General features: G+C 44.1%; 104 protein-coding genes, 2 tRNA genes, 3 pseudogenes, 1 riboswitch and 2 other annotated features (2 of these 112 only partly in view). Of the genes and pseudogenes, 93 read left to right on the forward strand and 16 right to left on the reverse strand.

Features of this window, described 5'->3' with window-relative positions; all coding sequences use genetic code 11:
* The 6 genes from ystJ to AC4CV5_RS11330 all read left to right on the forward strand — a co-directional run.
* Nucleotides 1-219, forward strand: the final stretch of a protein-coding gene (gene ystJ / locus AC4CV5_RS11305; RefSeq protein ID WP_003223541.1) for an NADP-dependent malic enzyme. It extends 1,014 nt beyond the left edge of the window; 219 of the gene's 1,233 nt are visible here — the last part of the coding sequence; its start codon lies beyond the left edge, outside the window; it ends in the stop codon at nucleotides 217-219.
* Nucleotides 220-553: 334 nt separating this feature from the next.
* Nucleotides 554-1,426, forward strand: coding sequence for an acetyl-CoA carboxylase, carboxyltransferase subunit beta (accD, locus tag AC4CV5_RS11310; RefSeq protein WP_490922789.1), 873 nt, complete (start codon nucleotides 554-556; stop codon nucleotides 1,424-1,426).
* The gene (gene accA / locus AC4CV5_RS11315; RefSeq protein WP_014114756.1) at nucleotides 1,411-2,388 is read left to right on the forward strand and encodes an acetyl-CoA carboxylase carboxyl transferase subunit alpha; all 978 of its coding nucleotides are present in this window, start codon (nucleotides 1,411-1,413) and stop codon (nucleotides 2,386-2,388) included. Before accD ends, accA begins: the two co-directional genes overlap by 16 nt.
* 183 nt (nucleotides 2,389-2,571) lie before the next feature.
* A complete protein-coding gene (pfkA, locus tag AC4CV5_RS11320) occupies nucleotides 2,572-3,531 on the forward strand; it encodes a 6-phosphofructokinase (protein ID WP_003223547.1) in 960 nt (319 codons plus the stop codon).
* A gap of 42 nt (nucleotides 3,532-3,573) precedes the next feature.
* Nucleotides 3,574-5,331: a pyruvate kinase gene (gene pyk, locus AC4CV5_RS11325; protein WP_166849735.1), complete on the forward strand. Its 1,758-nt coding sequence runs from the start codon at nucleotides 3,574-3,576 to the stop codon at nucleotides 5,329-5,331.
* A gap of 94 nt (nucleotides 5,332-5,425) precedes the next feature.
* On the forward strand, nucleotides 5,426-5,809 hold the full coding sequence (locus tag AC4CV5_RS11330) for an FxsA family protein (RefSeq protein WP_166849738.1): 384 nt from the start codon (nucleotides 5,426-5,428) through the stop codon (nucleotides 5,807-5,809).
* Between the two features lie 32 nt (nucleotides 5,810-5,841).
* On the opposite strand, the gene ytvI is transcribed toward AC4CV5_RS11330, so the two are convergent.
* A complete protein-coding gene (gene ytvI, locus AC4CV5_RS11335; RefSeq protein ID WP_490922792.1) occupies nucleotides 5,842-6,957 on the reverse strand; it encodes a sporulation integral membrane protein YtvI in 1,116 nt (371 codons plus the stop codon).
* A 96-nt stretch (nucleotides 6,958-7,053) separates the two neighbouring features.
* On the opposite strand from ytvI, the gene AC4CV5_RS11340 reads away from it, so the two are divergent.
* The 10 genes and pseudogenes from AC4CV5_RS11340 to coaE all read left to right on the forward strand — a co-directional run bounded on the left by AC4CV5_RS11340 (nucleotide 7,054) and on the right by coaE (nucleotide 19,198).
* Nucleotides 7,054-7,518, forward strand: coding sequence for a DUF441 domain-containing protein (locus AC4CV5_RS11340; RefSeq protein ID WP_166849744.1), 465 nt, complete (start codon nucleotides 7,054-7,056; stop codon nucleotides 7,516-7,518).
* 332 nt (nucleotides 7,519-7,850) lie between these two features.
* Nucleotides 7,851-8,969 carry a citrate synthase gene (gene citZ, locus AC4CV5_RS11345; protein WP_166849747.1) on the forward strand — a complete coding sequence of 373 codons (1,119 nt, stop codon included), beginning with the start codon at nucleotides 7,851-7,853 and terminating at the stop codon, nucleotides 8,967-8,969.
* A 164-nt stretch (nucleotides 8,970-9,133) separates the two neighbouring features.
* A complete protein-coding gene (gene icd, locus AC4CV5_RS11350) occupies nucleotides 9,134-10,405 on the forward strand; it encodes an NADP-dependent isocitrate dehydrogenase (RefSeq protein WP_490922795.1) in 1,272 nt (423 codons plus the stop codon).
* 43 nt (nucleotides 10,406-10,448) lie between these two features.
* Nucleotides 10,449-11,387, forward strand: coding sequence for a malate dehydrogenase (gene mdh, locus AC4CV5_RS11355; protein WP_166849753.1), 939 nt, complete (start codon nucleotides 10,449-10,451; stop codon nucleotides 11,385-11,387).
* 211 nt (nucleotides 11,388-11,598) lie between these two features.
* Nucleotides 11,599-12,321: a two-component system response regulator PhoP gene (gene phoP, locus AC4CV5_RS11360; RefSeq protein ID WP_222143324.1), complete on the forward strand. Its 723-nt coding sequence runs from the start codon at nucleotides 11,599-11,601 to the stop codon at nucleotides 12,319-12,321.
* Nucleotides 12,314-14,053: a sensory box histidine kinase PhoR gene (gene phoR / locus AC4CV5_RS11365; protein ID WP_222143323.1), complete on the forward strand. Its 1,740-nt coding sequence runs from the start codon at nucleotides 12,314-12,316 to the stop codon at nucleotides 14,051-14,053. The genes phoP and phoR overlap by 8 nt, the downstream gene beginning before the upstream one ends.
* 242 nt (nucleotides 14,054-14,295) lie before the next feature.
* On the forward strand, nucleotides 14,296-16,938 hold the full coding sequence (polA, locus tag AC4CV5_RS11370; protein WP_222143322.1) for a DNA polymerase I: 2,643 nt from the start codon (nucleotides 14,296-14,298) through the stop codon (nucleotides 16,936-16,938).
* A gap of 22 nt (nucleotides 16,939-16,960) precedes the next feature.
* The gene (mutM, locus tag AC4CV5_RS11375; RefSeq protein ID WP_222143321.1) at nucleotides 16,961-17,791 is read left to right on the forward strand and encodes a DNA-formamidopyrimidine glycosylase; all 831 of its coding nucleotides are present in this window, start codon (nucleotides 16,961-16,963) and stop codon (nucleotides 17,789-17,791) included.
* A gap of 147 nt (nucleotides 17,792-17,938) precedes the next feature.
* Nucleotides 17,939-18,589, forward strand: a pseudogene (ytaF, locus tag AC4CV5_RS11380) (sporulation membrane protein YtaF); the annotation flags it as partial.
* A 15-nt stretch (nucleotides 18,590-18,604) separates the two neighbouring features.
* Entirely contained in the window at nucleotides 18,605-19,198 is a 594-nt protein-coding gene (coaE, locus tag AC4CV5_RS11385) for a dephospho-CoA kinase (protein WP_166849786.1), read from the forward strand.
* A gap of 38 nt (nucleotides 19,199-19,236) precedes the next feature.
* Here coaE and ytbE read toward each other — a convergent pair whose 3' ends face one another.
* Nucleotides 19,237-20,079 (reverse strand): aldo/keto reductase YtbE, encoded by an 843-nt coding sequence (gene ytbE / locus AC4CV5_RS11390; protein WP_166849789.1) that lies wholly within the window; start codon nucleotides 20,077-20,079, stop codon nucleotides 19,237-19,239.
* Between the two features lie 23 nt (nucleotides 20,080-20,102).
* On the reverse strand, nucleotides 20,103-21,293 hold the full coding sequence (locus tag AC4CV5_RS11395) for an MFS transporter (RefSeq protein WP_222143319.1): 1,191 nt from the start codon (nucleotides 21,291-21,293) through the stop codon (nucleotides 20,103-20,105).
* A 182-nt stretch (nucleotides 21,294-21,475) separates the two neighbouring features.
* Between AC4CV5_RS11395 and AC4CV5_RS11400 the strand changes: the two genes are divergently transcribed.
* The 9 genes from AC4CV5_RS11400 (at nucleotide 21,476) to thrS (ending at nucleotide 30,873) form a co-directional block, all read left to right on the forward strand.
* Nucleotides 21,476-21,856 carry a winged helix-turn-helix transcriptional regulator gene (locus AC4CV5_RS11400; RefSeq protein WP_003229458.1) on the forward strand — a complete coding sequence of 127 codons (381 nt, stop codon included), beginning with the start codon at nucleotides 21,476-21,478 and terminating at the stop codon, nucleotides 21,854-21,856.
* A gap of 207 nt (nucleotides 21,857-22,063) precedes the next feature.
* Complete coding sequence (locus tag AC4CV5_RS11405) at nucleotides 22,064-23,086, forward strand: glyceraldehyde-3-phosphate dehydrogenase (RefSeq protein WP_166849792.1); 1,023 nt, start codon at nucleotides 22,064-22,066, stop codon at nucleotides 23,084-23,086.
* Between the two features lie 238 nt (nucleotides 23,087-23,324).
* Nucleotides 23,325-23,705 (forward strand): adenosylmethionine decarboxylase, encoded by a 381-nt coding sequence (gene speD, locus AC4CV5_RS11410; RefSeq protein ID WP_003223584.1) that lies wholly within the window; start codon nucleotides 23,325-23,327, stop codon nucleotides 23,703-23,705.
* A gap of 281 nt (nucleotides 23,706-23,986) precedes the next feature.
* On the forward strand, nucleotides 23,987-24,445 hold the full coding sequence (nrdR, locus tag AC4CV5_RS11415; RefSeq protein WP_019259145.1) for a transcriptional regulator NrdR: 459 nt from the start codon (nucleotides 23,987-23,989) through the stop codon (nucleotides 24,443-24,445).
* Nucleotides 24,446-24,559: 114 nt separating this feature from the next.
* Nucleotides 24,560-25,981 (forward strand): replicative helicase loading/DNA remodeling protein DnaB, encoded by a 1,422-nt coding sequence (gene dnaB, locus AC4CV5_RS11420; RefSeq protein WP_166849812.1) that lies wholly within the window; start codon nucleotides 24,560-24,562, stop codon nucleotides 25,979-25,981.
* A gap of 27 nt (nucleotides 25,982-26,008) precedes the next feature.
* Nucleotides 26,009-26,944 carry a primosomal protein DnaI gene (gene dnaI / locus AC4CV5_RS11425; protein WP_456520420.1) on the forward strand — a complete coding sequence of 312 codons (936 nt, stop codon included), beginning with the start codon at nucleotides 26,009-26,011 and terminating at the stop codon, nucleotides 26,942-26,944.
* A 33-nt stretch (nucleotides 26,945-26,977) separates the two neighbouring features.
* A complete protein-coding gene (locus AC4CV5_RS11430) occupies nucleotides 26,978-27,619 on the forward strand; it encodes a TVP38/TMEM64 family protein (RefSeq protein WP_166849819.1) in 642 nt (213 codons plus the stop codon).
* Nucleotides 27,620-27,697: 78 nt separating this feature from the next.
* Nucleotides 27,698-28,543, forward strand: a complete 846-nt coding sequence (gene ytxC / locus AC4CV5_RS11435; RefSeq protein ID WP_373923776.1) for a putative sporulation protein YtxC — start codon at nucleotides 27,698-27,700, stop codon at nucleotides 28,541-28,543.
* 398 nt (nucleotides 28,544-28,941) lie between these two features.
* The gene (gene thrS, locus AC4CV5_RS11440) at nucleotides 28,942-30,873 is read left to right on the forward strand and encodes a threonine--tRNA ligase (protein WP_166849825.1); all 1,932 of its coding nucleotides are present in this window, start codon (nucleotides 28,942-28,944) and stop codon (nucleotides 30,871-30,873) included.
* A gap of 40 nt (nucleotides 30,874-30,913) precedes the next feature.
* Here thrS and AC4CV5_RS11445 read toward each other — a convergent pair whose 3' ends face one another.
* Entirely contained in the window at nucleotides 30,914-31,696 is a 783-nt protein-coding gene (locus tag AC4CV5_RS11445) for an HAD family hydrolase (RefSeq protein ID WP_222143314.1), read from the reverse strand.
* 166 nt (nucleotides 31,697-31,862) lie between these two features.
* Here AC4CV5_RS11445 and lytS point away from each other — a divergent pair, with 166 nt between their 5' ends.
* The 4 genes from lytS to lrgB all read left to right on the forward strand — a co-directional run bounded on the left by lytS (nucleotide 31,863) and on the right by lrgB (nucleotide 35,637).
* Nucleotides 31,863-33,644: a two-component system sensor histidine kinase LytS gene (gene lytS, locus AC4CV5_RS11450; RefSeq protein ID WP_166849831.1), complete on the forward strand. Its 1,782-nt coding sequence runs from the start codon at nucleotides 31,863-31,865 to the stop codon at nucleotides 33,642-33,644.
* The gene (lytT, locus tag AC4CV5_RS11455) at nucleotides 33,622-34,347 is read left to right on the forward strand and encodes a two-component system response regulator LytT (protein WP_166849835.1); all 726 of its coding nucleotides are present in this window, start codon (nucleotides 33,622-33,624) and stop codon (nucleotides 34,345-34,347) included. The genes lytS and lytT overlap by 23 nt, the downstream gene beginning before the upstream one ends.
* A 133-nt stretch (nucleotides 34,348-34,480) precedes the next feature.
* Nucleotides 34,481-34,921: an antiholin-like murein hydrolase modulator LrgA gene (lrgA, locus tag AC4CV5_RS11460; protein ID WP_166849838.1), complete on the forward strand. Its 441-nt coding sequence runs from the start codon at nucleotides 34,481-34,483 to the stop codon at nucleotides 34,919-34,921.
* A 20-nt stretch (nucleotides 34,922-34,941) separates the two neighbouring features.
* On the forward strand, nucleotides 34,942-35,637 hold the full coding sequence (lrgB, locus tag AC4CV5_RS11465; protein ID WP_166849841.1) for an antiholin-like protein LrgB: 696 nt from the start codon (nucleotides 34,942-34,944) through the stop codon (nucleotides 35,635-35,637).
* A gap of 31 nt (nucleotides 35,638-35,668) precedes the next feature.
* On the opposite strand, the gene AC4CV5_RS11470 is transcribed toward lrgB, so the two are convergent.
* Nucleotides 35,669-36,337 carry a hypothetical protein gene (locus AC4CV5_RS11470; protein WP_490922807.1) on the reverse strand — a complete coding sequence of 223 codons (669 nt, stop codon included), beginning with the start codon at nucleotides 36,335-36,337 and terminating at the stop codon, nucleotides 35,669-35,671.
* 414 nt (nucleotides 36,338-36,751) lie between these two features.
* Nucleotides 36,752-36,882 (forward strand) — a sequence feature (ribosomal protein L20 leader region).
* A 58-nt stretch (nucleotides 36,883-36,940) separates the two neighbouring features.
* Between AC4CV5_RS11470 and infC the strand changes: the two genes are divergently transcribed.
* Genes infC through AC4CV5_RS11490 form a run of 4 tightly spaced genes read left to right on the forward strand, consistent with a single transcriptional unit; the run spans nucleotide 36,941 to nucleotide 38,391 of the window.
* Nucleotides 36,941-37,462, forward strand: coding sequence for a translation initiation factor IF-3 (gene infC / locus AC4CV5_RS11475; protein WP_010886591.1), 522 nt, complete (start codon nucleotides 36,941-36,943; stop codon nucleotides 37,460-37,462).
* Between the two features lie 12 nt (nucleotides 37,463-37,474).
* Complete coding sequence (gene rpmI / locus AC4CV5_RS11480) at nucleotides 37,475-37,675, forward strand: 50S ribosomal protein L35 (protein WP_003222418.1); 201 nt, start codon at nucleotides 37,475-37,477, stop codon at nucleotides 37,673-37,675.
* Between the two features lie 31 nt (nucleotides 37,676-37,706).
* Nucleotides 37,707-38,066, forward strand: coding sequence for a 50S ribosomal protein L20 (gene rplT, locus AC4CV5_RS11485; protein ID WP_014114727.1), 360 nt, complete (start codon nucleotides 37,707-37,709; stop codon nucleotides 38,064-38,066).
* 55 nt (nucleotides 38,067-38,121) lie between these two features.
* Nucleotides 38,122-38,391 carry a DUF1294 domain-containing protein gene (locus tag AC4CV5_RS11490; protein WP_003222422.1) on the forward strand — a complete coding sequence of 90 codons (270 nt, stop codon included), beginning with the start codon at nucleotides 38,122-38,124 and terminating at the stop codon, nucleotides 38,389-38,391.
* Between the two features lie 16 nt (nucleotides 38,392-38,407).
* Here AC4CV5_RS11490 and ysdB read toward each other — a convergent pair whose 3' ends face one another.
* The gene (ysdB, locus tag AC4CV5_RS11495; RefSeq protein ID WP_166849847.1) at nucleotides 38,408-38,800 is read right to left on the reverse strand and encodes a sigma W pathway protein YsdB; all 393 of its coding nucleotides are present in this window, start codon (nucleotides 38,798-38,800) and stop codon (nucleotides 38,408-38,410) included.
* A gap of 184 nt (nucleotides 38,801-38,984) precedes the next feature.
* On the opposite strand from ysdB, the gene AC4CV5_RS11500 reads away from it, so the two are divergent.
* The 14 genes from AC4CV5_RS11500 (at nucleotide 38,985) to AC4CV5_RS11565 (ending at nucleotide 54,456) form a co-directional block, all read left to right on the forward strand.
* On the forward strand, nucleotides 38,985-40,070 hold the full coding sequence (locus AC4CV5_RS11500) for a M42 family metallopeptidase (RefSeq protein ID WP_166849849.1): 1,086 nt from the start codon (nucleotides 38,985-38,987) through the stop codon (nucleotides 40,068-40,070).
* A 155-nt stretch (nucleotides 40,071-40,225) separates the two neighbouring features.
* Nucleotides 40,226-41,194: an arabinan endo-1,5-alpha-L-arabinosidase AbnA gene (gene abnA, locus AC4CV5_RS11505; protein WP_268392878.1), complete on the forward strand. Its 969-nt coding sequence runs from the start codon at nucleotides 40,226-40,228 to the stop codon at nucleotides 41,192-41,194.
* Nucleotides 41,195-41,506: 312 nt separating this feature from the next.
* On the forward strand, nucleotides 41,507-42,997 hold the full coding sequence (gene araA / locus AC4CV5_RS11510; protein WP_166849852.1) for an L-arabinose isomerase: 1,491 nt from the start codon (nucleotides 41,507-41,509) through the stop codon (nucleotides 42,995-42,997).
* Nucleotides 42,998-43,012: 15 nt separating this feature from the next.
* Nucleotides 43,013-44,698, forward strand: a complete 1,686-nt coding sequence (araB, locus tag AC4CV5_RS11515; protein WP_490922811.1) for a ribulokinase — start codon at nucleotides 43,013-43,015, stop codon at nucleotides 44,696-44,698.
* 13 nt (nucleotides 44,699-44,711) lie between these two features.
* Entirely contained in the window at nucleotides 44,712-45,401 is a 690-nt protein-coding gene (gene araD / locus AC4CV5_RS11520) for an L-ribulose-5-phosphate 4-epimerase (RefSeq protein WP_166849857.1), read from the forward strand.
* Entirely contained in the window at nucleotides 45,379-46,197 is an 819-nt protein-coding gene (gene araL / locus AC4CV5_RS11525; protein ID WP_326221903.1) for a sugar-phosphatase AraL, read from the forward strand. Before araD ends, araL begins: the two co-directional genes overlap by 23 nt.
* Nucleotides 46,194-47,378 (forward strand): sn-glycerol-1-phosphate dehydrogenase, encoded by a 1,185-nt coding sequence (gene egsA / locus AC4CV5_RS11530; protein ID WP_490922814.1) that lies wholly within the window; start codon nucleotides 46,194-46,196, stop codon nucleotides 47,376-47,378. Before araL ends, egsA begins: the two co-directional genes overlap by 4 nt.
* A gap of 30 nt (nucleotides 47,379-47,408) precedes the next feature.
* Nucleotides 47,409-48,710 (forward strand): arabinooligosaccharides ABC transporter substrate-binding protein AraN, encoded by a 1,302-nt coding sequence (araN, locus tag AC4CV5_RS11535; RefSeq protein WP_490922816.1) that lies wholly within the window; start codon nucleotides 47,409-47,411, stop codon nucleotides 48,708-48,710.
* A gap of 35 nt (nucleotides 48,711-48,745) precedes the next feature.
* Entirely contained in the window at nucleotides 48,746-49,687 is a 942-nt protein-coding gene (araP, locus tag AC4CV5_RS11540; RefSeq protein WP_061186735.1) for an arabinooligosaccharides ABC transporter permease AraP, read from the forward strand.
* Complete coding sequence (gene araQ / locus AC4CV5_RS11545) at nucleotides 49,688-50,533, forward strand: arabinooligosaccharides ABC transporter permease AraQ (protein WP_166849866.1); 846 nt, start codon at nucleotides 49,688-49,690, stop codon at nucleotides 50,531-50,533.
* Between the two features lie 18 nt (nucleotides 50,534-50,551).
* On the forward strand, nucleotides 50,552-52,054 hold the full coding sequence (gene abfA / locus AC4CV5_RS11550) for an alpha-L-arabinofuranosidase AbfA (RefSeq protein WP_003222445.1): 1,503 nt from the start codon (nucleotides 50,552-50,554) through the stop codon (nucleotides 52,052-52,054).
* Nucleotides 52,055-52,245: 191 nt separating this feature from the next.
* Nucleotides 52,246-54,042, forward strand: a complete 1,797-nt coding sequence (cstA, locus tag AC4CV5_RS11555; RefSeq protein WP_248602087.1) for a carbon starvation protein CstA — start codon at nucleotides 52,246-52,248, stop codon at nucleotides 54,040-54,042.
* A complete protein-coding gene (locus AC4CV5_RS11560; RefSeq protein ID WP_246303169.1) occupies nucleotides 53,985-54,173 on the forward strand; it encodes a hypothetical protein in 189 nt (62 codons plus the stop codon). Before cstA ends, AC4CV5_RS11560 begins: the two co-directional genes overlap by 58 nt.
* Nucleotides 54,088-54,456, forward strand: a complete 369-nt coding sequence (locus tag AC4CV5_RS11565; RefSeq protein ID WP_246303177.1) for a VOC family protein — start codon at nucleotides 54,088-54,090, stop codon at nucleotides 54,454-54,456. Before AC4CV5_RS11560 ends, AC4CV5_RS11565 begins: the two co-directional genes overlap by 86 nt.
* A 36-nt stretch (nucleotides 54,457-54,492) precedes the next feature.
* Here the strand turns inward: AC4CV5_RS11565 and AC4CV5_RS11570 are convergent, their stop codons facing one another.
* The 4 genes from AC4CV5_RS11570 to sspI all read right to left on the reverse strand — a co-directional run bounded on the left by AC4CV5_RS11570 (nucleotide 54,493) and on the right by sspI (nucleotide 58,731).
* Complete coding sequence (locus AC4CV5_RS11570) at nucleotides 54,493-55,827, reverse strand: (Fe-S)-binding protein (protein WP_490922820.1); 1,335 nt, start codon at nucleotides 55,825-55,827, stop codon at nucleotides 54,493-54,495.
* Nucleotides 55,824-57,236: a glycolate oxidase subunit GlcD gene (glcD, locus tag AC4CV5_RS11575; protein ID WP_490922822.1), complete on the reverse strand. Its 1,413-nt coding sequence runs from the start codon at nucleotides 57,234-57,236 to the stop codon at nucleotides 55,824-55,826. Before glcD ends, AC4CV5_RS11570 begins: the two co-directional genes overlap by 4 nt.
* A gap of 89 nt (nucleotides 57,237-57,325) precedes the next feature.
* Entirely contained in the window at nucleotides 57,326-58,447 is a 1,122-nt protein-coding gene (locus tag AC4CV5_RS11580; RefSeq protein ID WP_490922823.1) for a CdaR family transcriptional regulator, read from the reverse strand.
* A gap of 68 nt (nucleotides 58,448-58,515) precedes the next feature.
* A complete protein-coding gene (gene sspI / locus AC4CV5_RS11585; protein ID WP_166849881.1) occupies nucleotides 58,516-58,731 on the reverse strand; it encodes a small acid-soluble spore protein SspI in 216 nt (71 codons plus the stop codon).
* A 118-nt stretch (nucleotides 58,732-58,849) separates the two neighbouring features.
* On the opposite strand from sspI, the gene AC4CV5_RS11590 reads away from it, so the two are divergent.
* Nucleotides 58,850-59,596 (forward strand): TrmH family RNA methyltransferase, encoded by a 747-nt coding sequence (locus AC4CV5_RS11590; RefSeq protein ID WP_166849883.1) that lies wholly within the window; start codon nucleotides 58,850-58,852, stop codon nucleotides 59,594-59,596.
* A 66-nt stretch (nucleotides 59,597-59,662) separates the two neighbouring features.
* On the opposite strand, the gene AC4CV5_RS11595 is transcribed toward AC4CV5_RS11590, so the two are convergent.
* Complete coding sequence (locus tag AC4CV5_RS11595; RefSeq protein WP_129507979.1) at nucleotides 59,663-59,869, reverse strand: hypothetical protein; 207 nt, start codon at nucleotides 59,867-59,869, stop codon at nucleotides 59,663-59,665.
* A gap of 81 nt (nucleotides 59,870-59,950) precedes the next feature.
* Between AC4CV5_RS11595 and pheS the strand changes: the two genes are divergently transcribed.
* Both pheS and pheT read left to right on the forward strand, forming a co-directional pair.
* On the forward strand, nucleotides 59,951-60,985 hold the full coding sequence (pheS, locus tag AC4CV5_RS11600) for a phenylalanine--tRNA ligase subunit alpha (protein ID WP_041905775.1): 1,035 nt from the start codon (nucleotides 59,951-59,953) through the stop codon (nucleotides 60,983-60,985).
* 15 nt (nucleotides 60,986-61,000) lie between these two features.
* The gene (pheT, locus tag AC4CV5_RS11605; protein ID WP_490922827.1) at nucleotides 61,001-63,415 is read left to right on the forward strand and encodes a phenylalanine--tRNA ligase subunit beta; all 2,415 of its coding nucleotides are present in this window, start codon (nucleotides 61,001-61,003) and stop codon (nucleotides 63,413-63,415) included.
* A gap of 35 nt (nucleotides 63,416-63,450) precedes the next feature.
* Here pheT and rnhC read toward each other — a convergent pair whose 3' ends face one another.
* Complete coding sequence (gene rnhC / locus AC4CV5_RS11610; RefSeq protein ID WP_373923760.1) at nucleotides 63,451-64,392, reverse strand: ribonuclease HIII; 942 nt, start codon at nucleotides 64,390-64,392, stop codon at nucleotides 63,451-63,453.
* Between the two features lie 133 nt (nucleotides 64,393-64,525).
* On the opposite strand from rnhC, the gene zapA reads away from it, so the two are divergent.
* The 14 genes from zapA (at nucleotide 64,526) to AC4CV5_RS11680 (ending at nucleotide 80,920) form a co-directional block, all read left to right on the forward strand.
* The gene (gene zapA / locus AC4CV5_RS11615) at nucleotides 64,526-64,783 is read left to right on the forward strand and encodes a cell division protein ZapA (protein WP_166849891.1); all 258 of its coding nucleotides are present in this window, start codon (nucleotides 64,526-64,528) and stop codon (nucleotides 64,781-64,783) included.
* 6 nt (nucleotides 64,784-64,789) lie between these two features.
* Nucleotides 64,790-65,323, forward strand: coding sequence for a CvpA family protein (locus tag AC4CV5_RS11620; protein ID WP_490922830.1), 534 nt, complete (start codon nucleotides 64,790-64,792; stop codon nucleotides 65,321-65,323).
* A gap of 72 nt (nucleotides 65,324-65,395) precedes the next feature.
* Nucleotides 65,396-67,108: a DNA polymerase/3'-5' exonuclease PolX gene (gene polX, locus AC4CV5_RS11625; protein WP_222143304.1), complete on the forward strand. Its 1,713-nt coding sequence runs from the start codon at nucleotides 65,396-65,398 to the stop codon at nucleotides 67,106-67,108.
* Between the two features lie 20 nt (nucleotides 67,109-67,128).
* The gene (locus AC4CV5_RS11630; RefSeq protein ID WP_490922832.1) at nucleotides 67,129-69,486 is read left to right on the forward strand and encodes an endonuclease MutS2; all 2,358 of its coding nucleotides are present in this window, start codon (nucleotides 67,129-67,131) and stop codon (nucleotides 69,484-69,486) included.
* 14 nt (nucleotides 69,487-69,500) lie between these two features.
* On the forward strand, nucleotides 69,501-69,905 hold the full coding sequence (locus tag AC4CV5_RS11635; RefSeq protein ID WP_003222485.1) for a DUF350 domain-containing protein: 405 nt from the start codon (nucleotides 69,501-69,503) through the stop codon (nucleotides 69,903-69,905).
* A 188-nt stretch (nucleotides 69,906-70,093) separates the two neighbouring features.
* Nucleotides 70,094-71,770, forward strand: coding sequence for a long-chain-fatty-acid--CoA ligase LcfA (lcfA, locus tag AC4CV5_RS11640; RefSeq protein ID WP_490922835.1), 1,677 nt, complete (start codon nucleotides 70,094-70,096; stop codon nucleotides 71,768-71,770).
* A 118-nt stretch (nucleotides 71,771-71,888) separates the two neighbouring features.
* Nucleotides 71,889-72,473, forward strand: a complete 585-nt coding sequence (fadR, locus tag AC4CV5_RS11645; RefSeq protein WP_003222489.1) for a fatty acid metabolism transcriptional regulator FadR — start codon at nucleotides 71,889-71,891, stop codon at nucleotides 72,471-72,473.
* Between the two features lie 14 nt (nucleotides 72,474-72,487).
* Entirely contained in the window at nucleotides 72,488-73,264 is a 777-nt protein-coding gene (locus AC4CV5_RS11650) for an enoyl-CoA hydratase (RefSeq protein WP_166849900.1), read from the forward strand.
* A gap of 14 nt (nucleotides 73,265-73,278) precedes the next feature.
* Entirely contained in the window at nucleotides 73,279-74,052 is a 774-nt protein-coding gene (etfB, locus tag AC4CV5_RS11655) for an electron transfer flavoprotein subunit beta (protein ID WP_490922836.1), read from the forward strand.
* Between the two features lie 35 nt (nucleotides 74,053-74,087).
* On the forward strand, nucleotides 74,088-75,065 hold the full coding sequence (etfA, locus tag AC4CV5_RS11660; RefSeq protein ID WP_166849905.1) for an electron transfer flavoprotein subunit alpha: 978 nt from the start codon (nucleotides 74,088-74,090) through the stop codon (nucleotides 75,063-75,065).
* Between the two features lie 213 nt (nucleotides 75,066-75,278).
* Nucleotides 75,279-76,766, forward strand: coding sequence for an alpha-L-arabinofuranosidase AbfB (gene abfB / locus AC4CV5_RS11665; RefSeq protein WP_490922838.1), 1,488 nt, complete (start codon nucleotides 75,279-75,281; stop codon nucleotides 76,764-76,766).
* A gap of 328 nt (nucleotides 76,767-77,094) precedes the next feature.
* A complete protein-coding gene (gene trxA / locus AC4CV5_RS11670) occupies nucleotides 77,095-77,409 on the forward strand; it encodes a thioredoxin (RefSeq protein WP_003222500.1) in 315 nt (104 codons plus the stop codon).
* Between the two features lie 135 nt (nucleotides 77,410-77,544).
* The gene (gene uvrC / locus AC4CV5_RS11675; RefSeq protein WP_222143298.1) at nucleotides 77,545-79,317 is read left to right on the forward strand and encodes an excinuclease ABC subunit UvrC; all 1,773 of its coding nucleotides are present in this window, start codon (nucleotides 77,545-77,547) and stop codon (nucleotides 79,315-79,317) included.
* 64 nt (nucleotides 79,318-79,381) lie between these two features.
* Nucleotides 79,382-79,561, forward strand: a riboswitch (Lysine riboswitch).
* A 126-nt stretch (nucleotides 79,562-79,687) separates the two neighbouring features.
* Nucleotides 79,688-80,920, forward strand: coding sequence for an aspartate kinase (locus AC4CV5_RS11680; RefSeq protein ID WP_166849913.1), 1,233 nt, complete (start codon nucleotides 79,688-79,690; stop codon nucleotides 80,918-80,920).
* 40 nt (nucleotides 80,921-80,960) lie between these two features.
* On the opposite strand, the gene AC4CV5_RS11685 is transcribed toward AC4CV5_RS11680, so the two are convergent.
* Complete coding sequence (locus AC4CV5_RS11685) at nucleotides 80,961-81,407, reverse strand: YslB family protein (RefSeq protein ID WP_048654943.1); 447 nt, start codon at nucleotides 81,405-81,407, stop codon at nucleotides 80,961-80,963.
* A 290-nt stretch (nucleotides 81,408-81,697) separates the two neighbouring features.
* Here AC4CV5_RS11685 and sdhC point away from each other — a divergent pair, with 290 nt between their 5' ends.
* From sdhC to AC4CV5_RS11785, 20 genes and pseudogenes are all read left to right on the forward strand, one after another.
* Nucleotides 81,698-82,306 carry a succinate dehydrogenase cytochrome B558 gene (sdhC, locus tag AC4CV5_RS11690; RefSeq protein ID WP_003222512.1) on the forward strand — a complete coding sequence of 203 codons (609 nt, stop codon included), beginning with the start codon at nucleotides 81,698-81,700 and terminating at the stop codon, nucleotides 82,304-82,306.
* A 33-nt stretch (nucleotides 82,307-82,339) separates the two neighbouring features.
* A complete protein-coding gene (gene sdhA / locus AC4CV5_RS11695; protein ID WP_166849915.1) occupies nucleotides 82,340-84,100 on the forward strand; it encodes a succinate dehydrogenase flavoprotein subunit in 1,761 nt (586 codons plus the stop codon).
* A gap of 2 nt (nucleotides 84,101-84,102) precedes the next feature.
* The gene (sdhB, locus tag AC4CV5_RS11700; RefSeq protein ID WP_003222517.1) at nucleotides 84,103-84,864 is read left to right on the forward strand and encodes a succinate dehydrogenase iron-sulfur subunit; all 762 of its coding nucleotides are present in this window, start codon (nucleotides 84,103-84,105) and stop codon (nucleotides 84,862-84,864) included.
* 60 nt (nucleotides 84,865-84,924) lie between these two features.
* Nucleotides 84,925-85,368 carry an acyl-CoA thioesterase gene (locus AC4CV5_RS11705; RefSeq protein WP_166849917.1) on the forward strand — a complete coding sequence of 148 codons (444 nt, stop codon included), beginning with the start codon at nucleotides 84,925-84,927 and terminating at the stop codon, nucleotides 85,366-85,368.
* 115 nt (nucleotides 85,369-85,483) lie between these two features.
* Complete coding sequence (gerE, locus tag AC4CV5_RS11710; RefSeq protein WP_003184172.1) at nucleotides 85,484-85,708, forward strand: spore germination transcription factor GerE; 225 nt, start codon at nucleotides 85,484-85,486, stop codon at nucleotides 85,706-85,708.
* 247 nt (nucleotides 85,709-85,955) lie between these two features.
* A complete protein-coding gene (locus tag AC4CV5_RS11715; protein WP_166849920.1) occupies nucleotides 85,956-86,396 on the forward strand; it encodes a MarR family winged helix-turn-helix transcriptional regulator in 441 nt (146 codons plus the stop codon).
* 7 nt (nucleotides 86,397-86,403) lie between these two features.
* Nucleotides 86,404-87,222: a glutamate racemase gene (gene racE / locus AC4CV5_RS11720; RefSeq protein WP_222143296.1), complete on the forward strand. Its 819-nt coding sequence runs from the start codon at nucleotides 86,404-86,406 to the stop codon at nucleotides 87,220-87,222.
* 113 nt (nucleotides 87,223-87,335) lie between these two features.
* A complete protein-coding gene (gerM, locus tag AC4CV5_RS11725) occupies nucleotides 87,336-88,436 on the forward strand; it encodes a spore germination protein GerM (RefSeq protein WP_490922840.1) in 1,101 nt (366 codons plus the stop codon).
* Nucleotides 88,437-88,546: 110 nt separating this feature from the next.
* Nucleotides 88,547-89,284, forward strand: coding sequence for a ribonuclease PH (rph, locus tag AC4CV5_RS11730; protein ID WP_222143294.1), 738 nt, complete (start codon nucleotides 88,547-88,549; stop codon nucleotides 89,282-89,284).
* Nucleotides 89,285-89,296: 12 nt separating this feature from the next.
* Complete coding sequence (locus AC4CV5_RS11735) at nucleotides 89,297-89,893, forward strand: XTP/dITP diphosphatase (protein ID WP_227098894.1); 597 nt, start codon at nucleotides 89,297-89,299, stop codon at nucleotides 89,891-89,893.
* Between the two features lie 15 nt (nucleotides 89,894-89,908).
* Nucleotides 89,909-90,418 (forward strand): metallophosphoesterase, encoded by a 510-nt coding sequence (locus AC4CV5_RS11740; protein ID WP_003229585.1) that lies wholly within the window; start codon nucleotides 89,909-89,911, stop codon nucleotides 90,416-90,418.
* Nucleotides 90,419-90,548: 130 nt separating this feature from the next.
* Nucleotides 90,549-90,622, forward strand: a tRNA-Arg gene (locus tag AC4CV5_RS11745).
* 133 nt (nucleotides 90,623-90,755) lie between these two features.
* A pseudogene (locus tag AC4CV5_RS11750) lies at nucleotides 90,756-91,771 on the forward strand (tyrosine-type recombinase/integrase).
* A gap of 153 nt (nucleotides 91,772-91,924) precedes the next feature.
* Nucleotides 91,925-92,407, forward strand: coding sequence for a hypothetical protein (locus tag AC4CV5_RS11755; protein WP_213417807.1), 483 nt, complete (start codon nucleotides 91,925-91,927; stop codon nucleotides 92,405-92,407).
* Nucleotides 92,408-93,356: 949 nt separating this feature from the next.
* Nucleotides 93,357-94,346, forward strand: coding sequence for a hypothetical protein (locus AC4CV5_RS11760; RefSeq protein WP_490922842.1), 990 nt, complete (start codon nucleotides 93,357-93,359; stop codon nucleotides 94,344-94,346).
* A gap of 214 nt (nucleotides 94,347-94,560) precedes the next feature.
* On the forward strand, nucleotides 94,561-97,767 hold the full coding sequence (gene hsdR / locus AC4CV5_RS11765) for a type I restriction-modification system endonuclease (RefSeq protein ID WP_490922843.1): 3,207 nt from the start codon (nucleotides 94,561-94,563) through the stop codon (nucleotides 97,765-97,767).
* A 113-nt stretch (nucleotides 97,768-97,880) separates the two neighbouring features.
* Nucleotides 97,881-99,311 carry a class I SAM-dependent DNA methyltransferase gene (locus AC4CV5_RS11770; protein ID WP_490922844.1) on the forward strand — a complete coding sequence of 477 codons (1,431 nt, stop codon included), beginning with the start codon at nucleotides 97,881-97,883 and terminating at the stop codon, nucleotides 99,309-99,311.
* A complete protein-coding gene (locus AC4CV5_RS11775; RefSeq protein ID WP_490922845.1) occupies nucleotides 99,308-100,630 on the forward strand; it encodes a restriction endonuclease subunit S in 1,323 nt (440 codons plus the stop codon). The genes AC4CV5_RS11770 and AC4CV5_RS11775 overlap by 4 nt, the downstream gene beginning before the upstream one ends.
* Before the next feature lie 291 nt (nucleotides 100,631-100,921).
* A pseudogene (locus AC4CV5_RS11780) lies at nucleotides 100,922-101,519 on the forward strand (recombinase family protein).
* Between the two features lie 514 nt (nucleotides 101,520-102,033).
* Nucleotides 102,034-102,125 (forward strand) — tRNA-Arg (locus AC4CV5_RS11785).
* Between the two features lie 58 nt (nucleotides 102,126-102,183).
* Here AC4CV5_RS11785 and AC4CV5_RS11790 read toward each other — a convergent pair.
* A complete protein-coding gene (locus AC4CV5_RS11790) occupies nucleotides 102,184-103,008 on the reverse strand; it encodes a YsnF/AvaK domain-containing protein (RefSeq protein WP_490922846.1) in 825 nt (274 codons plus the stop codon).
* 218 nt (nucleotides 103,009-103,226) lie between these two features.
* Here AC4CV5_RS11790 and AC4CV5_RS11795 point away from each other — a divergent pair, with 218 nt between their 5' ends.
* Nucleotides 103,227-104,534 (forward strand): Kelch repeat-containing protein, encoded by a 1,308-nt coding sequence (locus tag AC4CV5_RS11795; RefSeq protein ID WP_490922847.1) that lies wholly within the window; start codon nucleotides 103,227-103,229, stop codon nucleotides 104,532-104,534.
* A 129-nt stretch (nucleotides 104,535-104,663) separates the two neighbouring features.
* Here AC4CV5_RS11795 and AC4CV5_RS11800 read toward each other — a convergent pair whose 3' ends face one another.
* On the reverse strand, nucleotides 104,664-105,119 hold the full coding sequence (locus tag AC4CV5_RS11800) for a GNAT family N-acetyltransferase (protein ID WP_490922848.1): 456 nt from the start codon (nucleotides 105,117-105,119) through the stop codon (nucleotides 104,664-104,666).
* Between the two features lie 197 nt (nucleotides 105,120-105,316).
* On the reverse strand, nucleotides 105,317-105,640 hold the full coding sequence (gene cotQ / locus AC4CV5_RS11805; protein ID WP_166849941.1) for an inner spore coat protein CotQ: 324 nt from the start codon (nucleotides 105,638-105,640) through the stop codon (nucleotides 105,317-105,319).
* Nucleotides 105,641-106,086: 446 nt separating this feature from the next.
* Nucleotides 106,087-106,334: a binding site (T-box leader), on the forward strand.
* A 122-nt stretch (nucleotides 106,335-106,456) separates the two neighbouring features.
* Between cotQ and ilvB the strand changes: the two genes are divergently transcribed.
* The 8 genes from ilvB to ddcA form a co-directional block, all read left to right on the forward strand.
* On the forward strand, nucleotides 106,457-108,181 hold the full coding sequence (ilvB, locus tag AC4CV5_RS11810) for an acetolactate synthase large subunit (protein ID WP_222143287.1): 1,725 nt from the start codon (nucleotides 106,457-106,459) through the stop codon (nucleotides 108,179-108,181).
* Complete coding sequence (gene ilvN / locus AC4CV5_RS11815; protein ID WP_166849947.1) at nucleotides 108,178-108,696, forward strand: acetolactate synthase small subunit; 519 nt, start codon at nucleotides 108,178-108,180, stop codon at nucleotides 108,694-108,696. The genes ilvB and ilvN overlap by 4 nt, the downstream gene beginning before the upstream one ends.
* 23 nt (nucleotides 108,697-108,719) lie before the next feature.
* Entirely contained in the window at nucleotides 108,720-109,748 is a 1,029-nt protein-coding gene (gene ilvC / locus AC4CV5_RS11820) for a ketol-acid reductoisomerase (protein WP_003222549.1), read from the forward strand.
* Entirely contained in the window at nucleotides 109,735-111,291 is a 1,557-nt protein-coding gene (locus AC4CV5_RS11825) for a 2-isopropylmalate synthase (RefSeq protein ID WP_166849949.1), read from the forward strand. Before ilvC ends, AC4CV5_RS11825 begins: the two co-directional genes overlap by 14 nt.
* A gap of 20 nt (nucleotides 111,292-111,311) precedes the next feature.
* Entirely contained in the window at nucleotides 111,312-112,409 is a 1,098-nt protein-coding gene (gene leuB, locus AC4CV5_RS11830) for a 3-isopropylmalate dehydrogenase (protein WP_456520408.1), read from the forward strand.
* A gap of 51 nt (nucleotides 112,410-112,460) precedes the next feature.
* Nucleotides 112,461-113,879, forward strand: coding sequence for a 3-isopropylmalate dehydratase large subunit (gene leuC / locus AC4CV5_RS11835; RefSeq protein WP_490922850.1), 1,419 nt, complete (start codon nucleotides 112,461-112,463; stop codon nucleotides 113,877-113,879).
* A gap of 12 nt (nucleotides 113,880-113,891) precedes the next feature.
* A complete protein-coding gene (leuD, locus tag AC4CV5_RS11840) occupies nucleotides 113,892-114,491 on the forward strand; it encodes a 3-isopropylmalate dehydratase small subunit (RefSeq protein ID WP_166849959.1) in 600 nt (199 codons plus the stop codon).
* A gap of 118 nt (nucleotides 114,492-114,609) precedes the next feature.
* Nucleotides 114,610-115,343, forward strand: partial view of a DNA damage checkpoint antagonist DdcA gene (ddcA, locus tag AC4CV5_RS11845; RefSeq protein ID WP_373923747.1) — the 5' portion only. 271 nt of this gene lie beyond the right edge of the window; only the first 734 of its 1,005 coding nucleotides appear in the window; the start codon lies at nucleotides 114,610-114,612; its stop codon lies off the right edge, out of view.

Consider the following 115,343-nt stretch of genomic DNA (forward strand, 5'->3'; position numbering starts at 1 on the left):
GAAATGAAAATCGCAGCGGTTGAAGCCATTGCTTCACTGGTTTCAGAAGATGAGCTTAGCGCAGACTATGTCATCCCTGCACCTTTTGATAAACGTGTTGCGCCTGCTGTTGCGAAAGCTGTGGCAAAAGCGGCGATGGAAACAGGTGTTGCTAGAATCACTGTTGACCCTGAGGAAGTTGCTGAAAAAACGAGAAAACTTACGATTATTGGCGAATAATTTTTAATTCATTCCAAAAATGGCAGCGCGTTGGCGGAGACCAGCGCGCTGTTCTCAAGTTAAACTGGCGGCTGAAATTTTTTTAATCATTGGTCTTAAAAAAATTTCAGCCGGGTTTAACGTTATTTTTGAATGCGCTGCCAATCCTGTTATTTCAACGTCTTATCTGAATTCATTCGTACCTTTCCTAATACGTCATTGAATAAAAAGTTGTCGAATTGAGGATGACAGCGTTTGACAAAAAAAGTACAATAGTTTCGGTAAAGTTATTAGCAAGTCTATCTGTTTGATGACATGCGGTGAAGAGAACCCTTCACAAAAGGGAGGTAATCATTTGTTAAAGGATATATTCACGAAAAAGAAAAAGTATGCTTCCGTACCGTCTGATCAAGCGAAGCACGATGTTCCGGAAGGCATAATGACAAAATGTCCTAAGTGTAAAAAAATCATGCTCACTAAAGAGTTGGATAAAAATATGCGGGTATGCATGAACTGCGATTATCATTTCCCAATGAACGCAAAACAGCGTATCGAAAGCTTGATGGATGAACAATCCTTTGAGGAATTCAATCAGGGAATGTTATCGGAAAACCCGCTTGGTTTCCCTGGATATCTGGAAAAGCTTGAAAAAGATCGCGAGAAAACATCCTTAAACGAGGCTGTTGTAACAGGCAAGGGCACCATCGGCGGACACCCGGCTGTTGTCGCAGTCATGGATTCTTCATTCAGAATGGGCAGCATGGGTTCAGTCGTCGGTGAAAAAATCACGCTTGCGATTGAAAAAGCAAAAGCTGATAAAGTACCGTTTATTATTTTTACGGCTTCAGGCGGGGCTAGAATGCAGGAAGGCGTATTAAGTTTGATGCAGATGGCTAAGACAAGCTTTGCCCTAAAACTGTTCAGTGAAGAACAAGGCCTCATTATCTCAGTGATGACGCATCCGACTACCGGGGGCGTATCAGCAAGCTTTGCATCCCTTGGCGATTACAATTTCGCTGAGCCTGGCGCGCTGATCGGTTTTGCCGGAAGACGGATTATTGAACAGACAATAGGAGAAAAACTGCCGGAGGACTTCCAAACGGCAGAATTTTTATTAAAACATGGACAGCTTGATGCGGTTATTCACCGCGACGATATGAAAAAAACATTAGAAAATCTGCTGGATATGCATCAAACAGGAGGTGACATAGAGTGGCTGCAAGATTAGAATTTGAAAAACCGGTGATTGAACTGCAAACGAAAATCGCCGAACTAAAAAAATTCACCCAAGATTCCGATATGGATTTAAGTGCGGAAATCGAACGGCTCGAAGACCGTCTCGCTAAGCTTCAGGATGATATTTACAAAAATCTGAAGCCTTGGGACCGTGTTCAAATCGCACGTCTGGCGGACCGTCCGACAACGCTTGATTATATCGAACACCTGTTTACCGACTTTTTTGAATGTCACGGAGACAGAGCGTACGGGGACGATGAAGCCATTGTTGGCGGGATTGCGAAGTTCCATGGCCTTCCTGTAACGGTAATCGGGCACCAGCGCGGAAAAGACACGAAGGAAAACCTTGTCCGCAATTTTGGGATGCCGCATCCTGAAGGCTACCGAAAAGCGCTTCGTCTCATGAAACAGGCTGACAAATTCAACAGACCGATTATCTGTTTTATTGATACGAAGGGGGCATATCCTGGACGAGCAGCGGAGGAAAGAGGACAAAGCGAAGCGATTGCCAAGAACTTATTTGAGATGGCTGGCCTTCGAGTGCCTGTTATCTGTATCGTCATCGGTGAAGGCGGAAGCGGCGGAGCCCTTGGTCTTGGAGTAGGTAATCACTTGCATATGCTGGAAAACTCTACTTATTCTGTTATTTCTCCGGAAGGTGCCGCGGCACTTTTATGGAAGGACTCCAGTCTTGCTAAAAAAGCAGCAGAAACAATGAAAATCACTGCGCCGGATTTAAAAGAATTAGGTATTATAGATCATATGATTAAAGAAGTAAAAGGCGGAGCGCACCACGATGTAAAGCTGCAGGCAAGCTATATGGACGAAACCCTTAAACAATCGCTAAAAACGTTGCTAAAGCTGAGCGAAGAAGAATTAGTTCAGCAGCGCTATGAAAAATATAAAGCAATTGGTAAAGTCTCGGTTGAAGATCAATATATCGGGGTAAACTAAATAAACGTGAAGCCTTTGGCTCACGTTTATTTTTTGTGACATTCTTTAAATTTTATTTAAAAACAATTTATTTAATTGTATAATAGGTAAGGTTTCATAGGGAGGATGGAGATCCCTTTTCATTGTTTTTAGGGCAATGATCATGTTATGTTTAATCATATATGTTGCTGAGGTGAATGGAGAATGAAACGTATAGGGGTATTAACGAGCGGCGGGGATTCCCCGGGAATGAACGCAGCAGTTCGCGCAGTAGTCAGAAAAGCGATTTATCATGACGTTGAAGTTTACGGCATTTACAACGGATACGCAGGATTGATCAGCGGAAAGATTGAAAAGCTTGAGCTCGGATCTGTAGGCGATATTATACATCGTGGAGGAACAAAGCTTTATACGGCAAGATGTCCTGAATTCAAAACGGTTGAAGGCCGTGAAAAAGGGATAGAAAACTTGAAAAAGCTCGGTATTGAAGGTCTTGTTGTTATCGGCGGAGACGGTTCCTATATGGGTGCGAAAAAATTAACGGAACACGGGTTTCCATGTGTAGGTGTACCGGGTACAATTGATAATGACATTCCGGGCACTGATTTTACAATCGGTTTCGATACAGCTTTAAATACAGTAATTGACGCAATTGATAAGATTCGCGATACAGCGACTTCTCATGAACGTACATATGTGATCGAAGTAATGGGGCGTCATGCCGGCGATATCGCATTGTGGGCCGGTCTTGCAGGAGGCGCGGAATCAATCTTAATCCCTGAGGCAGACTATGACATGCACGAAATTATTGCCCGCTTAAAACGCGGCCATGAACGCGGCAAGAAACACAGTATTATTATTGTTGCCGAAGGTGTAGGCAGCGGTGTTGAGTTCGGGAAACGCATTGAAGAAGAAACAAATCTTGAAACTAGGGTATCTGTACTGGGCCACATCCAGCGCGGAGGTTCTCCAAGCGCGGCTGACCGCGTGCTGGCAAGCCGTCTTGGCGCATATGCAGTTGAACTGCTGCTTGAAGGAAAAGGCGGACGCTGTGTAGGTATACAAAACAATAAGCTTGTAGACCATGATATTATAGAAATACTGGATACAAAACACACAGTTGAGCAAAACATGTATCAGCTTTCAAAAGAACTGTCTATTTAACGTGCAGCTGAAGGCTGAAGATTTCAGAAGGAAGTGAACCAAATGAGAAAAACTAAAATTGTTTGTACTATCGGTCCGGCAAGTGAAAGTGTTGAAATGCTTACGAAATTAATGGAGTCAGGAATGAACGTGGCTCGATTAAACTTTTCTCACGGAGATTTTGAGGAACACGGTGCAAGAATTAAAAATATCCGCGAAGCAAGCAAAAAGCTTGGCAAAAACGTCGGTATCCTGCTTGATACAAAGGGTCCTGAAATCCGTACACATACAATGGAAAACGGCGGCATTGAACTTGAAACAGGCAAAGAGCTTATCATTTCAATGGACGAGGTAGTGGGAACAACAGATAAAATTTCAGTCACATATGAAGGTTTAGTTGACGACGTTGAAAAAGGTTCAACGATTCTGTTAGATGACGGACTTATCGGCCTTGAGGTACTAGATGTAGATGCCGCTAAACGCGAAATCAAAACAAAAGTAATGAACAATGGAACACTCAAAAATAAAAAAGGTGTTAACGTACCGGGCGTTAGCGTCAATCTTCCGGGTATCACTGAAAAAGATGCACGAGACATCGTTTTCGGTATTGAGCAGGGAGTAGACTTCATCGCACCATCTTTCATACGCCGTTCCACGGACGTGCTTGAAATCCGTGAGCTTCTTGAAGAGCACAACGCTCAGGATATTCAAATCATCCCTAAAATCGAAAACCAAGAGGGCGTTGACAACATCGATGCTATTCTCGAAGTGTCTGACGGCTTAATGGTTGCACGCGGAGACTTAGGTGTGGAAATTCCAGCTGAAGAAGTGCCGCTCGTGCAAAAAGAACTGATCAAAAAGTGCAATGCACTTGGCAAACCTGTTATTACAGCGACACAAATGCTTGACAGCATGCAGCGCAACCCGCGTCCGACTCGTGCGGAAGCAAGTGACGTTGCAAACGCGATCTTCGACGGCTCAGATGCGATCATGCTTTCTGGTGAAACGGCTGCCGGAAGCTATCCGGTTGAGGCGGTTCAAACGATGCACAACATCGCGTCCCGTTCAGAGGAAGCTTTAAATTATAAAGAAATTCTTTCAAAACGCAGAGATCAAGTGGGAATGACGATTACAGACGCAATTGGACAATCTGTCGCACATACGGCGATTAACCTGAATGCTGCTGCGATCGTAACACCGACTGAAAGCGGCCATACGGCGCGTATGATCGCGAAATACCGTCCACAGGCGCCAATTGTTGCGGTTACTGTAAATGACTCTGTTTCCAGAAAACTTGCGCTCGTATCAGGTGTATTCGCTGAAAGCGGCCAAAATGCGAACACAACAGATGAGATGCTTGAAGATGCTGTCCAAAAATCAGTAAACAGCGGAATTGTAAAACACGGCGATCTGATCGTCATTACAGCAGGCACTGTCGGTGAGTCTGGCACTACAAACTTAATGAAAGTTTACACTGTCGGCGATATCATCGCTAAAGGCCAAGGAATCGGACGCAAATCAGCTTTCGGTCCGGTTGTCATTGCACAAAATGCAAAAGAGGCTGAGCAAAAAATGACTGACGGTGCGGTACTTGTTACAAAAAGCACTGACCGTGATATGATTGCATCTCTTGAAAAAGCGTCTGCCCTTATTACAGAAGAAGGCGGCTTGACAAGCCATGCTGCGGTAGTCGGATTAAGCCTTGGCATTCCGGTCATCGTTGGCCTGGAAAATGCAACATCTATATTGACAGAAGGCCAAGAAATTACAGTTGACGCTTCCAGAGGCGCAGTCTACCAAGGCCGTGCAAGCGTTCTTTAATCACAGGTGAAAACGGAAGGGGGAATCCCTTCCTTTTCTCTTTATCTTGCCTTTTGTTGAACAGAGGCGTGTTACACGTGTGGGGGGCTTGGATATGAGATTTTTATTTTTGCTTTTTATTGTATTTCCGGCAATAGAAATCGGCATATTCCTCTTTTCAGGCAAGCTGATCGGCATTTTGCCGACGGTCCTTTTAATGATTCTGTCGGGCATTATCGGCGCAGCAGCTGCAAAAAAACAAGGAACCGAAGTGTATTACAAGGTTCAGCGTGATCTTCAATATGGCAAAATGCCCGGGGAAGCGATTGTTGACGGCCTGTGCATTTTCATTGGCGGTCTATTGCTGATGCTTCCGGGCTTTTTATCAGATTTGGCCGGCGCCTGCTTGCTTATCCCGTTTACCCGCAGCTGGTGTAAGCCGATTCTGTTCAAATGGCTGAGAGGAATGTCGAAGAACAAACGGATCATCATCAAATAAAAAACGGCAGCCATGCAACATGGGCTGCTGTTTTATTTTTGCTGAACTGTGATGTAGGACCATATCTCCTTTAATGCGCCTGTTGTGATGAAGGCTTGGATGAGGACAAGAAAAGCCGGCCCGGCGATCAGTCCTAAAAACCCGAATAATTTAAAACCGGCAAACAGGGCAACGAGTGTTGCCAGCGGATCGATCCCGATAGATTTACTAAGTATTTTAGGTTCTGTCAGCTGCCGCTGAATCAGAACGACGAGATACAGTACACCGATTCCGATCGCCTGTGGCAGCTGGCCTGTAATCGATAAATACAAAATCCACGGCACAAATACGGAGCCCGCCCCCAAATAAGGGAGAAGATCAACAAGCCCGATTAAAAAAGCAATTGTTGCAGCATGTTCAACTTTTAAGAGAGAAAGGCCGATAAATACAATTACCATCGTAATGAAAACGAGAACGGCCTGCGCTTTGATAAAACCGGTCATTGCTTTTTTTAATTCACTGCTGATCGCTTTGCTGTTAGCTGTAACCCGATCCGGCAGAATTGAAACGAGCATGGCTTTCAGCTTGTGCCAATCCTTTGTCATAAAAAAAGTTGCCAGAAGAGAAAAAATCAGAACAGCCGCTGTGTTTGGAAGAAGCGCAAAAAACCTCGGAATCATTTCTAGAATGTGGGACAGCAGCAGCCCGGCATTTTTAGCGGCGGAATCACCGAGTGTCTGGATGTGAGTGACGATGGAGGCCTGCTGATTGGTCTCCAATTCTTGAAACAAAAGGGTCAGTTCGTTATAGAGCGGCTGGATATGAGTCGTAAACAATTTTTCGCAATATGAGATAAACGTGCTGATATGCGGAGGCAGCGTTTTTGCAAGATAGGCTGTTCCCGTTACGATTTCGGCTACCAGAATGGTGAGCACACCGAAGGCTGCGAGCAGAAAAAAAGCAAGCACGCCCAGAACGTTTATCGTTCGGGGGAATCCTGTCACTTTGTCAAAGTAGTCAACAACAGGATGAATCGCTGATGAAAGAATAAGGGCGATCAGGAACGGATAAGTTAACGGAAACGAATAATAGGCCGCAGCTATCAATCCTGCGGTAATTGATATGACAAAGAGGGTTCTGAAAAAAATAGTGATATAAGATTGATTCACGAAATCGATCCTCCTCTCGTCAGCATGTCCTATTTTTTATATGTATTCACGCTCCTGCTGAATATGAATACATACAACTTAAAGGAGGGATGGCATGTGTTTACACAAGCGAATTTATTTTTAATTTTACTCTTGGCTATCGCACTTATCGCAAAAAATCAATCATTGCTTTTTGCTGTATCCGTCCTTTTGATCATCAAAATCATTGGACTTGACCAAAAATTATTACCAACCATCCAATCGAAAGGCATTAACTGGGGTGTGACCATTATTACCATCGCCGTTCTTGTTCCGATTGCAACAGGAGAAATCGGATTTAAGCAGCTTGGAGAAGCAATGCGGTCTTCCTATGCATGGATCGCCTTGGGAGCGGGCATCGCAGTGGCGCTGATTGCCAAAAACGGACTGACTCTGCTGGAAAATGACCCCCATATTACAACTGCCCTTGTGATCGGGACCATTCTTGCAGTTGCGCTTTTTGGCGGAGTAGCGGTAGGTCCGCTGATCGGAGCGGGAATTGCTTATATTGCCATGCAGATCGTAAAACTGTTCACTTCATGAAAAAAGCGGCCTTAGGCCGCTTTTTTTTACGCAGAAAAACCCGCAAATAAAGGCGTTTTTTCGGGGAAATCACAGAATGAAAAAAAAAATTATAGGTAAACATTTAACAAATGTCTGATTATTGTTTATAATGAGAATAGGCTTAAACTTAAATAAGCTTATAAGAATTTGTTATGTTCTTTCATAAGCAAAGGGTTTCAGTACCAGCAGGCTGTAAAATGTAAGCATTTTCTTTTTGGGGGAGAGAAATACTTGCATCATGCTTTTTAAGTAAGCCTCATGTTTTTACAACACTCTTAAAGGGGAAATTTATTTAAAAGGAGATGTTATATATGACAGCGACACGCGGTCTAGAAGGGGTTGTAGCAACAACATCATCTGTTAGTTCTATTATTGATGATACCCTTACATATGTGGGGTATGATATCGATGATTTAACAGAGAATGCAAGTTTTGAAGAAATCATCTACTTGCTTTGGCATTTAAGGCTGCCAAACAAAAAAGAGCTTGATGAGTTAAAGCAGCAGCTTGCAAAGGAAGCTGCAGTTCCGCAAGAAATTATTGAGCACTTCAAATCATATTCCCTCGAAAATGTTCATCCCATGGCTGCTCTTCGGACAGCAATTTCATTACTAGGCCTGCTTGACAGCGAGGCTGATACCATGAACCCGGAAGCCAACTACAGAAAGGCGATCCGCCTTCAGGCAAAGGTGCCTGGCCTGGTTGCAGCGTTTTCCAGAATCCGCAAGGGTCTTGAGCCTGTTGAACCAAGAGAAGACTACGGCATTGCCGAGAATTTTCTCTACACTTTAAACGGTGAAGAGCCTTCGCCAATTGAGGTCGAAGCCTTCAACAAAGCATTGATTTTACATGCTGACCATGAGTTGAACGCGTCAACATTCACAGCAAGGGTCTGCGTCGCAACACTTTCTGATATCTATTCAGGCATTACTGCCGCAATCGGCGCACTGAAGGGGCCTCTTCACGGCGGTGCAAACGAAGCAGTCATGAAAATGCTGACAGAGATCGGCGAAGTGGAGAATGTAGAACCTTATGTTCGCGCCAAGATGGAAAAGAAAGAAAAAATCATGGGATTTGGCCATCGCGTGTATAAGCACGGCGACCCGCGCGCGAAGCATCTGAAAGAAATGAGCAAGCGCCTGACCAACCTGACAGGCGAAAGCAAATGGTATGAGATGTCGATTCGCATAGAAGAAATCGTCACATCAGAGAAAAAGCTACCGCCTAACGTTGATTTCTATTCGGCTTCAGTTTATCACAGCCTCGGTATTGACCATGACTTGTTCACACCGATTTTTGCTATAAGCAGAATGTCTGGCTGGCTTGCTCATATTCTTGAGCAGTATGATAACAACCGACTGATCCGTCCGCGGGCAGATTACACAGGCCCTGATAAACAAGCATTTGTTCCGATTGAAGAAAGAGCCTAAAGAACCATTGGAGGCTGGCTTGCGTTAATGAGGTTAGCCTCTTGTTCAGAACATCAAAAGTGGTTTACAATTTAGATTGAATGTTGAGAAAAATCATTTTGTTTTCTATATAAGAAAAATAAAATGTTTTCTAAATATGAATTACATACTGGGAGGTTTTTATTGTGGCACAAGGTGAAAAAATTACAGTCTCTAACGGAGTATTAAACGTACCAAACAACCCGATTATCCCGTTTATCGAAGGAGACGGAACCGGTCCTGATATTTGGAACTCGGCTTCGAAGGTTTTGGAAGCAGCAGTTGAAAAAGCATACAAAGGCGAAAAGAAAATTACGTGGAAAGAAGTTTATGCCGGAGAAAAGGCTTATAATAAAATAGGTGAGTGGCTTCCTGCTGAAACATTAGATGTGATCCGCGAATATTTCATCGCGATTAAAGGCCCGTTAACGACACCTGTCGGCGGCGGGATCCGATCATTGAACGTAGCGCTCAGACAAGAGCTTGACCTATTCGTCTGCTTAAGACCTGTAAGATACTTTACTGGAGTGCCGTCACCGGTAAAACGCCCTGAAGATACTGATATGGTCATCTTCCGTGAAAATACAGAAGATATTTACGCTGGCATCGAGTACGCAAAAGGCTCTGAAGAAGTGCAAAAGCTCATCAGCTTCCTGCAAAATGAGTTAAACGTCAACAAAATCCGTTTCCCTGAGACATCAGGTATCGGCATTAAGCCTGTTTCTGAAGAAGGAACAAGCCGTTTGGTCAGAGCTGCCATTGATTATGCGATCGAGCACGGCCGCAAATCTGTAACGCTTGTTCACAAAGGAAACATTATGAAGTTCACAGAAGGCGCCTTCAAAAACTGGGGCTATGAACTTGCTGAAAGAGAATACGGCGAAAAAGTCTTCACATGGGCTCAATATGACCGCATTGCTGAAGAACAAGGAAAAGACGCTGCCAACAAAGCACAAAGCGAAGCGGAAGCAGCAGGCAAAATCATTGTCAAAGACAGCATTGCTGACATCTTCCTTCAGCAGATCTTAACGCGTCCGAACGAATTTGATGTTGTTGCAACAATGAACCTGAACGGAGATTACATCTCTGACGCTCTTGCTGCGCAAGTCGGCGGAATCGGCATTGCTCCTGGAGCGAACATCAACTATGAAACAGGACATGCGATTTTCGAGGCGACGCACGGAACGGCTCCTAAATATGCAGGCCTTGATAAAGTAAACCCATCTTCAGTTATTCTTTCAGGCGTTCTGCTTCTTGAGCACTTAGGATGGAACGAAGCGGCTGATTTGGTTATCAAATCTATGGAAAAAACAATCGCTTCTAAAGTCGTAACTTACGATTTTGCCAGATTAATGGACGGCGCGACCGAAGTAAAATGTTCAGAGTTCGGACAAGAACTGATTAAAAACATGGACTAAGCAAGGAAACAGCCTAAAACTAGTCATAAAGGAGAAGAGAGACATGGGAAATACTCGTAAAAAAGTTTCTGTTATCGGAGCAGGTTTTACCGGAGCGACAACTGCATTTTTAATCGCTCAAAAAGAGCTGGCAGACGTTGTTCTTGTTGACATTCCGCAATTGGAGAACCCGACAAAGGGAAAAGCGCTTGATATGTTTGAAGCAAGCCCAGTTCAAGGCTTTGACGCAAAAATTACGGGTACATCCAATTACGAGGATACAGCGGGTTCTGACATTGTTGTTATTACAGCCGGTATCGCAAGAAAACCTGGTATGAGCAGAGATGATCTAGTCTCTACAAACGAAAAAATTATGAGAAGCGTTACACGAGAAATCGTGAAATATTCTCCTGACTCTATCATTGTGGTGCTGACAAATCCTGTTGATGCAATGACATACGCGGTGTACAAAGAATCAGGTTTCCCTAAAGAGCGCGTAATCGGCCAGTCTGGTGTGCTTGATACGGCAAGATTCAGAACATTTGTGGCAGAGGAATTAAACCTGTCAGTGAAAGATGTGACTGGTTTCGTTCTTGGCGGGCACGGTGACGATATGGTACCGCTTGTGCGTTATTCTTATGCCGGTGGCATCCCGCTTGAAACTCTCCTTCCGAAAGAACGGATTGACGCAATTGTGGAGCGCACCAGAAAAGGCGGAGGCGAAATCGTGAACCTTCTTGGAAACGGAAGCGCGTATTATGCGCCTGCGGCTTCTCTGACAGAAATGGTCGAAGCGATCTTGAAAGATCAGCGCCGCGTCCTTCCTACAATTGCTTATCTTGAAGGGGAATATGGCTATGAAGGCATCTACCTTGGTGTTCCTACAATTGTAGGCGGCAATGGACTTGAGCAAATCATTGAACTTGAACTGACAGACTATGAAAGAGCACAGCTGAATAAATCAGTTGAATCAGTCAAAAATGTCATGAAAGTATTATCTTAATAAAAAGAGAGAAAGGCTTGCTTGATAGAGCCTTTCTCTTTTTACTATAAATGAAAGCGTTATCATTCACTTCTTTATTTCTTTTAAAAATGATGTAAAAGGCGAATTGTCGGAATGTCCTGCTTTCGCTAAAATAAAATCATGAAACATGTTAAGATGACATAAAATAGAGAAATAGGATGTCGGGGAATTATAATACTGGAGGCACAGCATGAACAAGAAAATTTTAGTTGTGGATGATGAAGAATCTATTGTTACTCTTTTACAGTACAATTTGGAACGGTCGGGCTATGATGTCATTACTGCCCCGGATGGGGAAGAAGCACTCAAAAAAGCGGAAACAGAGAAGCCTGATTTGATTGTGCTTGATGTGATGCTTCCAAAACTGGACGGAATAGAAGTATGCAAGCAGCTGAGACAGCAAAAACTAATGTTTCCGATTTTAATGCTGACAGCGAAAGATGAGGAATTCGACAAAGTATTAGGGCTTGAGCTTGGTGCTGATGATTATATGACCAAGCCGTTCAGTCCAAGGGAAGTAAATGCAAGAGTCAAAGCGATTTTAAGGCGTTCGGAAATGGCTGCGCCCTCTAGTGAAATGAAAAACGATGAAATTGAAGGTCAGATCGTAATTGGCGATCTGAAAATCCTGCCTGATCATTATGAAGCGTACTTTAAAGAAAATCAGCTTGAGCTGACACCGAAAGAATTCGAACTGTTGCTCTATTTGGGCAGACACAAAGGCAGAGTGCTGACGAGAGATCTTCTGTTGAGCGCTGTCTGGAATTATGATTTTGCCGGGGATACGAGAATTGTTGATGTACATATCAGCCATCTCCGCGACAAAATTGAAAACAATACTAAAAAACCGATCTATATTAAAACAATTAGGGGATTGGGGTATAAACTGGAGGAGCCAAAAATGAATGAATAAATACCGTGTGCGCCTTTTTTCTGTACTCGTTGTCTGTATGATTCTGGTGTTTAGTGTCCTCGGGCTGTTTTTGCAGCAGCTCTTTGAAACATCTGACCAAAGGAAAGCAGAGGAACACATTGAAAAAGAAGCCAAATACATGGCTTCGCTTCTTGATGCCGGCAATCTGAATGATCAAGCAAATGAGAAAATCATTAAAGATGCAGGCGGCGCGCTTGATGTGAGCGCATCCGTTATCGATACAGACGGCAAGGTGCTGTACGGGTCAAACGGGAGAGCAGCAGATTCTCAAAAGGTGCAAGCGCTTGTTTCTGGCCATGAGGGTGTTCTTTCTACAGCGGATAACAAGCTTTATTACGGACTTTCGCTTAGAAGCGAAGGTGAAAAAACTGGATATGTGCTGCTTTCTGCCTCTGAAAAAAGTTACGGCTTGAAAGGCGAAATGTGGGGAATGCTGACTGCCAGTCTTTGTACCGCTTTTATCGTCATTGTTTATTTTTATTCCAGTATGACCTCACGTTATAAAAGGTCGATTGAAGCAGCGACAAACGTAGCAACAGAACTGTCCAAGGGAAATTATGATGCCAGGACATATGGCGGCTATATCAGGCGTTCTGATAAGCTTGGCCGTGCAATGAACAGCCTTGCCGTTGATCTGATGGAAATGACGAGAACGCAGGAAATGCAGCGGGACCGCCTGCTGACAGTCATTGAAAATATCGGCTCCGGGCTGATTATGATTGATGGAAGAGGCTTTATCAATCTCGTGAACAGGTCTTACGCCAAGCAATTTCATATCAATCCGAATCAGATGTTGCGCCGTCTTTATCATGATGCATTTGAACATGAAGAAGTGATCCAGCTTGTCGAAGACATTTTTATGACGGAGACAAAGAAATGCAAGCTGTTAAGGCTTCCGATCAAGATTGAACGGCGTTATTTTGAAGTGGACGGCGTTCCAATTATGGGTCCGGACGATGAATGGAAAGGAATTGTGCTCGTTTTCCATGACATGACGGAGACGAAGAAATTAGAGCAGATGAGAAAGGATTTTGTGGCTAATGTTTCTCATGAGCTGAAAACGCCGATTACGTCCATTAAAGGGTTTACGGAGACGTTATTGGACGGGGCGATGGAGGACAAAGAAGCGCTCTCTGAATTTCTCTCCATTATTCTAAAGGAAAGTGAAAGGCTACAGTCTTTGGTTCAGGATCTTCTCGATCTCTCAAAAATCGAGCAGCAAAATTTCACGCTAAGCGTCGAAACGTTTGAACCAGCCAAAATGCTTGCTGAGATTGAAACGCTTCTTAAGCATAAAGCAGATGAGAAAGGCATCTCCTTACAACTGAATGTCCCGAAAGACCCGCTATATGTATCGGGAGACCCGTACAGGCTGAAACAGGTATTTCTTAATCTCGTAAACAATGCGTTAACGTACACGCCTGAAGGAGGCTCTGTAACTATCAATGTAAAGTCCAGAGAAAAAGACATTCAGATTGAAGTTGCCGATTCCGGAATCGGAATTCAGAAAGAAGAAATTCCTCGCATCTTTGAACGTTTTTACCGCGTAAATAAAGACAGAAGCAGGAATTCGGGCGGAACCGGCCTGGGCCTTGCGATCGTAAAGCATTTAATAGAGGCTCATGAAGGGAAAATCGATGTCACAAGCGAGCCAGGACGGGGAACGGTCTTTACAGTGACGCTAAAACGGGCCGCTGAACAGTCCGCCTAATGTTTACAAAGGTTTAACAATATCTTCATGCACTGTTAAACCTATGCTGGTAGGATGTAGTAGAACCCCTTCATCCAAGGAGCCAATTTTGACGGCGGGAACCAATTTGTGTTCCCGTCCTTTTTTGTGTCTTCTCCTCAGTTTACGTATTTTCCTTTCAAATTGAACTTTGTTAAAATAAGAGGAGCTAATGATTATGTAAGAGATGAATGGAAGCCTGAAGCTTCTTAGGAGGATATTGAATGACGGAACGAAAAAAATTAGTGCTTGTAGACGGAAACAGTCTGGCTTACCGGGCGTTTTTTGCATTGCCGCTGTTAAGCAATGATAAAGGTATTCATACGAATGCCGTATACGGCTTTGCAATGATTTTAATGAAGATGCTTGAGGATGAAAAACCGACGCACATGCTCGTTGCATTTGATGCCGGGAAAACAACATTTCGTCACGGCACATTTAAAGAATATAAAGGCGGCAGACAGAAAACCCCGCCTGAGCTTTCCGAACAAATGCCATTTATCCGCGAGCTGCTGGATGCCTACCAGGTGAGCCGCTATGAGCTGGAACAATACGAAGCCGATGATATTATCGGCACACTTGCCAAATCGGCTGAAAAAGACGGATTTGAAGTAAAGGTTTTCTCAGGAGATAAGGATTTAACTCAGCTGGCAACAGACAAAACAACAGTTGCCATTACGCGAAAAGGAATTACCGATGTTGAATTTTACACACCGGAGCACGTCAAAGAGAAATATGGGCTTACGCCTGAACAAATCATTGACATGAAAGGCCTGATGGGCGATTCCTCGGATAATATTCCGGGTGTGCCCGGCGTAGGAGAAAAGACAGCGATAAAGCTTTTAAAACAGTTCGATACCGTGGAAAAGCTGCTGGAGTCCATTGACGAGGTGAGCGGAAAGAAACTGAAGGAAAAGCTTGAGGAATTTAAGGATCAGGCATTGATGAGCAAGGAGCTTGCTACGATCATGACGGATGCGCCGATTGAGGTATCCGTTTCCGGCTTGGAATATCAAGGATTTAATCGTGAACAGGTGATTGCCATCTTTAAAGACCTTGGATTCAACACGCTTCTTGAACGTCTTGGGGAAGACAGTGAAGAAGCAGAGCAGGATCAGGCGTTAGAAGAAATTAAAGTCGAAACCGTCACAGACGTAACAAGCGAAATGTTGGTTTCTCCATCCGCGTTTGTCGTTGAACAGATTGGCGACAATTATCATGAAGAGCCGATTCTCGGATTTTCGATCGTAAATGAAACGGGATCTTATTTTATTCCGAAAGACATTGCTGTGGAGTCTGAGGCGTTTAAAGAATGGGCGGAAAATGACGAGCAGAAGAAATGGGTTTTCGACAGCAAGCGGGCTGTTGTCGCTTTGCGCTGGCAGGGCATTGATCTGAAAGGGGCGGAATTTGATACGCTTCTTGCAGCTTATATCATCAATCCGGGCAATTCATATGATGACGTTGCGAGTGTGGCCAAGGATTACGGCCTGCATATCGTATCAAGCGACGAATCGGTTTACGGCAAAGGAGCAAAACGGGCGGTGCCGTCAGAAGATGTACTGTCTGAGCACCTTGTCCGAAAAGCGTTAGCGGTTCAAAGCCTCCGGGAAAAGCTCGTTCAGGAGCTGGAGAACAACAATCAGCTTAAACTGTTTGAAGAGCTCGAAATGCCGCTTGCGCTTATTCTCGGCGAAATGGAATCAACTGGCGTCAAGGTCGATGTGGACCGTTTAAAACGGATGGGTGAAGAACTGGGTGCGAAGCTGAAGGAATATGAAGAAAAAATCCATGAAATTGCAGGAGAGACGTTTAATATCAATTCTCCGAAACAGCTCGGCGTCATCTTGTTTGAAAAGATCGGCCTGCCTGTCGTGAAAAAAACAAAAACAGGCTATTCAACGTCTGCAGATGTACTGGAAAAGCTGGCAGACAAGCATGATATTGTCGACTATATTTTGCAGTACAGACAAATTGGCAAGCTTCAGTCGACATATATTGAAGGGCTTTTAAAGGTGACGAGACCGGATTCGCATAAAGTGCACACACGCTTTAACCAGGCTTTAACGCAAACAGGCCGTCTCAGCTCGACTGATCCGAATCTGCAAAACATTCCGATCAGGCTTGAAGAAGGGCGTAAAATCCGCCAAGCTTTTGTTCCGTCTGAAAAAGACTGGCTCATTTTTGCAGCCGATTACTCACAAATTGAGCTGCGGGTGCTTGCCCATATTTCAAAGGATCAAAATCTTATCGAAGCTTTTACAAATGATATGGATATTCATACGAAAACGGCAATGGATGTATTCCATGTTGCCGAGGATGAAGTGACATCTGCGATGAGACGCCAGGCGAAAGCGGTCAACTTTGGCATCGTATACGGCATCAGCGATTACGGGCTGTCACAGAACCTTGGCATTACCCGGAAGGAAGCCGGAGCATTCATCGACCGCTATTTGGAAAGCTTCCAAGGCGTAAAAGCGTACATGGAAGATTCAGTTCAGGATGCGAAGCAAAAAGGATACGTGACAACGCTCATGCATCGCCGCCGCTACATTCCTGAGCTGACGAGCCGAAACTTTAATATCCGCAGTTTTGCGGAGCGGACGGCGATGAATACGCCGATTCAAGGAAGCGCCGCTGATATTATAAAAAAAGCCATGATTGATATGGCTGCCAAGCTGAAAGAAAAACAGCTGAAAGCAAGACTGCTGCTTCAAGTACACGATGAATTGATTTTTGAGGCGCCGCAGGAAGAAATTGAAATTCTTGAAAAGCTTGTTCCTGAAGTGATGGAGCATGCGCTTGCATTAGATGTGCCGTTAAAGGTGGACTTTGCATCTGGCCCATCTTGGTACGATGCGAAATAAACAGAGATAGGAAGTGATGGATGTGCCGGAATTACCAGAGGTTGAAACGGTCCGGCGCACTCTGACCGGGCTTGTAAAGGGAAAAACAATCAAATCGGTAGAGATCAGATGGTCGAATATCATCAAACGGCCTGCCGAACCGGAGGAATTTGCGCGAAATCTAGCAGGAGAAACCATAAAGTCTATCGGAAGACGGGGAAAGTTTTTGCTGTTTCATTTAGATCATTATGTCATGGTTTCCCACCTTCGAATGGAAGGGAAATACGGGCTTCATCAGGCGGAGGAGCCAGACGATAAACACGTGCATGTCATATTCACGATGACAGATGGAACCCAGCTTCGTTACAGGGATGTGCGGAAGTTTGGAACCATGCACTTATTTAAACCGGGAGAGGAAGCGGGCGAGCTCCCTCTTTCTCAATTAGGGCCGGAGCCGGATGCAGAAGAATTTACGAGTGCATATTTAAAAGAACGGCTTGCCAAAACAAACCGTGCTGTCAAAACCGCCCTACTGGATCAAAAAACAGTTGTCGGACTCGGGAACATTTACGTGGATGAGGCTCTTTTCAGAGCGGGTGTCCATCCTGAGACGAAAGCAAATCAATTATCAGACAAAACAATCAATACACTTCACGCTGAAATCAAAAACACCCTGCAGGAAGCGATTGACGCAGGCGGCAGCACAGTCCGTTCGTATATCAACTCCCAAGGGGAGATCGGAATGTTCCAGCTGCAGCATTTTGTGTACGGAAAAAAAGACGAGCCGTGCAAAAATTGCGGAACGATGATTTCAAAAATTGTCGTCGGAGGCAGAGGCACGCATTTTTGCGCGAAGTGCCAGAAAAAAAAGTAGCATAATGCTTCATCGTCCAAGCTGTCGGTGCATATATCAGTAACTCTGTAATAGAGGATGCCATTTTCGAAACACGGATTTTTCACTTTTCCATATATATGTTGTGATGAATCCCGGGCATTTTACATCTGATACAAGAGCACCAACAGAAAGGAAGAAACGGATATGCAAATGGTTTCTATACTGCTGCTGGCGTTGGCTGTCAGCTTGGACAGTTTTTCAGTCGGATTTACGTACGGATTGAGAAAAATGAAAATACCGTTTAAAGCGATTTTGGTTATTGCCTGCTGTTCCGGTGCTGTCATGTTTATATCCATGCTGATCGGAAGCTTTCTCACAAAGTTTTTTCCTGTATATGTAACGGAGAAGCTTGGCGGTTTAATATTGGTCGGAATCGGTGTATGGGTTCTGTATCAATTTTTCAAACCGGCAAAAGACAAAGAATACTTATTGCATGAAAAAACACTGCTTAATTTAGAGGTTCGGTCATTAGGGATTGTCATTCATATTTTGAGAAAACCTATGAGTGCGGATATTGACAAATCGGGTGTGATCAATGGAATTGAGGCGGTCTTATTGGGATTTGCCTTATCGATTGATGCCTTCGGAGCAGGTATAGGCGCAGCCATTCTCGGTTTTTCCCCGATTGTGATGAGCATTGCCGTGGCAATCATGAGTTCGCTGTTTGTATCAATTGGAATCAATGCCGGCCATTTTCTGTCTAAGTGGAAATGGATCGATAAAATGGCGTTTTTGCCGGGGCTTCTGCTGATCACGATTGGGCTCTGGAAATTGTAAAAAGGAGTGGATCTCTTGACCTTAGTCATTGGTTTAACGGGAGGGATAGCTAGCGGCAAAAGCACGGTAGCCAATATGCTGATTGAAAAAGGAATAACAGTTATAGATGCAGATATCATTGCAAAACAAGCGGTAGAAAAAGGGATGCCGGCCTACCGGCAAATCATTGACGAATTTGGTGAAGACATTCTGCTCCCAAACGGTGATATAGATAGAAAAAAGCTTGGGGCACTGGTTTTTACAAATGAACAAAAGCGTCTTGCTTTAAATGCAATTGTTCATCCCGCAGTCAGGCAGGAAATGCTTAAGCGCCGTGATGAAGCCATTGCAAATCGGGAGGCATTTGTTGTATTAGATATCCCGCTATTGTTCGAAAGTAAATTGGAATCATTAGTTGATAAAATTATAGTGGTCAGTGTCACAAAAGAGCTTCAGCTGGAACGTCTGATGAAGCGAAACCAGCTGACGGAAGAAGAAGCGGTCAGCCGAATCAGCGCTCAAATGCCTTTAGAGGAAAAAAAAGCAAGAGCAGATCAAGTCATCGATAACAGCGGCACGCTCGAAGAGACCAAACAGCAGATTGATGAAATTATCAACAGCTGGGCATAATACAAAACACCGTTCAATATGAACGGTGTTTTTTGTCATTAAAAATCAAAGTTGTCTGGGTCAGGGCCGACGCGCAGGTTTTCATTCAGCGCATCGATTCGGTTCATGTCCTCCTGTGTTAACTCAAAGTCAAACACGCTGGCATTTTCTTTAATGCGGTGTTCCTTCGTTGATTTAGGAATCGTAATGATGCCATGCTGCAGATCCCAGCGCAAAATGATTTGTGCTACAGATTTGTTATATGTTTGAGCGATGTCTGCTAAGACAGGGTGATCCAGCAGCTGTCCCTGCATTAAAGGTGACCAAGCTTCCATCTGGATGCCTTGTTTTTGGCAGTATGCCATCAGCTCTTTTTGTGTAAGACGCGGGTGAAATTCCACTTGGTTGATCATAGGCTTGATTTCAGCAGCCGTCATCAGGTCTTCAAGATGATGGATTTGGAAGTTACTCACGCCGATTGCTTTGACACGGCCTTCTTTATATAGAGCTTCAAGCGCTCTCCACGCTTCTTTATATTTTCCCTCTACAGGCCAGTGGATAAGGTATAGATCTAAATAATCCAGACCGAGTTTTGACAGGCTTGTTTCAAATGCGGCGAGTGTTTCCTCGTAGCCTAAATCCGCATTCCATACTTTTGAAGTAATAAACAGATCCTCTCTTGAGATGCCTGCTTCTTCAATGCCTTGCCGAAGCCCTTCTCCGACTCCAGCTTCATTTCCGTAGATAGCGGCAGTATCAATACTGCGGTATCCATGAACAATGGCGGTTCTAATGGCGTTTACCAGTTCAGATCCTTCTTCCACTTGGAATACGCCGAGGCCGAACCAAGGCATTCTTACTCCGTTATGAAGTGTTGCTGTTGCTTGTAAATGTGTTGTCATGTTGATTTCCTCCTTTAAAATTGTCAGGCTTCCTGCTGATCCCGTTTTTCCATCAAGCGGCTCAAGCCTGTTAAGATGACTGCGCCGACCACCATTAATCCGCCGATCCAAGCGGTATGAATCAATCCGATTGAATCGGTGATCACACCTCCAAGATATGAGCCAAGCGCAATCCCTGCATTAAAGGCAGCGATATTCATCGCGGATGCGACGTCAACTGCACTTGGGACAAAACGCTCAGCCAGCATGACGACATACACCTGAAGGCCGGGCACATTCATAAAGGCCAGCAATCCCATACAGAGAATGGTGATGAGGCCTGCTGTTTGATATGGAGCCGTAAATGTCAGCGTAAACAGAACGAGTGCCTGTACGATAAACATATAAAATAAAGCGGCAATTGGATTTCGATTTGACAGCTTTCCGCCCATCATATTGCCGATTGCAATGGCAATTCCGTATCCGAGCAGGATTACTGCAACAGTTCCGGCTTTGAAGCCTGTTACTTCCTGAAGCAGTGGAGACAGGTACGTGAATACAACGAATGTTCCTCCGTATCCAAGAGCTGTAATGACAAATAAAAGTAATAACCGGCCGTTTGTCACAAGCTTCATTTGATCCCGCATCGTTGTTTTCGTCCCTTTTCGTAATTTGGACGGGACAAGAATGCCATTGGTAATGAAAGCAATGATTCCGACTGCGATAATGACCATAAAGGCAAAACGCCAGCCGAGCTGCTGGCCGATAAACGTGCCGAAAGGAACTCCGGTTACTGTTGCTACAGTGAGGCCTGTAAACATGATCGAAATTGCGCTAGCCCTTTTATCCTCTGGGACAATATCCGCTGCGATGGTCGAACCGATCGACATAAACACACCGTGAGAAAAAGCTGATATCACACGTGCTGCTAATAATATCCCGATGCTTGAAGCGGTAGCTGCCATCGTATTCCCGGCAATAAAAATCAACATGATCCAAAGCAATAGCGTCTTACGTGACATGCCTGAGGTCAATGAAGTTAATATAGGCGCACCGAATGTAACGCCAAGCGCATAAAGGGAAACGGTCAATCCCGCTGTTGTGACAGGAATGTCCAGGTCATCAGAAATTAGCGGCAAAAGGCCGACGCTGATAAATTCGGTTGTTCCTATGGCGAATGCACTTACGGCCAAAGCCAGGAGTGCAGGAATGCTGCTTTTATTGGCTGAAGTCATCATGTTCCTCCTTTGTGTAATGTGTTGTATGATTGAAATTCTGCCGAGTAAGCTATATAAATAAAAAGAGCAGATTCAAATCAGCCGGCAAATGTGATTATGAAAGATATCGTCAAAAAAGAAAAGTACGTACTTTTAAGTGCTATAGTCACTTTTTGGTGCCTGTAAGGAGAATGAACGGTATGGAGAAGAAAAAATATAATATCTCTGTGGAAGCGACTCTTGAAGTGATCGGCGGGAAATGGAAATGCGTCATTTTATGCCACCTGACGCACGGAAAAAAACGCACGAGTGAATTAAAGCGCCTGATGCCTAACATCACGCAAAAAATGCTGACCCAGCAGCTGCGTGAGCTCGAAGCGGACGGTGTCATTAACCGGATCGTGTACAATCAGGTTCCTCCCAAAGTGGAATACGAGCTCAGCGAATACGGCCGCAGCTTAGAAGGGATTTTAGACATGCTGTGTGCTTGGGGAGCGAATCATATCAACAGAGTGTACGGGGATACATTTTCTGTATTAGAAGAAAGTGTGCTCAATGATAAGTTAAAACAGGAATCATAAAAAAATGAGAGCAGTCAGTGCGGAGCGCTGGCTGTTTTTTTGGTTCTTACGCCTAATTTTGTGTGCAAGAAAACATATAATGCATCATAAATTAGCGTTGTAATCGTTGATTTTTATCAATATGTACTGGCGAATTCGATTTAATGTGTTATACTAATTACAGATGACAACAAATTAGAATGGCATAATTGATAAGGGGTGTCCAACATGAAGGTAAAAGTAGCGATCAACGGGTTTGGAAGAATCGGAAGAATGGTTTTTAGAAAAGCAATGTTAGACGATCAAATTCAAGTAGTGGCCATTAACGCCAGTTATTCTGCAGAAACGCTGGCTCATTTAATAAAGTATGACACAAATCACGGCAGGTACGACAAAGAGGTTGTGGCTGGTGAAGACAGCCTGATCGTGAATGGAAAGAAAGTGCTTTTGTTAAACAGCCGTGATCCCAAACAGCTGCCTTGGCGGGAATATGATATTGACATTGTCGTTGAAGCCACAGGGAAGTTTAATTCAAAAGATAAAGCGATGGGTCATATTGAAGCGGGTGCGAAAAAAGTCATTCTGACTGCTCCGGGAAAAAATGAAGACGTTACCATTGTGATGGGAGTAAATGAGGACCAATTCGACGCCGACCGTCATGTCATTATTTCAAATGCATCATGCACGACTAACTGCCTTGCGCCTGTTGTAAAAGTGCTGGATGAACAATTTGGCATTGAGAGCGGGCTGATGACCACAGTTCACGCATATACGAATGACCAGAAAAACATTGATAATCCTCACAAAGATTTGCGCCGGGCACGGGCATGCGGTGAATCCATCATTCCGACGACAACAGGAGCGGCAAAGGCGCTTTCGCTCGTGCTGCCGCATCTGAAAGGAAAGCTTCACGGCCTTGCCTTGCGTGTCCCTGTTCCGAACGTCTCACTGGTTGATCTCGTTGTCGATCTGAAAACAGATGTAACGGCTGAAGAGGTAAACGAGGCATTTAAACGGGCTGCCAAAACTTCAATGTACGGCGTTCTTGATTATTCAGATGAACCGCTCGTTTCGACTGACTATAATACAAATCCGCATTCAGCAGTCATTGACGGGCTAACGACAATGGTAATGGAAGACAGAAAAGTAAAGGTGCTCGCATGGTATGACAACGAATGGGGCTACTCATGCAGAGTCGTTGATCTGATCCGCCATGTAGCGGTACGAATGAAACATCCGTCTGCTGTATAAAATAAGGTCATGGACGCTTTTTGAAGAAAAAACCCTTAACAGCATATTTCTGAAAAAACGCACCTTGCAAATTAGACTTAAACACAGTATACTATTTTTCGTGAACTTCTTGCTTGAGACTGTTTCGGAATTACTTAAAGGGTTAGGACCTCTCCGGACTAACTTTCCCCCGTGGTAAATGGCCGACCCAGTTGTTGGAATTTCACTTTTTAATTCTTGTTAAGGGGGGTCCATGACTATGGAAACAATGGGGCGTCACGTTATCTCCGAGCTATGGGGATGCGATTTTGATAAGCTGAATGACATGGATTTTATTGAAAAAACGTTTGTAAATGCTGCTCTAAAATCAGGTGCTGAGGTGCGCGAGGTTGCATTTCACAAATTTGCACCGCAAGGCGTAAGTGGAGTTGTGATTATTTCTGAATCACACTTAACAATTCACAGTTTTCCTGAGCACGGATATGCGAGCATTGATGTTTATACTTGTGGAGACTTAGATCCTAATGTTGCTGCTGACTATATCGCAGAGGCATTACATGCTGATACAAGAGAAAACATTGAAATACCAAGAGGAATGGGGCCTGTGCAAATTAAACAGGCGCAAGCGAAAGTACTATAGTTAATACGAACACAAAGGGAGCTGAAGCTAAAAGCCATTATGCGCTTTTTAGCTTATGCTCCTTTTATTTTTATAAAGAAACAAAGGGAAACAAAGGCAGTCAGCTTTTTCTTTTTTCATTTTTTTTGTAAAATAAGAAAGAGATTTTCACAAACCACCTGATGCTGTAGATACAGTTTTACACAACGGCTCTCCCGACAGATGCTGTCACATCTATTTTAAAAAGGCGGAGGCTGCCGAAAATACATTGCAGGGAACGAAATAGTTGGGAGCTGATTTTATTGAAATGTCCTTCATGCCAGCATAATGGAACGCGAGTCCTTGATTCACGGCCTGTGGATGACGGAAAATCGATTCGCCGAAGACGCGAATGTGAATCCTGCCACTACCGGTTTACGACCTTTGAGAAAGTGGAGGAAACCCCGCTCATCGTCGTAAAAAAAGAAGGTGTGCGTGAGGAATTCAGCCGAGAAAAAATGCTGCGCGGCCTCATAAAAGCATGCGAAAAAAGACCTGTTTCACTCAAAATGCTTGAAGACATGTGCTTTGATATTGAAAAAGAACTTCGCAATCAAGGCTGCTCTGAGGTGAAAAGCGAGCTTGTCGGAGAAATGGTGATGGACCGGCTGGCCAAGATTGATGAAGTCGCATATGTGCGGTTCGCGTCAGTCTATCGGCAGTTTAAAGATATAAACGTCTTTATCGACGAATTAAAAGACTTAATAAAGAAAGAGCGTTAAAAGAGCTAAGAGGATTCTTCTAGCTCTTTTCTCATGTGCAAAATTGGCATTTGATAGATATGAGAAACGGTGTAAAATGAAAGGTAGAAACAAATTCGGAAGGTTTGAGAATGTATGGCTGACTATTGGAAAGATGTACTGCCTGTAGATCCGTATGTGGTCAAAAGCAGATCGATGCTGCAGGATATAGACAGACAAATTATCACACAACTGTATCAGCCCTTAATCGGCCCTGTTGCATTCTCTCTTTATATGACATTATGGGGAGAGCTTGAACAAAACCGTTTGTGGGGCGGAGAGTCCACACATAGACAGCTGATGGGGATGACACAGTCCAACTTAAAAACGATCCATCAGGAACAGGGGAAGCTCGAAGGCATCGGATTGCTGAAAGTATATATGAAGGAATCCGAGCGGCAGGAGCGCCTCTTTATATATGAACTCCTTCCGCCGCTCAGGCCAAATGATTTTTTTGAAGATGGAATGCTGAATGTTTTTCTGTACAATAGAGTCGGAAAAACAAAATATCAGCAATTGAAACAATTTTTCACGCACCCGGCCATTTCAGAAGATGCGAAGGACATTACGCGGCCGTTTAATCATGCGTTTGAATCGCTGCAGCCGAGTGAATGGAAGCTCACATCTGATATGGAGGAAACGGTGAGACTTGCGCAGGGTGCAGAGTATACTTCTGTCGGACAGGCTCCGTCCTACACCATAACAGAGGATGTGTTTGATTTTGATTTATTTTTAGCGGGTCTATCTGAGACGATGATTCCGAGAAAAGCGATGACCCAGCAGGTGCGGGACACAATCAAAAAGCTTTCTTATCTTTACGGCATAGATCCTTTGCAGATGCAAAATGTCGTGATGAGCGCGATTGATGAGCGTGACGTCATTACAACGGAGGCTTTACGAAAAGCGGCCAGTGACTGGTATCAAATCGAAAGAAACGGCCAGCTGCCTGACTTAGTGGAAAAAACACAGCCGGTGCATCTGCGTGAAGGCGAAAAACCGGCGGAAGGGGAATCACTGGACGGAAAGCTGATTGCATTGCTTGAGACGATTTCTCCGAAGAAGCTTCTCCAGGACATTGCCGACGGAACAGAGCCGTCAAAAGCTGATCTGAAAATCATAGAAGAAATTATGTTTGAACAGAAGCTCGAGCCCGGCGTTACAAATGTGTTAATTTATTACGTCATGCTGAAAACCGACATGAAGCTGTCGAAAAACTATATCCAAAAAATCGCGTCGCATTGGGCGCGCAAAAAGGTAAAAACGGTCAGAGAAGCGATGAAGCTTGCGATAGAAGAAAACCGCCAATACCTTGAATGGGCTGAAGGAAAAGCAAATCAGCCTTCGAAACGAAACCAAAAAGTGATTCGCGAAGAAAAACTTCCTGACTGGATGAAAGAAAAGCAGCCAGCGTCCGAGTCAGAGTCCGGACAGCAGAAGCTGCAACCGCAGGATTTGGAAGAACAGAAGAAAAAGATGATGGAAGAAATGGAAAAACTGAAAAAATACTCTGCCTATTAAAGACAGAGATGCGGGGTGAAGTAATAGATGGAACCAATCGGCCGTTCCCTGCAAGGCGTAACCGGCAGACCGGATTTCCAAAAACGTCTTGAACAAATGAAGGAAAAAGTCATGAAGGATCAAGATGTTCAGGCATTTTTGAAGGAAAACGAAGAAATGGTTGATCAAAAAATGATCGAAAAGAGCTTAAATAAGCTTTATGAATATATCGGACAAAGCAAGAAGTGCTCCTATTGTTCAGAAGATGAAGATTGCAACAATCTGTTGGAGGGCTACCATCCGAAGCTTGTTGTCAATGGCCGTTCTATAGATATCGAGTACTATGAATGTCCTGTCAAACGGAAGCTAGACCAGCAGAAAAAACAAAAATCTCTTATGAAAAGCATGTATATCCAGCAGGACCTTCTCGGCGCGACATTCCAGCAGGTTGATATCAGTGATCCGAGCAGGCTCGCGATGTTCCAGCATGTTACGGATTTTCTGAAAAGCTATAATGAGACGGGAAAAGGGAAAGGACTGTATTTATACGGGAAATTCGGGGTAGGAAAAACGTTTATGCTTGCTGCGATTGCCAATGAACTGGCTGAAAAAGAGTATTCCTCCATGATCGTATATGTGCCCGAATTTGTGAGAGAGCTCAAGAATTCGCTTCAAGACCATTCATTGGAAGAGAAGCTCAATATGGTTAAAACAACACCTGTATTAATGCTTGATGACATCGGAGCGGAATCAATGACGAGCTGGGTAAGGGATGAAGTCATCGGAACGGTGCTTCAGCACAGAATGTCCCAGCAGCTGCCGACGTTCTTTTCTTCTAATTTTTCACCTGATGAGCTAAAGCATCATTTTACGTATTCGCAAAGAGGAGAAAAGGAAGAAGTAAAAGCGGCAAGACTGATGGAGCGGATATTATATTTGGCTGCTCCAATCCGTCTTGACGGAGAAAACCGCCGCCATCCGTAATCGCTGCGGTTCAAAGGGGAAGGAACTGAGTGTATGAAACGAAAAACCGCTCTTAAATGGCTGACAGTGCTGGCCGTTGCAGGTTTAATCTTTTGGGGAAATAAAAGGTATTTGAATCTATCACCGAAAGAGATCAGGGTTTGGGTATTATCGTTCGGGGTCTTTGCACCGCTGATGTTTATCGGGATATCCATCGTCAGACCTCTTGTTTTATTTCCCGTTTCTGTTATTTCTATAGCGGGCGGACTTGCGTTTGGCCCGCTTCTCGGCACGCTTTATACGTTATTCGGTTCGATGTGCGCCTCAGCTGTATCGTTTTTTGCGGCCGGTTTGTTTGCGGCGAAAAAGAACGGCCATTACGAGAAGCTGGAAGCCATTCAGAAGCAAATGGAGGATAACGGATTTTTTTATATCTTTCTTCTGAGGATCCTGCCGATTAATTTTGATTTCGTCAGTTATGCGGCAGGTCTTTCCAATGTCAAAGCGCTGCCGTATTTTGCGGCGACGGCCGCGGGAATCATCCCTGGGACCATTGCGCTTAATGTGCTGGGGGCGAGCTTTTTGGCTGGAAATCTGCCCGCTTTCTTTATGGTGCTCGTATTGTATATCGTGTTTATCTCGCTGCCGTTTATCTTCAGAAAGAAAATGCAAAACTTGTTCCAGGAATCAAATTAAGATTTGCCAATGACCTTTACGTCTATTTTAAAAACATCCCCCATATACTTGTAACAGATGCCGTAAGGGGGGACAAACATGCTTGAAATAATCTTTGAAGATGACCATGATGCAGCCGCTTTTTTACATCTCATTCAGCATTCGGACGATCGGAACAATATTATTGTCCGTGAAGGCATACGAAAAATCGGGATTGAAAAAGCGAAGCCGGCTTTCTCTATTCAGCGTTTTATGGAGCCGATTCTGGTCAAATTTTTTTTAGAATGCAAAGAAGACGAACATATGCTGTCATTGATTGAGGGAACATACTGCTTCACGGACCAGGATGAACAGCAGCAAATCCTGCAGCTCGCACACAGTATTATTGAAGGAGAAGCGGACGATCTTCCGTTTGAGCCGCTAAAGCTTTCGCGAAAACAATCTATTTTGGATGAACTCCAAACGATCTGTTTAGAGGAAGGCTTATTTTCCATTCGTTCTTTTCAGACCTTCCGACTCGGACAATACTACAAGCAGCTTAGAGACATTACGGAAGCGGCGATAGATGAATATAAGATGGAACAGGAATATCAAAATTTTATTCAAACACTCAGAGACTATGTAACAGCCAAACAGCCGCGAATCAAAAAGGTGCATATTGTCCATGATGGTTCTTTTACATTATGGGAACTGCGCTATGTGCCGGAACGGGAAAAGATGAAATACATAGACAGGCGATTTGTCCGCGATCATCCTATGTACATTGATTCTCATTTGCTCGCACCCCTGATTTCCATTGCGCCTGATGAAGTGGTGCTTTATACCGACCAGCCCGAGCACATGATGGCAAGGACCATTCAAAACGTATTTCAAGAGAGAGTGGAAATGCTTCCGCTGCACGCTTTTTCAGACGCAGAAATACCGGTGAAGCACTCGGAAGGATAAGGGCCGGCAGCCTGTATATATAAGGCTGTCGGTTTGAAAAAAAGGAAATACGCTCGTGTTGATTTTTTGGATTGAACAATTTATAATACATAGGAGATTAAGAAAGACACACGTATTGATAAGGACATGAAGGAATGATACCGGCTCAAAGAGAGGGAAGCCAAGGCTGCAAGCTTCCCAGCTAAGGACCATTCACTTTACCGCCTTTGAACTTCAGCTGTGAACCCCTTGATAAAGGAGCAGTAATGGCTGACGGGAACTCCCGTTACAGAGCTAGAGCCGCAGGTGCCGGAGTATTGGCTATGCGGAAAAAAGGGTGGAACCACGATTCCGTTTATTCAACCTCGTCCCTTTCATAGGGGGCGGGGTTTTTATATGCAAAAAAAGGAGTGACATAGATGTCAGATTTGGTAAAAATCACATTTCCTGATGGAGCAGTCAAGGAGTTTGCGAAAGGAACAACAACAGAAGATATCGCGGCATCCATCAGTCCGGGATTAAAGAAAAAATCGTTAGCCGGAAAACTGAACGGAAAAGAAATCGATTTGAGAATGCCGATCAATGAAGACGGTACAGTGGAAATCATTACAGAAGGCTCAGAAGAAGGTCTTCAAATTATGCGCCACAGTACGGCTCACTTGCTGGCTCAAGCGATTAAACGCATTTACAAAGATGTCAAATTTGGTGTCGGTCCGGTCATCGAAAACGGTTTTTACTACGATGTAGAAATGGAAGAAGCGATTACACCGGAGGATCTGCCGAAAATCGAGAAAGAAATGAAAAAGATCGTCAATGCTAACCTTCCGATCGTTCGAAAAGAAGTCAGCCGTGAAGAAGCGAAAGCCCGTTTTGCAGAAATCGGTGACGACCTGAAGCTTGAACTATTGGATGCAATTCCTGAGGGAGAAACCGTTTCAATCTATGAGCAAGGCGAATTCTTTGACCTATGCCGCGGTGTGCACGTTCCTTCAACAGGAAAAATTAAAGAGTTTAAGCTGTTAAGCCTAGCAGGCGCATACTGGCGCGGTGACAGCAATAACCAAATGCTTCAGCGCGTATACGGCACAGCGTTCTTCAAAAAAGCTGATCTTGAAGAGCATCTTCGCATGCTTGAAGAAGCGAAAGAGCGTGACCACAGAAAGCTCGGCAAAGAATTAAAGCTGTTTGCGAACTCTCAAAAAGTCGGACAAGGCTTGCCGCTTTGGCTGCCAAAAGGCGCGACAATCCGCCGCGTCATCGAGCGCTACATTGTCGATAAAGAAATCAGCCTCGGCTATGAGCATGTATACACACCTGTGCTTGGAAGCAAAGAGCTGTATGAAACATCAGGACACTGGGATCATTATCAGGAAGGCATGTTCCCTCCGATGGAAATGGATAATGAAACACTTGTGCTCCGTCCGATGAACTGCCCGCACCATATGATGATTTACAAACAAGACATTCATAGCTACCGCGAGCTTCCGATTCGGATTGCCGAGCTCGGAACAATGCACCGTTATGAAATGTCTGGTGCGTTGTCAGGCCTTCAGCGCGTGCGCGGCATGACATTAAACGATGCACATATCTTTGTGCGTCCGGACCAAATTAAGGATGAGTTTATTCGCACAGTCCGTTTAATCCAGGACGTATATGAAGACTTCGGCTTGAGTGATTATACATTCCGTCTGTCTTACCGTGATCCGGAAGACACAGAGAAATATTTTGATGATGATGAAATGTGGAACAAAGCACAATCCATGCTGAAAGAGGCAATGGACGAAATCGGCCATGACTATTACGAAGCAGAAGGTGAAGCGGCATTCTACGGCCCTAAACTGGATGTTCAGGTAAAAACAGCGATTGGCAAAGAAGAAACATTGTCTACGGTTCAGCTTGACTTCTTATTGCCTGAACGTTTTGATCTAACCTATATCGGTGAAGACGGCAAGCAGCACCGCCCGGTTGTAATTCACAGAGGTGTCGTATCAACAATGGAACGCTTTGTTGCCTTCTTAATCGAAGAACACAAAGGCGCGCTGCCAACATGGCTTGCACCTGTTCAATTCCAAGTTATCCCGGTTTCTCCGGCTGTGCATTTAGACTATGCGAAAAAAGTGCAGGAACGCCTGCAGCGTGAAGGCCTGCGTGTTGAAGTCGACAGCCGCGATGAAAAAATCGGCTACAAAATCCGTGAAGCGCAGATGCAAAAAATTCCGTACATGCTTGTGGTCGGTGACCAAGAAGCAGAAAACGGAGCGGTAAACGTCCGTAAGTACGGAGAGCAGAACTCTGAAACCATCTCACTTGATGATTTTGTGAAAAAGGCAGTAGCTGAAGCGAAGAAATAACATGAAAAAAGCATGATCTCATTGAAGAGATCATGCTTTTTTATTTCTCTAATATAGGAAACAAATCATGAAGGCTGCTGATGATAAAATCAGGCGTCACATCAGTTTCGTTTTTCTTCTCTGTCCGGTTGATCCAAACGGTTTTAATTCCGGCTCTTGAAGCGCCTAAAATATCAGTATTCAAATTATCGCCGACCATGATCGCATCGTCTTTTTCAATATTCATCAGCTCAAGGCAGTGTTCAAAAATTGAAACATCCGGTTTCCCTTTCCCGAAAGCGCCCGAGATGACGATTTCATTGAAATAAGGGGCGAGCTCAGGCACACCGGCGAGCTTTTCCTTTTGCAGGCTCGGATCGCCGTTTGTCAAAAGCAGCAATTCATATTTACCTTTTAATTGATCGAGTACAGCAAATGTTTCATCATATACAAACGGGCGTTTTCTGCGCTCTGCCGCGAAAAACTCTCCTAAAAATTCGCCGTATGCCGGATCTTCAATGCCAAGCGCTTTCAGTCCGTTTGTCCATGCGTTTCTTCTGTACTCCGGCACAATCTTGTTCAGCTTCTGAAACCCTTCACTGATTGGTTCTGAGAAATTGGACCAGAGTCCTTCGAACGGGTTAATGCCGATCATCACTGTATATGGATACGTCTCATATGACATGTACAATTCTCTCGCCGCTTCGCGAACAGCTGTTTCGAATGCCTGCGGGTCAAGGCCATATTTTTTCTCCGCCTGTAAGCAAGTTTCTGCAAATGTTGTTCTGACGCTTTTTTCGTCCCAAAGTAGTGTATCGTCTAAATCAAAAAATACGGCTTTCATGATCTTCTCCTCTGCTTCAGATTCAAATCTTTCTGCCAAAAGGCTTATGTTTTATTTTACAATAGATAAAAGTCTTGTGAAATATGTTTTCAGACGATTTTAAAAAAACAGTCAGCCGTAAAACGAAACCATGCTAGAATGAAAACGGAAAGAACAGGTGACATGAATGATTCATTTAATGATTATGATGCTGGAGAGAGTAGGGATTATTGTTATATTAGGGTTTATACTCGCCCATACGAAACTTTTCAGACAAGCTCTTCAGAATCAGGACGGCTATAAAGGAAAAGCGGTTTTAATCTCTATTTTTTCTCTTTTTAGCATCATCAGCAATTATACAGGCATCGAAATTCAAAAAAATATGATTGTAAATAATGACTGGGTGTTTGCGATAGATCCGTCGGGCTCTATCGCGAATACCCGTATTTTGGGCGTGGAAATCGGAGGCCTTCTAGGAGGTCCTTTTGTAGGGGCTGGGATCGGTATACTGGCGGGCCTGCACCGTTTTTCGCTCGGCGGCAGCACGGCCTTAAGCTGTGCGGTATCATCCGTTTTAGCAGGTGTTCTTGCAGGCTTGATCGGCAGGTATTTTACGAAGCGCTACCGAATGCCGACACCGCGTATCGCGGCTCTTGTGGGAATCGGCATGGAGTCACTGCAGATGGTGATTATTTTGCTGATGGCGAAGCCGTTCAGTGCCGCTTGGGAGCTTGTCAGCATGATCGGGATACCGATGATACTCATCAATGGAACAGGCAGTTTTATTTTCTTGTCGATCATTCAAGCGATCATTCGCAAGGAAGAGCAGGCAAGGGCTCTTGAAACGCATAGAGTGCTGACAATTGCTGATCAGACGCTCCCATTTTTTCGCCAAGGTCTAAATGAAAATTCCTGTAAAAGTGTGGCGGCTATTATCCATAAGCTGACCGGAACAGATGCGGTGTCTCTCACTGACAATGAGAAAATACTTGCGCATGTCGGCGCGGGAATGGATCACCATATTCCATCAAAAAGCTTGATCACCGGCTTGTCCAAAAAGGTGATTAAAACAGGGCAAATTATGAAGGCGGTTTCCCAGGAAGAGATTGAATGCACGCATTCTGAATGTCCTTTGCACGCGGCGATTGTCCTGCCGCTGACATCAAATGGCAATACAATCGGCACCTTAAAAATGTATTTTAAAAGCCCGGCAGGCCTGAGCCAAGTAGAGGAGGAGCTTGCTGAAGGGCTCGCCATGCTGTTTTCGACACAGCTTGAGCTTGGGGAAGCAGAGCTGCAAAGCAAGCTTCTCAAAGATGCTGAAATCAAAGCGCTTCAAGCACAGGTAAATCCGCATTTTTTATTTAATGCGATCAACACGATTTCTGCGTTATGCCGCACGGATGTTGAAAAAACCCGGAAGCTCTTATTGCAGCTCAGTGTTTATTTTCGTTCAAACCTTCAAGGAGCGAGGCAGCTGCTGATTCCGCTCTCAAAGGAGCTGAACCACCTTCACGCCTATTTGTCATTAGAACAGGCGCGTTTTCCCGGGAAATATAAGATTGAACTCAATATTGACAGCAGGCTGGAGCAGATTGAAATCCCTCCGTTTGTTTTACAGGTGCTTGTGGAGAACGCGCTTCGGCATGCGTTTCCGAAAAAACAAGACATGTGCAAAGTTACGGTCTGTGTCTTATCTGATGTTACATCCGTCTATATGAAGGTGACGGATAACGGACGGGGAATTCCGCCGGACGTCCTGCCGGATCTGGGAAAGAAACCGTTTCCGTCTAAGGAGGGAACAGGTACAGCACTCTATAACCTGAACCAGCGGCTGATTGGTTTATTCGGTCAGCAGGCTGCACTGAATATCAAAAGTGAGGTTCAGAAAGGGACAGAGGTTTCCTTTCAAGTGCCAATGCAACAGAGGAAAGAGGGAGAAGAACATGCTCAGGGTGTTAATAGTTGACGATGAGATGCTGGCAAGGGATGAATTGGCTTACTTGCTCAAGCGGTCCAATGAAGAAATGGAGATCAATGAAGCGGAAAATATCGAATCTGCATTTGACCAAATGATGGATCAAAAGCCTGACTTGTTGTTTTTAGATGTTGATTTATCCGGAGAAAACGGTTTTGATATTGCAAAGCGGTTAAAGAAAATGAAGCATCCTCCTGCTGTTGTGTTTGCGACAGCGTATGACCAATATGCACTCAAAGCGTTTGAGGTGGATGCTCTTGATTATTTAACAAAGCCTTTCGATGAGGAAAGAATCCAGCAAACGTTAAAAAAATATAAAAAAGTAAATCGGGATATCGTTGAAACGGAACAGAACATCCATGCCGGCCAGCATAGACTCGCGCTATCTGTCGGAGAATCAATCGTAATCGTCGATACGAAGGACATTATCTATGCTGGAACGGAAGATGGTCATGTCAATGTAAAAACCTTCGATACATCTTATTCGGTCAGCGATACGCTCGTTGTCATTGAGAAAAAGCTGCCGGATGCGGATTTTATCCGCGTCCATCGAAGTTTTGTCGTCAATACCGAATATATTAAAGAAATTCAGCCTTGGTTTAATTCAACGTACAATCTGATCATGAAAGACGGATCGAAAATACCGGTCAGCCGGACATATGCGAAGGAATTAAAAAAGCTGCTCCATATTTAATGGGCGGCTTTTTGCATTTCAGCCATTTGATTCTGCAACTCAGTTCCGCTATTCGACATGTTATCTTGTAAGCGCTTCATAACAGGGGCTTCTTATTTATAATGAGGGTACCAAAGAGAAAGAGGTGAAGAAAATGAGTGCTAAAAAAGTGTACGGGTTTTTAACACAAGCATTTATTTTTGCCGTCATTATGCTGGTTTCGAATATGATTGCCGCTATTGTCCCAATACCTATCCCGGCATCGGTTGTAGGGTTGGTCTTATTATTTCTCCTATTATGTTTGAAAGTCATTAAACTGGAACAAGTAGAAACTCTCGGAACGTCTTTAACCTCTCTGATCGGATTTTTATTTGTCCCGTCAGGTATATCTGTTATGAATTCGCTTGGTGTAATGCAGCAATACGGTCTGCAAATTGTTCTTGTCATTCTGCTCGCAACGATCATTTTGCTAGGGGCTACAGGATTGTTTTCTCAGCTGATTCTTTCGCTTAGCGGAAAACGCAATACCGCAGCGGACATGAAAACAAAAACAGTGCAAAGCCCGCAGAACAATAAAGAACTCGTTCACCATTAAGGAAACAGGAGGTTCTTCAGATGGAAAGCACAATGAGTCCTTATTTCGGAATTGTCGTATCACTTGCTGCATTCGGCATCGGCACCTTTTTATTTAAGAAAACGAAAGGCTTCTTTCTTTTCACTCCTTTGTTTGTTGCCATGGTGCTTGGGATCGCATTTTTAAAAATCGGCGGTTTTTCCTACGCTGACTATAATAACGGGGGAGAAATCATTAAGTTTTTCCTTGAACCGGCGACAATCGCTTTTGCAATTCCTTTGTACAAACAAAGAGATAAGCTGAAAAAATACTGGTGGCAAATCATGTCCTCCATTATTGTCGGCTCTATCTGCTCTGTGACGATTGTTTATTTGCTTGCAAAAGGCATTCACCTCGATACGGCAGTGATGAAAAGCATGCTTCCGCAGGCGGCTACAACGGCAATTGCGCTTCCTCTATCAAAAGACATAGGAGGAATCAGCGATATCACTGCCTTTGCGGTCATCTTTAACGCTGTTATTGTTTATGCGCTCGGAGCATTGTTCTTGAAGGTGTTTAAAGTAAAGAATCCGATTTCTAAAGGATTGGCTCTCGGAACATCCGGACATGCACTCGGTGTAGCGGTCGGTATCGAGATGGGAGAAGTCGAAGCTGCGATGGCAAGTATTGCTGTTGTCGTAGTAGGAGTGGTAACGGTTCTGGTCATCCCTGTGTTCGTGCAGCTGATCGGAGGATAAGCCAAGGCTGAAAGCCTTGGCTTTTTCTATTTTAAGGTGCGTCTTCAGGATCGATATATCCTTGTTTAATGCCCCATTCCACTTGATCATCATGCCACTTTTTTCGTTCTTCATAACCATATCCGTCGTCATCAGGAAGCTCTGAAGCCGGCTGTTGAATGGTATCATCTGTCTGGTTTGAGGAAGACGGTGAATGTTGGCTATTAGATGAGGATGCCTCTGTCTTCTGCCGTTGTGCCTGCGATTGCCGCTTTTTTTGAGCATTCGCTTCCTGCTCTTTTTGGATTGCAGCCTGCCGCTGTCTTTCAAGCTCTGCTTGTCTTTCAGCTTCCGCTAGCCGCTGTCTCTCTGCTGCTTGCCGCTCTGCCAATCGCTGTCTCTCCGCTTCTTCTTCTTCTTGCTGTTTCTTTCGTTTTGCTTCTCGCTCTTTTTCACGTTTTTTCGAGTCGGCGATTTGTCTTTGTTTCTCTGCTTCTTCTTTTGACTTCAGCTTTCCTAATTCAGCAGCGAGCGGACTCTCAAACTTAATTTCCAATGAAACGAGTTTTCGTTTTTTCAGCTCTTTCTCCAGTTCCTTTTGATGAAATGCTACAGCTGTCTTACCAGTTTCAGCTTTTGGTTTGGAAGATGTGCTGATGCTATTCGAGCAACCGGTTAATATCAATGTGAAAAATAAAGCAAAATGTATCAGTTTGTTCATGTGACAGACTCCCTTCTGCCTCTTATATCGGCTAGGGATTAACTTTGTTTTACATTTTTTCCTGTCAGTGGTTTTGTGGGGGAGACTATAGGTTCTTCACTACACCTACTTTGGCTCATGGTCTATTCATGGCAGGGGTGTCAGCGGCTGGATGTCGGAACAAAAAGTCAGCTATTTTCAGCATTTCCGGGGATCAGTCATGGATCACCGCTGGCTGAACCGAGGTTATTCAACAGAACACCTGATGCGCGGCTGACTGGTCCAGAAACTTTACATTCTGGATGAGGATGAAAGATTTTCTTTTTCTATCTTGCACTCATAGAAAACCCATGTTACAATGTAAAAGTTGTTCCGGATAAGTCGTCCTTGACTAAAGATCCGGCATTGTGTAGAATAGTTATTGAATTGAATATAAATCACAAGCAGAAGCACCCGCTTCTCACCTGATTGACACATGCATGTAGTTGGCAGGTTGACCGTACATTTTTATTGATACAGATGTTCGTAGTGTGGGTGTTTTATAATGCCCACACTTTTTGTTTGCCTGCAGAATGCAGTCAAAATGAGTTGTGAATCAATTCGAAGAAACTATGGAGGTGGCTCATTATTAGCAAAGATCAATTGGTTAATGAGGGTATCCGTGCACGTGAGGTCCGCTTGATCGGACAAAATGGCGACCAGCTTGGAATCAAGTCCCGTCAGGAAGCACTTGAAATCGCCGGCCGCGCAAATCTTGACCTTGTGTTAGTTGCAGCGAATGCAAAACCGCCTGTCTGCCGAATCATGGACTACGGTAAGTTCCGATTTGAGCAGCAGAAAAAGGAAAAAGAAGCACGCAAGAATCAAAAAATCATTAACTTAAAAGAAGTTCGGTTAAGTCCGACAATCGATGAGCATGACTTTAACACGAAATTGCGCAATGCGATTAAATTCCTTGAAAAAGGCGATAAAGTGAAAGCTTCTATCCGCTTTAAAGGACGCGCAATCACTCATAAAGAAATCGGTCAGCGTGTGTTAGACCGTTTTTCTGAAGCATGTGCTGAGGTTGCGACTGTCGAAACAAAACCAAAAATGGACGGCCGCAGCATGTTCTTAATGCTCGCGCCGAAAAACGAAAAGCAATAAGGAGGAAATCCCATGCCAAAAATGAAAACTCACCGCGGATCTGCTAAACGTTTTAAAAAGACAGGTTCTGGGAAGTTAAAACGTTCTCATGCGTATACAAGTCACTTATTCGCTAACAAATCTCAAAAGCAAAAGCGTAAGCTTCGCAAGAGTGCTGTTGTAAGTGCAGGAGACTTCAAACGTATCAAACAAATGCTTGCTAACATCAAGTAATCGGATAAGGAACAATTAGGAGGGAAATTTAATGCCAAGAGTAAAAGGCGGAACTGTTGCGCGTAAGCGTCGTAAAAAGGTTCTTAAATTAGCAAAAGGTTATTTCGGTTCAAAACATACATTATACAAAGTAGCTAACCAGCAGGTCATGAAATCTGGAAACTATGCTTTCCGTGACCGTCGTCAGAAAAAACGTGATTTCCGTAAGCTTTGGATCACTCGTATTAACGCGGCTGCTCGCATGAACGGTCTTTCTTACAGCCGTTTAATGCACGGTCTTAAGCTTTCTGGTATCGAAGTAAACCGTAAAATGCTTGCTGATCTTGCTGTAAACGATCTTACTGCATTCAATCAGCTTGCTGATGCTGCTAAAGCTCAATTAAACAAGTAATCATATAGAGCCGCTCTCCAGCAGAGCGGCTTTTTTATATAAAGGATGAGGCAACATGGTTATTGCTGTCTATTTGGTGCTGATTAATCTATGCGGTTTTTGGGTGATGGGCGTTGACAAACGAAAAGCGCAGCAGCACAAATGGAGAATTTCTGAAGAACGGCTGTGGCTGATAGCGATCGTGTTTGGAGCACTCGGTGTCTGGCTTGGCATGCAAACCTTCAGACATAAAACGAAGCACACGTCGTTTAAGTACGGAGTGCCGCTTCTTCTGGTAATTGAAGCGATCTTGATCGGCATTTATTACAGCCCGTTTGATTTATAAAAAGCAGAAAAGCGTTTTAACGCTCTTCTGCTTTTTTTGTGAGTTTAATGGGCTGGTCCCAGTCAATCTTACAATTTGGATATCGTTCCAGCACTTTTTCTTCAATGTTCTCAAAATCTTTTGAAGAGAAATGCTTCAGCTTCTCAGGAGATTCTGTCCAGACAAAGATGGTGTGGATAAACAGCGGATGATCCTTGGAAGGAATATGCTTTTCTCCTTCAAAAAGCACGCCTTTATACGTCAGCTGAAAGTTTTTTCGGGTATTGTTCTGTTCATCAATAATATAAAAATGTTCTTTTGATTGGGCCAGCTTGAGCCTTCTCTTTGGATTTGCGACATATTTGACTGCGGCATAAATACAATAAGCAAAAAGTGCAAGCAATATAATCCTTAAAACCATGACAAACATTGTGTGAAGGCACCTCCCTTATTGTGATGATCTGATGTAATACGAAGAGCATAGAAAAAGGTTTCACTTTTTCTAAAAGAAAGTTCTAAAAACATATACCCGATTTTCAAGTGAAATAGTCGTATGGTTAGCGCCAGGTTTTGTATAATAAGAATGCAGGACAGATGAAGGAGGTTTTTGGAACATGGAAAAATTAGATGAAACATTGACCATGCTGAAAGATTTAACAGATGCAAAAGGCATACCGGGCAATGAGAGAGAAGTAAGGCAAGTGATGAAATCATACATAGAACCATTTGCTGATGAAGTAACAACAGATCGGCTGGGCAGTTTAATTGCCAAAAAAACAGGTGCGCAAAACGGCCCGAAAATTATGATCGCCGGGCATTTGGACGAAGTCGGCTTTATGGTGACGCAAATCACCGATAAAGGCTTTATCCGTTTTCAAACCGTTGGCGGCTGGTGGGCTCAGGTTATGTTGGCCCAGCGTGTCACCATTGTGACAAAAAAAGGTGAAATCACAGGGGTTATCGGCTCTAAGCCGCCGCATATTTTATCTCCTGAAGCGAGAAAAAAATCAGTGGAAATAAAAGAGATGTTTATTGATATTGGAGCTTCAAGCCGTGAAGAAGCCTTGGAATGGGGTGTACTCCCGGGAGATATGATCGTACCTCATTTTGAATTTACGGTCATGAACAATGAAAAATTCTTACTGGCGAAGGCCTGGGACAACCGCATCGGCTGTGCGATTGCCATTGATGTTTTAAGAAACTTACAAAATACAGATCATCCAAACATTGTGTATGGTGTCGGAACCGTGCAGGAGGAAGTTGGCCTGAGGGGAGCGAAAACAGCTGCACACACCATTCAGCCTGATATTGCGTTTGGTGTTGATGTAGGGATAGCAGGAGACACGCCTGGCATTTCCGAGAAGGAAGCGCAAAGCAAAATGGGCAAAGGCCCGCAGATTATCGTTTACGATGCATCCATGGTCTCTCACAAAGGTTTACGTGATGTAGTTGTCGCTACCGCAGAGGAAGCAGGCATTCCGTATCAATTTGATGCCATTGCCGGCGGCGGTACAGATTCAGGAGCCATCCATTTGACGGCAAATGGCGTTCCTGCGCTGTCCATTACCATTGCAACGCGCTATATTCATACGCACGCAGCCATGCTGCATCGTGACGATTATGAAAACGCGGTCAAATTAATTACAGAAGTCATTAAGAAGTTAGACCGAAAGACAGTTGACCAAATCACATATGAATAAAAATCATCAGAATCCGCTATAAAAGGCGGGTTCTATTTTTTTGTCTGTACAAATTCAATAAGCAACACTACAATAAGGATATATATAGAAAATATGTGCTAGTCTGGATGATAGACAAGTTTTCTATATCACAAAAAAAGGGGGATTTGATGAATATGAAAAAGAAAGCGTTTTCTGGTTTGTTGCGTTTTTCTTGCGCAGCTTTAACAGCTGGTGCTGTAATGTTGTCCGCTTTACCGGCATCAGCCGCTTTTTGGGGGGCATCGAACGAGCTTCTACATGATCCGACGATGGCAAAAGAAGGGAATACTTGGTACGCTTTTGGTACAGGGCTTGCTGAGGAAAACGGACTACGTGTTCTAAAAGCGGACAGCAACGGTGTATGGAGGGTTCAAAAGTCAATTTTCACTAGTCCTTTATCTTGGTGGAAGCAATATGTGCCTAATTTCGAACGAAACCAATGGGCTCCGGATGTGACATACTACAACGGAAAGTACTGGCTCTACTATTCGGTTTCTTCGTTTGGAAGCAATACCTCTTTAATTGGTCTTGCTTCAGCAACTAATCTCAGTTCGGGCAGCTGGAAGGATGAAGGGCTTGTTACTCGGACAACAAGTGCAAATAATTATAATGCCATTGATCCTGAATTAACCATTGACAAAGATGGAAATCCTTGGCTTGCGTTTGGTTCATTTTGGGGCGGAATTAAATTAACAAAATTAAATAAAGATACAATGAAACCCACCGGTTCATTATATTCAATAGCAGCCAGACCAAATAACGGCGGCGCTCTGGAAGCCCCTACATTAACATACAATAATGGCTACTATTACTTAATGGTTTCATTCGATAAATGCTGTGAAGGCGTAAATAGTACGTACAAAATTGCTTACGGCAGATCGAAAAATATTACAGGTCCTTATGTAGACAGAAACGGTAAAAGCATGATGGACGGAGGAGGTACGATTCTTGATGCCGGCAATGAACAGTGGAGAGGGCCGGGCGGACAGGATATCGTTAACGGGAACATACTCGTGCGTCATGCTTATGATGCAAAAGACAACGGCATACCAAAGATGTTAATCAATGATTTGAATTGGAGCTCAGGCTGGCCGTCTTATTAAGAGAAAGCTTAATCATTCACATCTTATCATTTGTTTAGCCCTGATACATCAGGGCTTTTTCTAATGGAAAAACGAATCGGAAGATTGATTGACAGAGCAATCACAGTTCTTTAGAAGACGTTTTTTCACCTGAAAACCTTGTAACCAATCATTTTTGTAAAAGAATACAAAAATGATTGACAGTCAATAAACCTACTAATATAATAAAGTTGTTCGTACAAATTAATTGTATATGGTTTGTTTTTTCTTATTAGTCCGTATCTGTTTAGGTAATTGAAAGCGTTTTACTATAGGAAGAAAGGGGCAGTTTACATGCTTCAGACAAAGGATTATGAATTCTGGTTTGTAACAGGAAGCCAGCACCTATACGGGGAGGAGACGCTGGAACTGGTGGATCAGCATGCGAAAAGTATTTGCGAGGGGCTCAGCGGGGTTTCTTCCAGATATAAAATCACTCACAAGCCTGTCGTCACTTCATCGGAAACCATCAGACAACTATTAAGAGAAGCGGAGTACAGTGAGACATGCGCCGGCATCATTACATGGATGCATACATTTTCTCCCGCGAAAATGTGGATAGAAGGTCTTTCTTCATATCAAAAACCGCTTATGCATCTGCATACACAATACAATCGCGATATCCCTTGGGGTACGATTGACATGGATTTTATGAACAGCAACCAATCAGCACATGGTGATCGTGAGTACGGTTACATCAACTCGCGAATGGGTCTGAGCCGGAAAGTTGTTGCCGGCTATTGGGATGATGAAGAAGTGAAGAAAGAAATTTCCCAGTGGATGGATACGGCGGCTGCATTAAATGAAAGCAGACATATTAAGGTTGCCAGATTCGGAGATAACATGCGTCACGTCGCGGTAACGGACGGAGACAAGGTGGGGGCGCATATTCAATTTGGCTGGCAGGTTGACGGGTATGGCATCGGAGATCTTGTAGAGGTGATGAACCGCATCACCGACGACGAGGTTGACACGCTCTATGCGGAGTATGACAGGCTCTATATAATCAGCGAGGAAACAAAACGTGACGAAGCGAAGGTAGCGTCCATTAAAGAACAGGCGAAAATTGAACTTGGATTAACCGCTTTTCTTGAACAAGGCGGATATACAGCTTTTACGACATCGTTTGAAGTGCTGCACGGAATGAAGCAGCTGCCGGGGCTTGCCGTTCAGCGCCTGATGGAGAAGGGCTACGGATTCGCCGGTGAGGGAGATTGGAAGACAGCGGCCCTTGTACGAATGATGAAAATCATGGCTGAAGGAAAAAGAACGTCCTTCATGGAAGATTATACGTACCATTTTGAACCGGGAAATGAAATGATTCTAGGTTCGCATATGCTTGAAGTGTGTCCGACTGTCGCTTTGGATCAACCGAAAATTGAGGTTCATCCGCTTTCTATCGGGGGAAAAGAGGACCCTGCACGTTTTGTATTTAACGGCATCAGCGGTTCAGCCATTCAAGCAAGCCTTGTTGATATCGGTGGGCGTTTCCGTCTTGTTTTGAATGAGGTCAACGGACAGGAAATTGAAAAAGACATGCCGAATCTGCCGGTGGCCCGTGTACTCTGGAAGCCGGAGCCGTCATTGAAAACAGCGGCGGAGGCGTGGATTTTAGCCGGCGGCGCACACCATACCTGCTTGTCTTATGAACTGACAGCGGAGCAAATGCTCGATTGGGCGGAAATGGCGGGGATCGAAAGTGTTCTCATTTCCCGTGATACGACAATTCACAAGCTGAAACACGAATTAAAATGGAACGAGGCGCTTTACCGGCTTCAAAAGTAGAGAGGGGGATGTCACTTGGCTTACACAATAGGGGTTGATTTTGGGACTTTATCAGGAAGAGCAGTGCTCGTTCATGTCGAAACAGGGGAGGAACTGGCGGCTGCTGTAAAAGAATACAGGCATGCTGTCATTGATACCGTCCTTCCAAAAACGGGTCAAAAGCTGCCGCGCGACTGGGCGCTGCAGCATCCGGCTGATTACCTCGAAGTCTTGGAAACAACCATTCCGTCTTTATTCGAACAGACGGGGGTTGACCCGAAAGACATTATCGGGATCGGAATTGATTTTACGGCATGTACGATCCTGCCTGTTGACAGTACCGGACAGCCGTTATGCATGCTGCCGGAATATGAAGAGGAGCCGCACAGCTATGTGAAGCTCTGGAAGCATCATGCAGCCCAAAAACATGCTGATCGGCTCAATCAAATCGCTAAAGAAGAAGGAGAAGCTTTTTTACAGCGGTACGGAGGAAAAATTTCATCAGAATGGATGATTCCAAAGGTCATGCAGATTGCCGAAGAAGCGCCTCACATATATGAAGCGGCTGACCGGATCATCGAGGCGGCAGACTGGATCGTGTACCAGCTGTGCGGCTCGCTCAAGCGAAGCAACTGTACTGCAGGGTATAAAGCAATTTGGAGTGAAAAAGCGGGGTACCCGTCAGATGATTTCTTTGACAAATTAAATCCTTTAATGAAAACGATTACAAATGACAAATTAGCGGGTTCTATTCATTCAGTAGGGGAAAAAGCCGGCGGACTGACTGAAAAAATGGCACAGCTGACAGGCCTTCTTCCGGGTACGGCTGTTGCTGTTGCCAATGTTGACGCTCATGTTTCCGTGCCGGCAGTCGGCATCACAGAGCCAGGGAAAATGCTGATGATTATGGGAACCTCAACGTGCCACGTTCTTTTGGGCGAAGAGGTACATATCGTGCCCGGTATGTGCGGGGTCGTGGACAACGGAATTCTCCGGGGCTATGCGGGATATGAAGCAGGGCAGTCCTGTGTTGGCGATCATTTTGACTGGTTTGTGAAAACATGTGTCCCGCAAGCGTATCGAGAGGAAGCAGAGGAAAAAAACATTGGCGTTCATGAGCTGCTGAGTGAGAAAGCAAACCTTCAAGCGCCGGGTGAAAGCGGCCTGCTTGCTTTAGATTGGTGGAATGGAAACCGTTCAACACTTGTTGATGCTGATTTAACTGGGATGCTGCTTGGCATGACGCTGCTGACGAAGCCTGAAGAGATTTATAGAGCGTTAGTTGAAGCGACAGCTTACGGAACCCGGATGATTATCGAAACGTTCAAAGAAAGCGGGGTTCCGATTGAAGAGCTGTACGCAGCCGGCGGAATTGCTGAGAAAAACCCGTTTGTCATGCAGATTTATGCCGATGTGACAAACATGGACATTAAAATCTCTGGTTCACCGCAAGCCCCTGCCTTAGGATCTGCTATTTTCGGCGCGCTTGCCGCCGGTAAAGAAAACGGTGGATACGACGACATCAAAGAGGCAGCGGCCCACATGGGAAAACTGAAAGATATATCTTATACGCCGAACGCCGAAAACGCCGCGGTGTATGAAAAATTGTACGCTGAATATAAAGAGCTGGTTCACTATTTCGGAAAAGAAAATCATGTCATGAAGCGTCTGAAAACAATTAAAAATCTTCAATTTTCATCTGCCGCCAAAAAGAATTCATAAAGGGTGATGGAGCATGCTTGAAACATTAAAAAAAGAAGTGCTGGCTGCCAACCTGAAGCTTCAAGAGCATCAGCTGGTAACCTTTACGTGGGGAAATGTCAGCGGCATTGACCGTGAAAAAGAAAGAATTGTTATCAAACCAAGTGGTGTCGAATACAGCGATCTGACAGCTGATGATTTGGTTGTTTTAAACCTTGAAGGAGAGGTCGTCGAAGGTTCGCTCAAGCCTTCATCAGATACACCTACTCATGTTTATTTGTACAAAGCTTTCCCGAACATCGGGGGAATTGTCCATACCCATTCTCAATGGGCGACAAGCTGGGCGCAATCGGGGAGAGACATACCGCCTTTAGGCACGACGCATGCTGATTATTTTGACAGTGCGATTCCGTGTACAAGAGAAATGTACAATGAAGAAATCATTCATGACTACGAACTGAATACAGGAAAAGTCATAGCCGAAACCTTTCAGCATCATAACTACGAACAGGTTCCGGGTGTGCTCGTGAATAATCACGGCCCGTTCTGCTGGGGCACGGACGCCTTAAATGCCATTCATAACGCAGTTGTATTAGAAACAGTTGCGGAAATGGCCTATCACTCCATTATGCTGAACAAGGATGTAAACCCAATCAATACAGTCCTTCATGAAAAGCATTTTTATCGAAAACACGGAGCAAATGCGTACTATGGCCAGTCATGATTCCGCAGTGTCACCGGCCGGCATTCTGATTGACTTGGACGGTACTGTATTCAGAGGAAATGAATTGATTGAAGGGGCAAGAGAAGCGATCAATACACTTCGGGGAATGGGGAAGAAAATCGTCTTTTTGAGCAATCGGGGGAATATCTCCCGTGCCATGTGCAGAAAAAAACTTCTCGGCGCGGGGATTGAAGCGGATGTAAGCAACATTGTTCTGTCGTCAAGTGTCACAGCAGCTTTTCTGAAAAAACATTATCGTTTTTCAAGGGTGTGGGTCCTAGGAGAACAAGGCCTGGTTGATGAGCTAAGACTGGCGGGCGTGCAGCACGCGAATGAACCGAAGGAAGCGGATTGGCTCGTTATCTCCCTCCATGAAACGCTCACGTATGAAGATTTAAATCAAGCCTTTCAAGCGGCTGCTGGCGGAGCTCGTATCATTGCTACGAACAAAGACCGCTTTTTTCCGAACGAAGACGGCAATGCCATCGATGTAGCCGGAATGATTGGGGCGATAGAGGCTTCCGCTCAAGCGAAGACGGAGGTTGTTGTCGGAAAGCCGTCATGGCTGATGGCGGAGGCTGCCTGTACAGCAATGGGGCTGTCCGCACATGAATGCATGATTATCGGGGACAGCATTGAATCAGACATTGCGATGGGGAAACTTTATGGCATGAAAAGCGCCTTAGTGCTTACTGGTTCTGCGAAACCGGGTGAACAGCGTCTGTACACGCCGGATTATGTGCTGGAGTCTATTAAGGATGTATCCAAATTAGCTGAGGAGGGGATTCTGTTATGAATCGTATCGCAGCTGACGTTCAGCGTGCTTTTGAACACGCCGGAGAAAAGACGTTTCCTATAGAAGTTGAAGAGATTGTTCTTGATAAACAAGCAGCCGATTCACTTTTGGACTATGTAAAAAGAAAAAACGACAAACATATTGTCCTTGTCTGCGACTCGAACACACATCGTATTGCAGGAACTGATCTGGAAAACCGGCTGAATCAAGAAGGATTTCAGGCGGAGTGCCTGATCATTCCGGAAAATGAGGCCGGAGATGTGACGGCTGATGAACGATCGCTCATTCATACGCTGCTCCATACGAAAAAAACAACGGATGTCATGGTCGCAGTCGGTTCGGGCACGATTCATGATATCGTGCGCTTTGCAGCGTTTCAGAGGGATTTGCCGTTTATTTCTTATCCGACTGCTCCATCTGTAGACGGATTTACATCAGCCGGGGCGCCGCTTATTTTATACGGTACGAAAACTACCATCCAAACGAAGGCTCCGTGTGCGCTGTTCGCTGATCTGGATTTATTAAAAGCGGCACCCCAGTCAATGGTGGCGGCTGGATTTGGTGACATGCTCGGTAAAATAACGTCTTTAGCTGATTGGGAAATATCCCGCCATCTTGCCGGCGAGCCTTATTCGCCAGCAGGAGCTAAGATCGTTCAGGAGGCGCTTGATGCCTGTATCGAACATACAGAAGACATTGCGATGAAGACGGAAACAGGCATACAAGTTTTGATGGAGTCTTTACTTGTATCAGGACTTGTCATGCTGGCCTTAGATCATTCCCGCCCGGCATCAGGCGGAGAGCATCATATTTCACATTGGATTGAGATGGAATTAATGGAGAAAAACCGGCCTCAGATTCTTCATGGAGCAAAGGTCGGCTGTGCCGCTATTTTATTAACTGACACATACAGAAAGCTCGCTCAGGATGACGGGCTGAACGAATTTTCTCCACGCCGGCGGCAAGCCATTCAATTGGCTTATGAAACGCTTCCGGAAGGAAAAGTGCTTGCCGATTGGCTGAGATCAGCCGGAGGCCCTGCGTCTTTTGACGAAATCGGTGTCGGGCAGGATTCCGTCAAGAATGCCTTCAGACACGCGCACACCTTAAGAGACCGCTGCACCGGATTAAGAATCATTAATGAAAACAAAACGCTGATCAATCATGGTCTATATGAATAGCCCGCACCTCGAATGGAAGGGGTAACGTAAATGAAAAAATTGACTGCCTGTTTTCTTGTCCTTATGATGCTGTTGACATTATTCATTGCTGGGTGTTCAGCAGAAAGATCATCCGGGAAATCGGGTGAAACCGAGCTGACCTTTTGGACATTTAACGGACTTCATGAGCAGTTTTATGTGGAAATGGTGAAGGAATGGAACAAAAAATATCCTGACCGCAAAATTAAACTGAATACGGTCGTTTATCCATATGGGCAAATGCATGATAACTTGTCTATCTCCTTAATTGCGGGAGAAGGCGTCCCTGATATTGCCGATGTCGAATTGGCCCGTTTTTCAAACTTTTTGAAGGGCTCTGACATACCGCTTGCCGACCTGACTCCGCTGATTGAAAAGGATCGCGATAAATTCGTCGAGGCGCGGCTTACCCTGTACAGCAAAAACGGCAAGCTTTACGGACTGGATACCCATGTAGGGACGACAGTGATGTTTTATAACATGGATGTGATGAAAAAAGCCGGCGTCAATCCTGATGATATTAAAACATGGGATGATTACCATAAAGCTGGGCAGAAAGTGCGTAAAGTGACTGGGAAGCCGATGGGAACGGTGGAAACAAATGATTCCGGAACGTTCTTATCCATGATTTCACAGCAAGACTCAGGCTATTTTGATAAAAACGGCAAGCTGATCCTCAATAATGACACCAACGTAAAAACACTTCAATATTTAAAGGACATGATTAATGATAAAACAATGATTGCCGCACCAGGCGGCGGGCATCACAGTGAAGAATACTACGGCTTTATGAACCAAGGCGGAGCCGCTTCAGTCCTGATGCCGATTTGGTATATGGGAAGATTCATAGATTATATGCCTGATCTGAAAGGGAAGATTGCCATTCGGCCGCTTCCAGCATGGAAAGAGGGAGGAGACCGTTCGGCAGGTTTGGGCGGTACGGCAACTGTTGTGCCGAAGCAATCCAAGCATGTTGGGTTAGCAAAGGAGTTTTTGGCCTTTGCGAAGGGCTCTAAAGAAGGAAATAAAAAGCTCTGGAGCGTACTCGGGTTTGACCCGCTTCGCTGGGATGTCTGGAGCTCCAAGGAATTGAAAGAGAAAAACAAATATACGGATTATTTCCAAAACGGAACAGGTATTTTTTCTGTGCTGCTCGATATCAAGGATGAAATCAATCCGATTTATTTACATGAGGATTTTGCCAAGGCTTCAGACCTTGTTAACAGAAGTGTATTGTTCGACGCACTTAAATCTCAGCAAAAAACGCCTAAACAAGCCTTGGACAGAGCGGCAGGTGAACTGAAACAGAAATAGAATCCCATTCAAAAAGTGAAAGCGGGGAGGTTCTCATGAAACCTGTGAAAACGGGAACGGTTCATCCCGTTCCTTCAGCTGCGAAACAATCAGGCTGGCGAGATTTATTTTATTCGAAAAAAGCGGCGCCCTATCTGTTTACTGCGCCATTCGTTTTATCCTTTCTCGTATTTTTTCTATACCCCATCATTAGTGTCTTCATCATGAGCTTTCAAAGAATTTTGCCGGGAGAGGTATCGTTTGTCGGATTGTCTAATTATACAGCGCTAAACAACCCGACGTTCTATACAGCCCTTTGGAATACGCTGGAATACACCTTTTGGACGCTGATTGTTCTGATTCCTGTTCCATTGCTTCTGGCCATATTCCTGAATTCAAAACTGGTCAAATTCAGAAATATATTCAAATCAGCGCTATTTATTCCGGCATTGACTTCTACCATTGTTGCTGGGATCATTTTTCGGCTAATCTTCGGAGAAATGGAAACGTCGCTGGCCAATTCCATCTTACTCAAACTCGGCTTTTCACCTCAGAACTGGATGAACAATGAACATACCGGCATGTTTTTGATGGTGCTGCTTGCCTCGTGGAGATGGATGGGAATCAACATTCTTTACTTTTTAGCAGGCCTGCAAAATGTGCCGAAAGAGCTGTACGAAGCCGCTGATATTGACGGCGCGAATACAATGAAAAAATTCCGGCACATTACGCTGCCGTTTCTCAAGCCAGTAACCGTATATGTGCTAACCATCAGCATCATCGGCGGATTTAGGATGTTTGAGGAAAGCTACGTCCTTTGGCAAAATAATTCCCCGGGTAATATCGGTCTGACGCTTGTCGGATATTTGTACCAGCAGGGGCTTGCCTACAACGAAATGGGATACGGAGCGGCCATCGGCATTGTGCTTTTGATTGTGATCCTTGTTGTAAGCCTGATTTCATTAAAGCTGTCAGGCTCGTTTAAGGGGGAGGGATAAATGTTGCGGCACAGTCCTCAGTTTAGCGTTTACAAAATCGCGCTAACCCTGTTTTTTATTATGCTGAGCCTATTGTATATTTTTCCGATTTTCTGTTTGCTTTTAGGATCATTAAAGCCGTCATCTGAGCTCTTGCGTGTGGGGCTAAATCTTGACATTGATCCTAAAGTGATGAGTCTTGATAATTATACATTTCTGTTTAATGGCGGCAGCATTTATTTCAAATGGTTTTTTAACAGTCTTGTGCTTGGGCTTTTTACAACCGTTCTCACTCTGTTTTTTTCTTCGATGATTGGGTACGGACTTGCGGTTTACGAGTTTAAGGGCAGGAATATCATCTTTGTCCTTGTGCTGATTATTATGATGGTTCCGCTTGAAGTGATGATGCTTCCGCTGTTTAAGCTTACCGTCGGATTGCACTTGATTGATTCGTATACGGGTGTCATATTGCCGTTCATCGTTTCGCCGGTAGCCGTATTCTTTTTCAGGCAGTATGCGCTTGGTCTTCCAAGAGATCTGCTGGACTCTGCAAGGATGGACGGCTGTACGGAATTCGGCATCTTTTTCAGGATTATGGCGCCGCTGATGAAACCGGCTTTCGGCGCGATGATCATCCTCCAGTCTTTAAACAGCTGGAACAACTTCTTATGGCCGCTGATTGTGCTTCGGTCGAAAGAAATGTTTACGCTTCCAATAGGGCTGTCCAGCTTGCTGAGCCCTTACGGAAACAACTATGACATGCTCATATCCGGCTCGGTATTTGCGATTTTGCCGGTAATTATTATTTTCTTGTTTTTCCAAAAATACTTTATCTCCGGCCTGACGGTAGGGGGAGTCAAAGGTTAATGAAGGAGGAAACGTGTGATGAAAAAAGCGCGAATGATTGTAGACAAAGAATATAAAATCGGTGAAGTAGACAAACGGATTTATGGATCGTTTATCGAACATATGGGGCGTGCAGTATACGAAGGCATTTATGAGCCTGATCATCCTGAAGCGGATGAAGACGGGTTTAGAAAGGATGTCCAGTCGCTGATCAAAGAATTGCAGGTACCGATCATCCGCTATCCGGGCGGAAATTTTTTATCCGGATACAACTGGGAGGACGGTGTCGGACCTGTCGAAAACCGCCCAAGACGGCTTGACTTGGCATGGCAAACGACAGAAACCAATGAAGTGGGCACAAATGAATTTTTATCTTGGGCAAAAAAAGTCAACACTGAAGTCAACATGGCCGTCAACCTTGGCACTAGAGGCATAGATGCTGCCCGCAATCTCGTTGAATACTGCAACCACCCGAAAGGCTCTTACTGGAGTGATTTAAGAAGATCACATGGCTATGAACAGCCGTACGGCATCAAAACATGGTGCTTAGGAAATGAAATGGATGGCCCATGGCAGATTGGCCACAAAACAGCTGACGAATATGGACGGCTTGCCGCAGAGACGGCAAAGGTCATGAAGTGGGTTGACCCATCAATTGAACTTGTTGCCTGTGGCAGCTCAAACAGCGGAATGCCGACCTTTATCGATTGGGAAGCGAAGGTGCTGGAGCATACGTACGAGCATGTCGACTATATATCTCTCCATACGTATTACGGAAACCGGGATAACAATCTGCCAAACTACTTGGCCCGTTCCATGGATCTGGATCATTTTATTAAATCTGTCGCTGCAACCTGTGACTATGTAAAAGCAAAAACTCGCAGCAAGAAAACCATCAACCTCTCTCTGGATGAATGGAACGTCTGGTATCACTCAAATGAGGCGGATAAAAAAGTCGAGCCGTGGATTACTGCGCGGCCAATTTTAGAAGATATTTATAATTTTGAAGATGCTCTATTGGTCGGCTCTCTGCTCATTACGATGCTGCAGCACGCAGACCGTGTGAAAATCGCGTGCCTTGCACAGCTTGTAAATGTCATCGCGCCGATCATGACGGAAAAAGGCGGAGAAGCATGGAGACAGCCGATTTTCTATCCGTACATGCATGCTTCTGTTTACGGAAGAGGCGAGTCACTGAAACCGCTTATTTCTTCTCCGAAGTACGACTGCTCAGATTTTACTGATGTGCCATATGTTGATGCAGCTGTTGTGTACTCCGAAGAGGAAGAAACACTCACCATTTTTGCGGTAAACAAAGCTGAAGATCAGATGGAGACGGAGATTTCGCTCAGAGGTTTTGAATCCTATCAAATCGCAGAGCATATCGTACTCGAGCATCAGGATATCAAAGCGACAAACCAGCATAACAGAAAAAATGTCGTCCCGCATTCCAATGGAACATCGTCTGTCAGCGAAAATGGCCTAACCGCACATTTTACGCCGCTTTCCTGGAATGTGATCCGCCTGAAAAAACAGTCATAAGAGAAAGAAAAACCGGAGATCGCTCTCCGGTTTTTCTTTTTAAAAGTTCGCACAACATCTGGAGACATTGAACTAAACTGATTGTCTCAAGCCGGCCCATTTCAGCCGGCTTTTTTGTATAGGAAAAAATGACCGCTTTTCACTATGAAATTATGATATATTTATGAAAAACAGCAAAGGGGTTGGGAAAAATGAATGCGGTTACAATTGTGATAGCGTCAATGTGCATTTTGGCTATCGCCTATCGTTTATACGGAACATTTATGATGGTGAAGGTTCTCAAAGTGAATGATGATAAGCCGACGCCTGCTCACACGCTTGAGGATGGAAAAGACTATGTGCCTACAAATAAATGGGTTTCGTTCGGCCACCATTTTGCAGCGATCGCAGCGGCCGGGCCGCTAGTCGGACCGATCCTGGCGGCGCAGTTCGGCTATTTGCCGGGGTTATTATGGCTGTTAATCGGGGCGGTTATCGGGGGAGCCGTCCATGATATAGTGGTGCTGTTTGCATCGATGCGCAAAAATGGTAAATCGCTGTCGGAAGTGGCGAAGGATGAGCTCGGCCCTGTTGCCGGCTTTTGTACAGGATTATCCATGCTGTTTATTATCACGATTACGATGGCGGGCCTGTCGATGGTTGTGCTGCACGCGCTTGAACGCAATCCGTGGGGAACGTTTGCGGTAGGGATTACGATTCCGATTGCGATGGGTGTGGGCTTATTTTATAAGAAAACGGGAAATCTAAAGCTTGCGTCAACAATCGGCTTTCTCTTTTTAATGGCAGGGGTCTTTATCGGCCCATGGGTGCAGACTACCGCGCTCGGTGACTTTTTAACACTAGATACGAAAACGCTTGCAGTCGCACTTCCTGTTTATGCGTTCTTTGCAGCGGCGCTTCCTGTTTGGCTGCTTCTCGCACCGCGTGACTATTTAAGCAGCTTTATGAAAATCGGTGTTTTTATCGCTTTGATTGCAGGTGTGTTTGTCGTCAATCCGTCCATCCCGTTTCCTGCGTTTACAGAATTCGTAAAAGGTGGCGGACCGGTGTTGGCAGGACCTGTCTGGCCGTTCATTTCAATAACCATTGCCTGCGGTGCGATCTCGGGATTCCATGCCTTTGTCGGTTCAGGCACGACGCCGAAGATGCTGAATAAATGGAGTGATATGAAGCCGGTTGCGTTTGGTGCAATGCTTGTCGAGTGCCTTGTCGGTATCATGGCGCTGATTGCAGCGACAGCCTTGCAGCCTGCTGATTACTTTGCGATTAACAGCACACCTGAGGTTTTCCGTACGCTCGGCATGGATGTCGTCCATTTGCCTGAATTGAGCAGAGAAATCGGTTTGGACTTAGAAGGAAGAACAGGGGGAGCCGTCACGCTTGCGGTGGGAATGACTTATATTTTTACGGGAATGCCGTTTTTCAGCCATTTGGCCTCATACTTTTTCCAATTTGTCATTATGTTTGAAGCTGTATTTATTTTAACAGCGATTGACGCCGGTACACGTGTTGCCCGTTATTTGATCCAGGATTTCTTCGGAGAGGTGTATAAGCCGCTGAAGAAAACAGACTGGATTCCGGGATCTGTATTTGCCAGCGCGCTTGCCTGCTTGATGTGGGGTTATTTGCTGTATTCAGGGGATATCGGTTCCATTTGGGCGCTGTTCGGCGTGTCCAATCAGCTGATGGCTTCAGTGGGGCTGATTATCGGAGCGACCATAGTACTGAAAATTGCCGATAAACGCCGTTACATTCTGACCTGCCTTATCCCGCTTGCCTATTTATATGTCACTGTCAATTATGCGGGCTATTGGATGGTGCGAAATGTGTATCTCAATCCTGAAGCAGCGGGCTATAGTGTATTGAATGGCGTATTATCGATCATTATGCTGCTGTTAGGTTTCATCATTATCGTGGCGGCAGTGAAAAAATGGGCACAGATGTGGAGAGATCCGAGCTTAAGGATGGAAGCTTCTATCCCGGGATAGAAAGACTCATGAAAATTTTGAGGAGGAATGGCAATGAATCTATCAATGAAATATCTTATTCTATACGTATCGGACAGCAAGCGGGCTATTCATTTTTATCGGGATATTTTAGGACTGCCGATTCGTGCTGAACACGGCACGTATGTCGAATTTGAAACAGGCTCTACGATATTGGCGCTTAATACGCGAGAAAGCGCCAGAGAAATCACGCCGCTAAGCATTCCGGATACATCTTCTTCCCACACATTTGAAATCGGATTTGTGACTGAAAACGTTGAAGAGGTGATTAAAAGGGTAAGAGAACTAGGTGTCACGATTATTGGGGAGCCGAAAGTGAAGCCATGGGGGCAGACGGTCGCCTATATCGCTGACCCGGATGGACATTATATTGAAATTTGCAGTCCGATGGAATAACGAACATGCCCAAAACAATTTCTGTTTTGGGCTTTCTTATGATGTTTGGCACCCTGCTGCTTCCAGGAGCAAATCAGCCAGGTGAACGGCTTTGACTTTACCGCTTAGTCCTTCGCGTTCAATGCCGAGCTTCATCTGCAGCAAACAGCCTGGATTTGCTGTCACAATGACGATCGCTTCGGTTGCTTTGACGGCAGCCATTTTACTGTCCAGTATTTTCATAGACATCTCAGCTTCCACAATGTTATAAATGCCCGCTGATCCGCAGCAACTGTCCGCTTTATCCATCTCTCTGAATTCGGCCCCCTTAATGCTTTGAAGAAGCTGGCGGGGCTCAAGCGACGTATGCATCACATTTCTTAGGTGGCATGAATCTTGATAGGTAATGATCTGCGGCGTCTCGAGTGCTAGGTCCATTTGATTGAAATCGAGTTCAACCAATACGGATGAAAAATCTTTCAGCTTCTGAGCAAATGCTGCAGCCCGCTCCGACCACTCAGGGTCATCCTTCAGCAAATGATCATATTCAGTGAGAAAGGCACCGCATCCTCCTGCGTTTGTAATGACAGCATCTACGTCTAACGCTTCGAAAGCAGCAATATTTTGTTTCGCGAGCTCTTTGCCCGCGTTTTTTTCACCGCTGTGCCCATGCAGTGCCCCGCAGCAAGCCTGTATAGGCGGAATGACAATGTCGCAGCCTGCCAGCTGCAGCAGCTTCAATGTGGCATTGTTGGTCGGCAAAAACATGGTATCCATTAAGCAGCCCGAAAAAAAGGCGACTCGTTTTTTCATGGGGCCAATTGACGGCAGCAAACGCGGACGATGCTTCATGTCTTTGCTTTTAGGAACATCAGGAAGAACAGCTTCCATCGTCCGCAAATGCTCAGGAAGGACGCGAAGCACACCAGTTTTATGCACAGCGGTTTGCAGTCCTGACCGCTGATACAAACCGATAAGGCTTACTGCTGAGCGCATGCGGTTTTGATGCGGAAACAGCCCATGAAAAGCCGTCTTTCGGATGACACGTGCGCCAAGCGAGTGTTTTTTATTTTGGTGGATAATATCTCTCGCTTCCTCAAGCAGCTGTCCGTATTTCACGCCTGACGGGCATACAGGTTCACAGGCGCGGCAGCCGAGGCAAAGTGACAGCGAACGTTCGACATCTTCATCCGGTTCAATCATACCGTCAGCTACGGCTTTCATTAAGGCGATGCGCCCGCGTGGAGAGTGAGTTTCCTGAAACCCTGACTCGATATAGGTTGGGCAGGAAGGAAGGCAGAAGCCGCAGCGCATACAATTCAAAAGCTCGCCTTCATCCATGCGCTCTTTGAACTCATTTTGGATCTGTTTCATTTCTTTATTTGTTGTCATCTTTCTGTCACCACACGTTTTCTGGCGTCTTTCGCAAACACTTTGCCCGGATTTAATATGTTCCGGGGATCAAATGCCGCTTTCATCGCTTTCATCGCGGCAATGCCTTCTTTTTTCAGTTTCATCTCCAAGTAGGGCGCTTTCATGGCCCCGACACCGTGCTCCCCGGTTATCGTGCCGCCAAGTTCAATCGCCTTCTCGAAAATCTCGGCAAAAGCCTGTTCGACACGCTCCATTTCATCCGCATTTCTTATGTCTGTCGTGCATGTCGGGTGAAGGTTTCCATCTCCCGCGTGGCCGAAGGTGCAAATGGAAATATCGTATTTAGCAGCAATGTCATTAATCGCTTTAACCATATTGGCGATTTCTGAGCGAGGAACGGTCGCGTCCTCTAAAATGGTTGTCGGCTTGAGGCGGGCAAGGGCAGAAAGTGCAGAACGCCGGGCTTCAGTCAGGGCAAATGCCTCCTCTTCGGTTTGAGCGGTCTGAATGGAAACAGCGTCGCCTTTTTTGCAGATCGCCTCAATCTTTTCCATATCCCGTGCAACGGTTTCAAGCGGTCCGTCTTGCTCGATTAACAGAACCGCCTTTGCATTTGTCGGAAGTCCGATTTTGGCATAATCCTCAATCACCAAAAGTGTAGGCTGGTCGAGAAACTCAAGCGTGGCGGGTATGATTTTTGCGGCAATAATGTCTGATACCGTTTGAGCAGCGGCGTCGATATCTTCATAAAGAGCAAGCAGTGTCTTCTTTGTTTCCGGCTTTGGAACGAGTTTGACGATGGCTTCTGTCACGACGCCGAGTGTTCCTTCTGAGCCGACAAAAAGGCGTGTGAGATCGTATCCGGCCACATCCTTTGCGAGTTTTCCGCCGGTGCGGATGATATCACCATTTGGAAGCACAACCTCCAGTCCAATGACATAGTCGCAGGTGACGCCGTATTTTAATCCGCGGAGCCCGCCGGAATTTTCATTGATGTTTCCGCCCATGGTTGATATTTTCATAGAACTCGGATCAGGCGGATAAAACAAACCCTTGCTTTCAACAGCGCGGATCATATCCAGCGTAATGACGCCCGGTTGGACTGTGGCGGTCAAGTTTTCTTCATCAATCTCAAGAATCCGGTTCATATGCTTAAAGAGAAGAACAAGTCCGCCTTCAGTCGGGCATGTGCCGCCGCACAGGTTTGTCCCTGATCCTCTCGGAACGATCGGCACGCGATGTTCGCTGCAAATCGTTAAAATTCGTGATACTTCATTTGTAGTCCTCGGTGCAATCACGGCATCAGGCATTGACTGAAACTGCGGCGTCGCATCATATGAATAGACGAGACGGCCGGCATTGGAGTCATCAAAGTTTTCCGGTCCGACGATTTGGATCAGTTGTTCTTTTACATCTTTGGTGATCATTTCACCATCCCCCTGTCAAAAAACGCTTCTAATCTATTGTAAAAGAAGAAAAGCAAATCATTCCATGGAGAAACATATAAAAAATGAAACTAAAACTCTCTCTGTTTTGTATCTTGATCTAAAAAATAGAGTGCAACATACATTGTGACGATATCCTCTGTACAGCCAAAACGAAGACCCGTCAGCTGTTCAGCCTTAGACAGGCGATAACGCAATGTATTGATGTGAATATGCATGTCTTCAGCGGTTTGTTTCAAAGACAAATCGTGATAAAAGAAAGTCCGTATCGTATTCATAAGCTCATGATGCTGAAGCGCCTCCCGGAATACTCTTTGCGGAAATTCATTTCGGGTATCCGGGCTGATCTCAGTCAGGCACATATCAAGCTTCAGATCCTCTTCGAATACGGGCATTTTTCGCTTAAGGCTGACAGCCAGCGCTTTTTCCGCTTGCTCATAGGAGTCTGTCAGGCTGGAGCTAGCCACAGGCCTTCCGGCTCCAGCTGCTGCAAATCGGCTGTTCGCGGCGGTCTGAGCAAACGAACAAATATGAAGAAGCTCCTGCAAAAGCCGGTCCCTTTGTTCATGCTTTGGCACTTCGTGATTGATCAGAATCCGTTCATTTCCCCACCTGACGAACATATCCGTAGGGTACGCAGATTTCCAGATATGTGTCATTTGCTTAATATCATGAGGTGACCACTCATACCCTTGAATGAGAATCATTTGGCGCCGGGAGGAAAGGTCAACTCCAAGAAGCTGGGCTTTCTCAAGAAAACCGGGAGACCACTCTTTTAATTGCAGCCAATCGATCATAAAGGACTCCAGCATTCTCTCACGCCATTGCGACTGCTCTAAATGCCACGATTCTTTAATGAACAGCTCTGTCATTTTCCTAAGCAGCTCCCCATAAGGCTGAATCTCAGCAGGCTCACCTGTCAGCCCGAAGACGGCGATCACATCACGGTCAGAAAATACAGGGAGATTCAGGCCTGCCTTCACTCCTTTTAATCTCTGTTCATCTTCTTTTGTAATAATGACGTTGTGTTTCTCTTTTGCGCAGATGAGCGCTCCTTCATGAAATTGTCCGACCCGTTCCTCATTTGTGCTTGCCATAATAAGACCTTCTGTGTTCACAATAATGACTTCACGTTGGTACATTTTTTTGACTTCAGCAATGATTTTTTTCGCTAATAACGGCTGTAAAAACATGGCGATCCCCCTCATCATGTTTTTATTATATAAGAAAAAAACCGGGCGCTGTCACCCGGTTTCATGTCTTATTGGGCGGGTTTTAATCCGCTTTCAAGCGTTTTTAGCATTTCGTTTTTCTCATCTTCGGATGCGTGCTGCCAAAGGACTTCGAATAAAACGCCGAGCCCCGGAAGCATTTTTTCTTCACCGCTTTGAATCGCATCCACAATTGTATGCTCAATCTGCTCCTGATTATTGCCGGTTACATTGGCAATGACGGCATGACGTAAATTAAGATCCATGTAAAACGCTCCTTTTTCTAAAATGTAATACGCATATTCTAACCCTGCTCCTGGTTTATTATGTGCTGTTCTTGCGATATAATAACATCATGTTAAAAAAAGGAGAGCCACACTGACAGTGAAACAAATAGAATCGGCAAAAAACCAAAAAGTGAAGGATTGGAAAAAGCTTCACACGAAAAAAGAAAGAACAAAAACGAATACATTTCTGATAGAGGGAGAACATCTTGTTGAAGAGGCGTTGAAGAGCCCGGGCATGGTGAAAGAAATCCTTGTAAAGGATGAGACGAAAATTCCGTCTGATCTAGATGTGAGCATCCAGTGCTACGTGCTGAGTGAAGATGCGTTTTCAGCTGTTACTGAAACCGAAACGCCTCAGCAGATCGCCGCTGTGTGCCATATGCCTGAAGAAAAACTGGCATTGCCTCAGCGGGTGCTGCTGATTGACGCTGTTCAAGATCCGGGAAACCTCGGCACGATGATTCGGACGGCTGATGCGGCTGGTTTAGATGCGGTTGTGCTCGGTGACGGCACGGCGGATGCTTATAACGGAAAAACACTGCGATCTGCGCAAGGATCTCACTTTCATATCCCTGTATTGAGAAGAAACCTGCATACATATGTGGATGAATTAAAGGCAGAGGGCGTAAAAGTGTACGGCACGGCGCTGCAAAACGGAGTGCCTTACCGGGATATGTCTCAGGCTGAATCCTTTGCCCTCATTGTAGGAAATGAAGGCGCAGGGGTGGATGCTGCCTTGCTGGAGAAAACGGATTTGAACCTGTACGTGCCGCTTTACGGACAGGCTGAATCACTGAACGTTGCGATTGCAGCTGCCATCCTCATGTACCACTTGCGAGGATAGTGTTGCGCGAAGCGTTGGATTTCTCTATAATAGAACATAATATTTGAAAAACCGTGACAGAGGACCTCAATTTCTGATCAACTGCTTTCCAGGGAGAAAATGCCGCTGACTGAGAGCATTTTTAACGCAGCCGGAAATTGGCTTCACCTCTTGAGTTGTCACCGGGACCGCGCACACTGCGCGTAAAGGTGAACCGGAATCTGATTCCGTTATGTCAATGAAGCTGACGACAGCATCAGTCTGTCTGAAATAAGGGTGGTACCGCGGCCACAACTCGTCCCTTGTACAAGGGACGGGTTTTTTTTGTTTTCCAAAGACATATAACGGTTTGTTTACATAAAAGGAGGATGCAAAATGGAAGAAAAGCTAAAACAGCTGGAACAAGAAGCTTTAGAACAAGTAGAAGCGGCAAGCTCATTAAAGGTTGTCAATGATATTCGGGTGCAATATCTCGGAAAAAAAGGGCCGATTACAGAAGTGCTGCGCGGAATGGGCAAACTTTCTGCTGAGGAACGTCCGAAAATGGGCGCGCTCGCGAACGAAGTAAGAGAGCGTATCGCCAATGCAATTGCTGTCAAAAACGAGAAGCTTGAAGAAGAGGAAATGAAGCAGAAGCTTGCAGGCCAGACAATCGATGTCACGCTGCCTGGGAACCCTGTCGCAGTCGGAGGCCGCCATCCGCTCACTGTTGTCATTGAAGAAATAGAAGATTTATTTATCGGCATGGGCTACACAGTCGAAGAAGGACCTGAGGTTGAAACGGATTACTACAACTTTGAATCGCTCAACCTTCCGAAAGAACACCCTGCGCGCGATATGCAGGACAGCTTTTACATCACAGAGGAAACTTTGATGAGAACGCAAACTTCTCCTGTGCAAACACGGACGATGGAAAAGCATGGAGGCAAAGGGCCGGTTAAAATCATTTGTCCGGGTAAAGTATACCGCCGCGATAACGATGATGCGACGCACTCTCACCAATTTATGCAAATTGAAGGGCTTGTCGTTGACAAAAACATCAGCATGAGTGATTTAAAAGGAACGCTTGAACTCGTTGCGAAAAAAATGTTCGGGCAAGACCGTGAAATCAGACTTCGCCCAAGCTTCTTCCCGTTTACTGAGCCTTCAGTAGAAGTAGACGTGACATGCTTTAAGTGCGGTGGAAACGGCTGCTCAGTATGTAAAGGAACTGGCTGGATCGAAATCCTCGGCGCTGGCATGGTTCACCCGAACGTGCTTAGAATGGCTGGCTTTGATCCGAAGGAATACCAGGGCTTCGCATTCGGAATGGGTGTTGAGCGCATCGCGATGCTGAAATACGGCATTGATGATATCCGCCACTTCTATACAAACGATGTCAGATTTATTTCGCAGTTTAAACAGGCGTAAGAGGAGGATGCTAGGATGTTTGTTTCTTATAAATGGTTAGAGGATTATGTTGATATAAAAGGCATGGACCCGGCTGTTCTTGCTGAAAAAATTACAAGAGCCGGCATTGAGGTTGAAGGAATTGAATACAAAGGAGAAGGCATCAAAGGCGTTGTCATCGGCCATGTGCTGGAGCGCGAGCAGCATCCGAATGCTGATAAGCTGAATAAGTGCCTTGTGGATATCGGAGCGGAAGCACCTGTACAAATCATTTGCGGCGCGCCTAATGTGGATAAAGGACAAAAAGTCGCAGTTGCAACAGTCGGAGCGGTGCTGCCGGGCAATTTCAAAATCAAAAAGGCAAAGCTTCGCGGTGAAGAATCTAACGGCATGATCTGTTCTTTACAGGAGCTTGGCATTGAAAGCAAGCTTGTGGCAAAAGAGTATGCAGAAGGCATTTTCGTATTCCCGAATGACGCTGAAACAGGAAGCGATGCCTTAGCAGCTTTACAGCTTGACGATGCGATTCTTGAGCTCGGTTTAACGCCAAACCGTGCGGATGCCATGAACATGCTTGGCGTTGCTTACGAGGTTGCAGCGATTTTAGACACAGATGTGAAACTGCCGCAAACGGATTATCAGGCTGCATCAGAACAAGCGTCTGATTACATCGCTGTCAAAGTCGAAGACCAAGAAGCGAACCCGCTATACACTGCAAAAATCATTAAAAACGTCACGATTGCTCCATCACCGCTTTGGATGCAGACGAAGCTGATGAATGCAGGCATTCGCCCGCACAACAACGTTGTCGACATCACAAACTTTGTCCTTTTGGAATACGGACAGCCGCTTCACGCGTTTGATTATGACAGATTCGGCTCCAAGGAAATCGTAGTAAGAAAAGCAGCTGAAAATGAAATGATCGTAACCCTTGATGAGCAAGAACGAAAGCTATCTGCTGATCACCTTGTCATTACGAACGGAACGAAAGCGCAAGCCGTTGCCGGTGTCATGGGCGGAGCAGAGTCAGAAGTTCAGGAAGATACGAAAACGATTTTGCTTGAGGCTGCGTTCTTCAATGGGCAGACGGTTCGCAAGGCTTCCAAAGACCTTGGTTTGAGAAGTGAATCAAGCGTAAGATTTGAAAAGGGCATTGATCCTGCGCGTGTACGTCTTGCAGCAGAACGGGCTGCACAGCTGATCCATCTGTATGCCGGCGGTGAAGTACTTAGTGGAACGGTTGAGGAAGACAACCTGACAATCGAAGCGAATAACATTCATGTATCTGCTGACAAAGTGAGCAACGTTCTCGGCATGACAATCAGCAAAGAAGAACTCATCAGCATTTACAAGCGTCTTGGTTTTACTGTCGGTGAAGCGAATGAACTTCTCGTTGTGACAGTGCCATCACGCCGCGGTGATATTACAATCGAAGAGGATTTAATTGAAGAGGCGGCAAGACTGTACGGCTACGATAACATTCCGTCTACGCTTCCTGAGACAGCAGGAACAACAGGCGGATTAACGCCGTATCAGGCAAAACGCCGTAAAGTCAGACGTTTTCTTGAAGGCGCAGGCTTATCACAAGCCATCACTTACTCACTGACAAACGAGAAGAAAGCGGCAGCGTTTGCGATTGAAAAATCATTGAACACTGTGCTCGCGCTACCGATGAGTGAAGAAAGAAGCATTCTCAGACACAGTCTTGTTCCGAATCTGCTTGACTCCGTTTCTTACAACCTGGCGAGACAGACGGACTCAGTGGCATTGTACGAAGTCGGCTCCGTTTTCCTGACGAAGGAAGAGGACACAAAACCTGTTGAAACAGAACGCGTGGCAGGAGCTGTTACGGGATTATGGCGCAAGCAGCTGTGGCAGGGCGAGAAAAAACCGGTTGATTTCTTTGTCGCCAAAGGAATCGTAGAAGGACTGTTAGATAAACTGAACGTCCTTGACAGCATTGAATTTGTTCAATCTGAACGCAAACAGCTGCACCCAGGCAGAACAGCGAACATTCTATTGAATGGTTCTCTAATAGGCTTCATCGGCCAAGTCCACCCTTCATTGGAAAAAGAACTGGATATAAAAGAGACATACGTGTTTGAGCTTGATCTTCATGCGCTGCTCGTAGCGGATACAGCGCCGCTTGTTTATACGGCGATTCCAAAATATCCGTCTGTGACACGTGATATCGCGCTTGTAACAGGTAAATCCGTCACAAGCGGCCAGCTCGAGAGCGTCATTAAAGAGGCTGGAGGCAAGCTTCTGAAAGAAGTATCTGTCTTTGACGTATACGAAGGCGAGCATATGGAGGAAGGCAAAAAGTCAGTTGCTTTCTCACTTCAATATGTCAATCCTGAACAAACACTGACTGAAGAAGAAGTGACAAAGGCGCACAGCAAAGTGCTGAAAGCGTTAGAAGACACATATCAGGCTGTTTTGAGAGGCTAATAAAAAAGCTTGCAGATTTCTCTGCAAGCTTTTTTCTATGAACGTTTTTTATCGGCAAGGCGCTGCGCTTTCTGCGTATTGGCAAAATGGAGTTTTGTAAAGGTTCTGAGAGCGGATGCCCCTTTTTTGAGAATCAGCTTCGCAGCCGCTTCATCCACGTGCGGGCCGGCCCCTTTCGGAAGTGTCATTCCTGCCTCACGCGACAGTTTATCCATTTCCATTAAAAACGAATATCTTGCAATGATTGAAGCGGCGGCGACTGACAAGTGAATGCCTTCAGCCTTTGTGCTGAAATAGGTCCGCTCCTTCACAATGTCTCTGCCCTTCAAATGATTGAAGTAGACGCCTGGCTCAGCGAATTGGTCAATCAAAATGGCCTCAGGCTTTACCCCATCCATTTTTCTTAACAAATGGGTGATGGCTTGATTGTGCAGCAAAGCCTTCATTTTCCCTTGGCTCATGCCTTTTTCCTGCATGCTGTTGTACTTTTCGTTCTTTAACACCAGCAGGCTGTACGGAATGGTTTTGATGAGGTTTCGGGCAATCTCAATGATTTGCGGATCCTTTAAGTCTTTAGAGTCCTTAACACCGAGTTCCTTCATTAAAGGAAGCATGGTTTTGTCGACGTACGCGCATACAACCGTCATCGGGCCAAAGTAATCTCCGGTTCCGACCTCATCAGAGCCGATAACAGACATGCCGGCGATATCTGCCGGAGGGGCATAACGGGGATCGGCCGGCTTTTTGGCCGTTTTTTTCTTTTCCTGCGGCTCGGCTGTTCCCCAGCGTGCGGATTCTACAGCTGCGTTTTTGCCTTGAAACAAGACTTTGCCGGATTTATATGCTGTAATGGTACAGCCTGGCGGTTTCGCCTGAAAAACGGCTCCCTGCGGAACAGAGGCAGTAAGCGAACCGCTGTACGTCGTTTTCATTTGGTCAATAGCAGACAACGATACTTTTATCACAGAATGGGACACGTAATAATCTCCTTTTTTTACACTTTTCGCTGTATATACCAGTGTATCATAACAGCGGGAGGCTCGTCTTTCCATTCATTTAATAAACGTGTTATGATAAGAACTAGGATTCTCACGGAATGGAGGAGAAACGTTGTCTGACGGCAAAAAAACAAAAACAACCGTTGACATTTACGGCCAGCACTTCACGATTATCGGTGAAGAAAGCAGAGCCCATATGAGGTATGTCGCCGGAATTGTTGATGATAAAATGAGAGAAATCAATGAAAAAAATCCATACCTTGATATAAATAAACTTGCAGTGCTGACAGCGGTAAATGTGGTGCACGATTATGTCAAATTACAAGAGAAATATGAGAAACTGGAGCGTCAGCTTAAAGAAAAGGATTGAACAACTATGCTAGATATCATCATCTTAATCTTGCTCCTGATGGGGACTTTACTGGGGTTAAAACGCGGTTTTATCCTGCAGTTTATCCGCTTGACGAGCTTTATTCTATCGATCGCCTTTGCGGCTTTATTCTATAAAAATGTGGCGCCGCATTTAAAGTGGATTCCCGCACCCGACTTTTCAGCGGGACAGCCGGCTCTTTCTTTTTTTACGGGAAATTTGGAAGCGGCCTACTATAATGCGATTGCGTTTATCGTTTTATTTATCATCGCTAAAATCTTACTGAGAATCATCGGCTCATTCCTGAGTATTGTAGCCGGCATTCCGGTGATCAAACAAATCAACCAGGTGCTGGGCGCCATTCTCGGTTTTCTAGAAGTCTATTTATTTACATTTGTGCTGCTGTATGTCGCATCCGTGCTTCCGGTAGATGCTCTGCAGCAAATGATGGGGCAATCGTCTCTCGCAAATGTGATCATTAACCATACACCGTATTTGTCAGGGCTTTTAGAAGAGCTGTGGACACAGTACGGGGCATAAAAAACTTCTCTTGTCCGGAGAAGTTTTTTTCGAGTATGATGGAAACATATGTGAACGTCTGGGGGTTATTGTATGCATAAAAAAGATATTATCCGGCTGCTTGAAACCATTGCAGTCTACATGGAGCTCAAAGGGGACAACCCGTTTAAAGTATCAGCCTTCCGAAAAGCAGCGGCAGCCCTGGAACAGGACGACCGCAGCTTATCAGAAATGGACGATATGATGTCGCTGTCCGGCATTGGAAAAGGAACGTACAGCGTCATTAAAGAGTATATAGATGAAGGAAAGTCAAGCACGCTCGAATCGCTGCAGAAAGAAGTGCCGGAAGGGCTCGTGCCTTTATTGAAGCTGCCGGGGCTCGGCGGCAAAAAAATCGCAAAGCTGTATAAAGAGCTCGGCGTACATGATGCAGAATCTCTAAAGGAAGCCTGTGAACAGCAAAAGGTACAAGGCCTTGCGGGCTTCGGCAAAAAATCAGAAGAAAAAATATTACAAGCGCTCGGAGAAGCTGGAAAACAGCCTGAGCGGTTCCCGATCGGCTACGCCCTCCGGATCGCCCGGGACATTGAAGAGCATCTTTCTCAATTTACGGATATCATTAAATTTTCTCGTGCCGGAAGTCTACGCAGAGCGCGGGAAACGGTGAAGGATCTGGATTATATCATTGCCACAGATCATCCGGCTGAAGTAAGAGAGCAGCTTCTTGCATTGCCAAACATCAAAAGCGTGATCGCGAGCGGAGATACGAAGGTGTCTGTCATCCTTTCCTTTGAATATGAAACAAGCGTCGATTTTCGTCTTGTGACGGAAGAGCAGTTTCCGACAACACTTCATCATTTTACAGGATCAAAGGATCACAACATTAAGATGCGCCAAATCGCGAAAGAACGCGGGGAGCGGATCAGTGAATACGGCGTCGAGACAGTTGAAACAGGAGACATCAAAACATTCCCGAGTGAACGTGAATTTTATGCGCACTTCGGATTGCCGCTGATTCCGCCGGAGCTCCGTGAAAGCGGGCAAGAAGTGGAAACTTACAGCGACAGTATTGAACTGATACAGTCCGGGCAAATCAAAGGAGATCTCCACATGCACTCAACGTGGAGCGATGGCGCGTTTTCGATCAGAGAGATGGCCGAAGCATGCATGAATAAAGGCTATCAATATATGGCGATCACCGATCACTCGCAATATTTAAAGGTCGCCAACGGGCTGACTGCAGAAAGACTCAAGCAGCAGGCAAAAGAGATTGACGCACTTAATGCGGAATTTGAGAATTTCCGTATCTTAAAAGGTGTCGAGATGGATATCCTGCCTGATGGCACGCTTGATTATGATGACGACGTGCTGGCAGACATGGATATCGTCATTGCATCGATTCATTCCAGCTTTAATCAGCCGGAACACGTCATTATGAAACGGCTTGAGACGGCACTGACCAACAAGCATGTTGACATTATCGCACATCCGACCGGACGCCTTATCGGCAGACGGGCCGGTTACGAAATTGATATTGATAAGCTGATTGAGCTTGCGAAGAAAACAAATACGGCGCTTGAACTCAACGCCAACCCTGCGCGTCTCGATCTGCGCACAGAACATTTAATCAAAGCAAACGAACAAGGGGTTACATTGGTAATTAATACCGACGCCCATAATATTGAGATGTTAGACGATATGAAAACTGGCGTTACTGCCGCGCGCAAAGGATGGACGGAAACGAAAAACGTTTTGAATGCCCGATCGCTTGAAGACGTAGAGGCATTCCTGAAGCGCAACGATTAAGTAAGGAGGCTCACACAATCGTGCAGCAAAAAGTATTATCAGCTCTTGAATTTCATAAAGTGAAAGAACAGGTTATTGAGCATGCCGCTTCATCGCTCGGAAAAGAAATGCTTCTCGAGCTTAAGCCTTCTGCTTCTATAGATGAAATCAAAAAACAGCTGGATGAAGTAGACGAAGCTTCTGCCATTATCCGGCTGAGAGGCCAGGCACCATTTGGCGGCCTTACTGATATCAGAGGAGCGTTAAGACGGGCCGAAATCGGCAGCGTTCTCAGCCCCTCAGAATTCACTGAAGTCTCAGGCCTGCTTTATGCAGTTAAACAAATGAAACATTTTATCAGCCAAATGGCTGAAGACGGCGTCGATATCCCGCTGATCTATCAGCATGCGGAACAGCTTATCACGCTGTCCGATTTAGAGCGGGACATTAATTCCTGCATCGATGATCACGGAGAAGTGCTTGATCACGCGTCGGAAACATTAAGAGGAATCCGCACACAGCTCAGAACACTTGAATCGAGAATCAGAGACCGGTTAGAGTCGATGCTGCGCTCTTCTTCCGCTTCAAAAATGCTGTCTGATACGATCGTCACGATTCGGAATGACCGCTTTGTGATTCCGGTCAAACAAGAGTACAGGTCAAGCTATGGAGGAATTGTGCACGATACTTCTTCCTCAGGCGCGACACTATTCATTGAACCACAGGCGATTGTCGATATGAACAACTCGCTTCAGCAGGCGAAAGTGAAAGAAAAACAAGAAATTGAACGGATTTTGCGCGTGCTGACAGAGCAAACGGCTGAACACACAGAAGAGCTCTTTCTAGATTTGCGCGTACTGCAGACGCTGGACTTTATTTTTGCAAAAGCAAGATACGCAAAAGCGGTCAAAGCGACAAAACCGATTATGAACGACAACGGCTTTGTCCGTTTAAAAAAAGCCCGCCATCCATTACTTCCGCCTGATCAGGTGGTTGCCAATGACATCGAGCTTGGCGGCGATTTTTCAACCATTGTCATTACAGGGCCAAACACCGGGGGGAAAACAGTCACCCTTAAAACGTTAGGCCTGTTAACTTTGATGGCGCAATCCGGTCTTCATATTCCGGCAAATGAAGGGTCAGAAGCCGCGGTATTTGAGCATGTATTCGCTGATATCGGCGATGAACAGTCGATTGAGCAAAGCTTAAGTACGTTCTCATCCCATATGGTGAACATTGTCGGCATTTTAGAACATGTCAATGAGAACAGCCTAGTGCTCTTCGATGAACTGGGCGCAGGGACAGACCCGCAGGAAGGGGCGGCCCTCGCTATGAGCATCTTGGATGACGTGCATCGCACCAATGCAAGAGTATTAGCTACGACGCATTATCCTGAATTGAAGGCGTACGGTTATAACAGAGAAGGCGTCATGAATGCAAGCGTCGAATTTGACATCGAAACGCTGTCGCCAACCTATAAACTTTTAATTGGTGTGCCGGGACGAAGCAACGCCTTCGAAATTTCAAAACGCCTTGGACTCCCGGACCATATCATCGGGCAGGCGAAGTCAGAAATGACGGCCGAGCATAACGAAGTCGATACGATGATTGCGTCGCTGGAACAAAGCAAAAAACGTGCGGAAGAAGAGCTTTCTGAGACAGAATCAATCAGAAAAGAAGCCGAAAAGCTGCATAAAGAGCTGCAACAGCAAATCATCGAGCTCAACAGCAAAAAAGACAAAATGCTCGAGGAGGCTGAACAGCAAGCGGCTGAAAAAGTAAAAGCGGCAACAAAAGAAGCCGAAGACATTATTCATGAATTGCGCTCAATAAAGGAAGAACACAAATCCTTTAAGGATCACGAGCTGATCAACGCGAAGAAACGGTTAGAAGGCGCAGTTCCTACCTTTGAAAAGTCCAAAAAACCAGAAAAACCGAAAACGCAAAAACGCGACTTCAAACCAGGTGATGAGGTGAAAGTCCTCACCTTTGGGCAAAAAGGAACACTGCTCGAAAAAACCGGCGGCAATGAATGGAATGTTCAAATCGGCATTTTAAAAATGAAAGTAAAAGAAAAAGATTTGGAGTTTATCAAATCAGCCCCGGAACCGAAAAAAGAAAAAATCATTACAGCGGTTAAGGGAAAGGATTATCACGTATCGCTTGAACTTGATCTTCGCGGCGAACGCTATGAAAATGCCCTCAGCCGTGTAGAAAAATACTTGGATGATGCAGTGTTAGCGGGATATCCAAGAGTGTCAATTATCCATGGAAAAGGAACCGGCGCTTTAAGAAAAGGCGTGCAGGATCTTCTGAAAAACCACCGCAGCGTCAAAAGCGCCCGTTTTGGTGAAGCAGGTGAGGGAGGATCTGGCGTAACGGTTGTTGAACTAAAATAAAAGGGAGTATGGCCATGAGTGATTTTTGGGAAAACGAGCTTGTGGAAATCGCGGCGTATTACAGTGTCGCGGTTCTCTGCCTCGTCCTCTTTTTGACTGTGTTTGAGCTGGTGACGGCTTATAAAAACTGGGAAGAGATTCAAAAAGGAAATCTTGCGGTGGCAATGGCGACCGGCGGAAAAATTTTAGGAATCGCAAACGTATTTCAGCACTCCATCTCCCAGCACAATTCTCTGCTGCAAATGATCGGCTGGGGCGTTTACGGGTTTGTTATGCTTCTGCTCAGCTACTTTATTTTTGAATTTTTGACTCCTCGGTTTAAAATTGATAAGGAAATTGAGAATGATAACCGGGCTGTCGGCTTTATTTCATTTGTCATTTCTGTCGGGCTTTCATTTGTGGTGGCAGCCGGAATATAAGGGGACGGAGAATAGATGGAAAAGCTTGCAAAAGTACTGCTCGCCGCGGCGGGAATCTTTTTGTTAATTGGTCTTATATATCTGTTCGTATTATGAGAAAAAGAAAGATTTACCTTTCTTTTTCTTTTTTTTGCTGTCCATCTGCTATAATGATAGGGTGGAACTCAAAAACCGAAAGGGGAGGTTTTATGCAGTCTCAAAAGCCGTGGCTTGCCGAGTATCCCGACAATATCCCGCATGAGCTTCCGTTGCCGAACAAAACCCTGCAATCCATCCTGACAGACTCCGCCGCACAATTCCCTGACAAAACTGCAATATCTTTTTATGGAAAAAAACTCACCTTTCATGACATTCTGACGGATGCTCTTAAACTCGCAGCTTTTTTACAGGGCAATGGCCTGCAAAAAGGAGACAGAGTGGCTGTCATGCTGCCCAATTGCCCGCAAGCAGTGATTTCTTATTATGGCGTCTTGTTTGCCGGCGGCATCGTGGTGCAGACGAATCCGCTCTATACCGAGCATGAGCTTGAATACCAGCTTAGAGATGCTGAGGCAAGCGTAATCATCACCTTAGATTTGCTTTTCCCGAAGGCGATAAAAATGAAAACGTTATCAATTGTTGATCAGATTTTGATAACCAGCGTAAAAGACTATTTGCCTTTTCCGAAGAATATTCTTTACCCGCTGACACAAAAACAAAAAGTGCATATTGACTTTGACAAAAAAGATCACATTCACATGTTCTCTTCCAGTATGAGGGAGGAAAAAACTGAGCTGACAATCCCGAAGATCGATCCTGAGCATGATATTGCTGTCCTCCAGTATACCGGAGGAACAACGGGGGCTCCAAAAGGAGTCATGCTCACGCACCAAAATATTTTAGCCAACACTGAAATGTGCTCCGCTTGGATGTACGATGTGAAGAGAGGGGCTGAAAAAGTGCTTGGCATCGTCCCATTTTTTCACGTCTACGGACTGACGGCAGTGATGAATTATTCGATTAAACTAGGCTTCGAAATGATTCTTCTTCCTAAGTTTGATCCGCTCGAAACGCTCAAAATCATCGAAAAACAAAAACCGACGCTCTTTCCGGGCGCACCGACAATTTATATTGGCCTTTTGCATCACCCCGAATTGCAGCATTATGATCTGTCATCCATTAAAAGCTGTCTTAGCGGATCAGCCGCGCTTCCTGTGGAGGTAAAGCAGAAATTTGAAAAGGTGACTGGCGGAAAGCTTGTGGAAGGCTACGGCTTGTCTGAGGCATCTCCAGTGACACATGCTAATTTTATCTGGGGGAAAAACAAGCCAGGCAGTATTGGCTGTCCTTGGCCGAGTACTGATGCAGCGATCTATTCGGAAGAGACGGGTGAGCTTGCCGCGCCGTATGAACATGGTGAAATCATTGTAAAAGGTCCGCAAGTCATGAAAGGATATTGGAACAAACCGGAGGAAACCGCCGCTGTACTGAGAGACGGCTGGCTGTTCACCGGAGACATGGGCTATATGGATGAAGAGGGCTTTTTCTATATTGCCGACAGGAAGAAGGACATCATCATCGCCGGCGGCTATAATATTTACCCGCGTGAAGTAGAAGAAGCGCTTTATGAACATGAAGCCATCCAAGAAATTGTCGTTGCCGGTGTACCCGATTCCTACAGGGGAGAAACAGTAAAAGCATTTGTCGTGTTAAAGAAAGGCGCAAAAGCCGATGCAGAAGAATTGGACAGTTTTGCGCGATCCCGCCTCGCTCCTTACAAGGTGCCGAAAGCCTATGAGTTCAGAAAAGAGCTGCCGAAAACAGCAGTCGGAAAAATTTTAAGAAGACGTTTACTTGAAGAAGCAGAAAATCATCATGTCAAATAACATATGACATAAGAAAATAGAGAACACCTGCGAATAAACTTGACAAAGCCGAAAATCCTTTTTATCATGAAATTATGAATGAATAGTCATTCATTTCTATAGGAAGGAACGATGAACATTGAAGCAAAAACGGCCAAAGTATATGCAGATTATTGATGCAGCAGTAGAAGTCATTGCGGAAAACGGCTACCACCAGTCACAGGTATCCAAAATTGCCAAACAAGCCGGAGTGGCGGACGGCACCATCTATCTCTATTTCAAAAACAAAGAAGACATTTTAATTTCTCTTTTCAAAGAAAAAATGGGCCAATTTATTGAGCGAATGGAAGAGGACATAAAAGAAAAGACGACAGCGAAAGAGAAACTGGCGCTTGTGATTTCAAAGCATTTTTCCCTTTTAGCGGATGACCATAATCTCGCGATTGTCACTCAGCTTGAGCTCCGCCAGTCAAACTTGGAGCTGCGCCAGAAAATCAATGAAATATTAAAAGGCTACTTAAATATCTTGGATAGTATTTTGATGGAAGGCATACAATCAGGCGAATTAAAAGAAGGCCTCGATGTCCGCCTCGCCCGGCAGATGATTTTTGGAACGATTGACGAAACCGTGACAACATGGGTTATGAATGACCAAAAGTACGATCTCGCTGCCTTGTCAGACAGCGTTTTAGAATTGTTGGTGTCCGGAATTCACAATAAGTAAAGGGGTTCTGTCCTATGAATGCAATATCACTTGCAGTTGATCAATTTGTGGCAGTTTTGACGATTCACCATCCGCCGGCAAATGCGCTATCCAGCCAGATATTAGAGGAGCTGTCCTCCTGTCTTGATCAATGTGAGACAGATGCAGGCGTACGAAGCATCATCATTCACGGTGAGGGAAGATTTTTCTCAGCCGGCGCTGATATTAAAGAATTCACATCATTTAAAGGCAACGAGGATTCCTCACTGCTGGCTGAGCGCGGCCAGCAGCTGATGGAAAGAATTGAAGGCTTCCCAAAACCGATTATCGCGGCGATTCACGGTGCTGCTCTTGGAGGCGGGCTGGAGCTTGCGATGGCTTGTCATATCAGAATTGCGGCAGAAGACGCCAAGCTGGGGCTCCCGGAACTTAACCTCGGTATTATACCGGGTTTTGCGGGTACACAGCGTCTTCCGAGATATGTCGGTACAGCCAAAGCACTAGAGCTCATCGGATCAGGAGAACCGATATCCGGAAAAGAAGCGCTTGATCTCGGGCTTGTGTCAATTGGAGCAAAAGATGAAGCAGAAGTGCTTGAAAAAGCAAAAGCACTTGCCGCTAAGTTTGCAGAAAAAAGCCCGCAAACGCTGGCATCTCTGCTTGAGCTTCTTTATTCCAACAAGGTGTATTCGTATGAAGGCAGCTTAAAGCTTGAAGCAAAACGATTTGGAGAAGCATTTGAGTCAGAGGACGCCAAAGAAGGCATCCAGGCATTTCTCGAAAAAAGAAAGCCTCAGTTCAAAGGCGAATAAAAGGGGATATGATCATGAATCTATTTGTACTGATGAAACGGACGTTTGACACAGAAGAAAAAATCGTCATTGAAGCAGGAAAGATTCAGGATGACGGAGCGGAATGGATCATTAATCCATACGACGAGTACGCGATAGAAGAAGCCATCCAGCTGAAGGAAAAGCACGGCGGCACGATCACCGCTGTCACTGTCGGCGGCGAAGAAGCGGAGAAGGAATTGCGCACTGCGCTTGCCATGGGATGTGACCAAGCCGTTTTAATCAACATAGAAGATGATCTCGAAGAACCCGACCAATATTCCATTTCTCAAGTTTTATACCACTATATGAAGGATCAGGAGTTTGATTTGATTCTCGGCGGAAATGTTGCCATTGATGGAGGATCAGGACAAGTGGCGCCTCGGCTTGCCGAGCTACTGGACATTCCGTGCATCACAACGATCACCAAACTCGAAATCAACGGCACTGATGCAGAAGCAGAAAGAGACGTCGAAGGAGATGTTGAAAAAATCAAAACGATACTCCCATTGCTTGTCACAGCTCAGCAGGGCTTAAACGAACCGCGTTATCCATCGCTTCCGGGTATTATGAAGGCCAAGAAAAAACCACTTGAAGAGCTAGAACTTGATGATCTTGATATTGACGAAGAGGATGCCGAACCAAAGATGAAAACCATTGAACGTTTTCTGCCGCCGAAAAAAGAGGCCGGGAAGCTTCTCCAAGGTGATCCTGCCGAACAGGCAAAAGAGCTTGTCTCATTGCTCCGCAGCGAAGCTAAAGTCATTTAAAGCTTGGACATTCAAAGAAACAGGGGGATGTTAGAATGGGAAAAAAAGTGATTGTACTCGGAGAAATCCGCGATGGAGAATTGCGGAATGTCACCTTTGAAGCATTAGCTGCAGGAAGAACCATTTCAGGCGATGGAGAAGTCATCGGTGTTCTCATCGGAGAAAATGTACAAAGCCTTGCACAGGGGCTTATCCATTACGGAGCAGATAAAGTTCTGACAGCCGAGGATCCGAAGTTGAAAGCTTACACGGCAGACGGATACAGCCAGGTCATGAGGGCCATTATTGACCAAGAAAAACCAGATTCGGTCATATGCGGGCACACGGCAATGGGCAAAGACCTTTCACCGAAGCTCGCGGCCCGGCTGCAAACAGGTTTAATTTCTGATGCTACGGATGTAAGCGTTACCGGAGAGAATGTCGTGTTTACGCGGCCGATTTACTCGGGGAAAGCATTTGAACGCGTCATTTCAACCGATCCGATGATTTTTGCAACGATTCGCCCCAATAATATTCAAGCTTCAGAAAAAGACGCCAGCAGGTCGGGAAGTATCGAAAGCGTTGATGTTTCTCTTACTGACCTCCGTACGGTTATCCAAGAAGTTGTGAAAAAAACAGCGGACGGCGTTGATCTCTCTGAAGCAAAAATTATCGTTGCGGGCGGCCGCGGAGTCAAAAGCAAGGAAGGATTTCAGCCGCTGCAGGAGCTTGCCGAAGTGCTGGGAGCCGCAGTGGGGGCTTCTCGCGGGGCGTGTGACGCTGATTATTGCGATTATGCTCTTCAAATCGGGCAGACCGGGAAAGTCGTTACCCCTGATTTATATATTGCCTGCGGCATTTCGGGCGCCATCCAGCATTTGGCCGGCATGTCCAACAGTAAGGTGATAGTTGCCATCAATAAAGACCCCGAAGCGGATATCTTTAAAATAGCGGATTACGGCATCGTAGGCGATTTATTTGAAGTCGTCCCGTTACTAACTGAGGAATTCAAACAATTAAATATACACGCGTAAAGGAAACCCCGGACTGCTGAAGTTCGGGGTTTTTATATCTTTAAATACGTACGTACAAATAGAAAATTTAGAAAAAATGTCATTGACATGTACGAACATATATAATATGGTTACTTTAAAAGCGCTTACATTCATGCTGACTCCTCAGGCAAAAGACAGATCACTTATTTGACTGTGGTGCTTTTCATATTCGTATGAAAGGAATGATCAGGCATGTCTGAACATCAAGCAGTGATCCAAACAGATATTGTAAAAGGAACCATTAACAAAAATATATACGGTCATTTTGCGGAGCATTTAGGAAGAGGGATTTATGAGGGGATTTGGGTCGGAATGGATTCGAACATTCCCAATATAAACGGAATACGAAAGGATGTCCTAGAGGCGCTCAAGCAGCTGCATATTCCTGTCCTCAGGTGGCCGGGCGGGTGTTTTGCGGACGAATACCATTGGGCAAACGGTGTTGGTGACCGTAAGACGATGCTCAACACGCACTGGGGCGGTACAATTGAATCAAATGAATTTGGAACGCATGAATTTATGATGCTTTGCGAGCTGCTTGAATGCGAGCCTTATATTTGCGGCAATGTCGGAAGCGGAACGGTTCAGGAAATGGCGGAATGGATCGAGTATATGACGTTTGAAGAAGGCACGCCGATGTCAGACTGGAGAAAACAAAATGGAAGAGAGGAGCCCTGGAAGCTGAAATATTTTGGCGTGGGCAATGAGAACTGGGGCTGCGGCGGCAACATGCATCCTGAATACTACGCTGATCTGTACCGGCGTTTTCAAACCTATGTCCGCAATTACAGCGGGAATGAAATATATAAAATTGCAGGCGGCGCAAATGTGGATGATTTTAATTGGACGGACGTGCTCATGAAAAAAGCCGCCGGCCTGATGGACGGATTGAGTCTTCACTATTACACGATTCCGGGTGATTTCTGGAAAGGCAAAGGATCAGCCACAGAATTCACGGAGGATGAATGGTTCATTACGATGAAAAAAGCCAAATACATCGATGAATTGATTCAAAAACACGGCACGATTATGGATCGATACGATCCGGAGCAGCGGGTCGGGCTGATTATTGATGAATGGGGCACGTGGTTTGATCCTGAGCCAGGCACGAACCCTGGTTTCTTATATCAGCAAAACACCATTCGTGATGCGCTGGTGGCAGCTTCTCATTTCCACATTTTCCATCAGCATTGCCGCCGGGTGCAAATGACCAACATCGCCCAAACAGTAAATGTTCTTCAAGCAATGATTTTGACTGAGGGAGACCGGATGCTTTTGACACCGACGTACCATGTATTTGATATGTTTAAGGTACACCAGGACGCTTCTCTTCTAGACACTGAAACAACGTCTGCTGATTATGAATGGAAGGGTGAAACGCTGCCGCAAATCAGTGTTTCGGCCTCGAAACATGCAGAAGGCGATATCAATATCACGATCTGCAACATCGATCACCAAAACAAAGTGGAGGCTGAGATCGAGCTGAGAGGCCTTCACAAGACAGCGGACCATTCCGGAGTCATTCTGACGGCAGAAAAAATGAATGCGCATAACACGTTTGACGATCCTCATCACGTCAAACCGAAATCTTTCAGCCAATACAAGCTCAACAAAAACAAACTGAAAGTAAAACTTCCGCCAATGTCAGTCGTCTTACTCACCCTGCGTGCTGATTCTTGATCGAGCGAGAGCGCCGGAGCTTCATGCCGGCGCTCTTTTTCATGTTTTAAAACAGCTCAGGCAGGGCATGGTAAAGGTACATGACAAGTGAAGAGGAGATGTTATTCTATGCTTCGTACCATTCTAATGATCATCGGGGCGATTGTAGTCATTGGGGCGATTATCAGATTCGTGTTTTAATGCAAAGTGACATAACCCATTCAACCCAGATAAACATGAGTAAACCGATTGTGATCAGGAAAAAATAATTTATAAGCATTAAAATAGCGTGAACGAATGGGAGATGCTATACTAAAAATCATCATTTCACAATTGGAGGAATTCAATAATGGCTATCGTAAAAGCAACTGATCAATCTTTCTCAGCTGAAACAAGCGAAGGCGTCGTACTGGCTGACTTCTGGGCTCCTTGGTGCGGACCTTGTAAAATGATTGCACCTGTTCTTGAAGAACTAGATCAAGAAATGGGAGACAAACTGAAAATCGTAAAAATCGACGTAGACGAAAACCAAGAAACAGCCGGAAAATACGGCGTTATGAGCATCCCGACACTTCTTGTGTTAAAAGACGGAGAAGTGGTTGAAACTTCTGTCGGCTTCAAACCGAAAGAAGCGCTTCAAGAGCTTGTAAACAAACATCTTTAATTTTCGGCTGCTTGCATGCCAGAGCGATTCCGATTGTGGAATCGCTTTTTTTATTCTCCAATCGTGAAGCATAGAGAAAAACAAACGTTCGTGATAAACTGGAAACAAAGGATTAAACATAAGGAAGGGTAACATATGAACAAACAACTGAAAGAAAAACTCGCCCTCCTTCCCGATCAGCCCGGGTGTTATCTCATGAAGGACCGGCAGCAGACTGTGATCTACGTAGGAAAAGCAAAAGTGCTGAAAAACAGAGTGCGCTCCTACTTCACCGGTTCTCATGATGCGAAAACACAAAGGCTTGTGACGGAAATCGAGGATTTTGAATATATCGTGACGTCCTCCAACCTTGAAGCGCTTATTTTAGAAATGAACCTGATCAAAAAGCATGATCCGAAATACAACGTCATGCTTAAAGACGACAAAACCTATCCTTTCATAAAACTCACCCATGAACGCCACCCAAGGCTGATTGTCACCCGTAATGTCAAAAAAGACAAAGGACGTTATTTCGGGCCGTACCCGAATGTACAGGCTGCAAGGGAAACAAAAAAACTGCTCGACCGCCTGTATCCTCTAAGAAAATGCTCCAAGCTGCCGGACCGAGTGTGCCTTTACTATCATCTGGGCCAATGTCTCGCTCCGTGCGTAAAGGACATTTCCGAAGAGACGAACAGAGAACTGGTTGAGAGCATTACCCGTTTCTTAAAGGGCGGCTATAATGATGTAAAAAAAGAGCTTGAAGAGAAAATGCATGAAGCTGCTGAGAATCTTGAGTTTGAACGGGCAAAAGAGCTTCGTGACCAAATCGCCCATATTGAATCGACGATGGAAAAACAAAAAATGACGATGAACGATCTAGTCGACCGTGACGTATTCGCGTACGCATATGATAAGGGCTGGATGTGCGTACAGGTCTTTTTCATCCGCCAAGGAAAGCTCATTGAACGCGATGTCAGCATGTTCCCGCTTTATCAGGAAGCAGATGAAGAGTTTCTCACGTTCATCGGGCAGTTCTATTCAAAAAATAACCACTTCCTACCAAGGGAAATTTTAGTTCCGGACAGCGTAGATCAATCCATGATCGAGCAGCTGCTGGAAACAAACGTCCACCAGCCAAAAAAAGGTCCGAAAAAAGAACTGCTCATGCTGGCCCATAAAAATGCGAAAATCGCGCTGAAAGAAAAATTCTCCTTAATCGAACGGGACGAGGAGCGCTCAATCAGGGCTGTGCAAAAACTCGGTGAAGCATTAAATATTTATACCCCGCACAGAATTGAAGCGTTTGATAACTCTAACATACAGGGGACAAACCCGGTTTCCGCGATGATCGTGTTTATCGACGGCAAACCGAACAAAAAGGAGTACCGCAAATATAAAATCAAAACCGTTACAGGGCCGGATGATTACGGTTCTATGAGAGAGGTTGTCAGAAGGCGCTATACGAGAGTGCTTCGCGAAAACCTGCCGCTGCCTGATCTAATCATCATTGACGGAGGAAAAGGGCAGATCAACGCGGCAAGGGATGTCATTGAAAATGAACTCAGCTTGGATATCCCGATCGCCGGTTTAGCGAAAGACGAAAAACACAGAACTTCAAATTTACTAATCGGGGATCCGTTGGAGGCGGTGTACCTGGAACGGAACAGCCAGGAATTTTATCTCCTGCAGCGTATTCAGGACGAGGTGCATCGTTTTGCGATCAGTTTTCACAGGCAAATCCGCGGAAAAAGCGCGTTTCAATCCGTCTTGGACGACATCCCGGGTATCGGAGAGAAAAGAAAGAAAATGCTGTTAAAGCATTTCGGTTCCGTAAAAAAAATGAAGGAAGCAAGCCTTGAGGACATCAAAAAAGCGGGTGTTCCCGCAGCGGCGGCTCAGCTGCTTTACGATAAATTGCAAAAATAATGTTGTCCTTTTAAAAAAGATCTGATAAAATGTGAACTAATTTCATAGTTAGATCGTGTTATATGGTGAAGATAGAGGTGCGAACTTCAAGAGTAAGCCTTTGGAGAATGATGGATTCTGTGAAAAAGGCTGAAAGGGGAGCGTCGCCGAAGCAAATAAAACCCCATCGGTATTATTTGCTGGCCGTGCATTGAATAAATGTAAGGCTGTCAAGAAATCATTTTCTTGGAGGGCTATCTCGTTGTTCATAATCATTCATGATGATTAATTGATAAGCAATGAGAGCAAATCCTCTCATTGCTTTTTTTATTGTGGACAAAGCACTCTTCCTCCTCACCCGCACGAACCAAAATGTAAAGGGTGGTAATACATGGGTCTTATCGTACAAAAATTCGGAGGCACTTCCGTCGGCTCAGTTGAAAAAATTCAAAATGCGGCAAACCGCGCGATTGCAGAAAAACAGAAGGGCCATCAAGTCGTTGTTGTCGTTTCAGCTATGGGAAAATCCACTGACGAATTGGTCGGCCTTGCAAAAGCAATTTCTGACCAGCCGAGCAAACGCGAAATGGATATGCTGCTGGCGACGGGCGAGCAGGTCACCATTTCCCTGCTTTCAATGGCGCTTCAGGAAAAAGGTTATGACGCAGTGTCCTATACTGGCTGGCAGGCGGGAATCCGCACGGAAGCCGTTCACGGAAACGCAAGAATTACAGATATCGACACTTCGGTTTTGGCAGATCAGCTTGAGCAAGGAAAGATTGTCATTGTCGCAGGATTCCAAGGCATGACAGAGGATTGCGAAATCACGACATTGGGCCGGGGCGGTTCAGATACAACAGCAGTTGCTTTAGCTGCCGCATTAAAAGCGGATAAATGTGACATATACACGGACGTGCCTGGAGTGTTTACAACCGATCCGCGCTATGTGAAATCAGCGAGAAAACTTGCCGGCATCTCATACGATGAAATGCTTGAGCTTGCCAATTTAGGCGCCGGCGTTCTTCATCCGAGAGCCGTTGAATTCGCGAAAAATTACCAAGTGCCGTTAGAAGTGCGTTCAAGTACAGAAACAGAAGCGGGAACATTAATTGAGGAGGAATCATCCATGGAGCAAAATTTAATTGTCAGAGGCATTGCGTTTGAAGATCAAATCACAAGGGTAACCATTTACGGGCTGACTGGCGGCTTGACAACCTTGTCTACGATTTTTACAACACTTGCCAAAAGAAACATTAACGTCGATATCATTATCCAAACGCAGGCCGGAGACAATCAGACCGGAATTTCCTTCTCAGTTAAAACAGAAGACGCAGACCAAACCGTTGCGGTGCTTGAAGAGTATAAAGATGCGCTTGAATTCGAGAAAATCGAGACAGAAAGCAAATTGGCTAAAGTATCCATTGTTGGATCAGGCATGGTGTCAAACCCTGGTGTAGCGGCTGAAATGTTTGCTGTACTGGCGGAAAAAAACATTTTAATCAAAATGGTCAGCACATCTGAAATCAAAGTGTCAACAGTCGTAAGCGAAAATGACATGGTGAAAGCAGTCGAGGCACTGCACGATGCATTTGAGCTTTCAAAACACCCTTCAGCTGTGTCATGACGATCAAAAAGGCGGGACTATGCAGTCACCGCCTTTTTGATTACACTGGGTCTTTCATATCCCATTTCACAGTCAGAACCACTTTATTGGCTCTCTTTTTCACTTGTTCATATGATTCAGCAATCTGGTCATTCATTAATTGAATTTGTTCAGCAATAAAACCAGCTTCAAGCTGAAAGCATGGTTCTTTCTGATGTTTAAGCCGGTTGGAAATGATCGGCCCTTCAAGTTCAAATTCAAGCTCCTGTTTTTTAGCGCTAACGTTGGTAAGGGTTCCCCAGCCCGCTTCTTCAAAGAAGGCCGGAAATTCCTCCCATGATTCAAGAGGAAACTTACGGGCGAGATGTTTCCCTGCCCAATACATCATGGAAGAGTAATCTTGGCCAAGCATATCTGGGAGAACGATCTCTCGTATTAGTTCGTAGGCATAGGCATTCATTTCAATTTCTTTTAGGTTGTCAATAGATGCTTCAAATTTAGACTTCATATCTGTCTCCCCTCTCTCCACGTATATTATAGCCCAAACAGGGGGGCGGATTACAGAATGATCCTGTAATTCTTATGAAAAATTAAACAGAAACATATATTGATAAAATAAAATTTTTGAATCAACTATTCTATTCGGAAAATTATAATTTATGTACGCGTTTTCTTGACGCCCTTTTGAGGGAGGAGTAAAATGAAATTGTCAATAAATCTTAATAAAGTGCTTACAATTGAAAGAAGTGGGGGAAGAGATTTAGCACATTTCGCACTTATCAAACAGGGGGTAAAGTAATGTCTGGGAACAGAGAGTTTTATTTTCGAAGATTGCATTCCTTGCTTGGCGTCATACCGGTCGGCATCTTTCTCATTCAGCATTTAGTCGTCAACCAGTTTGCCGCAAGGGGCGCTGAAGCATTCAATAGTGCTGCTCATTTTATGGATAGTCTGCCTTTCAGGTATGCCTTGGAAATTTTTATTATCTTCTTACCATTAATTTATCATGCAGTTTATGGTGTGTACATAGCGTTTACTGCAAAAAATAACGCAGGCCAATACAGCTATATGAGAAACTGGCTCTTCGTCCTGCAGCGTGTAACCGGTATCATCACCCTCATTTTCGTGAGCTGGCACGTGTGGGAAACCCGTATTGCCGCACAAATGGGCGCTGAGGTCAATTTCGACATGATGGCAAATATTTTAAGCTCTCCGGCTATGCTTGGCTTTTACATTGTCGGTGTTTTATCAACAATTTTCCACTTCTCGAACGGTTTATGGTCTTTCGCTGTTACATGGGGCATCACGGTAACGCCTCGTTCTCAAAGAATTTCGACATACGTTACGCTGATTATTTTTGTTGCACTGTCTTACGTAGGCTTAAAAGCGATTTTTGCATTTGTATAAGAGTACTAGATTACTAGAGGGAGAGGGGCTATCATGAGTCAATCAAGCATTATCGTAGTCGGCGGGGGTCTTGCCGGCCTCATGGCGACAATCAAAGCAGCGGAATCAGGAATGGCGGTTAAGCTGTTTTCCATCGTTCCTGTCAAACGTTCTCATTCGGTTTGTGCACAAGGCGGCATAAACGGAGCGGTCAATACAAAAGGGGAAGGTGACTCTCCGTGGGAACATTTTGATGACACTGTATACGGAGGGGACTTTCTTGCCAACCAGCCGCCGGTTAAAGCGATGTGTGAAGCGGCGCCTTCTATCATCCACTTATTAGACCGGATGGGCGTCATGTTTAACCGGACGCCTGAAGGACTGCTTGATTTCCGCCGATTTGGGGGTACACAGCATCACAGAACAGCTTATGCGGGCGCGACGACGGGACAGCAGCTGCTTTACGCACTGGACGAGCAAGTGCGCAGATACGAAGTTGCCGGTCTGGTCACAAAATACGAAGGCTGGGAATTCCTTGGCGCTGTATTAGATGATGACAGAACCTGCCGCGGAATTGTAGCGCAAAACCTGACAAACATGCAAATTGAATCTTTCCGTTCAGACGCTGTCATCATGGCGACGGGCGGACCGGGAATCATTTTTGGAAAATCGACTAACTCCATGATTAATACAGGGTCTGCTGCGTCGATCGTTTATCAGCAGGGAGCGTATTATGCAAACGGAGAATTCATTCAAATCCACCCGACAGCCATACCGGGCGATGACAAACTAAGACTGATGAGTGAATCAGCGCGAGGTGAAGGCGGACGCGTGTGGACATATAAGGACGGTAAACCGTGGTATTTCCTAGAGGAAAAATATCCGGCTTATGGAAACCTGGTGCCGCGTGATATTGCGACACGCGAAATATTTGATGTGTGTGTCAACCAGAAGCTCGGCATTAACGGCGAAAACATGGTGTATCTCGATCTGTCTCATAAAGATCCGAAAGAGCTTGATATCAAACTTGGCGGCATCATTGAGATTTATGAGAAATTCATGGGAGACGACCCGCGGAAGCTTCCGATGAAAATCTTCCCAGCGGTCCATTATTCAATGGGCGGTTTATGGGTGGATTATGATCAAATGACAAACATCCCGGGACTGTTTGCAGCTGGGGAATGTGATTACTCTATGCACGGCGGCAACCGCTTGGGAGCAAACTCCCTGCTCTCCGCGATTTATGGAGGAATGGTGGCCGGACCGAATGCGGTGAAATATGTAAACGGCTTGGAAGCTTCAGCAGAAGACATGTCTTCATCTTTATTCGACGCTCACGTTAAAAAAGAAGAAGAAAAATGGGCTGAGATTATGAGCATGGACGGAACCGAAAATGCCTATGTTCTGCACAAAGAGCTCGGTGAGTGGATGACGGCGAACGTCACAGTTGTCCGCCATAACGACAAGCTATTGAAAACGGATGATAAAATTCAGGAATTAATGGAGCGGTTTAAAAAGATTAACATCAATGACACGACAAAATGGAGCAACCAGGGGGCCATGTTCACACGCCAGTTCTCGAACATGCTTCAGCTTGCAAGGGTGGTTACCCTTGGCGCATACAACCGCAATGAAAGCCGTGGTGCCCATTATAAACCGGATTATCCTGAACGTAATGATGATGAATGGCTCAAAACAACAATGGCTAAACATGTAAGCCCGTATGAAGCGCCGGAATTTGAGTATCAGGATGTCGATGTATCACTGATAACGCCTCGGAAACGGGATTACTCGAAGAAGAAGGTGGCGAAATAATCATGAGTGAACAAAAAACCATACGATTTATTATCACGCGTCAAGATACAGCTGACAGCACGCCTTACGATGAAGAATTTGAAGTTCCATACCGCCCGAACCTGAACGTCATTTCCGCTCTGATGGAAATTCGCCGGAATCCGGTTAACGTTAAAGGTGAAAAGACAACCCCTGTCACGTGGGATATGAACTGTCTTGAAGAAGTATGCGGCGCATGTTCAATGGTTATAAACGGTAAGCCCCGCCAGTCTTGTACGGCACTTATCGACCAGCTTGAACAGCCGATCCGCTTAAAACCAATGAAAACATTCCCGGTCGTGCGTGATTTGCAGGTTGACCGGAGCAGAATGTTTGATTCATTGAAAAAGGTAAAAGCGTGGATACCGATTGACGGTACGTATGATTTAGGACCAGGACCGAGAATGCCGGAAAAACGCCGTCAATGGGCATATGAATTATCAAAATGCATGACGTGCGGCGTCTGCCTCGAAGCCTGCCCGAATGTGAACAGCAAATCGAAGTTCATGGGGCCGGCACCGATGTCTCAGGTCCGCCTGTTTAACGCACATCCGACAGGCGCCATGAATAAATCTGACCGATTAGAAGCACTGATGGATGAAGGCGGCCTTGCAGATTGCGGCAATTCGCAAAACTGCGTTCAATCTTGTCCGAAAGGCATTCCGCTCACTACTTCCATTGCAGCCTTAAACAGAGACACAAACTTACAAGCGTTCCGCAATTTCTTCGGAAGCGACAGAGTATAAGAAGAAAAAAACCTCTTCCGCATGGGAGAGGTTTTTTTAACAAAAAGGAGATGAATAAAGATGAAGCTTCCCGCTTATATTGATATGCCGTTCCAAGAATGGAGAACATCCTTTTCTTTTTTTAATGAAGTATCCGTGCGATTTTCCGAGACGGACATGTTTGGCCATATGAATAATGTAATCCCTTTCATTTACTTTGAGGAGGCGCGGATTTCTTATTTTAAAAAGCTGAATATGATGAATGAAAACAAACAGACCATGACGGTCGTGGCAAGCCAGCAATGCGATTATTTGCGGCAAGTCATGCCTTATGAAGAGTTGCGCATCTATGTGAAAACAAGCGCCGTCGGCAGCTCATCCCTTACCTTGCACTATCTTGGAGAGAACCGCAAAGGCGAGCCCTGCTTCACTGGGGCAGTTGTGATGGTACAAGTCTCAAAGGAAAGCGGCAGGGCTGTCAGCTGGACGAATGAGGAGAAAAAAACGCTTCTTCATACACCATAAACTAATTCTCTTGTATACGTCACCTCCTGTGCCCTTCTTACATATGATATCTCGACTATATCAAAACCCATTCGTTTCTGATTCGCTCTCACCTTAGCAAGGAGGGTTACAATACTTGAAGGAGAAAGAATTTCAATCGAAGCCGCTGCTAACGAAAAGAGAAAGAGAAGTGTTCGAATTGCTCGTTCAAGATAAGACAACAAAGGAGATTGCAAGCGAGCTATTTATCAGTGAGAAAACCGTTCGAAACCATATTTCAAATGCCATGCAGAAATTGGGTGTGAAAGGGCGTTCGCAAGCCGTTGTTGAGCTTCTTAGAATGGGTGAGCTAGAGCTTTAATCCTTGCCGGTATTCCTTCTCTTCAGGAAGGAGCCGGTTATTGCTGTTTGTTTGGGGCTTTGAAATCGTATTTGGAATGCTAGGCTAAACTTGGATGGCAAGGCATAAAACAAATTTTTCTATTTGATGTTATTTGCCTAAAGCCCTCTATTTCTCTCCAGCGAGTCTTGCATTTTCTTCAAAAAAGAAGGAAAATAGACACGGAACGCTTTTGTGCGTAAGAGATCCTTGAGTGAGGGATGGACAAATGACATCAAAACCTTTGGAGCATGTTGCGGATATTGAAAAGTCACTCCGCCACATTGCTGCGATCATTAAGCAAAAAGGACGAGAAATCCTTAACCAATATGCGATTACGCCGCCGCAATTTGTCGGCCTGCAATGGCTTTATGAATTAGGGGATATGACAATCGGCGAACTATCGGGCAAAATGTATCTGGCATGCAGCACGACAACGGACTTAATCGACCGCATGCAAAAAAATGAGCTTGTCGAGCGGGTCAAGGACCCGGCGGACAGACGTGTTGTCCGGATACATCTGCTGCCTGAAGGAGAACGGATTATCCAAGAGGTCATCGCAAAAAGGCAGGAATATCTGCGTGATATGTTCGAAACGTTTACAGATGAAGAAATAGCCATCTTCGAAAAATCATTGATGAAACTGCAGCATGAAATGAAGAGAAAATGAGGCGATTTTGTTGGAACAACCAATAGGAGTCATTGATTCCGGGGTTGGCGGTTTAACCGTTGCAAAGGAAATCATGAGACAGCTACCAAAAGAAAATATTATCTACGTCGGGGATACGAAACGGTGTCCTTACGGGCCGCGCCCTGAGGAAGAAGTTCTTCAATATACGTGGGAGCTGACGAATTATTTACTCGAAAACCACCACATCAAAATGCTCGTGATCGCCTGCAACACAGCAACAGCGATCGCATTGGAAGACATCCAGCGCAGTGTCGGTATACCTGTGGTCGGAGTGATACAGCCGGGTGCGAGAGCAGCGATAAAAGTGACGGAAAATCAGCATATCGGAGTCATCGGTACAGAGAATACGATTAAGAGCAATGCGTACGAAGAGGCGCTATTGGCATTAAATCCTGATCTGAAGGTTGAGAATCTTGCCTGCCCGCTGCTTGTGCCTTTTGTGGAAAGCGGGAAGTTTCTTGATAAAACAGCAGACGAGATTGTCAAAACATCTCTGTATCCGTTAAAAGACACGGCGATTGATTCGCTGATTTTAGGCTGCACCCACTATCCTATTTTAAAAGAATCCATTCAGAGATATATGGGAGAGCACGTAAACATTATTTCGTCCGGCGATGAAACAGCCCGGGAAGTCAGCACGATTCTCTCCTATAAAGGGCTGCTGAACCAGTCTCCGATTGCCCCGGATCATCAGTTCCTGACAACAGGAGCACGTGACCAGTTTGCAAAAATTGCAGATGACTGGTTTGGCCATGGAGTGGGCCATGTTGAATGCATCTCACTCCAAGAACCAATTAGAAGATAGTTTTGCCCGCAACGGCATGTTGCGGGTTTTTTCTGTTTTGCCGGAATTCTTCGGTCTATTTCCTAATAAGGCTCGTATACATAATAGTACAAACAGCCTTAGGAGGGAAAAGTATGCTGAAAAAAGGACCTGCAGTCATTGGTGCCACTTGTCTCACCTCTGCCTTGCTTTTATCCGGATGCGGTTTGTTTCAATCTGATAAAGCAGCCGAGGAAATTGATCCGCCTCAAGACGTTACATACGTGAACGATGAAGCGGGGGCCGATTCAAATACAACAGCAGCCGAAAAAACAGAAAGTGAAAAAAACGATACCGCCAAAGCGGATCAAGCCTCATCTACTGTCATGAGGGAGCTTTATCTCATTGATAAAAACGGGTATGTCGTTGCGCAAACACTGCCCCTTCCGAAAAGTGAAGGCACGGCTAAACAGGCGCTTGAATACCTCGTTCAGGGCGGACCTGTGTCAGAAATTCTTCCGAATGGCTTCAGAGCCGTACTGCCGGCTGATACAACTGTTAACGTTGACATCAAAAAAGATGGGACAGCAATAGCTGATTTCTCTAATGAATTTAAAAATTATAAGAAGGAAGACGAACAGAAAATTGTTCAATCTGTGACATGGACGCTTACGCAATTCAGTTCGATAGATAAAGTGAAGCTGAGAATAAACGGCCATGAACTGAAGGAGATGCCTGTAGGCGGCACGCCGATCTCAGATGATTTAAGCCGAAAAGACGGAATTAACATGGAAACATCTGGCGTGAATGATCTCACTGCAACACATCCGCTCACAGTTTATTATTTGGCGGAAAACGAAGACAGTGAGTACTACGTGCCGGTGACGAAACGGATCGACAATTCGGAAAAAGACAACATCACAGCAGCGATCAATGAATTGGCTAAAGGCCCAAGCAAGGTGAGCGGGCTGTTAACGGATTTCAGTGAAGACGTGAAGCTTGTCAGCAAACCGAAAATCAAAGATGGACGTGTGACGTTAGATTTCAATCAATCTATATTCGGCAGCGCCGATGAAAAGACGAAAATGATTTCTTCAGAAGTGCTGAACAGCATTGTACTGACATTAACGGAGCAGCCGGATGTAAAAAGTGTCTCAGTTAAAGTAAACGGGAAATCAGAGCTTGTAAATGAAAAAGGCGAAAAGCTCACAGAACCGGTCTCCAGACCTTCTCAAGTGAATACGGGTAGTTTTTAAATTGGGATTTTTGATATACTAGTAAGAAAGAGGTTAGCGTTCCGGCTGCCTCTTTCTTTATTCAATTCCGGGACAAAAATGGTTTATGTACATACAATCGGAGGTAAAACATGAGACATGACGGAAGACAACATGATGAGCTGCGTCCAATCACATTCGATTTGGATTTTATCAGCCATCCGGAAGGTTCTGTTCTAATAACAGCGGGAAATACAAAAGTAATCTGCAACGCGTCTGTTGAGGACCGCGTGCCGCCGTTTTTGCGAGGCGGAGGAAAAGGCTGGATTACAGCTGAATACAGCATGCTGCCGCGGGCAACAAACCAAAGAACAATCAGAGAATCTTCTAAAGGGAAAATTTCCGGCAGAACAATGGAGATTCAACGCTTGATCGGCCGCGCGCTTCGGGCAGTTGTAGATTTAGAAAAGCTCGGTGAACGTACCATTTGGATTGACTGTGATGTCATTCAGGCCGATGGCGGGACAAGAACCGCTTCCATTACAGGTGCATTTCTTGCTATGGCGATTGCGATTGGCAAGCTGATCAAAGCGGGAACGATCAAGACAAATCCGATCACTGATTTTCTTGCTGCGATCTCTGTCGGAATTGATAAGGAGCAGGGAATTTTGTTAGATTTAAATTATGAAGAAGATTCCTCTGCTGAGGTTGACATGAATGTCATTATGACTGGCAACGGCCGTTTTGTAGAGCTGCAGGGAACCGGGGAAGAGGCGACTTTTTCAAGGGAGGATCTGAACGGTCTTCTTGGTCTTGCTGAAAAAGGCATTCAGGAACTGATTGACAAGCAAAAAGAAGTGCTGGGTGATTCTCTGCCAGAACTGAAATAAAGACAGAAAGGCTTGATCATCATGAAAGAAGCAATTATTGCGACACATAATCCGGGAAAAGTGAAGGAATTCAAAGAAATCCTTGAGCCAAGAGGCTATGATGTCAAATCTTTAGCTGAAATTGGTTTCACAGAAGAAATTGAAGAAACAGGCCATACATTTGAAGAAAATGCCATTCTGAAAGCGGAAGCTGTTGCCAAAGCAGTGAACAAAATGGTGATTGCGGACGACTCCGGTCTATCCATCGATAATCTTGGAGGCAGACCCGGCGTTTATTCTGCCCGCTATGCAGGGGAACAGAAAGACGATCAGGCAAATATCGATAAAGTACTCAGTGAGCTGAAAGGAATTGAAAAAGAACAGCGCACGGCCCGTTTCCGCTGCGCGCTGGCTGTGAGTATCCCTGGAGAGGAAACAAAAACAGTCGAAGGCCATGTTGAAGGGTATATTGCAGAAGAACCGAGAGGGGAATACGGCTTTGGCTATGACCCGATCTTTATCGTGAAGGATAAAGATAAGACAATGGCTGAACTGACAAGTGATGAAAAAAATAAAATCAGCCATAGGGCTGACGCGCTTAAAAAGCTGTCTAAGCTTTTGGAGGCATAAGGAGGAAGCTTGTACATGAACGTGCTGATTATCAGTGACAGCCATGGGCTTGAAGAAGAACTCCAAACCATTGCGAAACGGCATGAGGCAGAAGTTGATCTCATGATTCATTGCGGGGACTCTGAGCTTGAAACGAGGCATCCTGCATTGGAGCCTTATGCGGTTGTAAAAGGCAATTGCGATTTTGCCGGCGATTTTAAGGACGAGCTTCTTCTGACTGCCGGCTCAAGAAAAATACTGGTCACACACGGCCACCTTCACGGTATAAAACAGACCTTGTTAAACGTATACTATCGTGCAGAGGAGCTCGGAGCGGATGTAATCTGCTTCGGGCATTCGCACATCGCGGGAAGCGAAGTGCTGCGCGGAAAACTGATGATTAACCCAGGCAGCATCCGGCTTCCGAGGGTGCGCAGGACAGAAAGCTATGCTATACTGACATTAGAAAATGATGCTGCGACAGTCCGTTTTTACGACCAAGCAGGCAATGAAATTGAGGATCTGCAAAACCGAGTCACACTATGAAAATGTCATGAGGAAGAAAATTTTCTTCCTCATGAAAAAAATTCTAAAAAACCGTTGACTTATTATTGCATCCCATATATAATAAATCTTGTCGCTGATAGTTAAAGCGAAAAACAAAAAAACAAAACGTGTCCCAGTAGCTCAGCTGGATAGAGCAACGGCCTTCTAAGCCGTCGGTCGGGAGTTCGAATCTCTCCTGGGACGTATTTAAATCGGGTGCTAAAACCCGTCAAATCAACCTTCTATATCGTATAGTGAAACGGTCAGTATAACGGTCACGTAAGAAATTACACCTGTTATTGGCTTATATCACTTTCGATATAGGAGGTTTTTTGTTGTGACAAAAAGAAAAGGATTATTAGATGTTGATGTAAATGGATTATTAAATGGATTAACCATTACTAGTACGAATTCCACCGCTCCAAAAGAAAAAATAAAACAATTTGAGGTCTTGGATCACTCAATGTTGGTTTCTGATGCTCTCGAAACCATCACTAGGCAAATGAAGGTTAGCGGGAATAGAAGGCGTACAACTAAGCGATTATGTCCTTCATGTAGAGCATTTTCAGAGTATAACAAACGTAAACCATGTTGCTGATATTACAGCGGATACGGTCTATAAATGGCTAGATAGTATGAATGTAAGCAATCAAACTAAATTAACACGATTGAAATGTCTAAAAGCATTCCTCTCCCGCTGTTTTGATAACGGTTGGATTGAAATGAAATTTTGGAAAACCATTAATATAAAGGTCGATCAAAAGGTTAAGGAAGGTGCTACAGAACGTGATGTTAATGTACTGCTCTCTTTATTGGACTTAAACAATTTCATTCAGCTGAGGGACGCTACAGCTGTCCTAGTGATGTTTAAAACGGGTATTCTAATAAATACATTAACCCAACTTGAAGAACGCCACATAGACTTCAATAATAATGTGCTGAATTTGGGAGGCAGTATTATGAAAAATCATCAGCAAATTAAATTACCTTTTGACGACGTAATTAAAAGGATGCTAAAGGTATTGATAAAACAAAATGCCATGATTAGAGATGGATACGGCAAGAAGAACAGTCTGATTTTTATTACTAAGTACGGTGATGTTATATCAAACTCTCCAACGCATATTAATATTCAAAAACGGCTAAACAAATATGCTAAGATGTACGGTTTGAAAAATATCAACCCTCATGCTTTGAGAAGGGGTTTTGCAAAATCATTGGTTAGATAAGGGGGCAAATGTTGCTGTGATATCTAAGCCATTAGGACATAGCGATATTTCCGTCACAACTAAGTATTTGCATTTGGATGTTGATGAAGTAGCGAATAGCCTTCGCTCTTATCTGGATGTCTAAGGGGATGAAACGCTTAGCCCATCACTCAAATAAAGTGGCTCAGTATGTTGAAATATCAAGACAAACCTATGAGGGGGCGATTAATTCCTTATCGTAATAATCGTTGATCTCTGTATAAACAAATAATTATTGAATATGATGAGAGGGGAAATTATGGATAAAAATATAATAAAAGAATTTATAGAGGATTCAAAACACGTTACTTTTCATTTCGTATATGAGGAAAATAGCGGGAAAATTCGAGTCTTAAACAACCATGGATACGAAATTAGTCCAGAATCTGGAACAGCGATAATAGAGGGAATGACCAAGGCATATGTAAATTTAAGTGATGTTGAAATGAATAACATTAGAATGCATAATGCAGAAAATGACCTGTGGAATTATTCTCAATCATATGGGCCTAGAGCATTAGAGACACCTTTTAGAAATAATCTAAAAGGGAATTGGGGATTTACCTGTGGAATGTGTGGAAAAAAGGTATCTAGCAAGACTGATAGTAGTTGGTGGAGAATTGCTGGTTCAGATTATGAATCAAACCATAAATATTGCTCAGAGCAATGTATTCAACCAGTCCTATCTGAAATAAAACAAAAAATCAAAATAGAAACATATGAAAGATTTGGCGTTAGATAATACATTATATATCAACAGCAGTACATTAAATCAATTTCAGTGATGTAATTTAAGCGAGCGGTCGAATGACTGTTCTCTGTTTTTATAATCTAAAATAAAAAAGAAATTACTATTAGTACATTATTATGAGTACCTTTGAGGGAAAATAAAAAAGAGGTTTATATCAAGCTTTTAAGGATAAAAGCATTGTCTCCTGAGTCACTTCAACAGTAAGTATCTTATTTGATACTATGTAAATGCTATTTTTCATCATATCGGCGTATAATTCCATAAATCACCTATAAAAAGTTCTTGTTTGCTACTTTTGTTTTATTCCTAAGCTTTTTCCTAGAGGTTTTAACGAAAGTAGCCAATTTGGAGTTTGGTATAATGTAAATATGAATTGAAATAAGGGTTCAACCTTAAGATTAAGATAGACTAAGAAATTGGGTTGCCATCCCGACCTACTTACGTAGGTCTCCTAGGCAGTAGCACCTTCCTATAGGAAGGCACTCCTTGTAAAACTCTTAAACAACAAAAGTGAATACTTTAATAGTGTATATCTGCTAGGAATGTCAAAGATTTGAGGCAATTAAAACGGTGTGCATATTTTTGATATAATATAAATATGGATATAAATAAAATATTACGGCAAAACTTGCACACCATTCAATTGGTCTAAATCGCTAGTGAGAACTTAGATAACTTATGTAAGGAGGGATTAAAAATGGCTGTCAATGACAGTCCTCTAATTGAAAGTAGGTAATTATAGTGGAACGAAAACTCATATTAACAACAGAAGAATTTGTAATGGAATTTGGAACGAATGCTCAGAAGGCTAGGGTCAAAAGGGACGGTAAACTAGGGTCAAGAACTAGAGAGTAAAACAGTTGAGCAGGAATATGTAATAGAAATCATTAAACAAGGCAGGAGCAACATTTACGAATGTACTAAGCGTGATGAAAAGGTTATGAAGAAAGACGGTCGTGTAAGAAGTGGTCGTGAACAAGTTGAACATAGAATCCCAATGGACATAATTGTAGCGACTCATTTAGAATACGATATGACGAAACAAGCTAGTATGAGCCTAGGAAAATGGGCGATTGAATTTGGATTAATTACAGACCTCGAACATGATCTGTTACGTTCTAGACATAGTAGTAAAAATGCGTCAAAACACATCGATAAGGTTATTGAAAACGGCATTACTGAAGAAGAACAAACCAAATTATTAGATGAGTTTACACAGTACTACCTTGAGATATATGGGCAATTGGCTAAGACCTTAGAGCATATGAAGAAATGCGGTATCATCTTATTTTATGAGAACTGGAAAGGGTACGGTAAAGACGGGAAGATTGATATCAATCCCGAAATAATGAAGCAAATTCAAAAAACTAGACGTCGATTAATGAAGAAATATGATGTTGTTGAATTCAATTTGATTGCACATAGTAACGCTAGAAAGGTGAAAAGCTTCAAGTGTGAATGGAAACAAGCATTAGCTGAAGTTGAGGACGAAAACGGAAATATCTTAGGAATCAAGTATTACTGGAAAGAATATGCTATGATATTGAAGGCTACAAGTAAAGCAGTGCAACGATATCTCGAAATGTATTGTGCGGACGCTCTAGAAAATTATGCGAGTGAGAAAGAACAATTCATAAATGAGAATGAAGCTGACTATGTGCTAAAGCGTAAGGTAAATATCATGAAAAAGGCTGAGAAACGTCACAAGCAAAGGCTTCAGGAATACAAAGAACAAAAGATTGGATTTGCCACTGAGGAAGAGGAAGTATTTATTAGACTCTTCTACACGCAGCAAGAACTTGAAGATATCTTTGCTGGCTATGACTTGGGAGTTAAGAGGTTACACTTGCAGAATCTATATATGGAGCGGATGCTGCAATTATTCGATTTATATAACTTAAAAGGCACAAACTTTGTAGGAGTCTCTTAATTGAGGCTCTTCTTTTCTTTTTATCGATCAAATCTTATGTCGTAGCCTCGATATTTAAACAATAACTAATAAAACCCGTCTTTTATTCACTTGGTTAAAGAATGAACCTAAACTAAGGAGCAGAGTAGAAAAAGAGCGATACATCTTCTTCCCTAATTTTTGCATGATTATAGTATAATGGACACAAACAATCTTTTAGGAAACGGTGATAAAAATGAGTAGCAACTTTTCATTTTTTCAAGGGAAATGGGATGTACTTGCTAACTTGGGAGAGACAGCTGAGAGAAATGTATATCATGACCCCCATACAACAGTAATGAAACTGCGATTGTTTGCTGAGACATTAACTAAATTTATCCTTGCGGCTGAAAATATTAAAGAGGCATATGGTACAACACAAGTAGATCGCATTAACACTTTGCGTCGGGAAAGGTTACTTGAACCTGAATTAATTGATATATTAGAAGCTCTTCGTCGCAAAGGAAATGTAGCGATGCATGAAGCGGATTATGGAAAAGTAGAAGAAGCAAAAGCTTTGTTGCAATTAACGTTCCGCTTGTCTATTTGGTTTATGGAGGTATATGGTGATTGGGACTTTCAAGCACCAGAGTATGTAGAACCTCAAGAACAAGTAGAACAGAGTACAGAAACACTTCAGCAAGAATATGCGGAGAAAGTCAAAAAGCTTGAAGAAGAATTAGAGGCAATTCGTCAACAGGCAGAAGTAGAACAAGAAGAGGCAAAAATCGAGCGTAAAAAGATATCCAAAAACTTTATGCGTCGACAGCAATTAACTGAAGCTGAAACACGTACGATTATTGATGGAAAACTACGTGCTGTTGGGTGGGAAGTAGACACAACTGTACTCAATCATCAAAAGAACGGAACGCTGCCAGAGAAAAATCGAAACATGGCAATTGCTGAATGGAAAGTCATTGGCGGCAGGGTCGACTATGCGTTATTTATTGGCTTAAAGCTTGTTGGCTTTATTGAAGCTAAGGCAAAAAAGAAAACGATTCCTAGCGCATTAGAAAGTCAAACAAAAGTGTATGCAAAAAATGTGGCACAAGTCGAAGATGAAGTCATCACACCTACAACAGGTGAATATAAAGTGCCGTTTTTATACGCAACGAACGGCCGACCATACTTGAGACAACTTCAAGAAGAGTCGGGCATCTGGTTTTGGGATTCACGTAAACCGTTAGATCATGCTCGCCCATTAGAAGGCTGGCATTCACCTGATGACTTGCAGCTTCTTCTTAGTCAAGATGATAAGGATGCAAATAAACGATTAGAAAAAGAGGATATTACTAAGTTTGGTTTGCGTCATTATCAGCAAAGAGCGGTACTTTCCGCTGAAGAGGGATTAAAAGAAGGGCAACGAAGAATGCTTATTGCGATGGCAACGGGAACTGGGAAAACTCGTACAGCTATCGCCCTCATGTATCGCTTAATTAAGTCCAAAAAATGTCGTCGTATTCTTTTCCTTGTAGACCGTAATTCGTTAGGAAAACAGACAGAGGATGCACTTAAGGATACAAAAATTGAAGGCTACTCATTTGCTGATATATACGATGTAAAGTCTTTAGAAGACATGTCTCCAGAAGTTGAAACGAAGGTGCAAATTGCGACGGTGCAGGGAATGGTTAGAAGACTTTTCTATAGCGATAACGAAAAGCTTCCAAGTGTCGGGCAGTATGATTTCATCATTGTAGATGAAGCACATCGTGGCTATACAAGTGACAAAGAAATGTCAGAGGAAGAATTGGAATTCTGTGACCAAAATGATTATATTAGCCAATATCGACGTGTAATTGATTATTTTGATGCGGCATGTTTAGGACTTACTGCAACACCAGCTCTTCATACAACAGAGATTTTTGGTATGCCTATTTTTAAGTATTCTTATAGTGAAGCGGTTCTGGATGGCTACTTAGTTGACCATGAACCACCATATCTGTTTAAGACAGAACTTTCACAAGTCGGCATTACTCTTGAAAAAGACGAAGAAGTTGAAGTGTATGATGTTGATAAAGGCGAGATTCAACTAGAAAAAATGGAAGATACCATTCATTTTGAGGTTGAGCAGTTTAATAAACGGGTAATTACTGAACCTTTTAATCGGGCGGTTCTAAACAAACTGGTTGAATACATTGATCCGACAGGAAAAGAGAAAACTCTTATCTTTGCAGCCACTGACCAACACGCAGATTTAGTTGTTCGGTTATTAAAGGAAGCCTTTAAAGAACGTGGCGATGAAATTGAAGATGATGCTATTATGAAAATTACTGGCTATATCTATAAGCCATTAGATGCCATTAAAAGGTTTAAGAACGAGCGGCTGCCAAATGTCGTTGTAACGGTTGATTTACTCACAACAGGTATTGACGTGCCGCCGATCACAAATTTGGTGTTTTTAAGAAGAATACAATCTCGTATTCTCTATGATCAAATGCTTGGCCGTGCGACTCGTCTCTGCCCAGAGATTGGGAAAACACACTTTAACATCTACGATGCCGTTGGTATATATGACAAGTTGCAACATTATACAGAAATGAAACCAGTTGTGAAGAAACAAAACTATCGTATTGGTGAGTTGTATAATTCTCTTATAAATGCGACGACTGATGAGGAAGCTTCATTTTATCGTGATCAATTAGTAGCGAAAATTCAGCGTCGCAAACAAAGATTTGACGAAGAAGGCATGGGAAAGTTTGAAGAATTATCAAATGGAAAACATGTGGATGAATGGGTGAAAGAAATTCAAACATACTCACCGCAAGAAGCCACACAGCATAATATCCTATTTGAATACATGGAAACGTACCAAGTAACACGTGAAAAACGCTATATATCTGATAAGGAAGATGAAGTAACAGACGTCATTCGTGGGTATGGTGAAGGAAACAAGCGACCAGAAGATTATCTGGATGGTTTTGTTCGATTTATCCAAGAAAATATCAATGAAATTCCCGCTTTGCATCTGATCTGTACACGGCCAAAAGATCTAACAAGACAAGATTTACGAGAACTTATGACGATTTTAGAAACAAAAGGCTTTAAGCAATCTCATTTACAAACCGCTTGGAAACAGACAAAAAATGAGGACGTTGCAGCAGATATTATTAGTTTTATTCGCCAAGCTGCATTAGGTGAAGCACTCGTTGACCATGAAGCACGTATTAAACAGGCAATGCACAAAGTGTATTCACTGCATGATTGGACGCCAAGGCAAAAGAAGTGGTTAGAGAGAATAGAAAAGCAATTACTTCAAGTGCCTGTTCTTGCGCCTACCGCAGAAGAGGCATTCTCGGAAGAACCTTTTAGAACGTCTGGTGGCTACAAATTACTGAAACGTGAGTTCGGTGACCATATTGATCATATTGTCAATACGATCAATGAGAACCTTTATATCAGCTAACGACTGTGCCTCTTCATTGAGGCACTTTTTTGGGTTATAATGAAAAGGTTCGCTTTCAACTAAAAATCATCAAATTTGATTTAATAGATAGAAGATTTCCAGGAGGAAAAAAGATGAATAACCAAGAAATCGTTCAAAAATTATGGAATTTATGCAATGTGCTTCGTGATGACGGTATTACATATCAACAATATGTCACGGAGTTAACCTATATTTTATTTTTAAAAATGATGAAAGAACAGCAAACAGAAAATGTAATACCCGAAGGATATAGATGGGATGATTTGCTAGAAAAAGAAGGAGTAGAACTCAAAACATTTTATCAACATCTTTTAATTAAGCTGGGTAATAGCGAGAATGCTCAATTGCGTCAAATTTACACTGATGCTGCTACAAGTATTACAGAACCCAAGAACTTAGAGAAAATTCTGAAGACCATTGATGGCCTTGATTGGTACAACGCAAAAGAAGAAGGTTTAGGTAATTTATATGAAGGCTTGTTAGAAAAAAACGCAAGCGAAACAAAATCAGGTGCTGGTCAATACTTTACGCCGCGTGTATTAATTGATGTAATGGTGCAACTGATTGACCCTAAACCTGGAGAAAAATGCAATGACCCTGCAGCTGGTACATTCGGTTTTATGATTGCGGCAGACCAGTATTTGAAAAATAAGACAGATAACTATTATGATTTAGATCCACAACTGGGCGTTTTCCAAAAGAAAGAAGCGTTTACTGGAATGGAACTCGTCACAGGGACTCATCGTCTTGCTCTAATGAATGCATTACTTCATGATATCGAAGGGCGACTGGAACAAGGAGATTCGTTATCTAGTAATGGAAAGTGGATGAAAAACTTTGATGTCATTTTAACCAATCCACCATTTGGGACAAAAAAAGGTGGAGAGAGTGTCTCGCGTGATGACCTGACGTTTGAAACTTCCAATAAACAGCTGAATTTTCTACAGTTAATTTATAACGCTTTAAAAGACGATGGTCATGCACGGGCAGCAGTTGTATTACCTGATAATGTCTTGTTTGAAAGCGGGGTTGGTGCACAGATTCGCCGTGATTTAATGAATAAATGCAATCTGCATACAATCTTACGCTTACCAACGGGGATTTTCTATGCCCAAGGTGTGAAAACTAACGTCTTATTTTTCACAAGAGGAAAAACAGACCAAGATAATACAAAGGATGTTTGGGTATATGATCTCCGCACCAATATGACGTCATTCGGAAAACGGAATCAGCTAACAATGGCACACTTTGAACACTTCATGAAAGCATATGTAGCAGAAGACCGCTCAAAAGTAGAAGATAAGCGTTGGAATGTGTTTACAAGAGGGGACATTGCAAAAAAAGGGGATAGTTTAGATATCGGTTTGATTGCAGATGAATCACTATCTTCTTATGAAAACTTACCAGATCCAATTGAATCAGCAGAAGGAGCAATTGTAAAGCTTCAGCAGGCTATGGGGTTATTAAATGAGGTAGTGGAAGAGTTGCGTGCTGTTGAAGAGGATGAGGTGGTCAAAAAGTGACTAAGAGAAAGAAGACTGTTAATGAATTGTTGGAAGAAGCACTTTTTGTAGAGGATGAACAACCATTCCAAGTACCTGAGAATTGGGTTTGGGTAACTTTAAAAGATGTTTGTAAGATAAATATGGGACAGTCGCCTAAAGGTGAATATACTACTGATGATTCAAACAATATACCTTTAATAGGTGGTCCAGCAGACATGGGAGCAACATATCCAAATGCTAAAAGATATACAATTAAGCCCACAAAATTATCTGAAAATGGTGAGTTAATTGTATCTGTTAGAGCAACTTTAGGAAAAACAAATATCGCAGATGGACAATATTGTCTTGGACGTGGTGTAGCAGGAATAAAATCAAATATCATAGATATCAGGTTGTTAAGGTATTACTTTGAAACAATTAAGTCACATCTTTATTCGGTTAGCACAGGAACTACTTTTCAACAAATATCTAGGAAGAATATTGAAAGTATTGCATTTCCGCTTTTACCTTTAAATGAACAAAAACGAATTGCTGACAAAGTAGAGCGGCTTTTAAGTAAAATTGATGAAGCAAAGCAGTTGATTGAAGAAGCGAAGGAAACGTTTGAACTTCGTCGGGCATCGATTATAAGAACTATTTTAAAAGAAGAATTAAGTAATGGTAAACTTCCTACAGGTTGGAGAAATATAAAGGTTAAGGATTTGTTTACCATTTTTGGAGGTGGAACTCCAAGTAAGGCAAAAGAAGAGTATTGGAATGGAAGAATACCATGGATTTCTGCTAAAGATATGAAGACCACTTTTATCTCAAAGACAATGGATTACATTACTGAGGAAGGTCTAAACAACTCATCAGCGAAGCTTGCAAAAAGAGGTTCAGTCGCAATGGTTGTAAGGAGTGGTATTTTGCAAAGAACGCTCCCAGTTGCATTTTTACTCTCAGAATGTACAGTTAATCAAGATTTGAAGGTATTCGATTCTGGAGATGAATTAATAAATAAGTACTTCTTATGGTATGTAAAAGGAAATGAAAGGAACTTGTTACATAACTATTCAAAATCTGGAACTACTGTTAATAGTATTGAATTTGAAAAGTTTAAGTCCCATGAAATCTTATTGCCGCCTATGGACGTACTAAAGCAGAAAATAGATAAAATTGAAAATGTAATTGAAAAGGAAAAAAGTGCAAACGTTATGCTAAACTTAGCAAACTCAATCGATGAATTGAAATCTTCTATCCTTTCCAAAGCTTTTCGAGGTGAACTCGGAACGAACGACCCAAGTGAAGAAAATGCGGTTGAATTGTTAAAAGAAGTGCTACAAGAACAAGTGAAATAGTTATAAGAAGGCATCCAAATTAGTTGGGTGTCTTTTATGGTTGCATACATGTCAAGTTGTGGGATAGGGTATGTTGGTGTCTTGGTTTGATACAGAAACCACCCTCATTCACAAACTGACAATCGGTAAAATTCCGACACGACTCAGATTCTCAATGTGATTTAACATGGTAAAGTAATAAGAGTTGCAGTGAAACCCTATTCGAGTTCGATAATAATATCGATAGCAGAGGGTGTAGACTTATAAGTGATATCAAAGAAAAGATACCGATGCCTCAAGGTGGAATCAATTATGGACAACAAAGAATTTGGATACGTTAGAGTAAGCAGCAAAGACCAAAATGAAGCACGACAACTGAATAGTATGTATGCTCTTGGAATTGATGAGCGCGATATTCATATCGATAAGCAAAGCGGGAAAGACTTCAATAGAACTCAATACCAAGCTTTGAAATTGCGTTTGCGAAAAGGAGATACGTTATACATACATTCATTAGATAGGCTAGGTCGTAACAAAGAGGTGATTTTAAACGAGTGGAAAGATATCAAACAGAACATCAAAGTACATATTGTTGAAATGGATATGCCATTGTTGGATACACGGAAATACAATGACTCATCGGTTCTTACATGGCTTACTTGATGTTACAGGTATTATCGTGGGTTGCTGAAGAAGAGAAGGATAGCTGTAGCTAAGGCACAGGGCAAACACCTTGGAAGACCTAAAAACAACTATTACAACTGAGTTTGAGCAGGCTTATAAACAATGGAAAGCAGGAGAAATTACAGCGGTTGAAGCATTGAAGAAATCAAGTATGACTAAGGCTACATTCTATCGCAGGGTTAAGGAATATGAAGCAAGTAAAAGATTCCTATCACTTCTCTCTTAAGAATATGGGGGATGTGTCTACATTTTCACTGGGACATGAAAGGGATAAACCTATAGTCGGTTCATCCACACACCATGAAAGAATTAACTTGTCGAAACGAATCTAATTCTAGTCCATCTCAAATTACATTATTTTAAATGATCAATCCCTATCCTGTTCTTTGTTACAGTCTGGACATTTCCATTTAATAATCCTATCAGCTTCTAATGCTTACACCGATTTTTCGTGTGAAATGGGCAGAACCATATACTTTCTGCGATTCTTTAGGAATAGGTTCTCCTTGTAAATCAGCTTTACAATATGGACAACATTCTTTGTTATCTCTCATGAAACCACTCCTTTAAATAAATACCTTTGCGTTTTAATATAGCAGATTTAAGTACAACTGTATTACCTTTTCAATAGGGTTGTTTTCTACTATATGAATGCTTGAATTGTAAAGCATAAGCAAATATAATAGAAAATTAAGTCAATCGGTCAAAGTTCGGAAAGTGACCGTTATACATGAACGTGAACGAATAGCGATATAAAAAGGATGGAAGCTGGATAGAGCAACGGCCTTCTAAGCCGTCGGTCGGGAGTTCGAATCTCTCCTGGGACGTACCAAAAGAAAAACCTCAAATCCATTTAGGATTTGAGGTTTTTTGTTGTCAGCTTATGATTTTCATTTGTTATTTAACGGATCATCATCCAAGCCGTCAACTTTTCCTTCTTTATTCATCCGTGGCTCTTCTTTCTTCACAGTTTCAGAAATATGTTCATTTTCTTCAACAGTGCGTTTACCGACAACCACTTCATCAGTGACAACCGGTTTTTTAGTCACTTCCAGCTTTTCCTCAACGATTGGAACTCTGATCTCTTCCGAATCATTGACGGGAGAAGCGTCCGCTTTATTTTCATCCACTGGGCGGCGTTCGACATAAATTTCATCGTGTCTCACCGGGATGTCCATATCTCTTTGTTCTGTTTTCACTTCTTTTCCTATCTCTACTTCGCCGGTTTGAACGTCTTCCTTATCGACTTTCAGCTGTTCTTCCCGGAGCGGCATTGTTTTTTCTTCTTTCGTTGTAAAATCCGCCACTTCATTTGTGCTTGAAAAACCGCCTGAGAGGGCATTGCCGTTATTTATCGGAGCATTTACATCTGCATCTGTATCGACGGCTACCAGAAGTTTCCCGTCATCCAAATCCTCTTGATACTTGTCTATTTCATCGGTTTTAATATCCAAATCGGATAATGCTTTGTTGTGTGTAGCAGTATCATCCATTGTGAAATAATCTTTCAGTTTATCGAAAAAAGATTCCGAATCGCCTTCATGTGCATCGATGGCTTGATTGACTTCTGTTCCTGTGCGTGATTCCAGATAATCTGTATCTTGCCGGCTTGTCACAACAGAAATGTCATCAGAATCATACCCTTTTGTTAATAAGCCTTCAATCGCTGCGATTGTTTCCTGCGGAGTTTCGTATACACCAACTATACTTTTCATATCAATCTCCTCCTTTAACAATTTTATATTTTATCGTTCATGTCGTTTGTAATTCCCGCTGCTCTTTAAAATAAACAAAATTGAAAACATCCGAGTTTTTTAGAGAAAAATTTAATTAGAATTTCCTGAAAAATGAATATAAAGGAAAAGATATGAAAAAATTCGTAGTCTTGCCGATATTTGTTATGTGAAACAATTAAATAAAGGAGTGTTTTCTTTTGAAAAAATGGTTCGTTGTTTGTTTCTTATGCGTTATTACGCTGTTTCAATCGCTCCAAACAGTTAGCGCGGAAACAGTTGAATGGAAAGAAAGAGCAGATTTGCCTGAGCCGCGTGTCGGCGCAAGCAGCGGTGTAGTAGATGGAAAGATATATGTGATAGGTGGCGGGACAGTAAAATCAGGTACTTATGGGAATCAAACGTTTGTCTACGATCCTAAAACAAATGAATGGACAAGAAAAGCCGACATGCCCACAGCGAGGGGGGGAGCTGCATCAGTTACTGTAGATGGGAAAATTTATGTCTTGGGCGGAATGTCAAACGATGGAGTTGTCAAGACAGTAGAAGTATATGATCCAAAAAAAGATACGTGGGAAAAATCGGATGATCTTCCTTTTGAAAGAAAGGTTCCAGCCTATCAAATATACGCTGAAGTTATAGGAAAGAAAATTTACGTGGTAGGCTTCGAAAATAGGTTTGATGGAACCACTTACAGTTATGATCTCGAAACAAAGAAATGGGAGAAAAAACAGACATTAAAAAATTATGAAGTAACTGGAGCTTCTACAGCAGTAATTGATAATAAACTATATTTACTTGGCGGAACGCATTATATTCCCCAAATCGTTTATGTTTATGATCCAGAAAAAGACACGTGGGTAAAAAATGGTACCGGATTCACAGCAGGGTATTATTCTGCTCTTGCTTACAAAGGAAAAATTCTGATGACTGGAGGTGTAAACCGAATTAAGGTGTACGATCCTAAAAGTCAATCAGCTACAGCAGTGACAAATCCGAAAGCACTCTACAGAATGGCGCATTCTTCTGCCATTATTGATGATACGCTTTACGTCATCGGTGGAAGGGAGGAGACATCAAGTTTTGTTGGTGGATATGCAAATTCTAAAATTAAATCAGTTATATCTATTTCGCTAAAGGATTTAAACATACCATCCGATTCGGAGGAGAATCCGGGAGATAAGGATAATGGATCAACAACCCCTTCTGAGGACAATTCAGGAGATAAAGACAAAGGATCAACAACCCCTTCTGAAGATAAATCAGCAGCAGAGGACGGAGACGCTCTTCTAGTTATCACAATGGTAAACGGTTTGCAAAAAGAATATCAGCTGTCCATGAAAGAAGTGAACGGATTCCTCAAATGGTACAAGCAGCGTGATGCTGGCGAGGGACCAGGCTTTTATGAAATAGATGAGCATGACAACAACAAAGGGCCTTTTGAAAGTAAAAAGGATTATGTTGTGTTTAAAAACATCTTGATGTACGAAGTAAATAAATATAAATAAACCATCCAAAAACCATCCAAAGCAATGCTGGATGGTTTTTGCTGACTTACTCTATTAAATTTTTAGAAGGGAAAACTGTAAGAGATAGACGGACCTTCCCCCTGCACTATCTATCCTCATAAAGCCGTCTCACAATACCTTCGTCATAAACACACTGTTCGGATCTTCAACATAGTCTGCAAACGGTTCACAGTACTGAAAACCGAAGCTTTCATACAATTTTCTTGCCGGTTCAAATGAAGCCATTGAACCCGTTTCTAAGCTTAACCGCTCATAGCCTCGCTTCCCAGCCTCCTCTATGATGTGCTGAAGAACTTGTTTGGCAACGCCTTTTCTTAAATGGGATGCAGATGTTCGCATTGATTTGATTTCTCCATGTCGGCTGTCCACTTCTTTAAGTGCTCCGCAGCCGGCTAGTTCATCACCTTCCCATGCGCTCCAAAATGTTATTTCAGGCTCTCGAAGCCTTTCTAAACCTAAGGCGTGAATGCTTTCGGGCGGGGACATGAGTGTCATGCTATGTAGGTGCTCCTTCACAAGTGAGATCACCTGATGTCCAGTTACATCATCTATTTTTATATACAATTCTATTTCCTCCTCAGAGCTTGTAGGTTTGCAGAACATATTTTCATTTCATGTTAATCATATTTCGTTCTGTTTTCCAAATATAAAGACAGAAAATCTGACAGTATGGATTATTCTACAGAATGATATGCTCTGAAAAAGAAATTTTAAAGCAAAAAAAGAGGCCGAATTTAAATGTTCGGCCTCTGTGGTAATCTTTAATACCGAAACCCTCCGTGTGCGCCTGCTCCACCGAATCCGCCGGCGTGTGTCGCCGGGATACTGAAACCTCCGCCATGGCCGCTATAGCCGGTCCCTGCAAATTGCTGCCCATAAAATCCTGAAGCAAATGGATAGGAGGAGTACATAGCAGAGGGAGTGCTTATCGGGCTGTATGCCTGGCTGTATGGCTGACCGTATCCATAGCCTCCAAATGGCTGATGGCTTTGCTGGTAAAAGGCAGGGGCAGTAGGATAATACGGTTGCGGAAAGTTGGGAAAGTGTGTGGGGAATCCTTGCATATCAGCTAATGATTTATTCATTGTATCACCTTTTCTTTGCAAGATACCATCACTGTATGCCGGGGGAATAACGGAAGTGCCTATCCGAATTGAATTGGTTTGCAAGGTCATCTGTCAGACTGCAATTTATATCCCAATGATAGAATGTTATAAAATATGACATGTTTATATGAAATTGAAAAATTCTGGTGTATCTTTGATAGATTAATAAAAAAATTATAAAAACTTTTAACATTTGCAATTCCTTATGCGCCAATAATGAAAGCGTATACAATATAGATTGATTAATCAAAATTGTCTAATAATTTTAAAAAATGCTGTTGACACTGCGTCCAAAGCGGCGTAATATGAGTTCAACAAAAGATAAACGCAAGCTTCACAAGCGAAAATCATCGCAATATGATTCTGAAAAATTAAAAAACAAATGACCTCCTTGAACAGCTCCAAGCTGTTCCGGAGACTGAATATGAAAAGCGCAGATGAGGATAAGTAGCCTTGATAAAGCTTTCCACAGAGAACCGGGTTAGCTGAGAACCGGCGAAGCTTTACAAGGTGAACTCGCCTCAGAGTGCCAGTCTGAAATGATAGTAGGACTTGGCCGGGTGAACTTGATTCACTCGTTATTAAAGCGGATAGAAATATCCATGAGACGGCCGATTTAACGGGCCGTAAACAAGGGTGGTACCGCGGAAAGAAGAGCCTTTTCGCCCCTTTTAGCTATCGCATTTACTGCGCGGCTGATTGTGGGCGGAAGGGCTTTTTTTATTGAATAATCAGCTATCAAGCTAATAAAAAGATTGATCTTTAGAGGATGAGAATCCAAAAGGAGGAACTAAAATGGGGACTAATGTACAGGTGGATTCAGCATCTGCCAAATGTACACAGACGATGAGCGGAGCATTAATGCTGATTGAATCATTAAAAAAAGAGAAAGTAGAAATGATTTTCGGTTATCCGGGCGGGGCTGTGCTTCCGATTTACGATAAGCTCTACAATTCAGGGATGGTACATATCCTTCCCCGTCACGAACAAGGTGCGATCCATGCAGCGGAAGGATACGCAAGAGTATCTGGAAAACCGGGTGTCGTCATCGCCACGTCAGGCCCGGGAGCGACAAACCTTGTTACAGGCCTTGCGGATGCCATGATTGATTCATTGCCTTTAGTCGTCTTTACAGGGCAGGTCGCAACATCAGTGATCGGGAGCGATGCATTTCAGGAAGCGGACATTTTAGGGATTACGATGCCGATCACAAAACACAGCTACCAGGTTCGCCAGCCGGAAGATCTGCCCCGTATCATTAAAGAAGCGTTCCATATTGCAACAACTGGAAGGCCCGGACCTGTATTGATTGATATTCCGAAAGATGTAGCAACAATTGAAGGAGAATTCAGTTACGATCATGAGATGAATCTCCCGGGCTACCAGCCGACAACAGAGCCGAATTATTTGCAGATCCGCAAGCTTGTGGAAGCTGTAAGCAGCGCAAAGAAACCGGTGATCCTGGCGGGTGCGGGCGTACTGCATGGAAAAGCGTCAGAAGAATTAAAAAATTATGCCGAACAGCAGCAAATCCCTGTGGCACACACCCTATTGGGGCTCGGAGGCTTTCCGGCCGACCATCCGCTTTTCTTAGGGATGGCGGGAATGCACGGCACATATACAGCCAATATGGCCCTTCATGATTGTGATCTTTTAATTAGTATCGGCGCCCGTTTTGATGACCGCGTCACAGGAAACCTGAAGCACTTTGCAAGAAACGCAAAGATTGCCCACATCGATATTGATCCTGCTGAAATTGGAAAGATCATGAAAACACAGATTCCTGTAGTCGGAGACAGCAAAATTGTCCTGCAGGAGCTGATCAAACAAGACGGTAAACAAAGCGATTCAAGCGAATGGAAAAAACAGCTTGCAGAATGGAAAGAAGAGTACCCGCTCTGGTATGTAGATAATGAAGAAGAAGGCTTTAAACCGCAGAAATTGATTGAATATATTCATCAATTTACAAAAGGGGAGGCCATTGTCGCAACGGATGTCGGCCAGCATCAAATGTGGTCAGCGCAATTTTATCCGTTTCAAAAAGCAGATAAATGGGTCACATCTGGCGGACTTGGAACGATGGGATTCGGCCTTCCGGCAGCGATTGGCGCACAGCTTGCAGATAAAGATGCTACTGTAGTTGCGGTGCTTGGAGATGGCGGTTTTCAAATGACGCTCCAAGAACTAGATGTCATTCGCGAATTGAATCTTCCGGTCAAAGTCGTGATTTTAAATAACGCTTGTCTCGGCATGGTCAGACAGTGGCAGGAAATTTTCTATGAAGAACGTTATTCAGAATCTAAATTCGCTTCTCAGCCTGACTTTGTCAAATTGTCAGAGGCATACGGCATTAAAGGAATGAGAATTTCATCAGAAGCGGAAGCGAAAGAAAAGCTGGAAGAGGCATTAACATCAAAAGAACCGGTTGTCATTGACGTGCGGGTTGCCAGCGAAGAAAAAGTATTCCCGATGGTGGCTCCGGGGAAAGGGCTGCATGAAATGGTGGGGGTGAAACCTTGAAAAGAATTATCACATTGACTGTGGTGAACCGTTCCGGCGTATTAAACCGGATCACCGGTCTATTCACAAAAAGACATTACAACATTGAAAGCATTACAGTTGGACACACAGAAACAACCGGCATTTCCAGAATCACCTTTGTCGTTCACGTTGAAGGAGAAAATGATGTTGAACAGCTGACAAAGCAGCTCAACAAACAGATTGATGTGCTGAAAGTCACGGACATCACTAATCAATCGATTGTCCAGAGGGAGCTGGCCTTAATTAAGGTCGTATCCGCACCGTCAACGAGATCAGAGATTAATGGAATCATAGAACCGTTCAGAGCCTCTGTCGTTGATGTCAGCAGAGACAGCATCGTTGTTCAGGTAACAGGCGAATCTAACAAAATTGAAGCGCTTATTGAATTGTTAAAACCTTATGGCATTAAAGAAATCGCGAGAACAGGTACAACGGCTTTTGCGAGGGGTACCCAGCAAAAGGCGTCATCCAATAAAACAATATCTATTGTATAAAACATAACAAGGGAGAGATTGAAATGGTAAAAGTATATTATAACGGTGATATCAAAGAGAACGTATTGGCAGGAAAAACAGTAGCGGTTATCGGATACGGATCGCAGGGTCACGCGCATGCCCTGAACCTTAAAGAAAGCGGAGTTGACGTTATCGTCGGTGTTAGACAAGGGAAATCTTTCACTCAAGCCCAAGAAGACGGACATAAAGTATTTTCAGTAAAAGAAGCGGCAGCTCAAGCCGAAATCATCATGGTTCTGCTTCCGGATGAGCAGCAGCAAAAAGTATACGAAGCTGAAATTAAAGATGAATTGACAGCTGGAAAATCCTTGGTGTTCGCTCACGGATTTAACGTTCATTTCCATCAAATTGTTCCTCCGGCGGATGTAGATGTATTCTTGGTAGCGCCTAAAGGCCCGGGACACTTGGTAAGAAGAACATATGAGCAAGGAGCTGGCGTACCGGCATTGTTCGCGATCTATCAAGATGTGACTGGAGAAGCAAGAGACAAAGCCCTCGCATATGCAAAAGGAATCGGCGGTGCTAGAGCGGGCGTTTTGGAAACGACATTTAAAGAAGAAACAGAAACAGATTTGTTCGGTGAGCAAGCCGTTCTATGCGGAGGATTAAGCGCGCTTGTTAAAGCAGGATTTGAAACATTAACTGAAGCAGGTTATCAGCCTGAACTTGCATACTTTGAGTGTCTTCACGAGCTGAAATTAATCGTAGACCTTATGTACGAAGAAGGACTTGCGGGTATGAGATATTCAATCTCTGACACAGCACAGTGGGGAGATTTCGTATCAGGACCTCGTGTTGTTGACGCTAAAGTAAAAGAATCGATGAAAGAAGTATTAAAAGATATCCAAAATGGAACATTCGCAAAAGAGTGGATTGTTGAAAACCAAGTAAACCGTCCTCGTTTCAACGCCATCAATGCGAGCGAAAACGAACATCAAATCGAAGTTGTTGGAAGAAAGCTTCGTGAAATGATGCCGTTTGTGAAACAAGGCAAGAAAAAGGAAGCGGTGGTCTCCGTTGCGCAAAATTAATTTTTTCGACACGACGCTTCGTGATGGTGAACAGTCCCCTGGCGTAAACTTAAACACACAGGAGAAACTTGCCATAGCAAAGCAGCTCGAAAGACTCGGGGCAGATATCATTGAAGCGGGGTTTCCCGCTTCGTCCCGGGGTGACTTTTTAGCTGTTCAGGAAATCGCAAGAACCATTAAAAATTGTTCAGTAACTGGTCTTGCCCGCTGTGTAAAAGGTGATATTGATGCTGCTTGGGAAGCCTTAAAGGACGGTGCTCATCCGAGAATTCACGTATTTATCGCCACATCGGACATTCATTTGAAACACAAGCTGAAAATGACCCGTGAGCAAGTGATTGAAAGAGCGGTTGAAATGGTGAAATATGCAAAAGAGCGTTTTCCGGTTGTGCAATGGTCAGCTGAAGATGCCTGCCGCACTGAACTGCCGTTTTTAGCGGAAATCGTAGAGAAAGTCATTGACGCAGGCGCCAGTGTTATTAATCTTCCGGACACGGTCGGCTACTTGGCCCCGGCGGAATACGGAAATATCTTTAAATATATGAAGGAAAACGTTCCGAACATTCATCAAGCAAAGCTTTCAGCACACTGTCATGATGATTTGGGAATGGCAGTCGCAAACTCTCTTGCTGCAATTGAAAATGGCGCTGATCAAATCGAATGCGCTGTAAACGGAATCGGTGAAAGAGCCGGCAACGCAGCTTTAGAGGAAATTGCCGTTGCCCTCCATATCAGAAAAGATTTCTATCAAGTTGAAACAGGCATTACATTGAATGAGATTAAGCGAACGAGCGATTTAGTTAGCAAACTGACAGGCATGGCTGTTCCGCGCAACAAAGCGGTTGTGGGCGATAATGCATTTGCTCATGAATCAGGCATCCATCAGGATGGCTTCTTAAAAGAAAAATCGACTTATGAAATTATTTCACCGGAGCTTGTCGGTGTAACAGCAGATGCGCTTGTCCTAGGGAAACATTCCGGACGCCATGCATTTAAAGACCGGCTGACTGCTTTAGGATTCCAATTTGAAAGTGAAGAGATTAATAAATTTTTTACGATGTTCAAAGAGTTGACTGAGAAGAAAAAAGAAATCACTGATGAGGATCTTGTTTCTCTTATTTTAGAAGAAAAAGTAACAGACCGCAAGATTGGGTACGAATTTCTTTCCCTACAAGTGCATTACGGAACAAGTCAGGTTCCTACGGCTACACTTTCTTTGAAAAATCAAGAAAACGCAGAACTTATTCAAGAAGCGGCAACTGGAGCCGGAAGCGTGGAAGCCATCTACAACACGCTTGAGCGCTGCATCGATAAAGACGTGGAGCTCTTGGATTACCGCATTCAGTCCAATCGAAAAGGCGAAGACGCATTTGCCCAGGTGTATGTAAGAGTTTTGGTGAACGGAAAAGAATCAGCAGGGCGGGGCATAGCGCAAGACGTATTAGAAGCTTCAGCGAAAGCCTATTTGAACGCAGTCAACCGTCAATTGGTTTTCCAGTCGAATATGAGCGGACTTAAAAATCATACAGCTGTCGGATCATAAGAGAAAGGAGAAAGGTTAACTTGAAGAAACGTATTGCTCTATTGCCCGGAGACGGGATCGGCCCTGAAGTATTAGAATCAGCGACAGACGTGCTGAAAAGTGTTGCCGAACGCTTTAACCATGAATTTGAATTTGAATATAGCCTGATTGGAGGGGCGGCGATTGATGAACATAACAACCCCCTCCCGGAGGAAACCGTTGCCGCTTGTAAAAATGCCGACGCTATATTGCTTGGCGCTGTCGGTGGACCGAAATGGGATCAAAATCCTTCGGAGCTAAGACCGGAAAAAGGGCTGCTCAGCATCAGAAAACAGCTCGATTTGTTTGCGAACCTGCGGCCTGTGAAGGTGTTTGAAAGTCTTTCTGACGCTTCACCTTTGAAAAAAGAATATATAGATAACGTTGATTTCGTTATCGTCCGTGAGCTGACAGGCGGCTTGTATTTCGGCCAGCCGAGCAAACGCTATGTAAACACTGATGGTGAGCAGGAAGCAGTAGACACACTGTTTTATAAGCGGACAGAAATTGAACGCGTGATCAGAGAGAGTTTTAAAATGGCGGCAGCCAGAAAAGGCAAAGTGACCTCTGTTGATAAAGCGAACGTTCTTGAATCAAGCAGACTGTGGCGCGAAGTGGCTGAGGACGTTGCAAAAGACTTTCCTGATGTGAAGCTGGAGCACATGCTTGTGGATAACGCGGCCATGCAGCTGATTTATGCACCGAATCAATTTGATGTTGTGGTGACTGAAAACATGTTCGGTGATATTTTAAGCGATGAAGCGTCCATGCTTACAGGCTCACTCGGAATGCTCCCGTCAGCCAGCCTATCAAGCTCAGGTCTTCATCTGTTTGAGCCTGTTCATGGCTCCGCGCCTGACATAGCCGGTAAAGGGATGGCAAATCCGTTCGCGGCCATATTGTCAGCGGCAATGCTTTTGAGAACATCTTTCGGGCTTGAAGAGGAAGCGAAAGCGGTAGAAGATGCGGTTAACAAAGTCTTGGCTTCCGGAAAGAGAACAAGAGACTTGGCACGAGGCGAAGAGTTCAGCAGCACTCAGGCCATTACAGAGGAAGTTAAGGCAGCAATCATGAGTGAAAATACAATTTCTAATGTGTGACGGCTTACGTTAAAGCGGTTTTAGTTCATAGGTAGAGGGAGGAAGTAAAAGATGATGCCTCGAACGATCATCGAAAAGATTTGGGATCAGCATATTGTAAAACATGGTGAGGGAAAACCGGATCTTCTCTATATTGATTTGCATCTTATCCATGAGGTCACGTCTCCTCAGGCATTTGAAGGGTTGAGACAAAAGGGAAGAAAGGTCAGAAGACCTCAAAACACATTTGCGACAATGGACCACAACATCCCGACCGTCAATCGTTTTGAGATAAAGGATGAAGTGGCGAAACGCCAAGTGACGGCGCTTGAACGAAACTGTGAAGAATTTGGCGTGCGCCTTGCCGATCTTCACAGTGTGGATCAAGGGATTGTCCATGTCGTCGGCCCTGAACTGGGCTTGACGCTTCCGGGGAAAACGATTGTATGCGGCGACAGCCATACATCAACCCATGGCGCATTCGGGGCTCTTGCGTTCGGAATCGGGACGAGTGAAGTTGAACATGTCCTTTCCACACAGACACTTTGGCAGCAGCGACCGAAAACACTTGAAGTGCGCGTAGACGGCACGCTTCAAAAAGGGGTAACGGCAAAGGATGTCATTCTTGCAGTCATCGGCAAATACGGAGTGAAATTCGGCACTGGCTACGTCATTGAATACACTGGGGAAGTATTCAGAAATATGACGATGGACGAACGAATGACCGTATGCAATATGTCAATTGAAGCAGGAGCTAGAGCTGGTTTGATTGCACCTGACGAGGTGACATTTGAATATTGCAAAAACCGCAAGTACACGCCAAAAGGCGAAGAGTTTGATAAGGCTGTAGAGGAATGGAGGGCGTTGCGCACAGATCCGGGCGCTGTTTACGATAAATCTATCGTCCTTGACGGCAACGACATTTCTCCTATGGTGACATGGGGCATCAACCCGGGAATGGTTCTTCCGGTTGATTCTGAAGTTCCTGCACCGGAAAGCTTCTCCGCAGAAGATGACAAAAAAGAAGCGATTCGCGCTTATGAATATATGGGGTTGACCCCTCATCAGAAAATTGAAGACATTAAAGTGGAGCATGTATTTATCGGTTCCTGCACAAATTCCCGCATGACTGACCTTCGCCAGGCTGCTGATATGATCAAAGGGAAGAAGGTAGCTGATAGCGTTAGAGCCATCGTTGTTCCCGGATCTCAAAGCGTGAAGCTTCAGGCTGAAAAAGAAGGGCTTGACCAGATTTTTTTGGAAGCTGGATTTGAATGGAGAGAGTCAGGCTGCAGCATGTGTTTAAGCATGAATAATGATGTTGTTCCCGAGGGAGAGCGTTGTGCGTCAACCTCTAACCGCAACTTTGAGGGCAGACAAGGAAAAGGTGCAAGGACACATCTCGTCAGCCCGGCGATGGCTGCGATGGCCGCCATTCACGGACACTTTATTGATGTCAGAAAGTTTTATCAGGAAAAAACAGTTGTGTAAGGAGTGCGCGAGATGGAACCTTTGAAAACACATACGGGGAAAGCAGCCGTACTAAATCGAATCAATGTTGACACAGATCAGATTATTCCTAAACAATTTTTGAAGAGGATTGAAAGAACAGGCTACGGCCGTTTTGCATTCTTTGACTGGAGATATGATGCAAAAGGTGAGCCGAACCCTGAATTTGAATTAAACCAGCCTGTTTATCAAGGCGCTTCCATTTTAATAGCAGGAGAAAACTTCGGCTGCGGGTCATCGCGTGAACACGCTCCGTGGGCGCTTGATGATTATGGGTTTAAAATTATCATTGCGCCGTCATTTGCGGATATTTTCCACCAGAACTGTTTTAAAAACGGTATGCTGCCGATCCGCATGCCATATGACAATTGGAAAAAGCTTGTCGGTCAGTATGAAAACCAGTCATTGGAAATGACTGTTAACCTTGAAAATCAGCTAATTCATGACAGTGAAGGCAATCAAATTTCATTCGAAGTTGATCCGCATTGGAAAGAGATGCTCATCAATGGCTATGATGAAATTTCATTAACGCTTCTGCTTGAAGATGAAATCAAGCAATTTGAATCACAAAGAAGCTCTTGGCTTCAAGCCTAAAAAAGCTGCCGGCATTTGTCCGGCGGCTTTTTTTGCCTGGTGAAACCTTTCATTTCTTGTTTTTGTTCACAGGTGTTGATACACTTGAACAAAATAAATGCCTGAAAGGAATATAGGTATGACGCATGACAAGAAGAACGCAAAAATTATTCCTTTTCCTCATCTGAAAGACCGTCTTGTGGAAAAAGGGATGTCATCACTAAAGGAAAAAAAGTATCAAGAGGCACTTGAGCTGTTTTCAGAAGCCATGAAATATGATGATACTGAATCCGATCTTCACTTAGGGATGGCCATCTGTTTTTTGGAGATGGGCGAATTGGAAGAGGCAAAAAGCGTCTGCGAGAAGATGCTAAAAGAAGGCTATGGCCATTATTTTACGGTGTTGCAGGTGTACATGACCATCTTAATTCAGCTCAAAAAATACGAAGAAGTCAAAAGCACCATTGAAGCCGTTTTGGAAGAAAATCAGCTTCCTGCGGAAAGTGCCGAGCAATTTTATAAGCTGCTTGATTTCAGCCGAAAAATGACCGATCCGGAACGTGAGGACGAGGCTTGGGCCGAGGAATATGAGGATACAATTGATACTGAGAAAGTGCTGGCAAGCCCTGAGGAGCAAATGAATTTAATTCATTCCTTAAAAGACCGCAATGTAGCGAAGTATACAGGCCTGCTCAAAACAATTCTTCAAGACCCCTCAGCTCACCCGATTATCAAAACGATGATTGTGATGCTATTGGCTGAGCACGAGTACAGCAAACCCGTACACGTTACTAAATTTGGCGAATCGTTGACAATTGAACCGTCTGAGATTGTCCCGCCTGATGCCGCTCCGATTTTACACCGTGTTCTTCG

It is taken from the genome of Bacillus sp. NS1 (assembly GCF_058248265.1).

Bases quoted from the DNA above. Each gene is read 5' to 3' on its own strand.
- pfkA (WP_003223547.1), top strand. From the start codon at position 2,572: ATGAAACGTATAGGGGTATTAACGAGCGGCGGGGATTCCCCGGGAATG.
- pyk (WP_166849735.1), top strand. From the start codon at position 3,574: ATGAGAAAAACTAAAATTGTTTGTACTATCGGTCCGGCAAGTGAAAGT.
- AC4CV5_RS11330 (WP_166849738.1), top strand. From the start codon at position 5,426: ATGAGATTTTTATTTTTGCTTTTTATTGTATTTCCGGCAATAGAAATC.
- citZ (WP_166849747.1), top strand. From the start codon at position 7,851: ATGACAGCGACACGCGGTCTAGAAGGGGTTGTAGCAACAACATCATCT.
- mdh (WP_166849753.1), top strand. From the start codon at position 10,449: ATGGGAAATACTCGTAAAAAAGTTTCTGTTATCGGAGCAGGTTTTACC.
- phoP (WP_222143324.1), top strand. From the start codon at position 11,599: ATGAACAAGAAAATTTTAGTTGTGGATGATGAAGAATCTATTGTTACT.
- phoR (WP_222143323.1), top strand. From the start codon at position 12,314: ATGAATAAATACCGTGTGCGCCTTTTTTCTGTACTCGTTGTCTGTATG.
- polA (WP_222143322.1), top strand. From the start codon at position 14,296: ATGACGGAACGAAAAAAATTAGTGCTTGTAGACGGAAACAGTCTGGCT.
- ytbE (WP_166849789.1), bottom strand. From the start codon at position 20,079: ATGACAACACATTTACAAGCAACAGCAACACTTCATAACGGAGTAAGA.
- AC4CV5_RS11395 (WP_222143319.1), bottom strand. From the start codon at position 21,293: ATGACTTCAGCCAATAAAAGCAGCATTCCTGCACTCCTGGCTTTGGCC.
- AC4CV5_RS11400 (WP_003229458.1), top strand. From the start codon at position 21,476: ATGGAGAAGAAAAAATATAATATCTCTGTGGAAGCGACTCTTGAAGTG.
- AC4CV5_RS11405 (WP_166849792.1), top strand. From the start codon at position 22,064: ATGAAGGTAAAAGTAGCGATCAACGGGTTTGGAAGAATCGGAAGAATG.
- speD (WP_003223584.1), top strand. From the start codon at position 23,325: ATGGAAACAATGGGGCGTCACGTTATCTCCGAGCTATGGGGATGCGAT.
- dnaB (WP_166849812.1), top strand. From the start codon at position 24,560: ATGGCTGACTATTGGAAAGATGTACTGCCTGTAGATCCGTATGTGGTC.
- dnaI (WP_456520420.1), top strand. From the start codon at position 26,009: ATGGAACCAATCGGCCGTTCCCTGCAAGGCGTAACCGGCAGACCGGAT.
- AC4CV5_RS11430 (WP_166849819.1), top strand. From the start codon at position 26,978: ATGAAACGAAAAACCGCTCTTAAATGGCTGACAGTGCTGGCCGTTGCA.
- ytxC (WP_373923776.1), top strand. From the start codon at position 27,698: ATGCTTGAAATAATCTTTGAAGATGACCATGATGCAGCCGCTTTTTTA.
- thrS (WP_166849825.1), top strand. From the start codon at position 28,942: ATGTCAGATTTGGTAAAAATCACATTTCCTGATGGAGCAGTCAAGGAG.
- AC4CV5_RS11445 (WP_222143314.1), bottom strand. From the start codon at position 31,696: ATGAAAGCCGTATTTTTTGATTTAGACGATACACTACTTTGGGACGAA.
- lytS (WP_166849831.1), top strand. From the start codon at position 31,863: ATGATTCATTTAATGATTATGATGCTGGAGAGAGTAGGGATTATTGTT.
- lytT (WP_166849835.1), top strand. From the start codon at position 33,622: ATGCTCAGGGTGTTAATAGTTGACGATGAGATGCTGGCAAGGGATGAA.
- lrgA (WP_166849838.1), top strand. From the start codon at position 34,481: ATGAGTGCTAAAAAAGTGTACGGGTTTTTAACACAAGCATTTATTTTT.
- lrgB (WP_166849841.1), top strand. From the start codon at position 34,942: ATGGAAAGCACAATGAGTCCTTATTTCGGAATTGTCGTATCACTTGCT.
- AC4CV5_RS11470 (WP_490922807.1), bottom strand. From the start codon at position 36,337: ATGAACAAACTGATACATTTTGCTTTATTTTTCACATTGATATTAACC.
- rpmI (WP_003222418.1), top strand. From the start codon at position 37,475: ATGCCAAAAATGAAAACTCACCGCGGATCTGCTAAACGTTTTAAAAAG.
- rplT (WP_014114727.1), top strand. From the start codon at position 37,707: ATGCCAAGAGTAAAAGGCGGAACTGTTGCGCGTAAGCGTCGTAAAAAG.
- AC4CV5_RS11490 (WP_003222422.1), top strand. From the start codon at position 38,122: ATGGTTATTGCTGTCTATTTGGTGCTGATTAATCTATGCGGTTTTTGG.
- ysdB (WP_166849847.1), bottom strand. From the start codon at position 38,800: ATGTTTGTCATGGTTTTAAGGATTATATTGCTTGCACTTTTTGCTTAT.
- AC4CV5_RS11500 (WP_166849849.1), top strand. From the start codon at position 38,985: ATGGAAAAATTAGATGAAACATTGACCATGCTGAAAGATTTAACAGAT.
- abnA (WP_268392878.1), top strand. From the start codon at position 40,226: ATGAAAAAGAAAGCGTTTTCTGGTTTGTTGCGTTTTTCTTGCGCAGCT.
- araA (WP_166849852.1), top strand. From the start codon at position 41,507: ATGCTTCAGACAAAGGATTATGAATTCTGGTTTGTAACAGGAAGCCAG.
- araD (WP_166849857.1), top strand. From the start codon at position 44,712: ATGCTTGAAACATTAAAAAAAGAAGTGCTGGCTGCCAACCTGAAGCTT.
- araL (WP_326221903.1), top strand. From the start codon at position 45,379: ATGCGTACTATGGCCAGTCATGATTCCGCAGTGTCACCGGCCGGCATT.
- egsA (WP_490922814.1), top strand. From the start codon at position 46,194: ATGAATCGTATCGCAGCTGACGTTCAGCGTGCTTTTGAACACGCCGGA.
- araN (WP_490922816.1), top strand. From the start codon at position 47,409: ATGAAAAAATTGACTGCCTGTTTTCTTGTCCTTATGATGCTGTTGACA.
- araP (WP_061186735.1), top strand. From the start codon at position 48,746: ATGAAACCTGTGAAAACGGGAACGGTTCATCCCGTTCCTTCAGCTGCG.
- araQ (WP_166849866.1), top strand. From the start codon at position 49,688: ATGTTGCGGCACAGTCCTCAGTTTAGCGTTTACAAAATCGCGCTAACC.
- abfA (WP_003222445.1), top strand. From the start codon at position 50,552: ATGAAAAAAGCGCGAATGATTGTAGACAAAGAATATAAAATCGGTGAA.
- cstA (WP_248602087.1), top strand. From the start codon at position 52,246: ATGAATGCGGTTACAATTGTGATAGCGTCAATGTGCATTTTGGCTATC.
- AC4CV5_RS11560 (WP_246303169.1), top strand. From the start codon at position 53,985: ATGGGCACAGATGTGGAGAGATCCGAGCTTAAGGATGGAAGCTTCTAT.
- AC4CV5_RS11565 (WP_246303177.1), top strand. From the start codon at position 54,088: ATGAAATATCTTATTCTATACGTATCGGACAGCAAGCGGGCTATTCAT.
- AC4CV5_RS11570 (WP_490922820.1), bottom strand. From the start codon at position 55,827: ATGACAACAAATAAAGAAATGAAACAGATCCAAAATGAGTTCAAAGAG.
- glcD (WP_490922822.1), bottom strand. From the start codon at position 57,236: ATGATCACCAAAGATGTAAAAGAACAACTGATCCAAATCGTCGGACCG.
- AC4CV5_RS11580 (WP_490922823.1), bottom strand. From the start codon at position 58,447: ATGTTTTTACAGCCGTTATTAGCGAAAAAAATCATTGCTGAAGTCAAA.
- sspI (WP_166849881.1), bottom strand. From the start codon at position 58,731: ATGGATCTTAATTTACGTCATGCCGTCATTGCCAATGTAACCGGCAAT.
- pheS (WP_041905775.1), top strand. From the start codon at position 59,951: ATGGAAGAAAAGCTAAAACAGCTGGAACAAGAAGCTTTAGAACAAGTA.
- pheT (WP_490922827.1), top strand. From the start codon at position 61,001: ATGTTTGTTTCTTATAAATGGTTAGAGGATTATGTTGATATAAAAGGC.
- AC4CV5_RS11620 (WP_490922830.1), top strand. From the start codon at position 64,790: ATGCTAGATATCATCATCTTAATCTTGCTCCTGATGGGGACTTTACTG.
- polX (WP_222143304.1), top strand. From the start codon at position 65,396: ATGCATAAAAAAGATATTATCCGGCTGCTTGAAACCATTGCAGTCTAC.
- AC4CV5_RS11635 (WP_003222485.1), top strand. From the start codon at position 69,501: ATGAGTGATTTTTGGGAAAACGAGCTTGTGGAAATCGCGGCGTATTAC.
- lcfA (WP_490922835.1), top strand. From the start codon at position 70,094: ATGCAGTCTCAAAAGCCGTGGCTTGCCGAGTATCCCGACAATATCCCG.
- AC4CV5_RS11650 (WP_166849900.1), top strand. From the start codon at position 72,488: ATGAATGCAATATCACTTGCAGTTGATCAATTTGTGGCAGTTTTGACG.
- etfB (WP_490922836.1), top strand. From the start codon at position 73,279: ATGAATCTATTTGTACTGATGAAACGGACGTTTGACACAGAAGAAAAA.
- etfA (WP_166849905.1), top strand. From the start codon at position 74,088: ATGGGAAAAAAAGTGATTGTACTCGGAGAAATCCGCGATGGAGAATTG.
- abfB (WP_490922838.1), top strand. From the start codon at position 75,279: ATGTCTGAACATCAAGCAGTGATCCAAACAGATATTGTAAAAGGAACC.
- trxA (WP_003222500.1), top strand. From the start codon at position 77,095: ATGGCTATCGTAAAAGCAACTGATCAATCTTTCTCAGCTGAAACAAGC.
- uvrC (WP_222143298.1), top strand. From the start codon at position 77,545: ATGAACAAACAACTGAAAGAAAAACTCGCCCTCCTTCCCGATCAGCCC.
- AC4CV5_RS11680 (WP_166849913.1), top strand. From the start codon at position 79,688: ATGGGTCTTATCGTACAAAAATTCGGAGGCACTTCCGTCGGCTCAGTT.
- AC4CV5_RS11685 (WP_048654943.1), bottom strand. From the start codon at position 81,407: ATGAAGTCTAAATTTGAAGCATCTATTGACAACCTAAAAGAAATTGAA.
- sdhC (WP_003222512.1), top strand. From the start codon at position 81,698: ATGTCTGGGAACAGAGAGTTTTATTTTCGAAGATTGCATTCCTTGCTT.
- sdhA (WP_166849915.1), top strand. From the start codon at position 82,340: ATGAGTCAATCAAGCATTATCGTAGTCGGCGGGGGTCTTGCCGGCCTC.
- sdhB (WP_003222517.1), top strand. From the start codon at position 84,103: ATGAGTGAACAAAAAACCATACGATTTATTATCACGCGTCAAGATACA.
- AC4CV5_RS11705 (WP_166849917.1), top strand. From the start codon at position 84,925: ATGAAGCTTCCCGCTTATATTGATATGCCGTTCCAAGAATGGAGAACA.
- AC4CV5_RS11715 (WP_166849920.1), top strand. From the start codon at position 85,956: ATGACATCAAAACCTTTGGAGCATGTTGCGGATATTGAAAAGTCACTC.
- gerM (WP_490922840.1), top strand. From the start codon at position 87,336: ATGCTGAAAAAAGGACCTGCAGTCATTGGTGCCACTTGTCTCACCTCT.
- rph (WP_222143294.1), top strand. From the start codon at position 88,547: ATGAGACATGACGGAAGACAACATGATGAGCTGCGTCCAATCACATTC.
- AC4CV5_RS11740 (WP_003229585.1), top strand. From the start codon at position 89,909: ATGAACGTGCTGATTATCAGTGACAGCCATGGGCTTGAAGAAGAACTC.
- AC4CV5_RS11755 (WP_213417807.1), top strand. From the start codon at position 91,925: ATGGATAAAAATATAATAAAAGAATTTATAGAGGATTCAAAACACGTT.
- AC4CV5_RS11760 (WP_490922842.1), top strand. From the start codon at position 93,357: ATGAAGAAAGACGGTCGTGTAAGAAGTGGTCGTGAACAAGTTGAACAT.
- hsdR (WP_490922843.1), top strand. From the start codon at position 94,561: ATGAGTAGCAACTTTTCATTTTTTCAAGGGAAATGGGATGTACTTGCT.
- AC4CV5_RS11770 (WP_490922844.1), top strand. From the start codon at position 97,881: ATGAATAACCAAGAAATCGTTCAAAAATTATGGAATTTATGCAATGTG.
- AC4CV5_RS11790 (WP_490922846.1), bottom strand. From the start codon at position 103,008: ATGAAAAGTATAGTTGGTGTATACGAAACTCCGCAGGAAACAATCGCA.
- cotQ (WP_166849941.1), bottom strand. From the start codon at position 105,640: ATGAATAAATCATTAGCTGATATGCAAGGATTCCCCACACACTTTCCC.
- ilvB (WP_222143287.1), top strand. From the start codon at position 106,457: ATGGGGACTAATGTACAGGTGGATTCAGCATCTGCCAAATGTACACAG.
- ilvC (WP_003222549.1), top strand. From the start codon at position 108,720: ATGGTAAAAGTATATTATAACGGTGATATCAAAGAGAACGTATTGGCA.
- leuC (WP_490922850.1), top strand. From the start codon at position 112,461: ATGATGCCTCGAACGATCATCGAAAAGATTTGGGATCAGCATATTGTA.
- leuD (WP_166849959.1), top strand. From the start codon at position 113,892: ATGGAACCTTTGAAAACACATACGGGGAAAGCAGCCGTACTAAATCGA.